The 115,343-nt window shown below is 35.9% G+C and carries 113 protein-coding genes, 4 riboswitches and 2 other annotated features (1 of these 119 running past the window's edge); of the genes, 90 read left to right on the top strand and 23 right to left on the bottom strand.

Going from position 1 to position 115,343, the window contains the following annotated elements; genetic code table 11:
• Nucleotides 1-14, top strand: a binding site (T-box leader) (it extends 214 nt beyond the left edge of the window).
• Nucleotides 15-86: 72 nt separating this feature from the next.
• The 19 genes from ilvB (at nt 87) to BM350_RS07010 (ending at nt 17,807) form a co-directional block, all read left to right on the top strand.
• Nucleotides 87-1,781, top strand: coding sequence for an acetolactate synthase large subunit (ilvB, locus tag BM350_RS07100; protein WP_090915377.1), 1,695 nt, complete (start codon nt 87-89; stop codon nt 1,779-1,781).
• Nucleotides 1,781-2,296, top strand: coding sequence for an acetolactate synthase small subunit (gene ilvN / locus BM350_RS07095; protein ID WP_090915378.1), 516 nt, complete (start codon nt 1,781-1,783; stop codon nt 2,294-2,296). Before ilvB ends, ilvN begins: the two co-directional genes overlap by 1 nt.
• 26 nt (nt 2,297-2,322) lie before the next feature.
• Nucleotides 2,323-3,333 (top strand): ketol-acid reductoisomerase, encoded by a 1,011-nt coding sequence (gene ilvC, locus BM350_RS07090; RefSeq protein ID WP_090915380.1) that lies wholly within the window; start codon nt 2,323-2,325, stop codon nt 3,331-3,333.
• A gap of 1 nt (nt 3,334) precedes the next feature.
• The gene (locus BM350_RS07085) at nt 3,335-4,858 is read left to right on the top strand and encodes a 2-isopropylmalate synthase (RefSeq protein WP_090915382.1); all 1,524 of its coding nucleotides are present in this window, start codon (nt 3,335-3,337) and stop codon (nt 4,856-4,858) included.
• A 14-nt stretch (nt 4,859-4,872) separates the two neighbouring features.
• Nucleotides 4,873-5,937 carry a 3-isopropylmalate dehydrogenase gene (leuB, locus tag BM350_RS07080; RefSeq protein ID WP_090915384.1) on the top strand — a complete coding sequence of 355 codons (1,065 nt, stop codon included), beginning with the start codon at nt 4,873-4,875 and terminating at the stop codon, nt 5,935-5,937.
• Nucleotides 5,937-7,331 carry a 3-isopropylmalate dehydratase large subunit gene (gene leuC / locus BM350_RS07075; RefSeq protein ID WP_090915386.1) on the top strand — a complete coding sequence of 465 codons (1,395 nt, stop codon included), beginning with the start codon at nt 5,937-5,939 and terminating at the stop codon, nt 7,329-7,331. Before leuB ends, leuC begins: the two co-directional genes overlap by 1 nt.
• On the top strand, nt 7,309-7,884 hold the full coding sequence (gene leuD, locus BM350_RS07070) for a 3-isopropylmalate dehydratase small subunit (protein WP_090915388.1): 576 nt from the start codon (nt 7,309-7,311) through the stop codon (nt 7,882-7,884). The genes leuC and leuD overlap by 23 nt, the downstream gene beginning before the upstream one ends.
• Nucleotides 7,885-8,356: 472 nt before the next feature.
• Nucleotides 8,357-9,619 (top strand): ATP phosphoribosyltransferase regulatory subunit, encoded by a 1,263-nt coding sequence (hisZ, locus tag BM350_RS07065; protein ID WP_090915389.1) that lies wholly within the window; start codon nt 8,357-8,359, stop codon nt 9,617-9,619.
• On the top strand, nt 9,595-10,230 hold the full coding sequence (gene hisG / locus BM350_RS07060; protein WP_090915391.1) for an ATP phosphoribosyltransferase: 636 nt from the start codon (nt 9,595-9,597) through the stop codon (nt 10,228-10,230). Before hisZ ends, hisG begins: the two co-directional genes overlap by 25 nt.
• Before the next feature lie 14 nt (nt 10,231-10,244).
• Entirely contained in the window at nt 10,245-11,534 is a 1,290-nt protein-coding gene (gene hisD / locus BM350_RS07055; protein ID WP_090915393.1) for a histidinol dehydrogenase, read from the top strand.
• The gene (gene hisB / locus BM350_RS07050; protein ID WP_090915395.1) at nt 11,534-12,118 is read left to right on the top strand and encodes an imidazoleglycerol-phosphate dehydratase HisB; all 585 of its coding nucleotides are present in this window, start codon (nt 11,534-11,536) and stop codon (nt 12,116-12,118) included. The genes hisD and hisB overlap by 1 nt, the downstream gene beginning before the upstream one ends.
• Nucleotide 12,119: 1 nt before the next feature.
• Entirely contained in the window at nt 12,120-12,725 is a 606-nt protein-coding gene (gene hisH, locus BM350_RS07045; RefSeq protein WP_090915397.1) for an imidazole glycerol phosphate synthase subunit HisH, read from the top strand.
• Nucleotides 12,722-13,441 carry a 1-(5-phosphoribosyl)-5-[(5-phosphoribosylamino)methylideneamino]imidazole-4-carboxamide isomerase gene (hisA, locus tag BM350_RS07040; protein WP_090915398.1) on the top strand — a complete coding sequence of 240 codons (720 nt, stop codon included), beginning with the start codon at nt 12,722-12,724 and terminating at the stop codon, nt 13,439-13,441. The genes hisH and hisA overlap by 4 nt, the downstream gene beginning before the upstream one ends.
• Nucleotides 13,435-14,193, top strand: coding sequence for an imidazole glycerol phosphate synthase subunit HisF (gene hisF, locus BM350_RS07035; RefSeq protein WP_090915400.1), 759 nt, complete (start codon nt 13,435-13,437; stop codon nt 14,191-14,193). Before hisA ends, hisF begins: the two co-directional genes overlap by 7 nt.
• Nucleotides 14,190-14,495 (top strand): phosphoribosyl-AMP cyclohydrolase, encoded by a 306-nt coding sequence (hisI, locus tag BM350_RS07030; protein ID WP_090915402.1) that lies wholly within the window; start codon nt 14,190-14,192, stop codon nt 14,493-14,495. Before hisF ends, hisI begins: the two co-directional genes overlap by 4 nt.
• A 13-nt stretch (nt 14,496-14,508) precedes the next feature.
• Nucleotides 14,509-14,832, top strand: a complete 324-nt coding sequence (hisE, locus tag BM350_RS07025) for a phosphoribosyl-ATP diphosphatase (RefSeq protein WP_090915403.1) — start codon at nt 14,509-14,511, stop codon at nt 14,830-14,832.
• Between the two features lie 12 nt (nt 14,833-14,844).
• Complete coding sequence (locus BM350_RS07020) at nt 14,845-15,864, top strand: histidinol phosphate phosphatase domain-containing protein (protein ID WP_090915405.1); 1,020 nt, start codon at nt 14,845-14,847, stop codon at nt 15,862-15,864.
• A gap of 145 nt (nt 15,865-16,009) precedes the next feature.
• A complete protein-coding gene (locus BM350_RS07015; protein ID WP_090915407.1) occupies nt 16,010-16,168 on the top strand; it encodes a DUF4025 domain-containing protein in 159 nt (52 codons plus the stop codon).
• Between the two features lie 667 nt (nt 16,169-16,835).
• Nucleotides 16,836-17,807 (top strand): NAD(P)-dependent oxidoreductase, encoded by a 972-nt coding sequence (locus BM350_RS07010; protein ID WP_090915408.1) that lies wholly within the window; start codon nt 16,836-16,838, stop codon nt 17,805-17,807.
• A 37-nt stretch (nt 17,808-17,844) separates the two neighbouring features.
• Here the strand turns inward: BM350_RS07010 and pssA are convergent, their stop codons facing one another.
• The gene (pssA, locus tag BM350_RS07005) at nt 17,845-18,549 is read right to left on the bottom strand and encodes a CDP-diacylglycerol--serine O-phosphatidyltransferase (protein ID WP_090915410.1); all 705 of its coding nucleotides are present in this window, start codon (nt 18,547-18,549) and stop codon (nt 17,845-17,847) included.
• A gap of 280 nt (nt 18,550-18,829) precedes the next feature.
• Nucleotides 18,830-20,716, bottom strand: a complete 1,887-nt coding sequence (locus BM350_RS07000) for an LTA synthase family protein (protein ID WP_090915412.1) — start codon at nt 20,714-20,716, stop codon at nt 18,830-18,832.
• 191 nt (nt 20,717-20,907) lie between these two features.
• On the opposite strand from BM350_RS07000, the gene BM350_RS06995 reads away from it, so the two are divergent.
• The 12 genes from BM350_RS06995 (at nt 20,908) to BM350_RS06940 (ending at nt 32,462) form a co-directional block, all read left to right on the top strand.
• On the top strand, nt 20,908-21,303 hold the full coding sequence (locus BM350_RS06995) for a DUF3888 domain-containing protein (RefSeq protein WP_090915414.1): 396 nt from the start codon (nt 20,908-20,910) through the stop codon (nt 21,301-21,303).
• A gap of 90 nt (nt 21,304-21,393) precedes the next feature.
• A riboswitch (Lysine riboswitch) is annotated at nt 21,394-21,576 on the top strand.
• A 180-nt stretch (nt 21,577-21,756) separates the two neighbouring features.
• Nucleotides 21,757-23,073, top strand: a complete 1,317-nt coding sequence (lysA, locus tag BM350_RS06990) for a diaminopimelate decarboxylase (RefSeq protein ID WP_090915415.1) — start codon at nt 21,757-21,759, stop codon at nt 23,071-23,073.
• A 293-nt stretch (nt 23,074-23,366) separates the two neighbouring features.
• A riboswitch (SAM riboswitch) is annotated at nt 23,367-23,475 on the top strand.
• Between the two features lie 68 nt (nt 23,476-23,543).
• Nucleotides 23,544-23,687, top strand: a complete 144-nt coding sequence (locus BM350_RS06985) for a YezD family protein (RefSeq protein WP_090915417.1) — start codon at nt 23,544-23,546, stop codon at nt 23,685-23,687.
• 93 nt (nt 23,688-23,780) lie between these two features.
• Nucleotides 23,781-24,485, top strand: coding sequence for a phosphoadenylyl-sulfate reductase (locus BM350_RS06980; protein WP_090915419.1), 705 nt, complete (start codon nt 23,781-23,783; stop codon nt 24,483-24,485).
• Nucleotides 24,486-24,512: 27 nt separating this feature from the next.
• A complete protein-coding gene (sat, locus tag BM350_RS06975) occupies nt 24,513-25,649 on the top strand; it encodes a sulfate adenylyltransferase (protein ID WP_090915420.1) in 1,137 nt (378 codons plus the stop codon).
• Nucleotides 25,650-25,662: 13 nt separating this feature from the next.
• Nucleotides 25,663-26,262, top strand: a complete 600-nt coding sequence (gene cysC, locus BM350_RS06970; RefSeq protein ID WP_090915422.1) for an adenylyl-sulfate kinase — start codon at nt 25,663-25,665, stop codon at nt 26,260-26,262.
• Between the two features lie 108 nt (nt 26,263-26,370).
• Complete coding sequence (locus BM350_RS06965) at nt 26,371-27,993, top strand: nitrite/sulfite reductase (RefSeq protein ID WP_090915424.1); 1,623 nt, start codon at nt 26,371-26,373, stop codon at nt 27,991-27,993.
• 12 nt (nt 27,994-28,005) lie between these two features.
• Complete coding sequence (locus tag BM350_RS06960) at nt 28,006-28,206, top strand: DUF3906 family protein (RefSeq protein ID WP_090915426.1); 201 nt, start codon at nt 28,006-28,008, stop codon at nt 28,204-28,206.
• A 113-nt stretch (nt 28,207-28,319) separates the two neighbouring features.
• On the top strand, nt 28,320-29,096 hold the full coding sequence (cobA, locus tag BM350_RS06955; RefSeq protein ID WP_090915428.1) for a uroporphyrinogen-III C-methyltransferase: 777 nt from the start codon (nt 28,320-28,322) through the stop codon (nt 29,094-29,096).
• 1 nt (nt 29,097) lies between these two features.
• On the top strand, nt 29,098-29,856 hold the full coding sequence (locus BM350_RS06950) for a sirohydrochlorin chelatase (protein ID WP_090915430.1): 759 nt from the start codon (nt 29,098-29,100) through the stop codon (nt 29,854-29,856).
• A complete protein-coding gene (locus BM350_RS06945; protein WP_090915432.1) occupies nt 29,825-30,433 on the top strand; it encodes an NAD(P)-binding protein in 609 nt (202 codons plus the stop codon). Before BM350_RS06950 ends, BM350_RS06945 begins: the two co-directional genes overlap by 32 nt.
• Nucleotides 30,434-30,762: 329 nt before the next feature.
• Nucleotides 30,763-31,007, top strand: a binding site (T-box leader).
• Nucleotides 31,008-31,118: 111 nt separating this feature from the next.
• Nucleotides 31,119-32,462, top strand: coding sequence for a sodium-dependent transporter (locus BM350_RS06940; protein WP_090915433.1), 1,344 nt, complete (start codon nt 31,119-31,121; stop codon nt 32,460-32,462).
• 34 nt (nt 32,463-32,496) lie between these two features.
• Here BM350_RS06940 and BM350_RS26825 read toward each other — a convergent pair whose 3' ends face one another.
• Both BM350_RS26825 and BM350_RS06935 read right to left on the bottom strand, forming a co-directional pair.
• Nucleotides 32,497-32,664, bottom strand: a complete 168-nt coding sequence (locus tag BM350_RS26825) for a hypothetical protein (RefSeq protein WP_170857662.1) — start codon at nt 32,662-32,664, stop codon at nt 32,497-32,499.
• A 136-nt stretch (nt 32,665-32,800) separates the two neighbouring features.
• Nucleotides 32,801-34,057 (bottom strand): murein hydrolase activator EnvC family protein, encoded by a 1,257-nt coding sequence (locus BM350_RS06935; protein WP_090915435.1) that lies wholly within the window; start codon nt 34,055-34,057, stop codon nt 32,801-32,803.
• A gap of 428 nt (nt 34,058-34,485) precedes the next feature.
• Between BM350_RS06935 and gltP the strand changes: the two genes are divergently transcribed.
• From gltP to BM350_RS06895, 8 genes are all read left to right on the top strand, one after another.
• Nucleotides 34,486-35,757, top strand: coding sequence for a glutamate/aspartate:proton symporter GltP (gene gltP, locus BM350_RS06930; protein ID WP_090915437.1), 1,272 nt, complete (start codon nt 34,486-34,488; stop codon nt 35,755-35,757).
• Between the two features lie 163 nt (nt 35,758-35,920).
• Nucleotides 35,921-36,448, top strand: a complete 528-nt coding sequence (locus tag BM350_RS06925; RefSeq protein ID WP_090915439.1) for a ribonuclease FAU-1 family protein — start codon at nt 35,921-35,923, stop codon at nt 36,446-36,448.
• A 292-nt stretch (nt 36,449-36,740) separates the two neighbouring features.
• Nucleotides 36,741-36,846, top strand: a riboswitch (SAM riboswitch).
• Nucleotides 36,847-36,943: 97 nt separating this feature from the next.
• On the top strand, nt 36,944-38,260 hold the full coding sequence (locus BM350_RS06920; RefSeq protein WP_090915441.1) for a Na+/H+ antiporter NhaC family protein: 1,317 nt from the start codon (nt 36,944-36,946) through the stop codon (nt 38,258-38,260).
• A gap of 483 nt (nt 38,261-38,743) precedes the next feature.
• Entirely contained in the window at nt 38,744-39,100 is a 357-nt protein-coding gene (locus BM350_RS06915; RefSeq protein WP_090915443.1) for a lmo0954 family membrane protein, read from the top strand.
• A gap of 45 nt (nt 39,101-39,145) precedes the next feature.
• Nucleotides 39,146-39,808 (top strand): PspA/IM30 family protein, encoded by a 663-nt coding sequence (locus tag BM350_RS06910; protein ID WP_090915445.1) that lies wholly within the window; start codon nt 39,146-39,148, stop codon nt 39,806-39,808.
• A gap of 107 nt (nt 39,809-39,915) precedes the next feature.
• On the top strand, nt 39,916-40,656 hold the full coding sequence (gene liaF, locus BM350_RS06905; protein ID WP_090915448.1) for a cell wall-active antibiotics response protein LiaF: 741 nt from the start codon (nt 39,916-39,918) through the stop codon (nt 40,654-40,656).
• Nucleotides 40,656-41,717: a sensor histidine kinase gene (locus BM350_RS06900; RefSeq protein WP_090915450.1), complete on the top strand. Its 1,062-nt coding sequence runs from the start codon at nt 40,656-40,658 to the stop codon at nt 41,715-41,717. Before liaF ends, BM350_RS06900 begins: the two co-directional genes overlap by 1 nt.
• On the top strand, nt 41,710-42,342 hold the full coding sequence (locus BM350_RS06895; protein ID WP_090915452.1) for a response regulator: 633 nt from the start codon (nt 41,710-41,712) through the stop codon (nt 42,340-42,342). Before BM350_RS06900 ends, BM350_RS06895 begins: the two co-directional genes overlap by 8 nt.
• Before the next feature lie 38 nt (nt 42,343-42,380).
• On the opposite strand, the gene BM350_RS06890 is transcribed toward BM350_RS06895, so the two are convergent.
• Entirely contained in the window at nt 42,381-43,922 is a 1,542-nt protein-coding gene (locus BM350_RS06890) for a bifunctional metallophosphatase/5'-nucleotidase (protein WP_090915454.1), read from the bottom strand.
• 516 nt (nt 43,923-44,438) lie between these two features.
• Here BM350_RS06890 and BM350_RS06880 point away from each other — a divergent pair.
• Nucleotides 44,439-44,648, top strand: coding sequence for a hypothetical protein (locus tag BM350_RS06880; protein ID WP_090915600.1), 210 nt, complete (start codon nt 44,439-44,441; stop codon nt 44,646-44,648).
• Between the two features lie 33 nt (nt 44,649-44,681).
• Here BM350_RS06880 and BM350_RS06875 read toward each other — a convergent pair whose 3' ends face one another.
• Nucleotides 44,682-45,458, bottom strand: a complete 777-nt coding sequence (locus BM350_RS06875; RefSeq protein WP_090915456.1) for a class I SAM-dependent methyltransferase — start codon at nt 45,456-45,458, stop codon at nt 44,682-44,684.
• A gap of 111 nt (nt 45,459-45,569) precedes the next feature.
• Between BM350_RS06875 and BM350_RS06870 the strand changes: the two genes are divergently transcribed.
• Nucleotides 45,570-46,436, top strand: a complete 867-nt coding sequence (locus BM350_RS06870; protein ID WP_090915458.1) for a hypothetical protein — start codon at nt 45,570-45,572, stop codon at nt 46,434-46,436.
• Between the two features lie 49 nt (nt 46,437-46,485).
• Here the strand turns inward: BM350_RS06870 and BM350_RS06865 are convergent, their stop codons facing one another.
• Complete coding sequence (locus BM350_RS06865) at nt 46,486-46,683, bottom strand: hypothetical protein (RefSeq protein ID WP_090915460.1); 198 nt, start codon at nt 46,681-46,683, stop codon at nt 46,486-46,488.
• Between the two features lie 122 nt (nt 46,684-46,805).
• Here BM350_RS06865 and BM350_RS06860 point away from each other — a divergent pair, with 122 nt between their 5' ends.
• From BM350_RS06860 to hmpA, 3 genes are all read left to right on the top strand, one after another.
• On the top strand, nt 46,806-47,903 hold the full coding sequence (locus BM350_RS06860; RefSeq protein ID WP_090915461.1) for a site-2 protease family protein: 1,098 nt from the start codon (nt 46,806-46,808) through the stop codon (nt 47,901-47,903).
• Nucleotides 47,904-48,016: 113 nt separating this feature from the next.
• Nucleotides 48,017-48,535 carry a hypothetical protein gene (locus tag BM350_RS06855; RefSeq protein ID WP_090915462.1) on the top strand — a complete coding sequence of 173 codons (519 nt, stop codon included), beginning with the start codon at nt 48,017-48,019 and terminating at the stop codon, nt 48,533-48,535.
• Between the two features lie 225 nt (nt 48,536-48,760).
• Nucleotides 48,761-49,969, top strand: a complete 1,209-nt coding sequence (gene hmpA, locus BM350_RS06850) for an NO-inducible flavohemoprotein (RefSeq protein ID WP_090915464.1) — start codon at nt 48,761-48,763, stop codon at nt 49,967-49,969.
• Between the two features lie 17 nt (nt 49,970-49,986).
• On the opposite strand, the gene BM350_RS06845 is transcribed toward hmpA, so the two are convergent.
• A complete protein-coding gene (locus BM350_RS06845; RefSeq protein ID WP_090915466.1) occupies nt 49,987-50,499 on the bottom strand; it encodes a Crp/Fnr family transcriptional regulator in 513 nt (170 codons plus the stop codon).
• A gap of 635 nt (nt 50,500-51,134) precedes the next feature.
• On the opposite strand from BM350_RS06845, the gene BM350_RS06840 reads away from it, so the two are divergent.
• On the top strand, nt 51,135-51,359 hold the full coding sequence (locus tag BM350_RS06840; RefSeq protein ID WP_090915468.1) for a hypothetical protein: 225 nt from the start codon (nt 51,135-51,137) through the stop codon (nt 51,357-51,359).
• Between the two features lie 642 nt (nt 51,360-52,001).
• Here BM350_RS06840 and BM350_RS06835 read toward each other — a convergent pair.
• The 3 genes from BM350_RS06835 to BM350_RS06825 form a co-directional block, all read right to left on the bottom strand.
• A complete protein-coding gene (locus BM350_RS06835; RefSeq protein WP_139207660.1) occupies nt 52,002-52,802 on the bottom strand; it encodes a sulfite exporter TauE/SafE family protein in 801 nt (266 codons plus the stop codon).
• Between the two features lie 111 nt (nt 52,803-52,913).
• A complete protein-coding gene (locus tag BM350_RS06830) occupies nt 52,914-53,912 on the bottom strand; it encodes an inorganic phosphate transporter (RefSeq protein ID WP_090915470.1) in 999 nt (332 codons plus the stop codon).
• An 11-nt stretch (nt 53,913-53,923) separates the two neighbouring features.
• Nucleotides 53,924-54,544 carry a DUF47 domain-containing protein gene (locus BM350_RS06825; RefSeq protein ID WP_090915472.1) on the bottom strand — a complete coding sequence of 207 codons (621 nt, stop codon included), beginning with the start codon at nt 54,542-54,544 and terminating at the stop codon, nt 53,924-53,926.
• Between the two features lie 305 nt (nt 54,545-54,849).
• Here BM350_RS06825 and BM350_RS06820 point away from each other — a divergent pair, with 305 nt between their 5' ends.
• Nucleotides 54,850-56,883 (top strand): transglycosylase domain-containing protein, encoded by a 2,034-nt coding sequence (locus tag BM350_RS06820; protein ID WP_090915474.1) that lies wholly within the window; start codon nt 54,850-54,852, stop codon nt 56,881-56,883.
• A gap of 76 nt (nt 56,884-56,959) precedes the next feature.
• Here the strand turns inward: BM350_RS06820 and BM350_RS06815 are convergent, their stop codons facing one another.
• Nucleotides 56,960-57,619, bottom strand: a complete 660-nt coding sequence (locus BM350_RS06815; RefSeq protein ID WP_090915476.1) for a hypothetical protein — start codon at nt 57,617-57,619, stop codon at nt 56,960-56,962.
• A 141-nt stretch (nt 57,620-57,760) separates the two neighbouring features.
• Nucleotides 57,761-58,213 (bottom strand): hypothetical protein, encoded by a 453-nt coding sequence (locus BM350_RS06810; protein ID WP_090915478.1) that lies wholly within the window; start codon nt 58,211-58,213, stop codon nt 57,761-57,763.
• A gap of 517 nt (nt 58,214-58,730) precedes the next feature.
• On the opposite strand from BM350_RS06810, the gene BM350_RS06805 reads away from it, so the two are divergent.
• From BM350_RS06805 to BM350_RS06795, 3 genes are all read left to right on the top strand, one after another.
• The gene (locus BM350_RS06805; protein WP_090915480.1) at nt 58,731-59,576 is read left to right on the top strand and encodes a DUF72 domain-containing protein; all 846 of its coding nucleotides are present in this window, start codon (nt 58,731-58,733) and stop codon (nt 59,574-59,576) included.
• A 298-nt stretch (nt 59,577-59,874) separates the two neighbouring features.
• Nucleotides 59,875-61,935 (top strand): hypothetical protein, encoded by a 2,061-nt coding sequence (locus BM350_RS06800; protein WP_090915482.1) that lies wholly within the window; start codon nt 59,875-59,877, stop codon nt 61,933-61,935.
• A 216-nt stretch (nt 61,936-62,151) separates the two neighbouring features.
• Complete coding sequence (locus tag BM350_RS06795; RefSeq protein WP_244547965.1) at nt 62,152-64,047, top strand: beta-propeller fold lactonase family protein; 1,896 nt, start codon at nt 62,152-62,154, stop codon at nt 64,045-64,047.
• Nucleotides 64,048-64,127: 80 nt separating this feature from the next.
• On the opposite strand, the gene BM350_RS06790 is transcribed toward BM350_RS06795, so the two are convergent.
• From BM350_RS06790 to deoD, 5 genes are all read right to left on the bottom strand, one after another.
• Nucleotides 64,128-64,319, bottom strand: coding sequence for a DUF3924 family protein (locus tag BM350_RS06790; protein ID WP_090915487.1), 192 nt, complete (start codon nt 64,317-64,319; stop codon nt 64,128-64,130).
• A gap of 183 nt (nt 64,320-64,502) precedes the next feature.
• On the bottom strand, nt 64,503-64,682 hold the full coding sequence (locus BM350_RS06785) for a hypothetical protein (RefSeq protein WP_090915489.1): 180 nt from the start codon (nt 64,680-64,682) through the stop codon (nt 64,503-64,505).
• A gap of 39 nt (nt 64,683-64,721) precedes the next feature.
• On the bottom strand, nt 64,722-65,252 hold the full coding sequence (locus BM350_RS06780; protein WP_090915491.1) for a tyrosine-type recombinase/integrase: 531 nt from the start codon (nt 65,250-65,252) through the stop codon (nt 64,722-64,724).
• Nucleotides 65,253-65,358: 106 nt separating this feature from the next.
• Nucleotides 65,359-67,176 carry a sensor histidine kinase gene (locus BM350_RS06775; protein WP_090915493.1) on the bottom strand — a complete coding sequence of 606 codons (1,818 nt, stop codon included), beginning with the start codon at nt 67,174-67,176 and terminating at the stop codon, nt 65,359-65,361.
• 383 nt (nt 67,177-67,559) lie between these two features.
• Complete coding sequence (gene deoD, locus BM350_RS06770) at nt 67,560-68,267, bottom strand: purine-nucleoside phosphorylase (RefSeq protein ID WP_090915495.1); 708 nt, start codon at nt 68,265-68,267, stop codon at nt 67,560-67,562.
• 435 nt (nt 68,268-68,702) lie between these two features.
• Here deoD and BM350_RS06765 point away from each other — a divergent pair, with 435 nt between their 5' ends.
• Nucleotides 68,703-69,476 carry a hypothetical protein gene (locus tag BM350_RS06765; RefSeq protein ID WP_090915497.1) on the top strand — a complete coding sequence of 258 codons (774 nt, stop codon included), beginning with the start codon at nt 68,703-68,705 and terminating at the stop codon, nt 69,474-69,476.
• A gap of 3 nt (nt 69,477-69,479) precedes the next feature.
• Here BM350_RS06765 and mprF read toward each other — a convergent pair whose 3' ends face one another.
• On the bottom strand, nt 69,480-72,053 hold the full coding sequence (gene mprF, locus BM350_RS06760) for a bifunctional lysylphosphatidylglycerol flippase/synthetase MprF (RefSeq protein WP_090915499.1): 2,574 nt from the start codon (nt 72,051-72,053) through the stop codon (nt 69,480-69,482).
• A 618-nt stretch (nt 72,054-72,671) separates the two neighbouring features.
• Here mprF and BM350_RS06755 point away from each other — a divergent pair.
• The 13 genes from BM350_RS06755 to BM350_RS06695 all read left to right on the top strand — a co-directional run bounded on the left by BM350_RS06755 (nt 72,672) and on the right by BM350_RS06695 (nt 86,000).
• The gene (locus BM350_RS06755; RefSeq protein WP_090915501.1) at nt 72,672-73,163 is read left to right on the top strand and encodes a DUF3907 family protein; all 492 of its coding nucleotides are present in this window, start codon (nt 72,672-72,674) and stop codon (nt 73,161-73,163) included.
• 107 nt (nt 73,164-73,270) lie between these two features.
• Entirely contained in the window at nt 73,271-74,185 is a 915-nt protein-coding gene (locus BM350_RS06750) for a superoxide dismutase (RefSeq protein ID WP_090915503.1), read from the top strand.
• Between the two features lie 138 nt (nt 74,186-74,323).
• Nucleotides 74,324-75,445: a D-alanyl-D-alanine carboxypeptidase family protein gene (locus BM350_RS06745; RefSeq protein WP_090915505.1), complete on the top strand. Its 1,122-nt coding sequence runs from the start codon at nt 74,324-74,326 to the stop codon at nt 75,443-75,445.
• On the top strand, nt 75,438-76,034 hold the full coding sequence (locus tag BM350_RS06740) for a nucleoside recognition domain-containing protein (RefSeq protein WP_090915507.1): 597 nt from the start codon (nt 75,438-75,440) through the stop codon (nt 76,032-76,034). The genes BM350_RS06745 and BM350_RS06740 overlap by 8 nt, the downstream gene beginning before the upstream one ends.
• A complete protein-coding gene (gene spmB / locus BM350_RS06735; protein ID WP_090915509.1) occupies nt 76,031-76,561 on the top strand; it encodes a spore maturation protein SpmB in 531 nt (176 codons plus the stop codon). The genes BM350_RS06740 and spmB overlap by 4 nt, the downstream gene beginning before the upstream one ends.
• A gap of 290 nt (nt 76,562-76,851) precedes the next feature.
• Nucleotides 76,852-77,580: a 23S rRNA pseudouridine(2605) synthase RluB gene (gene rluB, locus BM350_RS06730; RefSeq protein WP_090915511.1), complete on the top strand. Its 729-nt coding sequence runs from the start codon at nt 76,852-76,854 to the stop codon at nt 77,578-77,580.
• 432 nt (nt 77,581-78,012) lie between these two features.
• A complete protein-coding gene (locus BM350_RS06725; protein ID WP_090915513.1) occupies nt 78,013-78,534 on the top strand; it encodes a thiol-disulfide oxidoreductase ResA in 522 nt (173 codons plus the stop codon).
• Between the two features lie 149 nt (nt 78,535-78,683).
• Complete coding sequence (locus BM350_RS06720; protein ID WP_090915515.1) at nt 78,684-80,306, top strand: cytochrome c biogenesis protein ResB; 1,623 nt, start codon at nt 78,684-78,686, stop codon at nt 80,304-80,306.
• A 14-nt stretch (nt 80,307-80,320) separates the two neighbouring features.
• Nucleotides 80,321-81,478 (top strand): c-type cytochrome biogenesis protein CcsB, encoded by a 1,158-nt coding sequence (gene ccsB, locus BM350_RS06715; RefSeq protein ID WP_090915517.1) that lies wholly within the window; start codon nt 80,321-80,323, stop codon nt 81,476-81,478.
• Between the two features lie 415 nt (nt 81,479-81,893).
• Nucleotides 81,894-82,610: a DNA-binding response regulator ResD gene (gene resD / locus BM350_RS06710; RefSeq protein ID WP_090915519.1), complete on the top strand. Its 717-nt coding sequence runs from the start codon at nt 81,894-81,896 to the stop codon at nt 82,608-82,610.
• A gap of 32 nt (nt 82,611-82,642) precedes the next feature.
• Nucleotides 82,643-84,379, top strand: a complete 1,737-nt coding sequence (locus tag BM350_RS06705; protein ID WP_280141367.1) for an ATP-binding protein — start codon at nt 82,643-82,645, stop codon at nt 84,377-84,379.
• A gap of 339 nt (nt 84,380-84,718) precedes the next feature.
• On the top strand, nt 84,719-85,300 hold the full coding sequence (locus BM350_RS06700) for a cob(I)yrinic acid a,c-diamide adenosyltransferase (protein WP_090915522.1): 582 nt from the start codon (nt 84,719-84,721) through the stop codon (nt 85,298-85,300).
• Between the two features lie 85 nt (nt 85,301-85,385).
• Nucleotides 85,386-86,000 carry a peptidoglycan DD-metalloendopeptidase family protein gene (locus BM350_RS06695; RefSeq protein WP_090915523.1) on the top strand — a complete coding sequence of 205 codons (615 nt, stop codon included), beginning with the start codon at nt 85,386-85,388 and terminating at the stop codon, nt 85,998-86,000.
• Between the two features lie 32 nt (nt 86,001-86,032).
• Here BM350_RS06695 and BM350_RS06690 read toward each other — a convergent pair whose 3' ends face one another.
• A complete protein-coding gene (locus BM350_RS06690; RefSeq protein WP_090915525.1) occupies nt 86,033-86,719 on the bottom strand; it encodes a hypothetical protein in 687 nt (228 codons plus the stop codon).
• 434 nt (nt 86,720-87,153) lie between these two features.
• A riboswitch (FMN riboswitch) is annotated at nt 87,154-87,290 on the top strand.
• A 164-nt stretch (nt 87,291-87,454) separates the two neighbouring features.
• On the opposite strand from BM350_RS06690, the gene BM350_RS06685 reads away from it, so the two are divergent.
• Entirely contained in the window at nt 87,455-88,033 is a 579-nt protein-coding gene (locus BM350_RS06685) for an ECF transporter S component (RefSeq protein ID WP_090915527.1), read from the top strand.
• 330 nt (nt 88,034-88,363) lie between these two features.
• Here the strand turns inward: BM350_RS06685 and BM350_RS06680 are convergent, their stop codons facing one another.
• Nucleotides 88,364-88,612 (bottom strand): ferredoxin, encoded by a 249-nt coding sequence (locus BM350_RS06680; protein ID WP_017152544.1) that lies wholly within the window; start codon nt 88,610-88,612, stop codon nt 88,364-88,366.
• Nucleotides 88,613-88,844: 232 nt separating this feature from the next.
• Here BM350_RS06680 and BM350_RS06675 point away from each other — a divergent pair, with 232 nt between their 5' ends.
• The 12 genes from BM350_RS06675 to BM350_RS06620 all read left to right on the top strand — a co-directional run bounded on the left by BM350_RS06675 (nt 88,845) and on the right by BM350_RS06620 (nt 99,569).
• A complete protein-coding gene (locus BM350_RS06675; protein ID WP_090915529.1) occupies nt 88,845-89,906 on the top strand; it encodes a YpbB family protein in 1,062 nt (353 codons plus the stop codon).
• Nucleotides 89,896-91,422 carry a RecQ family ATP-dependent DNA helicase gene (locus BM350_RS06670; RefSeq protein WP_090915531.1) on the top strand — a complete coding sequence of 509 codons (1,527 nt, stop codon included), beginning with the start codon at nt 89,896-89,898 and terminating at the stop codon, nt 91,420-91,422. Before BM350_RS06675 ends, BM350_RS06670 begins: the two co-directional genes overlap by 11 nt.
• Nucleotides 91,422-92,036, top strand: a complete 615-nt coding sequence (locus BM350_RS06665) for a CPBP family intramembrane glutamic endopeptidase (RefSeq protein ID WP_090915533.1) — start codon at nt 91,422-91,424, stop codon at nt 92,034-92,036. Before BM350_RS06670 ends, BM350_RS06665 begins: the two co-directional genes overlap by 1 nt.
• A complete protein-coding gene (locus tag BM350_RS06660; RefSeq protein ID WP_090915535.1) occupies nt 92,008-92,502 on the top strand; it encodes a LysM peptidoglycan-binding domain-containing protein in 495 nt (164 codons plus the stop codon). The genes BM350_RS06665 and BM350_RS06660 overlap by 29 nt, the downstream gene beginning before the upstream one ends.
• Nucleotides 92,503-92,980: 478 nt before the next feature.
• Nucleotides 92,981-93,757 (top strand): metallophosphoesterase, encoded by a 777-nt coding sequence (locus BM350_RS06655; protein ID WP_090915536.1) that lies wholly within the window; start codon nt 92,981-92,983, stop codon nt 93,755-93,757.
• Nucleotides 93,758-93,784: 27 nt separating this feature from the next.
• A complete protein-coding gene (locus BM350_RS06650) occupies nt 93,785-94,684 on the top strand; it encodes a MerR family transcriptional regulator (protein WP_090915538.1) in 900 nt (299 codons plus the stop codon).
• Nucleotides 94,685-94,761: 77 nt separating this feature from the next.
• Complete coding sequence (locus BM350_RS06645; RefSeq protein ID WP_090915540.1) at nt 94,762-95,367, top strand: genetic competence negative regulator; 606 nt, start codon at nt 94,762-94,764, stop codon at nt 95,365-95,367.
• A gap of 248 nt (nt 95,368-95,615) precedes the next feature.
• Nucleotides 95,616-96,899: an NAD-specific glutamate dehydrogenase gene (gene gudB, locus BM350_RS06640; protein ID WP_090915542.1), complete on the top strand. Its 1,284-nt coding sequence runs from the start codon at nt 95,616-95,618 to the stop codon at nt 96,897-96,899.
• A gap of 354 nt (nt 96,900-97,253) precedes the next feature.
• The gene (locus tag BM350_RS06635; RefSeq protein ID WP_090915544.1) at nt 97,254-97,469 is read left to right on the top strand and encodes a hypothetical protein; all 216 of its coding nucleotides are present in this window, start codon (nt 97,254-97,256) and stop codon (nt 97,467-97,469) included.
• Between the two features lie 150 nt (nt 97,470-97,619).
• Nucleotides 97,620-97,853 carry a DUF3961 domain-containing protein gene (locus BM350_RS06630; RefSeq protein ID WP_090915546.1) on the top strand — a complete coding sequence of 78 codons (234 nt, stop codon included), beginning with the start codon at nt 97,620-97,622 and terminating at the stop codon, nt 97,851-97,853.
• Nucleotides 97,854-97,932: 79 nt separating this feature from the next.
• The gene (locus BM350_RS06625) at nt 97,933-98,463 is read left to right on the top strand and encodes a peptidoglycan recognition protein family protein (RefSeq protein WP_090915547.1); all 531 of its coding nucleotides are present in this window, start codon (nt 97,933-97,935) and stop codon (nt 98,461-98,463) included.
• A gap of 116 nt (nt 98,464-98,579) precedes the next feature.
• Nucleotides 98,580-99,569 carry a YpdA family putative bacillithiol disulfide reductase gene (locus BM350_RS06620; protein ID WP_090915549.1) on the top strand — a complete coding sequence of 330 codons (990 nt, stop codon included), beginning with the start codon at nt 98,580-98,582 and terminating at the stop codon, nt 99,567-99,569.
• An 83-nt stretch (nt 99,570-99,652) separates the two neighbouring features.
• Here BM350_RS06620 and BM350_RS06615 read toward each other — a convergent pair whose 3' ends face one another.
• Nucleotides 99,653-100,624, bottom strand: a complete 972-nt coding sequence (locus BM350_RS06615; RefSeq protein WP_090915551.1) for an asparaginase — start codon at nt 100,622-100,624, stop codon at nt 99,653-99,655.
• A gap of 237 nt (nt 100,625-100,861) precedes the next feature.
• On the opposite strand from BM350_RS06615, the gene BM350_RS26820 reads away from it, so the two are divergent.
• The 8 genes from BM350_RS26820 to BM350_RS06575 all read left to right on the top strand — a co-directional run bounded on the left by BM350_RS26820 (nt 100,862) and on the right by BM350_RS06575 (nt 110,047).
• Nucleotides 100,862-101,035: a DUF5359 family protein gene (locus BM350_RS26820; RefSeq protein ID WP_090915553.1), complete on the top strand. Its 174-nt coding sequence runs from the start codon at nt 100,862-100,864 to the stop codon at nt 101,033-101,035.
• A 211-nt stretch (nt 101,036-101,246) separates the two neighbouring features.
• The gene (gene cmk / locus BM350_RS06605) at nt 101,247-101,924 is read left to right on the top strand and encodes a (d)CMP kinase (protein WP_090915555.1); all 678 of its coding nucleotides are present in this window, start codon (nt 101,247-101,249) and stop codon (nt 101,922-101,924) included.
• Between the two features lie 200 nt (nt 101,925-102,124).
• On the top strand, nt 102,125-103,273 hold the full coding sequence (gene rpsA, locus BM350_RS06600) for a 30S ribosomal protein S1 (protein WP_090915557.1): 1,149 nt from the start codon (nt 102,125-102,127) through the stop codon (nt 103,271-103,273).
• Between the two features lie 12 nt (nt 103,274-103,285).
• Nucleotides 103,286-104,335: a type 2 isopentenyl-diphosphate Delta-isomerase gene (gene fni, locus BM350_RS06595; RefSeq protein ID WP_090915559.1), complete on the top strand. Its 1,050-nt coding sequence runs from the start codon at nt 103,286-103,288 to the stop codon at nt 104,333-104,335.
• Nucleotides 104,336-104,741: 406 nt separating this feature from the next.
• On the top strand, nt 104,742-105,680 hold the full coding sequence (locus BM350_RS06590; protein ID WP_090915561.1) for an ABC transporter ATP-binding protein: 939 nt from the start codon (nt 104,742-104,744) through the stop codon (nt 105,678-105,680).
• Nucleotides 105,681-105,688: 8 nt separating this feature from the next.
• Entirely contained in the window at nt 105,689-106,435 is a 747-nt protein-coding gene (locus BM350_RS06585) for an ABC transporter permease (protein WP_348272197.1), read from the top strand.
• Nucleotides 106,432-107,418 carry an ABC transporter permease gene (locus BM350_RS06580; protein ID WP_090915563.1) on the top strand — a complete coding sequence of 329 codons (987 nt, stop codon included), beginning with the start codon at nt 106,432-106,434 and terminating at the stop codon, nt 107,416-107,418. The genes BM350_RS06585 and BM350_RS06580 overlap by 4 nt, the downstream gene beginning before the upstream one ends.
• A 64-nt stretch (nt 107,419-107,482) precedes the next feature.
• Nucleotides 107,483-110,047 (top strand): winged helix-turn-helix domain-containing protein, encoded by a 2,565-nt coding sequence (locus tag BM350_RS06575; protein WP_090915565.1) that lies wholly within the window; start codon nt 107,483-107,485, stop codon nt 110,045-110,047.
• A gap of 248 nt (nt 110,048-110,295) precedes the next feature.
• On the opposite strand, the gene BM350_RS06570 is transcribed toward BM350_RS06575, so the two are convergent.
• The gene (locus BM350_RS06570) at nt 110,296-110,430 is read right to left on the bottom strand and encodes a YpzI family protein (RefSeq protein ID WP_090915567.1); all 135 of its coding nucleotides are present in this window, start codon (nt 110,428-110,430) and stop codon (nt 110,296-110,298) included.
• A 116-nt stretch (nt 110,431-110,546) separates the two neighbouring features.
• On the opposite strand from BM350_RS06570, the gene BM350_RS06565 reads away from it, so the two are divergent.
• From BM350_RS06565 to BM350_RS06540, 6 genes are all read left to right on the top strand, one after another.
• Nucleotides 110,547-111,146 carry a YphA family membrane protein gene (locus tag BM350_RS06565; RefSeq protein ID WP_090915569.1) on the top strand — a complete coding sequence of 200 codons (600 nt, stop codon included), beginning with the start codon at nt 110,547-110,549 and terminating at the stop codon, nt 111,144-111,146.
• 3 nt (nt 111,147-111,149) lie between these two features.
• On the top strand, nt 111,150-112,043 hold the full coding sequence (locus tag BM350_RS06560; protein ID WP_090915571.1) for a YIEGIA family protein: 894 nt from the start codon (nt 111,150-111,152) through the stop codon (nt 112,041-112,043).
• A complete protein-coding gene (locus tag BM350_RS06555) occupies nt 112,040-112,228 on the top strand; it encodes a capping complex subunit for YIEGIA (protein WP_090915573.1) in 189 nt (62 codons plus the stop codon). The genes BM350_RS06560 and BM350_RS06555 overlap by 4 nt, the downstream gene beginning before the upstream one ends.
• A 120-nt stretch (nt 112,229-112,348) precedes the next feature.
• On the top strand, nt 112,349-113,659 hold the full coding sequence (gene engA / locus BM350_RS06550; protein WP_090915577.1) for a ribosome biogenesis GTPase Der: 1,311 nt from the start codon (nt 112,349-112,351) through the stop codon (nt 113,657-113,659).
• 18 nt (nt 113,660-113,677) lie between these two features.
• Nucleotides 113,678-114,700 (top strand): NAD(P)H-dependent glycerol-3-phosphate dehydrogenase, encoded by a 1,023-nt coding sequence (locus BM350_RS06545; RefSeq protein WP_090915579.1) that lies wholly within the window; start codon nt 113,678-113,680, stop codon nt 114,698-114,700.
• 114 nt (nt 114,701-114,814) lie between these two features.
• Complete coding sequence (locus BM350_RS06540) at nt 114,815-115,066, top strand: stage VI sporulation protein F (protein WP_139207657.1); 252 nt, start codon at nt 114,815-114,817, stop codon at nt 115,064-115,066.
• The last annotated feature ends 277 nt before the right edge of the window (nt 115,067-115,343 follow it).

The following is a 115,343-nucleotide window of genomic DNA, read 5'->3' as shown; positions in this document are numbered from 1 at the left end:
CTTTCGTCCCTTCAGCACATAGCTGAAGTGTGGGCGAAAGACTTTTTTATTTATATACGCATTTCAAAAGGAGGTTTGTAGAAACGATGTCTTCAAAAACGGAAGAGAAAATGGCAAACGGTGCACAGTTATTGTTACATGCGCTTAGAAAGGAAAAGGTAGAAGTCATTTTTGGCTATCCAGGAGGAGCTGTTTTGCCGCTATATGATGCGCTTTATGATTGTGAAATTCCTCATATTTTAACTCGGCATGAGCAAGGAGCGATCCATGCAGCAGAAGGGTATGCAAGAATTACTGGAAAGCCTGGTGTTGTAATTGCTACAAGCGGGCCGGGGGCGACAAATGTCATTACTGGTTTAGCGGATGCGATGATGGATTCTTTACCGCTTGTCGTATTTACTGGTCAAGTTGCAACAACGTTCATAGGGAGTGACGCCTTTCAAGAAGCGGATGTTATCGGACTTACGATGCCTGTTACAAAGCATAATTATCAAGTGCGAAATGTTTCAGATTTACCAAGAATTATAAAAGAAGCATTTCATATTGCAGCAACAGGTAGACCAGGTCCGGTCGTCATTGATCTTCCGAAAAATATGGTTATAGAAACGGGAGAGCGATGTAGCGATGCCCTGATGGATTTACCTGGATACCAGCCGAATTATCGTCCAAATCAATTGCAAATAACAAAACTGCTGCAAGCAATTGAAACGGCAAAGAAGCCACTTATTTTAGCGGGTGCTGGTGTACTGCATGCAAAAGCGGCAAATGAATTAACCGCATTTGCTCGTATGTATCATCTTCCGGTTGTTCATACATTGCTTGGTCTTGGAGGATTTCCAGCGGATGATACATTGTTTTTAGGAATGGGGGGCATGCACGGTTCTTACACAGCAAATATGGCTTTGTATGAATGCGATTTATTAATAAATATAGGGGCTCGTTTTGATGATCGTCTGACGGGAAATTTAACGTACTTTGCAAAGGAAGCAACGGTAGCACATATTGATATTGATCCTGCAGAGATTGGAAAGAACGTCGTGACAGAAATTCCAATTGTAGCAAGTGCTAAGCATGCTTTAGAAGCATTGCTGGCATGTAAAGGAGAGAAACAAAATCATAAAGAATGGCTACAACTTCTACGAAGAAGAAAGAATCGCTATCCGTTTTGTTATGAAGACGATTCACAAATATTAAAGCCGCAAGCTGCAATCCAGATGCTTTATGAAGTTACAAATGGAAATGCCATTATAACGACGGATGTTGGGCAGCATCAAATGTGGGCTGCGCAATATTATAAATTAAAACACCCTGACAAGTGGATTACATCAGGAGGGCTTGGAACGATGGGGTTTGGTTTGCCAGCTGCGATTGGGGCGCAAATTGCCGAGCCAAATGAACTCGTCGTAGCAATTGTAGGGGATGCCGGCTTTCAAATGACATTACAAGAATTAAGTGTTTTAAAGGAACATTGCCTCCCTGTGAAAGTACTTATTTTAAACAATGAAGCACTTGGGATGGTGCGGCAATGGCAAGATGAGTTTTATAATCAGCGTTATTCGCATTCGGTACTTTCTTGTCAACCAGACTTTGTCATGTTAGCTCATGCGTATGGAATAAAAGGGATTCGTATTGAACAGCCGTTAACAGCAAAAGAACAATTAAAAGAAGCGATGAACTTACAAGAGCCGGTGCTAATTGATTGCCGCGTTTTACAATCTGAAAAAGTTATGCCTATGGTTGCTCCGGGAAAAGGTGTTCACCAAATGGAGGGGGTGGAATAGTGAAACGGATTGTGACAGCAACAGTTCGAAATCAAAGTGGGGTTTTAAATCGAATTACAGGCGTGATGGCGAGAAGGCAATTTAATATTGAAAGTATTTCAGTAGGCCATACGGAATCGTCACATATTTCAAGGATGACATTTGTTGTTCATGTTGAAAATATTCAGCAAGTCGAACAGCTTATTAAACAACTTCATAAACAAATTGATGTATTAAAAGTATCCGATATTACAGAAGAAGCAATGATTGCAAGAGAGCTGGCGCTCATTAAAGTGTCTACGTCAATTGCTTCTAGATCTGAATTGTATAGTTTAATTGAACCATTTCGTGCTGCTGTTATAGATGTTGGAAAGGATTCCATTGTCGTTCAAGTAACAGGAACGCAAGAAAAAGTAGAAGCGCTTATTGAGTTGTTGCGTCCATACGGTTTAAAAGAAATTGCAAGAACAGGGGTAACAGCCTTTACAAGAAGTATGAAAAAACAAGATAAACAACAAGTAATGTTAATTCATTAATTTTTAAATATAGGAGGAGAAAGAAAATGGTAAAAGTTTATTATGAAAAGGATGTAACAGTAAATGTGTTAAAAGGAAAGAAAATAGCAATTGTTGGGTATGGATCTCAAGGTCATGCTCATGCACAAAATTTACGCGATAACGGTTTTGATGTTGTTGTAGGTCTTCGTCAAGGAAAGTCTTGGGAAAGGGCAAAAGAAGATGGATTTTCTGTATACAAGGTTGCTAAAGCTACAAAACTAGCAGATGTTGTAATGGTATTGCTTCCAGATGAACAACAGCCGGAAGTGTATGAAACAGAAATTGCACCGAATTTGCAAGAAGGAAATGCACTTGTGTTTGCTCATGGGTTTAACGTTCATTTTAATCAAATTACACCACCGGAAGATGTAGATGTATTTCTTGTAGCGCCAAAAGGACCGGGGCATCTTGTACGCCGAACATTTGTAGAAGGTGCAGCCGTGCCGGCATTATTTGCGGTTTATCAAGATGCAACAGGAACAGCGTATGAAAAAGCATTATCGTATGCAGATGGAATCGGAGCGACTCGCGCCGGTGTACTCCAAACGACATTTAAAGAAGAAACAGAAACAGATTTATTTGGAGAGCAAGCAGTACTTTGCGGAGGGGCAACTGCTCTTGTGAAGGCAGGTTTTGAAACATTAGTAGAAGCTGGTTATCAACCGGAACTTGCCTATTTTGAATGTTTACATGAACTGAAGCTTATTGTCGATCTTATGTATGAAGGCGGGTTAGAAAATATGCGCTATTCAGTTTCAGACACAGCGCAGTGGGGGGATTTCGTATCGGGGCCGCGCATTGTAACAGAGCATACGAAACAAGCAATGCAAGAAGTATTAAAAGATATTCAAGATGGGACGTTTGCTAGAGGATGGATTGCGGAACATAAAGCAGGAAGACAAAAATTCCATGCAATGAATGCAGAAGAGAATGAGCATCAAATTGAAGTGGTCGGACGTAAATTACGTGAGATGATGCCATTTGTGAAGCCGAGAGTGAAAATGGAGGTTAAGTAATATGAAGAAAATTTTGTTCATGGATACGACGCTTCGCGATGGGGAGCAATCTCCTGGAGTAAATTTAAATGAACAAGAAAAATTACAAATTGCACGGCAGTTAGAGCGGCTTGGAATTCACGTGATGGAGGCGGGTTTTGCATCCGCTTCTGAAGGTGATTTCCGGTCGGTGAAACGTATTGCTGGAACCATTCAAAATGCTTCTGTTATGAGTTTGGCCCGTGCAAAGGAAAGTGATATTCATACTGCATATGAAGCGTTAAAAGAAGGTGTATCTCCTCGGTTACATGTATTTCTCGCAACGAGTGATATTCATATGAAATATAAGCTCCGTATGTCAAAGGATGAAGTGTTGGATACAATTTATCGTTCAGTAAAATTTGGGAAATCATTATTTCCAGCGGTGCAGTTTTCTGCAGAAGATGCAACGCGAACAACACCTTCTTTTTTAGCGGAAGCTGTAGAAGTTGCGATCGGCGCCGGCGCGGATGTAATTAACATTCCTGATACAGTAGGATATACAAATCCAGAAGAATATTATTCTCTTTTCCGATATTTACAAGAGCATGTTCTATCTTATGAGAAAGCTATTTTCTCCTGTCATTGTCACGATGATCTTGGCATGGCAGTAGCCAACTCATTAGCAGCAATTGAAGGCGGTGCACTTCAAGTAGAAGGAACAATTAATGGTATTGGAGAACGTGCTGGTAATGCCGCTCTTGAAGAAGTTGCAGTTGCACTTCATATTCGAAACGATTACTACGGAGCGTCATCTTTCATGCAATTAAAAGAAATTAAAAGGGCGAGTACACTTGTAAGTCGTTTAACAGGCATGATTGTTCCAAAAAATAAAGCAATTGTTGGTGCAAATGCGTTTGCCCATGAATCCGGTATTCATCAAGATGGGGTTTTAAAAGAAGCATCTACTTACGAAATTATTTCACCTTCTCTTGTAGGGGAAGAACAAAATAAATTTGTACTTGGAAAACATTCTGGACGCCATGCCTTTACAGAAAAAATGAAAGAGTTAGGCTATGATTTTACAGAGGAAGAGCGAGACTTAGCGTTTCATGCTTTTAAAAGGTTAGCTGATCGAAAAAAAGAAATTACAGAAGAAGATTTAAGGGCGCTTGTATTAGGAGAAACTGCGTTTGCTAAGCAACAGTACAATATTAAGCAATTGCAAGTTCATTTTGTATCAAGCAGTATTCAAAGTGCAACCGTCTGTTTAGAAGATGCTGATGGTAATGTATTGGAAGATGCTGCGACGGGAGCCGGAAGCATTGAAGCCATTTATAATGCAATTCAAAGAATTCTTCATTTGCAATGTGAGCTTGCTGACTATCGTATTCAGTCGATTACACAAGGACAAGATGCGTTAGCTCATGTTCATGTTGAATTGAAAGAAGATGGATATCAAGTTTCTGGTTTTGGCGTAGCGCAAGATGTACTAGAAGCTTCGGCCCGTGCTTACGTATATGCAGCTGGGAAATTAAAAGCATTACGATCACTTACAAAATCGTAAAGGAGTGCTTGAAGATGGAAAAACGAATCGTTTGTTTAGCTGGTGATGGAGTTGGGACAGAAATTATGTCTAGTGCAAAGCAAGTGCTAGAGATGGTAGAAAGGTTATACGGTCATGATTTTTATTTGCAAGATGAATTGTTCGGAGGAGCAGCAATTGATGTATGTGGTCAGCCGCTTCCGCCCCGCACATTAACAGCGTGTTTGGCAAGTGATGCAGTATTACTAGGTGCAGTTGGAGGACCGCACTGGGATTATGCAAAAGAACGTCCTGAACAAGGACTTCTTACACTGCGAAAAGGGTTAGGAGTTTTTGCAAACGTTCGCCCGGTTTCTGTAGAAGAAGCAACAGCGCACTTATCACCGCTAAAAACGGCGGAGCAAGTTGATTTTGTTGTCGTTCGTGAATTAACAGGTGGAATCTATTTTTCATTTCCGAAAGAACGGACAGAGGAAGTGGCAACGGATACACTTACTTATCATCGACGTGAAGTAGAACGAATTGTTTCCTATGCATTTCAATTAGCGAAAAAACGTCGCAAAAAAGTAACTTCTATTGATAAGGCAAATGTTTTAGAATCTAGTAAACTATGGCGACAAGTAACAGAAGAAGTAGCAGCTCGCTACCCAGAGGTAGAGTTAGAACATTTATTAGTAGATGCTGCCGCAATGGAACTCATTCGTAATCCAAGACGATTTGATGTTATCGTTACAGAAAATTTATTTGGTGATATTTTAAGCGATGAAGCATCTGTATTAGCAGGTTCATTAGGAATGTTACCGTCTGCAAGTCATGCGGAGAATGGTCCATCTCTGTACGAACCAATTCATGGATCAGCGCCAGATATTGCTGGGAAAAATAAAGTAAATCCAATCGCTATGCTTCGCTCAGTCGCAATGATGCTTGGACAATCATTTGGGTTAAGAAAAGAAGGAGAAGCAATTGAAGAAGCCATTTCTACAGTACTTCGTTCTGGAAAATGTACTGCAGATTTAGGCGGGAATGAAACGACAACTTCGTTTACAAAGTATGTATTACAAGCGATGGAAGAGCAGGCACTAGTAGGGAGATGGCGATAATGGGGAAAACGCTGTTAGATAAACTATGGGAACGACATGTTGTAGCAACAGATGAGAATGGACTCGATTTATTATATATTGATCTTCATCTTGTTCATGAAGTAACATCGCCGCAAGCCTTTGAGGGCTTGCGGCTTGCAAATCGAACTGTGCGGCGTCCAGATTTAACATTTGCGACAATGGATCATAATGTACCGACAAAGGATGTGTGGAACGTTACAGATGTTATCGCAAAACAACAGATGGATGCGCTTCGTCATAATTGCGAGCAATTCCGTGTACGATTAGCAGATATGGGAGATGAAGCGCAAGGAATTGTGCATGTGATTGGGCCGGAACTTGGATTAACACAACCGGGAAAAACAATTGTGTGCGGTGATAGTCATACAGCGACACATGGAGCGTTTGGTGCGCTGGCGTTTGGGATTGGTACGAGTGAGGTTGAACATGTATTAGCGACCCAAACTTTATGGCAACAAAAGCCGAAAGCGATGGGAATAGAATTAAACGGAACATTGCCAAAGGGTGTATATGCAAAAGATATTATTTTACATTTACTCGCCACATACGGTGTTTCTGTTGGGACAGGACATGTAATGGAGTTCTATGGAGATGCTGTACAAGAAATGACAATGGAAGAGCGAATGACGCTTTGTAATATGGCGATTGAAGGAGGAGCAAAAGCAGGTATGATCGCTCCGGATGAAACGACGTTTGCTTATGTAAGAGGGCGCCAATATGCCCCAAAAGAGTTTGAACAAGCAGTCGAAAAATGGCGTGAATTATACACGGATGAAGATGCGGTGTATGACATGGTTCTTACAGTTGATGTGAAAAATTTGGCGCCGTATGTAACGTGGGGTACCAATCCAGGAATGGGGCTTCGCATTGATGAGGTACTTCCGCTGGCAAATGATAAAAATGATGAACGTGCCTATGCATATATGGGTCTTCAAGCAGGAGGGCGCGTAATGGATATTCCAATCCAACACGTGTTTATTGGTTCTTGTACAAATTCCCGGTTGTCTGATTTAGAAATTGCTGCTGCGGTTGTGAGAGGGAGGAAGGTAAAAAAAGGGGTGCGAGCTCTAGTTGTCCCTGGATCAAAACAAGTGAGAGATGAGGCAATGAAAAAAGGATTGCACCTTATTTTTGAAGAGGCGGGATTTGAGTGGCGAGAACCTGGATGTTCAATGTGTCTTGGTATGAATCCAGATCAAGTGCCAGAAGGTGAGCATTGTGCATCTACTTCAAACCGGAATTTTGAAGGAAGACAAGGAAAGGGGGCAAGAACACATCTCGTTAGCCCAGCTATGGCTGCAGCTGCGGCAATTTACGGCTATTTTGTTGATGTGAGAAAGGAGAACTACGATGGAGCCATTTCATATTCATAAAGGGAAATTTGCAGTGTTGATGAATGATAATATCGATACCGATCAAATCATTCCGAAGCAGTATTTAAAGCGCATTGAAAGGACAGGATTTGGAGAGTTTTTATTTGATGAATGGCGTTATTTAAATAACCGTCAAGAAAACTATGCGTTTCCGTTGAACGCTCCTGAGCGAAAAGGAGCTACGATTTTAATTACAGGAGAAAACTTCGGTTGCGGATCTTCTAGAGAACATGCCCCGTGGGCCCTTGCGGATTACGGATTTCGAGCTATTATTGCAGGAAGTTTTGCAGATATTTTTTATATGAACTGTATGAAAAATGGAATTCTCCCTATTGTTATGAAAAAAGAAGTGCGTAAGCAACTTGCGTCTGTAGCACCGCAAGCGATAATAGAAATAGATTTAGAGAATGAAGTGATAACAACTCCTGAACACAGCTTTTCTTTTTCTATTGAACACATGTGGAAAGAAAAGTTGTTAAGAGGTTTAGATGATATTGGGGTTACACTTCAATATGAACAGGAAATTGTTTCATATGAAATGAAACAAATTTAGAAAATAAATAATATTCTTTACTTTTTGTTTTATTGGGAGTATACTGACTTAAAACTAAGAGGAGAAAGGGAGTAATGACAATGTTTACTTTCCAATCAGTCATTTTATTTACACAACATCATCATACATAAACCCTTGAACCTAGCGTGAAAAAACGTGTAGGTACAAGGGTTATTCCTGTTGTACCTACATTCTCCAAAGAGCTATGTAGGTATTTTTATCTACATAGCTCTTTTTTCGTTTTCTAAGCGCTATGTTGTGAATGTATGAGTAATGGTGAAGACGGAATTGGAACAAATCATTCATGTAAATTTTGTTAGGAGATTTTCGCATCAAGTGTGCTATACAGATAGCTGAATAGTAAGTGAGAGTGGTTCAAGAATTTAATAAGGGACATATAAGAGAAGGATATTAAATATGCTATCTTTGTAGATTTTTTATATACATGTGTCAAGAAAGCAGAGGTGTGACGATGAAAAAATGGAAACGAGCCAATCCAAACGGAACAAGAGATTTTTTGTTTCAAGAATGTACGTTAATGGAAGAGACTCAGCAAAGGTTAAAACGTACATTTATTGAGAGAGGATATGAAGAAATACGGACACCTATGATTGAGTTTTATGATGTGTTTGCGTTTCAAAATCGTCCTATTGACGAGGAGAAGATGTATAAGTTTTTTGATTCTGAGGGGCGCATCCTCGTTCTTAGACCTGATATGACAATTCCACTAGCTCGTGTAATCGGAACAAAAAGAATGGAAGCTCCTTTGAAATTAACCTATAGTGGAAATATTTTTAGGGCAAATGAATCTTTATCAGGCAAATATAATGAAATTACACAAACTGGAATTGAGATTATCGGTATCGATAATATGCGTGCTGAAATTGAATGTATTGTAAGCACAATTGTCGCCTTGCAATCAGTTGGTATTCAATCCTTTAAAATTGAAATTGGTCAAGTGGAACTCTATAAATCTATTGTGAAAAAGTTATCTTTACGAGAAGAAGATGAATATACATTGCGAGAATATATTGAAAGTAAAAATTATGCTGCTTTGTCCCATTTTCTACAAGAAAAGCGGTTAGATATGCAAGATGAAACAGTTCAATTATTACAAAAGTTACCTCGTTTATTCGGTGGATTAGAAGTGATTGAAGAAGCTGAAAAGCTTACTGTGAGTAAAGAGATGAAACGAGCCATTGCGCGGATCAAAAATATATATGAAAACATGGAACGTCTTGGGTATGGTGGGTATATTTCTGTTGATTTGGGGATGATTCAACATCTTCATTATTATACGGGTGTAATCTTTCGGGGATATATATGTGATATTGGAGAAGAGATTGTCAGCGGTGGGAGATATGATGAACTCATTGGAAATTTTGGCGAGTCTCTATCTGCAGTAGGATTAGCAATACAAGTAAATCAAATTGTACGAACTTTACAAGAACGGAAGGAAACTTCATATCAAAAACAAATAGATACGCTCATATATTATTCGTTAGATATGATTTCAGAAGCAGAGAAATTATGTACTTTATTTAGGAAAGATGGTGTAAAAGCAGAACTGTCCATGTTAGAAAATTTACAAGATACATTTCGATTTGCAAGAACGCTCGATGTAAAAACGGTAATTGATGTATCAGGAGATACTTTAACCCAGTATGTTTGGAAAGAGAAATGGATTATGCAGAAAAAAGGAGAATCCTCATGCGTAACATTCAAATTGCGTTAACGAAAGGAAGACTAGAAAAACATGTAATTCCATTGTTTGAACGAATTGGTATTGATTGCCGAGAACTAAAAGATAAAGGAAGAAAGCTCGTATTTCGAAGTAAGAACTCAAACATTTCATTTATTCTTGTAAAGGCAGTGGATGTCGTAACATATGTCGAGCATGGTATAGCAGATATGGGTGTTGTTGGGAAAGATATTTTACTTGAATATGAGAATGATGTATATGAAATGGTGGATTTAGAGGTAGGTTGTTGTAAAATTTGTGTTGCTTCCACTTTGTCGTATCACTCAAACGGTTATAACAAAAAGAGAATTGCAACAAAGTATCCGAATATTACTTCTGCATATTTTCGTAAGAAGGGAGAAGATGTAGAGATTATTAAAATAGAAGGTTCTGTTGAGATTGCTCCTTTGTTAGGATTAGCAGATGCAATCATCGATATTGTAGAAACAGGACAAACGCTGAAAGAAAACGGGTTACTTGTATTTGAAGAAGTTTGTGATATTTCAGCACGTCTAATTGTAAACAAAGCATCTTTAAAAATGAAAAAAGACGGAATATTCAATATTATAAACAGAATAGAGAGTGTTGTAGCAGAAAAGAAATAAAAGGGAGAGGAAATATGGAAATTATATATGAGGATTATTCTAATATTTTATGTAAGGTAAAACGGCTAAGAGAACAAGCCAATATAATAGAAGAAACGATTCAACAAGATGTGAAGAAAATCGTTGTAAGTGTAAAGGAAAAAAAAGATGAAGCACTTTTTTCGTATACAAAGGCTTTTGACGGAGTAGATTTGGCTCAATTGCAAGTCTCGGGAGAAGAATTGGAATTAGCATATAAACGTGTTGAACCAGCATTTTTAACAGCATTGCAAGAAGCAAAGAATAACATCATTTCATACCACGAAAAACAAAAAAGACAGGCATTTATTGATACAGAGGAAGGGATTATTCGAGGGCAGGTTGTTAGGCCGCTGCAAACTGTTGGCGTGTATGTACCAGGGGGAACGGCAGCGTATCCATCATCGGTTCTCATGAATGTTTTGCCAGCAAAAATTGCGGGCGTTAATAAAATTGTCATGGTAACGCCGCCGAATCGTGAAGGAGTAGACCCACATATTTTAGCAGCGGCAAAAGTTGCTGGGGTTGATGAGGTGTATACAGTAGGGGGAGCACAAGCAATTGCTGCGTTAGCATACGGAACGGAATCGATTCCGCGTGTTGATAAGATTGTAGGACCGGGAAATATATATGTTGCATTAGCGAAGCGAGAAGTATTCGGTTCCGTTCATATCGATATGATTGCTGGCCCGTCTGAAATTGTTGTTATTGCTGATGAAACGGGAAATGCGGCATATATTGCAGCTGATTTATTATCACAAGCAGAACATGACAGACGAGCAACTGCTATTTGTATTACGACTTGTTTGGGATTAGCGCAGGAAGTGAAGCAAGAAATAGAAAAACAATTGATGAATCTACCAAGAAGTGAAATAGCTCGTGAATCCATTAACAGAAACGGAGCAATTCTTGTCATAGAGTCGTTAGAACAAGCGTTTCAGCTCTCAAATGAAATAGCTCCGGAACATTTAGAACTGCATATAAAAGAACCAATGACAGCTCTTTCGTATATTCAACATGCAGGCTCTATATTTTTAGGTCCATATGCGCCGGAGCCATTAGGTGACTATATGGCAGGTCCGAATCATGTGTTACCAACGAGCGGAACAGCAAGGTTCTTTTCTCCATTATCTGTTGATGATTTTATAAAAAAATCGAGTTTTTTATTTTATACAAAAGAGGCTCTTGGAAAGGTGAAACATCATATTATCAATCTAGCAGAAAAAGAAGGATTGCAAGCTCATGCAAGAGCAATTGAGATTCGGTTTAAGGGAGGGGAAGAGTAATGCGTGCTGCAAAACAAATGAGAAGTACAACAGAAACAAAAATTTCTGTAACACTGCAATTAGATGGTAATCAAGAAGTTTCAATTCAAACAGGAGTTGGTTTTTTTGATCATATGTTGACTTTATTTGCAAAGCATGGTCGTTTTGGATTACAAATTGAAGCTGATGGTGATGTGTATGTTGATGCCCATCATACAGTAGAAGATGTTGGGATTGTTCTTGGGAATTGTTTGAAAGAAGCACTTGGTGATAAAGCGGGAATTAATCGTTACGGTACAGCTTATGTACCAATGGACGAAGCATTAGGATTTGTTGCAGTTGATATAAGCGGAAGATCGTATCTCGTATTTGATGGTGAATTTCCAAATCCAAAGCTTGGTGACTTTGATACAGAGTTAGCAGAAGAATTTTTTCGTGCAGTTGCTCATGCGGCGAATATAACATTACATGCACGTGTTTTATATGGAAGCAACACGCATCACAAAATTGAAACACTCTTTAAAGCATTTGGACGTGCACTGCGAGATGCCACCGAGAAAAATGAAAAAATTATCGGGGTAAATTCTACGAAAGGGCTGTTGTAACTTGATTGCAATTGTAGATTATGGAATGGGCAATATCCGGAGTGTTGAGCAAGCATTAAGGCATATTGGAGCTGCGTATATTGTAACAGATGAAGCAGAAGAAATTGTAAATAGCAATGGTATTATTTTGCCAGGAGTCGGTGCATTTCCAAGAGCGATGCGTTCTTTAGAAGAAAAAGGGCTTGTTTCTGTTTTACAAAAGGTGGCTTATGCAGGAAAACCGCTGCTTGGAATTTGTTTAGGCATGCAGCTTTTATTTGAGGAAAGTGAAGAGATTGAAAGAACGAAAGGATTAGGTTTGCTTTCAGGAAGAGTAAGGAAATTAAATGTGCCATATAAAATTCCACATATGGGATGGAATCAGTTACAAAAGAAAACGGAGCATCCTTTATGGAATGAAATAGAAGAAGAGCCCTTCGTTTATTATGTTCATTCTTATTATGTACAATGTCCAATTGAAGTTGTAGTTGGGGGGAGTGAGTACGGTGTTTTCGTACCAGGTCTTGTTGCAAGAGAAAATGTATTCGGAGCTCAGTTTCACCCTGAAAAAAGTGGGGAAATAGGAATTCAAATATTAAGAAATTTTAAGGAGGTTATAGAGGGATGAAAATATTCCCAGCTATCGATTTAAAAAATGGTCGTTGTGTTCGTTTATATCAAGGGAAATTTCAACAAGAAACAGTCATGAATGAAAACCCTGTTGCACAGGCATTGTTATTTGAACAACTTGGTGCACGTGCATTGCACATTGTCGATTTGGACGGTGCAGTTGCTGGTCGTTCAGAGAATTTTTCTGTCATTGAAGATATTTGTAAGGCATTGCGGATTCCAGTGCAAGTTGGAGGAGGGATTCGTTCGATTGCGGCGATTGAAACGCTTTTATTAGTTGGAGTGATGAAAGTAATTCTTGGAACGGCAGCACTGTATGATCGTACATTTCTAGAAGAGGCAGTTCGTTTATACGGAGATAAAATTATTGTTGGAATTGATGCGAAAAATGGATATGTAGCAACGCGAGGATGGCTAGATGTATCTAAAACGTCTTATGTACAATTAGCAAAGGAAATGGAGGAAGTAGGTGTACAGACACTTATTTTTACTGACATTTCTAAAGATGGAACGCTTGCAGGTCCCAATTTCGAACAATTGCAAAAATTACAAAGTGAGGTTTCACTTCAAATTGTTGCTTCTGGTGGTGTGAGTTCTCTTGCTGATGTTGAGAAGTTACAGAATATGAACTTATATGGCGTGATTATAGGGAAAGCACTATATGATAAAAAAGTTATGTTAGAAGAAGCATTGCAGGTGACAGGGGCATGTTAACGAAGCGAATTATTCCTTGTTTAGATGTGAAAAATGGCCGCGTTGTAAAAGGAGTCAATTTTGTAGGATTACAAGATGTTGGAAATCCTGTTGCAATCGCTGCTGCATACAACGAAGCAGGTGCGGATGAGCTTGTATTTTTAGATATTACGGCAACGTACGAAGACAGGAAAACAATGATTGATGTCGTAGAGCGCACAGCAAATCAAGTATTTATTCCTCTTACAGTTGGAGGTGGAATTTCCACTGTTCAAGATATGTATGGATTACTTCGGGCAGGGGCAGATAAGATTTCATTAAATTCAGCAGCAGTGCAAAGACCGGCATTAATCCAAGAAGGAGCAGAGCAATTTGGCTCTCAATGTCTAGTTGTTGCAATTGATGCCAGAAAGAGTGGAGAAAACAAATGGAATGTATATGTAAATGGAGGCCGCATTGATACAGAAATGGATGTAGTCGAATGGGCAAAGCGCGTGGAATGCTTAGGGGCAGGTGAATTACTGTTAACAAGTATGGATGCAGATGGAACAAAAGATGGCTATGATTTATTTTTAACAGAAACAGTTTCAAAAGCGGTTGGTATTCCGGTGATTGCTTCGGGGGGATGTGGATCAATTGAACATATTGCAGAAGTTTTTCAGCGAACATCGGCAAATGCTGCGTTAGCAGCTTCGATTTTTCATTACGGCGAAGCAACGATTCGAGAAACGAAACAAAAGTTGCAAAAAGCGCAAATTGAGGTGAGATTGTGAAACCAGATTTTACAAAAGGCTTATTGCCAGCCGTTGTGATTGAAGAAGGTACAAAAGACGTATTGATGTTAGCCTATATGAATGAAGAAGCGTATGAAAAAACAGTAGAGACAAAAATGACGTGGTTTTATTCACGTTCACGAAGAAGTTTGTGGAATAAGGGGGAAACATCAGGACATATTCAGCGCGTTAAATCACTATATTTAGATTGTGATCAAGATTCTATTATGGTAGTTGTTCAGCAAGCAGGTGTAGCGTGTCATACAGGAAAAAAGTCGTGTTTTTATAATAAGGTGTTATAGGGGAGAGAAGGAAATGAACGATGTGTTGCAACAGTTATATGGAACGATTGAGCGGCGAAAAGAAAATCCGGTTTCTGAGTCGTATACAAATTACTTATTTACAAAAGGAGAAGACAAAATATTAAAGAAATTAGGGGAAGAATGTACGGAAGTTATCATTGCGGCGAAAAATAATAAGAAAGACGAGCTTATAAAAGAAGTTACTGATCTTACGTATCATTGCTTAGTGTTACTTGTAGAAAAAAATGTTTCATTACAGGAGATAACAGAAGAATTACAAAAACGGCAAGGGCAATTATCAAGAGTGGGTGAACGAAAAGACATTGATGCCTTATAGGAGGGGAGAAAAATGAGAGTAGATTATCACCTTCACTTAGAAGAAGGACCGTATTCTATGCGGTGGTTATCTCGCACAAATGAAGCGCTTGAGTATTTTGCGCCGATTGAAGAAGAAAAGCATTCGATGAAATGGATATTGAAGGCAGGGGAACGTTTACAAAAGCGTGTAAAGGAAGGGGCATTTTCACCGGAATGGATTGATTTATACTTGGAGGAAGCTGTGCGTAAAGGCTTGCAAGAAGTTGGCATTGTTGATCACTTATATCGTTTCTATGAAGCGAAGGAATACTATGAACGCTACGTCGATATTCGTAATACAGAACTGGGGCGGCTGCAAAAAGAATGGTTAGATCAAGTGAGGATGGAATCGATTATAAACTTTACAAGCGCAATTGAAGATGCGAAAGAAAGATGGAGAAAACGAGGCGTGACGTTACGACTTGGGCTAGAAGCAGATTATTTCATCGGCGGGGAAGAAGAACTGATAAAGTTATTAACATTAGGAAATTGGGATTATGTTATTGGTTCTGTTCATTTTATTAATGGATGGGGATTTGATAATCCGGATACAGACGATTATTTTAGACAACATAATTTGCATGTGTTATATCAGACATTTTTTCAAACGTTAGAAAAAGCAATACGTTCTGGCTTATTTGATATTGTTGCGCATTTAGATAACATAAAAGTGTTTAACTATCGCATAGATGAAAATGAGCAATTACCATATTACGAAAAAATTGCTAAAGCTTTGATTGAAACGAATACAGCTACGGAAGTGAATGCTGGATTATATTATCGATATCCTGTAAGAGAAATGTGTCCGAGCCCTTTGTTTTTACAGCGCTTAGTACAATATGGTGTTCCGATTACAATTTCTTCGGATGCGCATTTCCCAAATGATTTAGGTAGTTATGTACAAGAAAATATAGAAACACTTCGAAATCATGGTGTGACGCATGTTGCAACATTTGAAAAAAGAATCCGGAACATGAAACCGCTCGAATATGTAGAAGAGAATGTTTTGTGATAAAGTGAAACTTCCATCAGTAGGGGGAGGGTTTATTCCCTACTGATGGAAAGCCCGCCCAATCGGGCTTACTGCCCGCGAATAGCGGGATGAAAATCTCCTTTTTTGTTTACACTAACGTTGAACAAAAAAGGAGGATTTTCTTATGGCGAAACAACAATATAAAGATACTGGGAAGTTAACGAATGAGAGCAATGCCTTGCAAAAAGATCAATCAGAGCAAGCGATTATACAAGAACAAATTAGTGATACGGTAGCAGAAGGAACAATTGATGTGAAGTTAGGACAAGGAAGAGATAAATAAAGTGAAACATGGCAAAAAGGCTGAATGTATTCAGCCTTTTTGCCATGTTTTTGTAAAGAAAGGTGATAAAAATATATGAATACAAATTGAAAAAAGGATATAAAAATCCTCCTTTGTTTTAGATGGGCGAGAGGATTTGGCCATGCATAGAAACGGTCAAGGCCTTTTTCTGCCACGTACGATGATAAAGCAAAGAGAAAAAACGAGTGCTTGTCATCTTTTGTTCCACATAACCGCAACGTATATGTAGAACAATTAAAACGAATTTATATAGTTTAATCAAATTCCTTGTTTTTTTTCGACGGAATTTTTTACAATAATATTGAATGGGCATATTTTTATCCCCCTATTCGTGGGCAGTAATACTCCCACCTCAAAATTCAGCGAAAGCAGTGTCCAGCTCCAGTGGCTAGAATGTTCGGTGGCTTCGCTTCTTCCTACGAGGTAAAAAACCCCTCTACGTCAGAAGCTCCATCCCCCTCACATTCTGAACGAGCCACTTCCGCTTTTCTTAAGAAGTTAGGTGGGAGATAAACTGCTGGCATGCGCCCGATTGGTGAGGGCTGATAATCAGTGGGGGATGAAGAAAACCCCCACTGATTAAAGTTTCACTTTATGCAAAGATGATGAGGTTTTACTGTACGTAAAAAAGAAAGGATGCTTAAACATGGCGAAAATTTTAATAGCAGGAAAAATTCCAGAAATCGGACTACAGTTGTTACGAGATCATGAAGTGGAAATGTATGATAAAGAAGAATTGATTGACACAGAAGAGCTAGTAGCGCGTGTAAAAGATAAAGATGTATTATTAAGCTTGCTTTCAACAAAAGTTCCGAAAGAAGTCATCGATGCAGCACCGTATTTGAAAATTATTGCAAACTACGGTGCTGGATATGACAATATTGATTATAAATATGCGGTGGAAAAGGACATAGCGGTTACGAATACACCAAAAGTTTCAACAGAGGCAACAGCAGAGCTAACATTTGCAATTCTGTTAGCGGCAGCGCGCCGTATTCTAGAAGGAGATACACTATGTCGTACAGTTGGTTTTAATGGCTGGGCACCGCTCTTTTTCTTAGGGCGTGAAGTATACGGCAAAACGATTGGCATTATTGGCCTTGGAGAAATCGGAAAAGCGGTAGCCAAGCGAGCAAATGCCTTTGGGATGAACATTGTGTATACAGGGCCAAGTCGTAAATATAGGGCGGAGCAAGAATTAGGGGCAACATATGTAACGCTGGAAGAACTATTACAAACAGCGGATTTTGTTACCATTAACTGTGCTTATAATCCGAAGTTGCATCACATGATTGATGAGGAACAGTTTAGACTAATGAAGAAAACAGCTTATATTATTAATGCGGCACGTGGTCCGATTATGAACGAAGAGGCGCTTGCATTTGCATTAGAAACAAAGAAAATTGAAGGAGCAGCTCTCGATGTCTTTGAATTTGAACCGAAAATTACAGAGAGATTAAAAGAATTAACAAATGTTGTGTTAACACCGCATATTGGAAACGCAACGATTGAGACGCGTGATGCAATGGCAGAAATGGCAGTACGCAATATTTTAGCGGTATTAGAAGGAAATGAACCGTTAACTCCAGTGTATAAAAAAGAACTTGTGACGAAATAACAAAGAATCCTTCCTTATGATAGGAAGGATTCTTTGTTTATTCTTTGTTTGCTCGCTTTTTTTGTGATGGGCGTTGTCTAAGAAATTGAGATAACATATACAAAATATAAAGCGGAATAGCGATGAATAAAAACACTGAAATATTACCGAAGCTCGTTTTATACATCGTATAAATGATTCCAATTAAAAAGAGTGTCACAATAATACTATATTTTGGAATCGGTACATCTTTCATACTTGGAATACGAATGCGACTAACCATAAGAAAAGCGAATGTCACGAATACTGTAATAAGTACGATTTTTGGAATCGTATGTGAAAATAAAGTAAGGAAGGCAACAAGACCACCTGCAGCTGTAATTGGTACACCAGTAAAGTATTTCATTGATGTTGATGATGGTGTAACATTGAAGCGAGCTAATCTGTATGCTCCAAATAGAGGGAAGAGTCCTGCTATGTATAATCCGATAATACCGTAATTAGAGAAGGATGTGTAATACATCAATACAGCGGGTGCAGCACCAAATGTAACAACGTCTGCTAATGAATCAAGTTCTTTTCCGAGCTGTGAATCGACGCGAAGTAGGCGTGCAATCCTTCCATCAAGGCTATCTAGCATCATTCCGATTAAAACTAAAATTGCCGCTGATTTGTAGTATCCTAATGAAGCATAGCCGATGGATAGAAATCCACTATATAAATTTCCGAGCGTAAATAGGTTTGGAATGGCTGCTCTGTACAAAATCTGATCCCTTGCTTTCTATTATAGATTCTTGATTAGTTTATGAAAGTTTATCTTTTTTATCATAACATAAATTTCCTATAATCGTCGAAAAAATTCTTCGTTTTGAGAAAGATTTCAGCGTATTTTTTATTTGTTGTAAGTCTGAAAGTAATAACTGTAATTGCTTTTTAATTTGTTTCATTCAAAGCTATCGTATTATATGTATGTTGTTTTTTATTTGGATTTATATGTATATAGAAAATAACCCTCGAATCGTTATCGTTCGAAGGTTATTTTCTTATTCAAATTTCGTTATCATCGTGCCAGTCTTATATCGATTATGTGAATCAAATCGTAATAAATCACCGTAAATGAGTTTATCAGAGTAATTTAACTCTGTTTTTGCCTTTTCGATATAGGGTTGACACATAGTAATATCAGTCGGTTCACCAGTTTTTTTGTTGTAGCATACATTTTTTGTATACAGATAATCATTTGTTACGAAGCTTCCGTCACGCATAACCATAAGTGGTTCATCATTTGTTTCAAATAAATCTGTACCAAATTCAATAGAATGGTTTGTTTTTATACCGAGTAAATGTAGAAGTGTTGGTTTCACATCAATTTGTCCAGAAACTTTTGAAATGACTTGTCCTTTTTGACCAGGAATGTGAATGATGAGCGGTACTCTTTGTAGCTGCATCGTATCAAAAGGAGTAAGTGTCTCTTTTCCTAAAAATTGGGCCATAGCTGCATTATGGTTTTCAGAAATACCATAATGATCTCCGTAAATAATGATAATCGAATTATCGTATAATCCTTCTTTTTTTAATTGTTCAATAAAATATTTTATTGCTTCATCTGTATAACGTACAGTTGGAAAATAACGATTTACAACGCCGCTTTCTGAATTAAATTCATTAATGAATTGATCTTCCGGTTGCAGCAAAAATGGAAAATGGTTTGTTAATGTAATGAATTTCGTATAGAACGGTTGTGGTAAGGATTTTAATTTTGGAATAGATTGTTCGAAAAATTCTTTATCTTTTAATCCCCAACCAACAGACATTTGTTCTGCATTTGTATAGTCTTGCAAATTGAAATAGCGATCATATCCGAGTGCAGGATACATCAAATTGCGATTCCAAAATGTTTTATCATTTGAATGAAATACAGCAGAGTAATATCCATGTTTTTTGAGTTGTTCTGGTGTAGCTGTATATTCATTATTAGCATGTGTAAAGAAAACAGAGCCGCGATCAAGCGGATATAAAGAATTTTCGATAATAAATTCGGCGTCTGATGTTTTTCCTTGTCCAGTTTGATGATAAAAGTTATTGAAATAATAGCTTTCTTTAATGAAGTCATTTAAAAATGGTGTAATTTCTTTTCCATTTATTTTTTGATTGATGACAAAACTTTGCGTAGATTCCATGGAGATTAAAATAACATTTTTTCCTTTTGCTACGCCAAATAAATCTTTATTTGCTTGTCTATCTTTTGTTTTCACATAGTTATCAATTTCAGAAAAGCTATCACCACTTGCGAAGGCACGCTGGGCCGAGGATTTCGATTGCAGCGCAATATCATAAATATGATATGTATATAAGCCAAGATTTTTCACAACTGTTTGGCGATCAAATGAATGTGAAAAGAGTTGTGGTTTATAAATAACTGAGATAACCATTTGCAAGGCTAATGCTGCTGTTACACCACTAAAAAAGGTTTGTTTTTCTTTTCTCGATAGAGGAATTGTGTCACAAAAACTAGGGAATTTCCGAGATAATATGGCTAAAATAATGGTATCTGCAAATAAAAGAAGTGTTTTATATGTAAATAGTTCTTTTATACTCGTTCCTAAATCAGCCATGTTATTTGTTTGAAATAATACTGGGAATGTTACAAAGTCATTGTAAAACCCATAAAACATGGCGTTGCCAAATAAAATAAATGATAACACCATACTAATACTTATAATGATACGATTTCGATGTTTTGTTGCTAATAAAGCGAAACCGAAAAATAATAATAATGAAGCTAACGGATTAAAGAACAACATGATTTGTTCGAAAGCGTTATTGATCTTCATATCAAAAGCTAATTTGTATACAATATATGTTTTGATCCATAATAGGACGACTGCTATGAGAGCGAATCGTACTTTTGGAAACAAGTGTTGCATCATATTGGGTTCCTCCTACTACCTACAAGTAACCGTTCGTTTCTGTATATAACCGGTTACATATCTCTATGATTTTTTACTATGTGTACTATTATATAAAAACATAGTGAATTTGTGGATGCTTTTCTCATAATTGGGTAGAAAAAGGGAAGCTGGATAAAATAATGTCATCGATAGAAAAGTGGAGGAGTACTATGAAGAAAATATGTTGTTTTATAGTGAGCTGCTTCATTTTACTTGGAAATCCAGCTCCTTTTTTGGCTGAACATGAACCGTTATTATTAGAAGATGCACTTTATTCGGTGCTGTTTCCGAGAATAAATGAAGCGATTCAAAAGTATTATGGAAAACAAAAGCCATATGAATGTCCAAAAATCGTTAGCATGAAAAAAATGTACAGCGGTACATATTTGTTCCGTGCTTCTATTGAAATAATTAAATATGAACCAGGGATAGGAGGGAAAAAACTCCCGCCGTTTGAAAAAGTAACAATTACCTTTGAAAATGATGATGGTGAATGGACTGTGAAGAATATAGGTGTAAAGCGCTTACCAAATAATACGAAAATAAATTGTCGTAAACCAATTTAAAAAAGTATTTGACAAATAAATTACTCATTTGCTATTGTTAATAGCAATAAAAAAGATGATTGAAAATTAAATAGACTTACCTCATCTACACTCAAGGATAGAGGCCGCGATAATCAAAAGTAAGCTATAGGAAATAAAGTGGTATTCATGATCATAGTCTGAAAGGGATTATCGCCGAAATATATGAGTACCCACTTTATTCATATATTGGGACTGCATTAAATAAATGTAGTACTGTCATAAGTTTTTGACTTATGGAGAGCTATTTGGAGATGTTTGATGCGGTTTCTTATTTGAGAAAATAACAACAAGTTTATTTTTTCATCGTATATTCTTCTAATAAGAAACGCGTGTGAACATTGTTCCGCGCGTTTTTTTGTTTATTTCATTAGGAATAATAAGAACAACTAAGCGATGGAATAGAGGGGTTTGAGAAAAAAGGGAGGAATTCACATGTATTTACACGGCACAAGCCGCATTAACGAGCAAGGACACTTAGAAATTGGAGGATGCGATGCTACTGAACTCGCAAAAACATATGGAACACCTCTTTATGTATATGATGAAGCCGCAATTCGTGAGAAATGTCGTGCATTTCATCATGCTTTTAGAGAAAGCGGGTTCTCTTATCAAGTAGCATATGCGAGCAAAGCGTTCTTGTGCATGGAAATGTGCCGATTAGCCGCTGAAGAAAATATGTCGCTTGATGTTGTGTCTAGCGGAGAGTTATATACAGCGCTGCAAGCAGGATTTCCAGCTGATCGTATCCATTTCCATGGTAATAATAAAACAGAAGAAGAGATGAGAATGGCACTAGAAGCTAACATCGGATGTTTCGTTGTAGACAATTTTTTGGAACTAGAAGTATTGCATGATTTGGCAGAAGAATACGGGAAAGTTGCAAGCGTTCTGCTTCGTGTGACTCCAGGAGTAGAAGCGCATACCCATGAATATATTACAACAGGTCAAGATGATTCCAAGTTTGGCTTTGGTATTTCAACGGGGCATGCATTACAAGCAATGAAACGTGCATTAGAAAAATCGAATTACCATGTGCTGGGAATTCATTCTCATATTGGATCGCAAATTTTTGAGACAGCAGGATTTGTTCGTGCAATTGAAGTGCTTCACAAATTTTTAGAAGTAGTGAGAAAAGAAATGGATTACGTAGCTTCTGTATTAAATGTAGGCGGTGGTTTTGGAATTCGTTATACGGAAGGAGATACACCGCTTGCTCTTGGTGAATATGTGCAAGCTGTGACAGATGCGGTGCGCGAGCAGTTTATAGCATGTGGATATCCACTTCCAGAAATTTGGGTAGAGCCAGGTCGTAGTATTGTTGGTGATGCAGGAACAACTTTGTACACAGTGGGAGCAATTAAAGATATTCCAGGCATTCGTAAATATGTATCAGTTGATGGAGGAATGACAGATAACCTTCGACCAGCACTTTACGGAGCTCGTTACGAAGCATTGCTAGCAAACAGAGCGAATGAATCTGCCGAAGAGGTTGTTTCAATCGCAGGAAAGTGTTGTGAAAGCGGGGATATGCTCATTTGGGATGTAGCGCTCCCTAAAGTTGTTTCTTGTGATCTCTTGGCTATCTCTTGTACAGGGGCATATGGTTATTCGATGGCGAATAATTACAATCGGATCCGTCGACCAGCAGTTGTGTTTGCGGAAAATGGAAAATCTCATGTTGTTGTTGAGAGGGAATCGTATGAAAATATTATTGGGAACGATCGCATACATGTAAAGGAATTTGTGTAAAGTCAAACTTCCATCAGTGGGGGGGTCATCCCCCATTGATGGAAAGCCTACCCAACCTTGCACATACCAGCAGTGATCCCTCACCTATCTTCTTTAGAAAAGCGGAAGTGGCTCCCTCAATCTTGAGGTTGGGGATCTTACTGCCCACGAATAGCGGGATAAATACGTTCTTGTTTAGTTGAAGAAGGAGTTTTTAGGTGAATAACTCCTTCTTCTTTTAAAAAATATAAATTTTATCGGAAAACTAGGATTGAAAAAATTCAGAATTGTGATAAAATACGGATATAATTATATTCTTATCAAGAGCGGCGGAGGGAACTGGCCCAAAGAAGCCCGGCAACCTACTTTATAAAAGTAAGGTGCTACTTCCAGCAAAATGGAATCCATTTTGGAAGATAAGGTAGATACGTTACCGGAACAGTCTTTTCGAAATGGGAAAGGTTTTTTTTATGAAAAAAGGGGGGCTGTTCGTGGGGATACGCGGACAATTTGAAGAAGTAGCAAGTAAGATTCAAGCGATGCTTACTGATATGAAATATGGTTCAATTACAATTGTTGTACAAGATGGTAAAGTGATTCAGCTTGAAAAAAGTGAAAAAGTACGTTTGAAATAAGCATGCTGACTAGAAAAACTAGAGGCGGCTTTAATCTATTTTTATTAGATTAAGGCCGCCTTTTTGTATGAGTTTTATGAAGGAGGTAGGGCGATGTTAACGTATGAAACCTGGAAAGATCATTTTGTTTCATTTCCAGAGGATGATGAAACGAAAGGTGCTTTAGCAGCGGTGCGCTGGGCCTATGAACATTATAGGCAGGATATTGTGTATGCATGCAGCTTTGGGATAGAAGGAATGGTATTATTGCATTTAATTAACCAAGTAAATCCATCTGCAAAGGTTGTATTTTTAGATACAAATGTTCATTTTCAAGAAACGTACGACTTAATTAAAAAAGTACGAGAACGATTTCCTAAGTTGAATATTATTGAAAAGCAACCAAAACTTACACTTGAAGAACAGGCAAAAGAGCATGGCGATACATTATGGGAACATAACCCAAATCTTTGTTGTCAATTAAGAAAGATTAAGCCGTTAGAAGAAGTGCTAACAGGTAGGAAAGCATGGATATCTGGTTTGAGAAGAGAGCAGTCTGAAACGCGAAAAAATACGCAGTTTGTTAATCAAGATCATCGTTTTCAATCTGTTAAAATTTGTCCGCTTATTCATTGGACTTGGAAAGAAGTGTGGCGTTACGTATACAAGCATAATTTACCATACAATCCACTTCATGATATTGGGTATCCAAGCATCGGATGTGAAACATGCACAGTACAGGTGCAAGAAGGCGGCGATTTGAGAGATGGACGGTGGGTTGGAAAGACAAAAACGGAATGTGGTCTTCATTATCAATAAAGGCTGATAAAAAGGGAGAAGAAGAGAATGAGTGAAACAAAAACATTGGTGAATCGAATTGATACAACATATGAAACTGCACATATTGTAAAGGAAATTGAGTTAGATACAGTAGCGTTAAGTGATCTAGAACTTATTGCTATCGGTGGATATAGCCCGCTTACTGGTTTTTTAGGGAAAAGTGATTATATGTCAGTAATAGAGGAAATGAGATTAACAGATGGAGAGATATGGAGCATTCCAATTACATTGTCTATAACAGAAGAAAAAGCGAAAGAATTACAAGTAGGAGAAGAAGTTAGGCTCGTAAAAGAAGGGGTGACTTATGGTGTAATTCAAGTTGAAGAGATTTACGCGTCTAACAAAGAAAAAGAGGCATTCCTTGTCTATAAAACGGTAGAAGACGTACATCCGGGTGTTAAGAAATTATACGATCGTCCTAATTTATATGTGGGAGGGCCAATTACGCTTGTGAAACGAATTGAAAAAGAAAAATTTGCCGCTTATTATTTAGACCCAAGTGAAACGCGAGCAGAGTTTTTACGGCGTGGCTGGAAAACAATCGTTGGCTTTCAGACAAGAAATCCGGTTCATCGCGCACATGAATATATTCAAAAAGCAGCTCTTGAAATAGTTGATGGCTTATTTTTAAATCCGCTCGTTGGTGAAACGAAGTCAGATGATATTCCAGCTGATGTTCGCATGGAAAGTTACGAAGTACTTCTTGAAAACTACTACCCAAATAACCGTGTCTTTTTAGCGGTATTTCCAGCGGCAATGCGATACGCAGGGCCGCGTGAAGCAATTTTTCACGCACTTGTCAGAAAAAACTTTGGATGTACGCATTTTATTGTTGGTCGTGATCACGCTGGAGTTGGAAATTATTATGGCACGTATGAAGCGCAGGAGATTTTCAACAATTTTACAGTAGAAGAGTTAGGGATTACGCCTCTCTTTTTTGAACATAGCTTTTATTGTGCAAAATGTGAGGGAATGGCATCAACAAAAACATGTCCACATGGAAAAGAAGCGCATGTCATTTTATCAGGCACAAAGGTAAGAGAGCTTTTGCGAAATGGAGAACTACCACCAAGTACGTTTAGTCGTAAAGAAGTAGTAGAAGTCCTAATTCGTGGTTTGCAAAAAGAAGTTGTGACAAAGTAAGGAGAGAAAATAGATGGGAACAAATATTACTTGGCATGCAGCATCTGTTTCAAAAGAAGAACGCCGAAAACAAAATAAGAATCATAGTTTTGTTCTATGGTTTACAGGTTTATCAGCTTCTGGGAAGTCCACAGTAGCCAATGCAGTAGCTCGCAAATTATTTGAGAAGAATATCGGTAATTATGTATTAGACGGAGATAATATTCGTCATGGGCTAAATAAAGATTTAGGATTTTCCGAAGAGGACCGTACAGAAAATATTCGGCGCATCGGTGAAGTGGCAAAACTATTTGTTGATAATGGGAACATTGTACTAACAGCATTTATTTCACCATTTCGAGAAGATCGTCAGCAAGTACGTGACATAGTGGAACAAGATGAGTTTGTTGAAGTATTTGTAAAGTGTCCGATTGAAGAATGTGAAAAGCGTGATCCAAAAGGGTTGTATAAAAAGGCAAGAAGCGGAGAGATTAAGCAATTTACGGGAATCGACTCTCCGTATGAAGAGCCAATTCAAGCTGAGATTATTGTGGAAACACACCGCCATTCTACCAAAGAATGTGCACAGCAAATTATTGCTTATTTGCAAAAACGAAGCTTTATCCCGCATTAAAGGGCAGTAAGACCCTCACCTCAAGATTAATAGAAGATCAAAGAAGATAGGTGGGGGATAAAGCCCCCCCACTGATTAAAGTTTCACTTTATATAAGGAGGATAAAAGATGAGTTATGAAAAAGTGTGGGCAAACAATGAAAAATTAAATGCAACAGAGAAAAAGAAATTAGAAAAAGACGGTTTAGAAATTTTTAAAGATATTCCGTATTATGCTGAACATGGATTTGCGTCTATTCCGAAAGAAGAATGGGATTCTTTCAAGTGGGCAGGACTATATTTGCAGCGCCCAAAAGAAGCGGGATATTTTATGATGCGTGTGAATATCCCATCTGGAATTATAACAAATGAACAAGTGGAGGCTCTCGCTTCTATTGCAGAAGATTACGGCCGTGATGTACTTGATATTACAACACGTCAAGCAATTCAGTTTCATTGGCTACAAATTGAGCAAATTCCAGACATTTTCGAGCGATTAGAAAAAGTAGGTTTATCGACAGCTGGGGCATGCGGTGATATTACACGTAATATTACAGGCAATCCACTCGCTGGAATTGATGAAAATGAATTGCTTGATACACAAGTAATTGTGCGGGAGGTATATGAATATTTTCAGCACAATGAAGAATTTTCAAATCTACCCCGTAAATTTAAAATGTCAATTAGTTCAAATGTGTACAATTCAGCAAATGCTGAGATTAACTGTGTGGCATTTACACCTGCAACGAAAGAAATTAATGGAGAGACAGTCATTGGTTTTCATGTCAAAGTGGGAGGCGGTTTATCAGCGCGTTCATATTTGGCGGAAGAATTAGATGTATTTGTTTTACCAGAGCAAGTGAAAGATGTAGCAATTGCTATTGCAACGATTTTCCGTGATTTTGGATATCGTGAAAAGCGCCATTTTGCTCGGTTAAAATTTCTTGTTGCAGATTGGGGAGCAGAAAAATTTAAAGAACAGTTATTACAATATACAGGACCTTTATATGAGAGAGGAGAAAGTGCTCTAAAGGGGTGGAATGCTGGTTACTTTTACGGTGTTCATAAGCAAAAGCAAGATAATCGATATTATATTGGTTTCAATGTACCCGTCGGTCGTCTACATGCAGAAGAAATGTATGAGATTGCTAGAATTGCAAAACAGTATGGAAATGGTGAAATTCGTACGTGTAATTCACAAAACTTTATTATTCCGAATGTGCCTCAAGAAAATATTGATGCACTATTGCAAGAACCATTATGGGAAGTAATCTCTGCAAAGCCAAAGTCATTTATCGGTTATGCAGTTTCTTGTACAGGAATTGAATATTGCAATTTAGCATTAGTAGAGACGAAAGAAAGATTACGTAATATTGCAGATTATTTAGATACAAAGCTTGTATTAGATGTACCAATTCGTATTCATATGGTCGGTTGTCCAAATTCTTGCGGCCAACGACAAATTGCTGATATCGGCTTGCAAGGTATCAAAATGAAAACGAAAGAAAAGGAGATGGTTGAAGCGTTTGAAATTTATGTAGGCGGGACGCTATTAGGCGGAGGTGCTTACAATGAAAAGCTAAAAGGGAAAATAGATGGTGAAGACTTGCCACATGTTCTTACTGCATTTTTAACATATTTTAAGGAGAATAAGCTTCCTAGTGAAACGTTTTATGAATTTGTTAGTCGTATTGGAATAACGGATTTACAAGCAGTATTAGATACGATTTTAGAAGAAGTGATTGCATCGTAGGGGGAGAACAATATGGATCTATATCGTTTTGAAGCTGTTTTGGAAAATGGTGTTGTTCCTGTAGTCGTTGTTGCGCAAAGTGAAGAGCAAGCATTTCGTCTCGTTGAAGTAGAACTTGAAAAATATTTTTTACCTTTGCCGGAAGTGAAGGAAATTTCTTTATATGAGAAAAAGAAAATTCGAAAGGGGGCAGCGTTTGTATTGCATGAGTAGGAAACGGTCTAATCAATGCCAACAGGAAGTAAGACGGAAAATTGTCAACTTCCATTAGTAGAAAAGGTTCTGCTGATGGAAGTTTCACTTTATAGAAGAAATGAGGAGAAAGTATGGGGAAAGTGTACATTGTTGGTGCAGGGCCTGGTGATCCAGAATTAATTTCTGTGAAGGGCGTAAAATGTATTAGGCAAGCAGATGTCATTTTATATGATCGTCTTGTGAATAAAGAACTGCTTTCTTATGCAAAGCCAGAAGCGGATTTAATTTACTGCGGGAAACTTCCAAACTACCATACGATGAAGCAAGAAACGATTCATGCTTTTTTAGTGAAGTATGCCAAGAAAGGAAAGATTGTGACGCGTTTAAAAGGCGGAGATCCTTTCGTATTTGGAAGAGGCGGCGAAGAAGCGGAGGCATTGGTGAAACATAATATTCCGTTTGAGGTTGTTCCAGGTATTACAGCTGGGATTGCAGCTTCTGCATATGCAGGGATCCCTGTTACACACCGCGAAGCTAGCACAAGTTTTGCAGTTGTAACAGGGCACCGGAAAGAAGGAGCAGAAGAGGAAGTGAAGTGGGAAAACTTAGCGAAGGGTGTCGACACGCTTGCCGTTTATATGGGGGTAAGTAATCTTCCTTATATATGTGAACAGCTTCTGAAATATGGGAAAAGTGAACATACGCCAGTGGCGATGATAGAGTGGGGGACAACAGTATCTCAGCGTACAATTACAGGAACATTAGGAAGTATCGTATCTGTAGCAGAGGATGAGCGAATCCAAAATCCGAGTATGATTATAATTGGGGAGGTTGTACGCTTTCGCGAGAAAATTCATTGGTTTGAACAAACGCTTGAACATTCATCCCTATTTAGCGGAGTGCTTTAACATGAAAGCGGTACTCTATATTTGTCATGGCAGTCGAGTGCAGGAAGCGTGTGAAGAAGCGGTTGCTTTTGTTACATCATGTATGGAACGTATATCAGCTCCTATTCAGGAATTATGCTTTTTAGAATTGGCATCTCCTTCTATTGCTGAGGGAGTTGCAGCTTGTGTACAAAAAGGGGCAAATCAAATCGTGATTGTCCCTGTCTTTTTATTAGCGGCAGTTCATGTAAAAATAGATATTCCTAAAGAGTTAGGACGACTGCAAAATCAATATCCTTATGTGTCTTTTTCATATGGAAATCCATTTGGTGTTTCTCGTAAACTTGTTACTGCAATTTTAGATGGCAGCGGAATGAAATCCATTGGAAAACGAGTTACTCTTTTACTTGTAGCAAGAGGGAGTAGTGATGAGGGAACGTTAAGAGATGTTAGGGCCATTGCGTCATTGTTTGAAGCGGCAGATGAAGTAGAGCATGTCGAAGTATGTTATTTAGCAGCAGCTAAGCCGCGATTTGAAGAGAAGCTGCATGAGCTTGTTCAAACAACGAATGCTCCGATTGTTATCCTTCCATATCTTTTATTCACAGGATTGTTAATGAAAATAATTGAAAAAACAGTTCGGAAATATAACCATTCTCAAATTGTATTATGTCCGTATGTAAGCAAAAATCAGGCGTTTCAGGATATGCTCATTAAGCATACAGAAGAAATGATAAGGGAGAATGTATATGTATCCATTAACGGTGCGAATAAAGAATAAACTTGTTGTTTTCATTGGTGGCGGACGAGTCGCGGCATTTAAGATAGCTCCTTTATTACAACAAGAAGCTAATATTATTGTCATTAGTAGAAAATTGGATAAAAGTTTAATTCAGCTTGTAGAAGAACATAAAATCCGGTGGTTTCAAAAAGAATATGAAACAAGCGATCTTATCGGGGCTTTTTTAGTTGTGGCAGCAACGGACGATCCGTTGTTAAATGAGAGAATTGCAGATGATGCAGCGTCAAATCAATTAGTAAATGTAATTACAAATCCGGAATGTGGTAATGTACATTTTCCAGCAGCTATACATCGTGGGAAATTGAATATTGCTGTATCTACTGGAGGGGTAAGCCCAAAACTTGCGAAAAAAATTCGTGATAAAATAGCAGGGAAATATGATGATCGTTATAAGGAATACCTAGATTTTTTATATGAAGTACGTATGAAAGTGAAGCAGTTACAATTAGATAAGAAGAAACAAAATATTGTATTACAGGAAGTGCTTAAGTCTACCTATGTACACGATATAGAAGAGCGAGAAACACTTCTGTATTCTTTATATAAATACAAATAAAAAAATCGACATAAAAATCCTCTTTCTTTTTAGGTGGGCGAGAGCATCTGGCCATGTATAGAAGCGGTCAGGGCCTTTTTCTGCTACATGCAAGGTTTAAAACAAAAGGAAAAAGCAAGTAGGGGTCATGTTGTATTCTACACAGCGGCAGCTTATATGTCGAAAAATTAAAATGTATATATAGATAAAAAGGCTAGTATTTTGATAGTTTGTGATGTTTTCCTCTCTTTAATAAAATAAAGAGTTACTAAAAAGAGAGAAGAGCCCTAAATTAATTTATTCTTTACAAATGAAATAATCTCCTCTATAATCACAATTAACTTCAATACATGAAATCGATGAGCAAGAAGAGTACGTATATTTGAGACGTTCAGAGAGCTGGGAAAAGGTGTGAGCCCGGTACGATAAAATATACAGAATGGACTTGTGAGAGGTATGTTGAACGGATAGTAGGCAACCCGGGTTCCGCCGTTACAAGGATAAGGTATCGGAAGTTTTCCTGTACCTGAAAAGTGGGATAGTTTATCCAATTGAGGTGGTACCACGGTATTATATTATACATATCGTCCTCTACATGCATAATAGCGTGTAGGGGACTTTTTTATTTTCTGAAGGAGGTGGGCGAGTATGAACTGAAAGTGTATAATTAAGAAAAGTGTAAATATTCAGATAAGGAGAAATGAACATGAAAGAAACACAGCAATGGACGTCGAAAATTGGTTTTGTACTCGCAGCAGCCGGGGCAGCAGTAGGACTTGGGGCGATTTGGAAATTCCCATACGTTGCCGGAAATAGTGGAGGAGGAGCTTTTTTTCTTGTCTTTTTATTCATGACAATATTTATTGGGATGCCGCTTTTAGTGGCGGAATTTGTGATCGGTCGCAGTACGCAAAAAGAAGCGGTGACAGCGTATAAAGTATTAGTACCAAATAATAAATTATATCCATGGATTGGTCGCATGGGGGTTGTGACATGTTTTAGTGTTTTATCATTTTATAGTGTTGTTGGAGGTTGGATTTTACTTTATTTATTTTATAGCGTAACAGGTGGATTATGGGAGAATGCCGCTGATTACGCAAAATTATTTGGAGAAACAATCGCAAATCCAATAAGTGCAATTGGAGCACAATTTATTTTTATGCTTTGTACAATTTTTATAGTAAGTAAAGGTGTAGAAAAAGGAATTGAAAAAGCAAGTAAGTATATGATGCCGCTTTTATTTGTTCTGTTTCTTGCAATCATTGTTCGTTCTCTTACATTGGACGGGGCGTGGAAAGGTGTGGAATTTTTCTTAAAACCAGATTTCTCAAAATTAACAGCAAAAACAATTTTATATGCGATGGGACAATCGTTCTTTTCACTTACGGTTGGAGCTTCGGTTATGGTCACATATAGTTCTTATTTGAAAAAAGAAGAACATTTAGCAAAATCAGCAACGTCAATTACAAGCTTAACAGTCTTTGTTACTGTACTTGCGGGGCTAGCGATTTTCCCGGCGATTTTTGCGTTAGGTGTTAGTCCGACAGAAGGACCAGGATTATTATTCATCGTTCTTCCGGCTGTATTTGGAGAAATTCCTTTCGGGCATTTTTTCTTTATTTTATTCTTAATTCTGTTTTTCTTTGCAACGATTACATCGGCAATTTCTATGCTCGAAATTGTAGTTGCTTCCGTAGCGAAAGAGGATGAAAAGAAGCGTCCATCGGCATCGCTCTTAATTGGACTACTTATTTTCGTAGTTGGAATTCCAGCAGCATTATCATTTGGAGTTATGAGTGATGTGAAATTATTCGGAAAGACATTTTTTGATTTAGTGGACTTTATGGTGAGTAACGTATTACTTCCGCTTGGTGTATTAGCCATTTCGCTCTTTGTACCAAATAAAATGAAGAAAGAGTTGTTAATGCAAGAATTAGAAGTTACAGGAACAAGAGGGAAAACGTTATTTAACATATGGTTCTTCTTGCTTCGTTACGTTATTCCGATTACGGTTCTTCTTGTCTTTTTAAACGTTATGGGTGTACTTTAGTTAATAAAAAGCGGAGAATATTCTCCGCTTTTTATTACAATGTAGAAGTTTGTAATAGACGAGTATATGTTTTAAAAGCTACAACAGCTGCGATGAAGGAACCAATAAAAAAGATACCGGATCCAACTACTGAAAATATTCGGCCTATCAATGTCTCTTTGGCTTCTTGTAATTCTGCAACTGCTTGTGATTCTTGATTCATGTTTAGACCTCCTCAAAAAACTTTTATATTATTGTATGTGTAATGCCTAGAAGGTGTTAAAAATCGCAAAATAATATGAAAGATGAGGCTCACTTGTTTTACATAAATAAAAAAACTCGGCAATTGCCGAGTTTTTTTATTTAATATAAGGAGCTGGATCTACAGCATTTGATTTACTTTGATTCCATTCCCCGATATGTAGTTCGAAGTGCAAGTGTTGCCCTTGTGAATCTCCGGTATTTCCCATAAAACCGAGTTGCTGGCCTTGTGTTACTTTTTGTCCAACTGAAACAGAGCGGCTACTCATATGAGCATAAACAGTTGTATATGTTTGACCGTTCATACGGTGCGATAAGTATACAACGTTTCCGTAGCTACTGGAGAAGTCAGAGCGGATTACAACCCCATCAGCTGCAGCAACAATGGGTACGGTTCCGGGTGATGCAATATCAAGGCCTTTATGGCGACTACGACTTGGATCATCAAATCCAGAAGTAAAGCCACCAGCTGCTGGTTTAATAAAACCACCAGTATTTTTCACTTGAGATGCAGGAAGAATTGGTGCTAAAGGAGCTGATTGCTGAGATTGCTGAGGTTGCTTTTGTTCTTCAGCTTTTTTTGTTTCTGCTGCACGTTTTTCCTCTTCAATTGCATTTTGGACAGCTTGACGTTGATTTTCTAGAATAGTCTTAGCTTCTTCTAAACTTTCCATCTCAGAATCTATTTTTGAAGCCTTTGCGTGCAAATCAGCAATCAAAGTTTGTTGTTGCTGTTGGTTTGCTTGTAGTTCTTGCTGTTGTTTCTGTAATGTTTGCTCAGCTTCTTTCAGTTGTTGTTCTTTTTTCTCAATTGCTTCTTTTTCTTTTTTAATGGTATCTTGATCGTATGTTTGTTGTTTTACGATATCTGTATCATTATTTAAAATTAAACTGATAGAATACACATTTTCTAATAGTTCGGCGATATTGTTCGTATTGATTAATACTTCTGTAATTAAATTTGTACGAGGTTTTTCTTGCATAGATTGTAATCTCTGCTTAATTAATTCTTGGCGTGTATCGATTTTCTTTTGCAGTTCTTCAATATGCTTTTTTTTCTCTGCGATACTGTTTTGTGTTTTTTCAATTTCCGCTTTTGTTGCTTTTAAATCTGCCTCATTTTTATTAATAGAAGCAGTTAATTCATCGATTTTTTTCTGCAATTCTTGTATTTCTTTTTCTAATTGTTGTTTTTCTTCTGATTTCATATGTAATTCTTGTTGCTTACCGTCTAGTTGTGATTGAATATTAGATAATTTATCTTGACTCGTCTCCGCATACGCTGTTGAAAGCACAGGAGAAACGAAAATAGTACCGGCTGTCAATAAACTAAACGCTGTTATTTTTTTGTTCATCTGCCTAACTCCTTCCCTATGTTTCTATATAATCATAGAAAAGCGAAAAATGTCTATTGTTGTAATGATAATGTAAAAAAATATTTAAATAATTGTTATTAAATGTCGGAAACTAGAAGAATTTTACGTCTTAATTGCTCATTTCTACTATAAAAATTTGTTCAGATAGTAACTGATGTATAGCAAGAAACAAGCGGAAGGAATCGTTCTCATGTTAGGTTTTCTTACATTGGTTTTATTTTTGTCAAGAAAAATATTTGCACATTGGCAAAGTTATTTAGTTGTCAGATTTTTATTTTTGCCTTATCATTTTAAGTGGGGAAGAAAGTATTGAATAGTCGAACAATATTTAATACTTCTATTTTTGTATTTTATAGAAAAATAGAATATGAAAATTAAGAACATCTAAGAAGGGGGTTGCAGCAAGTATGAAAAGAATTGGACTTGCGTGGCAAATTTTAATAGGTCTTGCTCTTGGTATTCTGGTAGGCGCGATCTTTTATGGCAATCCAGAGGTTGCAAAGTATCTACAACCGATTGGTGATATTTTTATTCGTTTAATTAAAATGATTGTTGTACCGATCGTAGTAGCAAGTATTGTTGTTGGTGTTGCCGGCGTTGGCGATGTGAAAAAGCTTGGACGTTTAGGCGGAAAAACAATTATTTATTTTGAAATTATTACAACGATTGCGATTGTTGTTGGTTTATTAGTGGCAAACGTATTTCAGCCGGGAAAAGGCGTGAATATGGCGGATTTACAAAAAACGGATATTTCTAAGTACACAGCTACGACAGAGCAAGTACAAAGTCATTCATTTGCAGATACGTTCGTAAATATCGTTCCAACGAACATTATGAAGTCGTTAGCAGATGGAGATATGCTTGCAATTATTTTCTTCTCTGTATTATTTGGTTTAGGTGTAGCGGCAATTGGAGAAAGAGGAAAACCAGTTCTGAATTTCTTCCAAGGTGTAGCCGATGCAATGTTTTACGTAACAAACCAAGTTATGAAGTTTGCACCGTTTGGTGTGTTTGCGTTAATTGGCGTAACGGTTTCTAAGTTTGGTGTAGCGTCATTAGTTCCATTAGGTAAATTAGTTATTGTTGTTTATGGATCAATGATTTTCTTCGTTGTTGTTGTATTAGGTCTAACGGCAAAGTTATTTGGAATTAATATTTTCCAATTCTTTAAGATTTTAAAAGACGAGCTTATTTTAGCATATTCTACAGCAAGCTCAGAGACGGTTCTACCAAAGATTATGGAAAAGATGGAACGTTTCGGTTGCCCGAAAGCAATTACATCTTTCGTTATCCCGACAGGTTATTCATTTAACTTAGATGGTTCAACATTATATCAAGCAATTGCAGCGATTTTCTTAGCGCAAATGTATGGTATTGATTTATCTATTTCACAACAAGTTACATTACTTCTTGTATTAATGGTTACTTCAAAAGGGATTGCCGGTGTACCGGGCGTATCGTTCGTTGTATTATTAGCAACGCTTCATACAGTAGGTATTCCGTCTGAAGGTTTAGCATTTATCGCTGGTATTGACCGTATTTTAGATATGGCACGTACAGCAGTAAACGTAGTAGGTAACTCATTAGCTGCAGTTGTTATGTCTAAATGGGAAGGACAATATGACGCAGAAAAAGGACAAGCTTATTTGAAAGAGATTTCAGAGAAGCAAGTAGCTTAAATGATAGAAAGGCCTTCACGGTAAACGTGAAGGCCCTTTTCTATATAAATACATATAAAAAACCTTTCTTTTTAGATGGACGAGAGCATCCGGTCATGCATAGCAGCGACTTATATGTAAAAAAATGAAAATGAATTTATATATGGAAAAGGGAGAAATGAGGATGAAACGGAAATATGGAGATGGATCATCATGGAGACGGTTAATTGATAAAACATATTCAGTAAAAGATGTACAGGGTGGTATGTTAGGTATATTACATATAAAGCAAGTGAAGGAGCCTAATTATAAGCAGTATAATAATCGAAAGATTTGTATTGCGCATAATGGCTATACTTGGATTCAGTATTTTATAAGTGAAAAACATTTTGTGATTACAGCGATGTTAAACGAGAACAAAGAGCTTGTTCAATATTATATTGATGTTGCAAAAGAGTATAAAATTGATGGAAGAGGATTGCCTTATTTTGATGATTTATATTTAGATGTTGTGTTGTTACCAAACGGGGAAATGTATGTATTAGATGAAGATGAGTTAGAAGAAGCATATACGGACGGAGATATTATAAAAGAGGAGTATGATTTAGCTTGGAATACGGCAAAGTGGATTATAAAAAAAATTGAAGAAGAAGATTTTTTATGGTTTTCAATTTTAGAAGCAGAAATTCAAAAAATAAAAGATAGTGTTTGATATATAAATTCATTTTTATTTTTTAACATATAAGTTGTGCTATTAGGCAGAACAAGTTACTCTCTTTGTTTTCGTTTTACGCGTGGTAGGAAAATGGTCTGGCTGCTTCTATGCATAGCCAGATGTTCTCGCCCGCCTAAAAAGAAAGAGGGTTTTTATGTCGCTGTTTTAATTTGTATTTATGTAATATCAAAAAAATACCAACTATTTTGATAGAAATAATGTTTGACATTTTCTCCTGTAACGAGTAAAGTAAAAAAAGATTAATTCATACAAAATATAATATGAAACCTTCTTATCAAGAGAGGCGGAGGGACTGGCCCTAAGATGCCTCGGCAGCGGACTCATAGTAGAGTGCTGTGCCAAATCCAGCAAGCGATATGCTTGATAGATGAGAAGAGTGTTTCTTATATGATATATAAGACCTCTTCTCTTCAGAAGAGGTCTTTTTCGCTCTTGTGAAGGATAGGTTTAGAAATAGGAGAGGATATAACTTTGGAACAAACAAAAGGAAATGCATGGGCATTATTACCACTTGGCATATTTTTAGCATTATTTATTGGCTCTGGTGTAATTACAGGGGATTTTTATAAGTTACCAATTCTTGTTGCTATTTTAATTGCAGTTGCTGCTGCATTAGTAATGAATAGGAAAGAAAACTTTACGACAAAGGTTGAACGTTTTGCTAAAGGGGCTGGCAATCCAGATATCATGATTATGGTATTAATCTTTGTATTAGCAGGTGCGTTTTCTGAAACGGCAAAAGGAATGGGCGGTGTTGAATCAACTGTAAACTTAGCTCTTTCTATTTTGCCGCAAGGATTTTTAGTTGTTGGTTTATTTGTTATCGGTGCTTTTATTTCATTAGCAATGGGAACATCAATGGGGACGATTGCAGCATTGGCTCCAATTGCAGTAGGAATTAGCGGGGAAACTGATATTTCTATGGCGCTTGCTATGGCGACAGTTGTTGGCGGTGCGATGTTTGGCGACAACTTATCTTTTATTTCAGATACGACAATTGCTGCTGTACGTACACAAGGAACGGAAATGAAAGATAAATTTAAAACAAATTTCTTAATTGTATTACCGGCTGCTATTGTTACGAGTGTGCTGTTAGTCGTTCTGACGTTAGGCACTCATTCAAATATGACGGCACATGCGTTTAACTGGGTGAAAATTTTACCGTATGCTGGAGTGTTAATTACAGCACTGCTTGGATGTAACGTATTAGTTGTATTAACGGGAGGAACAGTGTTAGCTGGTATTATCGGAATGTTGGATGGAAGCTATACACTCGCAAGTTTCTTTAAAAGCGTTACAGTAGGAATTAATGGTATGATGGAGCTTGTATTATTAGCGATCTTAATCGGTGGAATGGTCGAAATTATTCAATATAACGGCGGTATTCATTATTTAATGAATGTGCTAACACGTAATATTCGTTCGAAAAAAGGTGCAGAATTTGGAATTGCTGGTCTTGTAAGTATGACAAATATGTGCACAGCAAATAATACGATTTCTATTATTTTCACAGGTCCACTAGCAAAGAATGTTGCAGATCAATATAATATTGATCCGAAAAAATCTGCGAGCTTGTTAGATCTATTCTCTTGTAGTGTGCAAGGATTAATCCCATATGGTGCACAAATGTTAACGGCGGCAGGATTTGCTTCACTTTCACCAATTGAATTATTACCGTACTCATTTTATCCAATGTTAGTTGCTGTTTGCGGTATTATCTCAATTGTCATTAATTTTCCGCGCCTTTCGCCTGTAGCTGAGAAAAAGGAATATCAAAAAACAGCATAATGAATAAAAGAGGATGTCTTATAAAAGGCATCCTCTTTTGTTTTGGATATCACAACGATAGAATTCCATTTTGATTTTTAAAAATATAATTCGCTGTTATGCACGGCCAGATGCTCTCGTCCCCCTAAAAGGAAAGTGGCTTTTATGCTTGTTTTTTATCTTGTATTTATATATATCCACTTTAATTTCTCGACATATAAGTCGCTACTATGCACAATACAGCATGATCGCTACTTGCTTTCTCTTTTTGTTTTAAACCTTGCATGTGGCAGAAAAAGACCCTGACCGCTTCTATGTATGGCCAGATGCTCTCGACAGCCTAAAAAGAAAAAGATCTTTATAGCGATTTTTTAATTTGTATTTATATAGGTCTGATAATAAATAGGACTTAAGTCTGAGAGAAAAACGGTTCTTAAGCTCGTTATAGAAAAATGAAAAGATAGGTAAGATAAGAGTATCAAAACGAAGGGAGGCAAGCACAAGATGAAACAATTTTTAGCGTTTATGGCAGCCGGTATTTTAGCTTTAATTGCTCTTGGAAGTCTTGCTGGTATTGTAGGGTTAGCAATTGGAGCAGGGATTGTGTATTGGAGCTATAAATCATTTGTGCGAGCACAATCATTTTTTGGAAAACTAGCTTGGGGGATTGTCGGTTTAATCGGCTTGTCAATTGCCCTGTCCCATTCCCCAGCATTAATCGGTATTGCAGCACTAGTCGTTCTATATTATGGATACCGTGAATGGAAAAAAGAGAAAGATGTAGTAGATGCTGCTTCAGATAGCTCGAAGTCGTATAGCAATTTTGAAGATGAGTGGAACAAATTAATGAAAAATAATTAATATTAAATAAAAAAAATAATAGAGTAGAAGAGAGGAAGATTAAAAATGAAACAATCATTATTCGGACGTGTACGCGATGCAATACTTGCAGATTTTCATAATGTGTTAGACGAGAAAGAAAGAAAAAATCCAATGGCGATGTTAAACCAATATTTACGTAATGGTGAGCGTGAGATAACAAAAATTGAAAAATTAATTGAGCGTCACAAAACATTAAAATCTAACTTTGCTCGTGAGCTTGAACAGGCGCGTTATTTCGTAAATAAGAGATCCAAGCAAGCTGTAATTGCAAAGGAAGCAGGAGAAATGCAACTACATGATCGTGCATTAGAAGAAGTTGCGTACTACGAAGGGCAAGTAGCTCGATTAGAAAAAATGTATGCGGGAGTTGTAGAACAAATAGATGAGCTAGAACGTCGTCTATCTGAAATGAAAAATAAACTAAAAGAAATGAATGCAAAACGTATGGAATTAATGGCACGTGAAAATATGGCACATGCGAGCCGTCGTATGAATACGGCTCTTCATAAAATGGATGAGAATAACCCATTTTTACGCTTTGAAGAAATTGAAAATCACATTCGTGATTTAGAACTTCGTATTCATGAAGATCATGAGCGTGACACATTTGATATGAAAATTGCAAAGCTTGAGCGCGAAATGAAGGAGAAAAAAGAAGTATCTTTAACGAAAGAATCAGTACAATAATTGTAGTATATTATAAAACGAGCTTATGATATAGTGATAGAAGAAAAGGTGTTGGAATACAATACCTTTTTCTTCTATGTATATATAATAAAGAAGGGGGAGCTGCAATGAAGAAACAATTTTCAAAAACACAATTATTAGGGATGCTCCTCGTCATATTTGGATTCGGTCTTTTTCTTGATATGATTCTTGGGCATTTTGAACCTGGTGCCCTTATTTTTGCATTTATTATGATTATGTTTGGGAGGCATTATCGAAACAAGAATCGATATGTGAGAGGGAATGTGTGTTTATTTGTTGGGGGACTTGTTTTCTTATTTTTCCTATTTTCATCAGCAGCTTTCGTTCTCGTTTTATTTGCTTGCTTAGCTTTCATTGGTTACCAATTGATGCAAGGTCAGCAGAAGACAAAAACGGTACAGGTCGAAATTAAGGAAAAAGAATATATAAATGAAGAAAAACCAATCTATCGAACAGAACCGTATATAAAGAATATAATGGTTGGTAACGTACGAATAATGGATCATATTTATGAGTTAGAAGATGTTAATATTCAATATGGAATTGGTGATGTTGAAATTGATTTAACAACAGCTATAATTCCAGAAGGTGAAACTGTCATTGTCATTCGCGGTGTGATTGGTAATATTCGTTTGTATGTTCCGTACGATATTGAACTATCTTTAAATCATTCAGTTATTGTTGGGAGAATTTTGCTCCCATCGCATGAAGAAACAGGCTTTAATCGTAATGTGAAGTTTAGAACGGAACAGTATAAAGAAGCTCCTCGCCGTATTAAAATTATTTCTTCGCTTATCGTAGGCGATACGGAAGTGAGGAAAATATAATGAAAAAACAGAAGAATATTTCATGGATGTATATTCGCTATTCAATATTATCTTCTATGAGTATTGCACTTATTTGTACGATCGTTTTTATATGGAAAAGCCAGCAAAATGTGTATGATTTATTATGGAAAGAATCTATTGCTTCTGTTCCTGTTAGTTTGTTTATTTTAGGTACGAGTCTTCTCATTGGTGGGATTGTTGGATATGCAATTGGTTATTATATGCAGCAGCGTATCCAAGGATTAACGACTTTTTTATTTGAAGTAGAAAGAGGGAATTTTCCGAGAGATGCTTCGTTTACAGGGGAAGATGAATTTCAAGAAGTAGAACGAAAGGTAATTGCACTTGCTAGACGTTTAGAAGAGCAAGCCGGATTATTTCAAAAAGTAACGAATGAACGAGCGCAGTGGAATGAAGAAATGAGACAACAGGCCATTTCAGAAGAGCGGCATCGTTTAGCGAGAGAGCTTCATGATTCTGTTAGTCAACAGCTCTTTGCGATGTCGATGATGATGTCAGCAATTAATGTGCAAACCGCCCATATACCAGAGGGTACGCAAAAACAATTACAACTTGTTGAAAATATGGTTGTAAACGCTCAATCAGAAATGAGAGCGCTTCTTCTACATTTACGTCCCGTCCAATTAGAAGGTAAAAAATTAACAGAGGGCATTGAAGAATTATTAACAGAGCTTTCAAGAAAACAACATATGAAGATTGAATGGTTGATTGAGCCAATTCAATTGAAAAAAGGTGTGGAAGATCACTTATTCCGCATTGTACAAGAAGCACTGTCCAATACATTGCGGCATGCAAAAGCGAAGAAAACAGAAGTAAGGTTGCGCCAAATTGATAAATATGCAATTTTAAAAATTATTGATGATGGCGTAGGCTTTGAAGTAGGTGTGAACAAAGCAGGATCATATGGTCTTCGCTCTATGCAAGAGCGCGTTCATGAAATTGGCGGAACTTTAAAGGTATTAAGTTTTCCGAATAAAGGAACGCAAATTGAGGTGAAAGTGCCAATTCTTATAGAAAGAGGGGGGGAACAAGATGATTAAAGTATTGCTTGTTGACGACCATGAAATGGTTCGAATGGGTGTATCGGCTTATTTATCGACTCAGCCGGATATTGAAGTTGTAGGAGAAGCGGAAAATGGAAGAAAAGGTTCAGAATTAGCACTATTGCTAAAACCAGATATTATTTTAATGGATCTTGTCATGGATGAAATGGATGGTGTTGAGGCAACGCGAGCGATTACTCAAGAATGGCCAGAAGCAAAAATTGTTGTTGTGACAAGTTTCTTAGACGACGAAAAGTTATATCCGGTTATTGAAGCTGGTGCAACTAGTTATTTGTTAAAAACATCTCGAGCTAGCGATATAGCAGATGCAGTTCGAGCGACATACGATGGGGAAACAGTACTCGAACCGAAAGTTACCGGAAAAATGATGTCACGTATGCGGCAAAAGAAGGAACAGCCTCTGCATGAAGAGTTAACAGAACGAGAGTTTGAAATTTTATTATTGATTGCCGAGGGAAAGAGTAATCAAGAAATTGCTGATGAACTATTTATTGCTTTAAAAACAGTGAAGACGCATGTAAGTAATATTTTAAATAAATTACATGTAAGTGATCGAACACAAGCAGTTATTTATGCGTTTCGTCATCAGCTTACAAAATAAAAAAGGCTGTAAAGAAGCCTTTTTTATTTTGTAAGTATTCACTGTATTTTTTGAATATGATTCCCTCGAATATTTTCCAAAGATGGAGTAGAACGGATAAAATTTGCGAATGCTTCTTGATCTGTCGGACCTTCAACACGATTTCGCCCTTTTTGAAAAATTGTAAACTTATCTCCTCCATTTGCTAGGAAAGAATTTACTACGACAGAGTATGTTGTATGATCTTGGAGTGGCTCACCATTTTCTAGTGTAATTGATTCTATCCCATTTTTTCCCCATGTGTAACGAATTCCAGATACTTGTAACATACGTATTTCATCATCCCATTGTTCATGCAGTGCGCTTTGAATTTCTTTACCAGTTAAATCCATTTTAATGAGTTTATTTTCAAAAGGTTGGATGAGAAATGTATGTTCCCATGTAATGAAACCGGCTGGTAAATCATGGCGAATACTCCCCGGATTGACAAATGCAATGTCAGCTTGCATGGCTTGACGCTGGGATGTAGCAAGAAGAGCACCAAGATTTGCTTCTCCATCTTTATTTTGATCTCGCGTCAGCTCGTGTACACTTTTTCCAAGTACTTGCTCGGTTAGTGGGGCTATTTTTGTTTGATAGCTTTGGAGCCATGTTTGGATGATTGGATTAGGTTGCATTTGATCATGATGAGTAGGAATAATCTTTGCCGTTTTTCTTGTAATATCTTTCGTTTTACGATTAATTGTGAGCTGCACATTTGCAAAAGCTCTTCCATAAGAATACGCTTCAACAAGTAATTTTCCATTCACATATCCATTCATATAAGAATGATTGTGTCCACCAAATAGTATATCTACATCATCATCAAGCTTACTAGCTAAATCAGCAAGTGGCCCGTAGGTAATTCCGTCTGTTGTCTTCCCATCTAGATGAGCAAGAACGATAATTGCATGGATGCCTTTTTGCTGTAATTCTCGTACGTATGTTTGAACAGCGGTAGCTTCATCTATAAAGGTGACTGCCGACATATCGCTTTGCATCGTAAGAAATGGTGTCTCTTTTGTAACGACGCCAATAAAAGCAATAGGAATACCATCAATCCACTTAATTGCATATGGTGGGAATAGAGGCTTATTTGTGTTAGCATTTAGTGCATTTGCACAAACATAAGGGAAAGAACTACCTGGAAACATACCGGTTTTTGGATGAAAGCCACCATCAATTAGTCGTTTTAGCTCTTCTACACCTTCATCAAACTCATGATTACCAATTGTTCCAACGTCAAATTGTAGCATATTTAAAAATTCTATTGTTGGCTCATCTTGAAAGAGAGCCGAAATGGGGGGGCTTCCGCCAATCATATCACCAGTATGAACAAGCAAGGTGTGTGGAAATTGTTTTTTATAGGAGTTGATATAGGAGGCTATGTAGTCAGCGCGACCGGTGGGCTTTCTGTGCAGCGGCGTAGTTGTGTGGATTTGGCCATGTAAATCGTTTAATCCAATTATTTGTACAGGTATTTCAGGAGATTCTGGAGGAGAAAAAACTGACGAAAGAGTTATAGAAATGAGAAAAGAGATATACGTAAGAAAGATAAACATGTTGTCACTCCTTCACATATACTAGTATTCTTATTGTATTAGAAGGACAACTTTTTGTTTTATTAAAAAATCGTAAATCTTTTATGGAATTATAAAATTTTTTGTTTCTTATAAATTTACTTTCATTTTGCTCTAAGTGAAGTTTTATCCCGCTATTCGTGGGCAGTAAGATCCCCCATTTTAAGATTGAGAGGGGGTCGTTGTCCAGCTCCAGTGGCTAGAATGTTCGGTGGCTTCGCTTCTTCCTACGAGGTAAAAAACACCTCTACGTCAGAAGCTCCATCCCCCTCACATTCTGGACGAGCCACTTCCGCTTTTCTAAAGAAGATAGGTGAGGGAATCACTGCTGGCATGTGCAAGGTTGGGCGGGCTAACCATCAGTGGGAAATGAAAAAACTCTCCACTGATGGAAGTTTCACTTTATTTTATGACGAAAAGAAGGATTTATTATTTATTATGGAGAATACTGTAATCATCCACTTGCTGGAAAGAACAAACGAAGCAGAGGTGACGATAATGCTTGTAATGGGTGTATTGTTATGTATTACTGCAATTTGTGGTTTTATATGGTTATCTTATTCTCGTTCGCTTAAGCAGGCAGGAGTGTTACTTTTTGATAAAGGTAGTTTGTTTGCAAATCAATCCAGATTTTTAGTATGTCCGAAGTGTGGTAATGCACAGGCAAGAAATGGTGGATATCAAGAGTGTTGCCGAACAAGGTTATGAAAGAGTAACAAGCCTCACATCATGTGAGGCTTGTTACTCTTTCGCAGCTTTCCAAATTGTCCAACGATCTTGTTCTATAATGGGGGATTTCTTGTAAAGTTTAGAGTGAATATGTCGCAATAACCCAGAAAGTTCATTGTCTGATAATTCATGGAGAATAGAGCGGCCTGTACGTGGTGATAAGTCTTGAAGTAAATCTTCAATTGAAGGATGTGTTTTACGAACTTCCCACAGAGTTTGAATCGGATTTGTCTCAAAGCCGTTATCATGTAACAAATGTTGTATTTGATTTGTTTCTGGTCTTCGTTTTGCTTCTATGCGGATTAATTTGGGATAGCAAGAAAAGAAATAGCCGCGAATATGTTCCGGACTTCCTGAAATCGTGCAGTCTTCAATTGTCCGATCTTGGAGAATAAGGATACCGCCTCGTTTTAAAATGCGATATGCTTCTTGAAGAAATTTCGGAATATAATCTAGATGATGAATAACAGCTCGTGATAGAACAATATCAAATGTTTCATCTGCAAAAGGGATGTTATAAGCGTCACCTTGTATAAAGGAAACATTTGATGTATGAGTACAATTTTCTTTGGCAGCCTGGATCATCTGATTTGAAAAATCAACACCAATTACTTCAGCTGCCCCCATCATAGCAAGTTGTTTCGTATAAATCCCACCTCCGCATCCAATATCAATCACTCTTTTTTCTTTGACATCTACAATGTTTTGTATCATATGTGTCCATGAATCTGTTGCTTGACGATTGGTATACGTATATTTGTTGTCTGAACTATGAAAATCTATCGGCATGTTGTAACCTCCTTTTCATGTATATTATATCGAATTTAATTTGTTAGGTTGATTTTGTTTTCTTTCGAGGACAATAAGTTTTTCTTATTTTGAGGAATGAGGATGAGAGCTATGCGAAAAAAATGGTTATTCATGTTCTTTCTTTTTTTATTAGTAGCATGTAATCAAACGGATGAGAACATAGAACAAAGTGAAAAATCAACAAAAGAAGCGGGGCGTATTGTGGAAGAGAATGTACAAGTAATTGTATCTCTAGTAGGGAAAAAAGAAACAATATTGAAGGATGACGAAGCAAAAATAGCGGCTAATATTATAAGTAAAGCAGAGAAACAAAATGTAATCGGTGAATTAGGTGAACCGGAATATGTAATTACAGTTAAGAAAAATGGACAAGAAGAGAAATATAAAGCTTGGCTTCGTACAGAAGCGAGAACAGGATGGTTACAAAAAGAAACAGATCCAAAAAATTTTTATCTTATATCAAAAGTGGATACAGAAAAACTTCTTTCTTTATTCCCGTCGGCACCTTTCATACAAAATGAGGAGGGACAGCAATCAACTATAACTGAAATCACTAAAAAAGATTTACAAATTACTCGTTTTCACATTAAAACAAAGGAAAATACAGTGTATTATACAGTGTATTATACGATTTCAGACGCATTATATAAAAAGCTGGAAAAAGAAAAAAACTATTATTTTCAATTACAATTTCCTTCGAAAGTACAAAAGATAATAAATAAAGAAAAAAGTGAACAAGTACAAGGTGAGTTAGTGAAAGAAGGATATAAACAATATGAAGTGGACTTTGTTGTTCCCGTTAGTGGTATATCATCATCTCAATTAAAAATGTTAGAAGCGTATTATGATCAATACAACCTAAAAGTATTGAATCATACAAAAGAAGAGATAGGTGCGTTTCAAAATATTATTCAAATAGTAAAAGAATATGGAGAGAAGATGCAGCTAGAAAGATAATGGTTGTTCTAGGAAATGAGAAAAAGAGTGATAAGATACCATCACTCTTTTATTTTGTTTTTGTTGAAGGTTCATTCATGGACTTTCGCGTAATAAAATAAGCGATAATAAGTGCAGAAAGGATAATGGAGCTAATAAAAATATTGTCGGGTAGCCAATCTAAAAGTAATACATATCCAACAGTATAAAAAATTAGCATAGAAGCTAGAAAAGATAAGGCGCCGATCATAACAGATTGCAATGTCACCGTTTTCACCTCCTTACATGTATAGTATTGGCTAAAAGTGGAGGAAATAAACGATAGTTTCCAATAAACTTGAAAAATATGACATAATTAAGAGGAAAAAGATTATCGGTAAGGAGAGGAATATGAAACAAAATACAAAAGGATTATGGGGAATTATTGCAGCAGTTGGTGTTTTTCTGTTGTCTAAATTAAAATGGGTGTTTGCTATTGTAAAATTAGCAAAGTTTTCTACTGTATTTAGTATGTTGCTATCTCTTGGTGCTTATGCAGCAATATACGGATGGAAATTTGGCGTTGCACTTGTATACTTATTACTTATTCATGAAATGGGTCATTTGTGGGCAGCAAGACGAAAAGGGATTGCAACATCACCTGCTATTTTTATCCCATTTTTGGGAGCGGTTATAGGAATGAAAGAATTGCCTAAAAACGCAAAAGATGAGGCATACATTGCATATATGGGACCGTTATTTGGTTTACTCTCTTTTTTACCAGCCATTCCACTGTATATGATAACAAAAGAACCATTTTGGGCACTTGTTATTGTACTTGGTAGCATGATTAATTTCTTTAACTTAATTCCCGTATCACCTCTTGATGGTGGACGAATTGTTTCTGTTGTAAGTACGAAAATTTGGGCGCTTGGCCTTGTTATATTGCTCGGTTATGCAATTGTACAAAAAAGTATTTTTCTTGGATTTATTTTTATACTAGGTTGTTTAGAGTGGCACAGAGTATCAAAGCGAAATCAACCAATCCAAGAGCTTGGTTGGAAAATAGATACCATAAAAGAATATATTATACGTTTGAAAGAAGAATTGCGAGAAACAGGTGCACTTCATCGCACCATCTATATGATGCATCATGAAGTGACAATGCTTAACCAGAAAGAAAGAGATAAAACATTAACAAAAGAAGAACGTCAAAGAAAAATAGCATTAGATTACCTGTATCCTAAATTTGAACCACTTGATTACGTACCGTATGAAGAGGAAAGAGAACGGTACCTTCTATTGATGCAAGATGCAATAGCAGTGTCAGAGCGAAAATTACATAAGTGGGAAGAAGAAAAAGAACAGTATGAAAAGTACTATTCTGCAAATATGAAAACTCGTATAAGTATGTTCATTTTGTATGTATTATTACTTGTAGTACTCGGATATGCTACATATCAAGGAACCACTATCTTGCAGAATCAACTTCCGACACGTAATTTGTAGAAAAGTATTGTCGAAATGATAAGAACTATTTATACAGGAACCCCCATTTTTTCATAGAATATTACACTTCTAATAAATAAATGTAATATTTATAAAGCAAAGGGGTAAGGTGTATGAAAAAAATGTGGAGTATACTTGGAATTCTTCTTGTCATGGGAATCGCTAGTTACGGCTTAAGCAAATTTTTTATACACTATGCGAGTAAGCCGGTTGGTGTAGCATCAATGCCAAAAGTAGAAGATGTGGATGAGACGAAAGAAGTGTTACAATTTATCGGTACAACACATGCAAGTTATAATAACTTTTTAAATTATGGAAAAGCAGAAAAGTATACAGATGGAGATTGGGATCATTTCATGAAATGGTTTCAAGAACAGGAGAATGCTTTAAAAAATTTTGAGAAGAAAGTAAAAAACAATCAAATAAAACGAGATGTGAAACGAAGTTATGAAACTTTAAAAAAGGGAGTAACGAATCGGAATATTGAGTATATTGTTTATGCACATCGTGTATACCATGATCTTGATATTATTTTAAATAAATATACAGGTGAAACGAACATTTGGGGCTATACAGAGTTTGGAAATGGAAAAGATGTGAAAATAATCGAACAGGTATTGCAAGCACCGTAAAAAGACATACTTAGTATGTCTTTTTATTATTCCGCTACTTTTGAGCAGTAAGTCACCACCTTAAGATGGAGAGACAAGCACAAAAGAGAGATGAAAGCACTGATTAAAGTTTCACTTTATGACGTTTTTCACAAAAACATCATGTTTATAGTGATTAAAATCACAACCTATATTTGGAGTATTCTATAAAATAGAGATAGATAAAGAAATAGAGGAGTGAATAGTATGTTAAATCCAAAAACAATTGAAATCGTAAAATCAACTGTACCGTTATTACAAGAAAAAGGTGTAGAGATTACAACACGTTTTTATGAAATTATGTTTTCTGAGCATCCTGAACTATTAAATATTTTTAACCATACAAATCAAAAAAAAGGAAGACAGCAACAAGCCTTAGCAAATGCAGTATATGCAGCTGCTAATTATATTGATAACTTAGCAGTAATTATTCCAGTTGTAAAACAAATTGGACACAAGCATCGCAGCTTAGGTATTAAAGCAGAGCACTATCCGATTGTTGGAACATGCTTATTGCAAGCAATTAAAGAAGTAGCTCATGCGCCGCAAGAAGTATTGGACGCTTGGGGAGAAGCTTATGGTGTAATTGCTGATGCATTTATTAGTATAGAAGCAGAGATGTATGAAGAGGCGGCAGCAAAAGCGGGTGGTTGGAAAGACTTCCGCAACTTTATCGTCGTGAAAAAAGAGAAAGAGAGTGATGTGATTACATCCTTTTATTTAAAACCGGAAGATGGAGGAGGGCTATCCTCATTCTTACCAGGACAATATGTAAGCGTACAGCTAAACATCGAAGGAGAAACATATACACATAACCGTCAGTACAGTTTATCCGATGCCCCTGGAAAAGATTATTATAGAATTAGTGTAAAACGTGAGAAAAGTATGGAAGGTCCAGAGGGAGTGATATCTAATTATTTACATGATCATGTAAAAGAAGGAGATATTTTACCATTAAGTGCACCGGCAGGAGATTTTGTACTTAATATGGATTCACAATTACCAGTTGTGTTAATTAGCGGTGGGGTAGGAATTACACCGATGATGAGTATGTTAAATACATTGATTCAACAATCACCAAACCGTAATGTATACTTTATTCACGGTGCGTTAAACAGCGATGTACACGCAATGAAAGATTATGTTGCAAATATAGCGCAAGAGCATGAACAAGTAAAAGCATATACTTGCTACTCTGCACCAACTGAGCAAGATAAGAAAGTAAAAAACTATGATAAAGAAGGATTTGTTGATTTAGCGTGGTTACAAACTATTATTCCTTCTAATGAAGCAGATTTCTATTTCTGCGGACCAGTACCATTTATGAAGCATATTCATGTAGGTTTGACAGAATGGGGCGTTTCATCAGAACATATTCATTTTGAATTTTTCGGACCAGCAGCAAGCTTACAGTAATTAGAAAGAACGAGGTGTTAGTTCACCTCGTTTTTTGTTTGTTCCCGAAGGAGACGATTTACGGTTTCACGGCGAATGCCAATTAATTGCCCGATTTCCGTTTGTGTTAAGATTTCATAAATGGGGATATCACCTAAATACGTTGCGAACCATTCTTGTAAACGATAAAGGCGTTCTTTTGGTGATACAGTTGTAAGTTGGTCGATACGATGCTGCATCATGCGTAATTTTGTTTGCAGCTGAAGGGCGATCTCGGCATAAGATTCAGGGGCTGTTTGTAATTGTTCATACCATGTTTTACATGTAATCGGTGTTACTTCTGTTTTAATTAAAGCGATTGCAGTACCATGATATTCTTTTGGTGAGATTAAAGAGTGATGAGGAATTGTTTCACCTGGAACAATAATGTTAAATAAAAAAGGTGTGCCATCTTCTTGGACACGAATGACTTTTAATAGACCGCTTTTTATAAAATATAGAGGGCCTTCCTCTCCTTGGCGAAATAATATTTCTCCTTTATGTAAAATCACTGTAAGCACCTCTTTATATTTTGCTTTTAATTTCATTATAGAGGAATTGTTTATATAAGACTATACTTGATACAGATAGAAGTGACTGTATATATAAATCTATTTTGAAAAAACGACATAAAAAACCCCTTTCCTTTTAGGTGGGCGAGAGCAACTAGCCATGTATAGAAGCGGTCAGGGCCTTTTTCTGCTACGTACAAGGATTAAAGCAAAAGGAGAAAGCGAGTACAGGTCATGTTTTGTTCTGCACAGCAGGATTTATCCCGCATTAACGGGCAGTAAGACCCTCACCTCAAGATTTGGAGAGAAGCGAAGAAGATAGGTGAGGGACGACTGCCCGTAAAAGCCCGATTGGGCGGGCTTTCCATCGGTGGGGGGGATGAAGCCCCCCCACTGATGGAAGTTTCACTTTATATAGCTTTATCAAATCACTTATAAGTAGTAAGATTTGAATTATAAGGTTAAGAGAGTGTGCCTACTAATGGATATTTCACTTTATATATAGTAGAAAAAACATTCACCTATATAAAGTCCATTAATTGTATTGACGAAGGATACCGTATTACAGTAGTATACTGTTTAGTGTGTATGTGTAAGAACGGTACTAGAAAGGAATATTTTTTAGGGGGCATACCATGTTAGATGAAAAAATGACTGATGTGAGGATTTCAGCTGATGCAGTGATACATGTGGAAGAAATGAAGGGCGGAGTTGTTCTATCAGTCGAAATAGATGGACAAATCGTTTATACGATGGCTTATGATGAAGAAACTGATAGTTATGCAGAATTATATGATCGAAATGATAAACGAGCAAGACAAGTTCATGAAGATTTTATGGGATGGTCGCTTGTACACTAATGGAATTTTTAACAATCCAATAAATGCTGCTTTTCATTTATGAGAGAAGCATTTATTGGATTGTTTTATATTTACAAGTTAAAAAACGACATAAAGCCTCCTCTCTTTTTAGGTGGGCGAGAGCAACTGGCCACGCATAGAAAACGGTCAGGGCCTTTTCCTAGCACATGCAAAGATTAAAACAAAAGGAAAAAGCAAGTAGCGGCCATGTTGTATTTTACATAGCCGCTACTTATATGTTGAAAAATTAAATTGAATATATTTATAAATATAAAAACAATGAGATTGTATATATAATGTAATAATTACATAGGATTTGTAACACTTATTTCTATATTGTTAGGGCATTGTAAATGTATATGTTATGTTTTTTCGGTATGATAAAGTAAATAGGGATTTTTCATTAGTTGAACCAATGAAGCTCTTATGGAAGATTCATTTTTACCTATATCGGTAGGAGTCTTACTGTACGTTAGAGCGGGATCAAGTGAAAAAGATGCAACAAACATAGGAGTGATTATTTTGGAGAATTTACATATTTCTAACTTTATTTTATTATGTGCCTGCTCAGTATTATGTATTATTTTAGGAGTGTTTTTTTATACATGTATATAAAGAAACGCATTCTAAAAAAAGAATGCGTTATAAAATGGAACTAATAATTAAGCGTGTGCCGAGAATAATTAAGGTAATGCGTAATAAATTGATAATGACATTACCGCTTAATTTTGTATTAATATAAGCTCCCAATTTTCCGCCAATCCATGCCCCAGGGATTAAAACAAGGGCATAGACCCAACTAACATTCCCAAGGGAGATATGAGTTGCTGAATTTACAATTGCAGATAAAAGAACAATAAACATAGATGTCGCAACGGCGATTTGTGCCGGAAAAGCAAAAAGAAGCATCATTGCTGGAACTAATAAGGCACCTCCACCAATCCCGAATAACCCAGAAATAAAACCTACACCAAATGAAATAATGATAGCAAGAAAAGGTGGAAACTGGTAGGTTATGATTTCTCCTTCTGAATTTGTAAAGGAACGTTTCACAACAGAACTACTTGAAAGAGAGATGGGTTTCAGTTTATGCCGTAGCATTAGTAAAATAGATACGAAAATAAGAAAGACTCCAAAATATAAAGAAAAAGATTCTTGATTTAAAAATTTATTTGCCCATGATCCGATGATTCCTCCAGGGCCACTCCCAATAAATAAAATAAGACCACTTTTGTAATCCACTCGTTTATGCCTCATATAAGTAAGGGTAGAAGCCAAACCTGTAAATACGACAGTAACAATTGAAGTACCGACGGCTAATTGTGGGGAAAGGCTATGTAATCCAATTAGTAATGGAACAATAATGATTCCGCCACCAAGACCAACTAGACTTCCAATCGTACCTGCTAATAATCCAACAAGTAGTAGCATAATATATTCCAACTGTAACATCTCCTCTTTTGTAGCAAATACATCATTCATTATACAACGTTTTGAATGAGAATGATGTGTATTCACAAAAAAGTCGTCTTCTTATGTAGAAGACGACTTTTTTTAGAAAATAAGATTTAATACGTAATAGCATAAAGCAGCTAATGAAGCTGAAATAGGAAGTGTGATAACCCATGTAATTAACATGCGTTTTGCTGTTCCCCATTTTACACCTTTTACGCGATGTGAAGCACCTACACCTAAAATAGAAGATGAAATAACGTGGGTTGTACTTACTGGTAAATGAATGAAAGTTGCGCCGAAAATAACAAGTGATGATGATAAATCAGCAGCTACGCCATTTACAGGGCGAATTTTCATAATCTGCCCACCAACGGTCTTAATAATTTTCCACCCACCAACAGAAGTACCTAGCCCCATTGCGGTTGCACACGCGAGTTGGACCCAAAAAGGGATATCTGTTGAAGTGTGATAATTATTTGCAATAAGTGCCATTGTAATAATACCCATCGCTTTTTGAGCATCGTTTGTGCCATGTGTGTAAGCTTGCATTGCAGCTGTGAACACCTGGAATAAACGGAAATTTTTGTTTGTTTTCGTTAGGTTAAAGTTCTTAAAGACGACTTTAAAAATACTATATACGATGTAACCAATGACGAAAGCGATAATTGGTGAAGTAATTAAGGCTTCAATAATTTTAATGAAACCTTTATAGTTTAATGAATGTATACCAGCAGCAGCGATAGCTGCCCCAGCAATAGCACCGATAATTGCATGAGATGAACTACTTGGAATTCCATAGTACCAAGTAATTAAGTTCCATGCGATGGCAGCAAGTAGCGCTGCTAAAATAACGAGACTACCATTTGGTAATGTAAATGGATCAACAATATCCTTTGTAATCGTCTTTGCTACACCCGTAAATGTCATTGCACCTAAAAAGTTCATAATAGATGCCATAAGAATAGCTTGCCTTGGCTTTAAAGCCTTTGTTGAAACAGCTGTTGCGATTGCATTTGCTGTATCATGGAATCCGTTAATAAAGTCGAAAGCTAAAGCACAAATGACAACTAAAACGGTTAAAATCAAGAGTGTATCCATGATCAAACTCCTTATGCGTTCTTCATAATAATTGTTTCTAAAACATTTGCTACGCTTTGGCAGCTGTCAGCAACTTCTTCTAGTTCTTCGTAAATTTCTTTGTATTGAATAATCTTAATTGGATCTTTTTCACGAGAGAACAAATGTTTAATCGCATGTCTACGAATATCATCACATCTTGATTCGTAATCTTTAATTTTAATTGCGTTTGTACGAATATCAAGCAACTTTTTATTAGACATCAATTCAATAGATGCTGCAATTTCAATTGCACATTGGTTAATTGCATCAACGAACTTAATCATGTACTCATCTGCTTCTGTAATAGAATACATCTCAAATAGACCAGCACTATGATCTAACCCGTCCAATACATCATCCATACTCATTGCAAGTTGCAAAATGTCTTCACGTTCAATTGGAGTAATAAACGCTTTGTTTAATTCCATAATAATTTCATGAATAAATGAGTCGCCTTTTGACTCATATTCTTTCATGCGCATGGAGAATTCTTTTAAATCACTTGCGTTTTTAAGCTTGTACTCCACAAAAAATTGAGCGCCTTCTTTTAAATTTTCGGAAATACTCGTTAACATTTCTGAAAATTTATCTTTTTTAGATTTAAAAACCATATTGTTACCCCCACCAAAAAAATAGTTATGTAAAGCATATTGGCTAGTTCATTCTATCAAAAAGCTGTCGTTTTTTAAAACATTTTATCGAAAAGTTTACAAAAACTTAACATTAGACATATTGAAAAATTAGCAATATTAACAAAAAATAGTGATGCTCTCATGTATAGAATGCCCTTTTCTTATAAAAAGTATGACTAATAAAGAGAGCTTACACTTGACGAATTATAGCGGTATCATGGAAAATTTGTAAAGGTATAACGGTACATATATACATTTGAAAGCAAGATAGAGGAAGTGAATGAATGAAGTTCAGCAGCACTCATTTACAAAAGATACGGGAGTGGTTCAAAAGAAGAAAAAAATTGCGAATCGCATTGTTAACGATAGGCTTTTTTTTCTTATTCTTGTTTATCTTTGTGAATATTATGATCACAGTCCAAGATATTTCGGCATTAAAACAAGCAGTACCTCAGCCAACAGTTATTTATGATGCAAACAAGGAAGTAGCGGCAACATTGTCTTCTTCGAAAACGGAGGGAATTAAACGGAAAGACATTCCAAATGTTATGATCGAAGCTGTTGTTGCAGTAGAAGATAAAAAATTTTATGAGCACCGCGGCGTTTATTATAGCGGAATTTTTCATGCGCTTGTTAAAAATATAACAGCAGGAGAAGTTGTTGCTGGAGGAAGTACAATTACACAGCAGCTAGCTAAAAACGTATTTTTAACACAGGATCGGACATTTTCCCGAAAATTCAAAGAGTATTTTATTGCAAAGAAAATTGAACGAACATATACAAAAGATGAAATTATAGAAATGTATTTGAATCAAATTTATTTTGGAGAAGGAGCTTGGGGGATTAAAAAGGCGGCAAAAACATATTTTGACAAAGAAGTAAAGGAATTGACGATTCCCGAAGCTGCTACTTTAGCTGGATTAATTAAAGCACCTTCTACGTACTCACCTTTTAAAGACTTTAATAAGTCGATTGAAAGAAGAAATGTTGTTCTCTCATTAATGAAGGAACAAGGTTATATTACAGAGAAGCAATATCAAAAAGCAAAAGATGAAGGGCTTTCACTCCGCAGAGGTATTGAAGATAAATATAAAGGAAAGTACTCTCAATATGTTGATTATATTGTTCGAGAGGCAATGAATAAATATAAATTGACACAAAATGAAATTTTATCAGGCGGTTATCATATTTACACGGAATTAAATCCAAAAATGCAAGAAGTTGCAGAAGATGCTGTGAATAATGATCATTATTTTCCAAAGACTACTTCTGATCAGATTATGCAAACAGGTGTTGTGCTTATGAATCCCAAAACAGGTGGTATTCCAGCCCTTGTAGGCGGGAGAGGACCGTATCAATTCTTACAGTTTAATCATGCGGTGCAATTAAAACGGCAGCCAGGTTCTACATTAAAACCATTAGCGGTGTATACACCGGCATTAGAACAAGGATATGAGGTTTATGATGTATTAAAAGATGAACCGCTTGAAATTAATGATTATAAACCGAAAAATAGTGGGAATGTATATCATGGTAATGTGACGATGTATGAGGCAATTGCTAATTCTTATAATGTACCAGCAGTTTGGCTATTAAAACAAATTGGTTTAGAAAAAGGATTGAAGTCTTTAGAACGTTTTGGTATTCCACTGCAAGAAAATGACCAATCGTATGCGTTAGCACTAGGAGGGATGAGTGAAGGCACATCTCCCCTTGTTATGGCACAAGCGTACGCAACATTTGCAAATGATGGTGTTCAAATGGAAGCACATGCGATTCGGGAAATTCAAGATGGGGAACGGAATACAGTAGGAAAATGGTATAAAAAAGAAATTCGTGTTACAGATGAAAAAACGGCTCAAAAAATGACATATCTATTAAAAGGAGTTGTAGAGAAAGGAACTGGTAAAAAAGCGAAACTTAATGATGTAGAGATTGCTGGAAAAACAGGTACAACACAACTAGCAGATGAATCAAATAATGGCGCAAAAGATTCATGGTTTGTTGGCTATACACCAGAATTACTTGCATCTATTTGGGTTGGTTACGATAAAACAGATAATGAACATTTTATTCCTGCTGGTAGTCAAATAACGACAACGATGTTTCGCGATATTATGAATAAAGCAATTGGAAAGCCAATTCAAAAAAACTTTGATTTGTCTCTTATACCAGAAGCAGAGTATACAAAACAGCTACAAACAATTGAAGAAGAAATGAAGCGAAAAGAAGAGAAAAAAAGACAAGAAGAAAAACAAGGAAACGAACAAAAAGGGAGCTTGATGGATAAAATAAAAGAATGGTTTTCATCCTTTTAAGAAGTAGATCCCAGATTATAAAATAATCTGGGATCTACATGTATTTTAGACTGTTAGCACGGGAAACGTTATTATTTTAGTAACGACGTTTACCACAACGTTTACATCTTTTTGTTTTACATTTATCTTTATCACGCTTTTGGTTACGTGATTCATTATCATCATTGTTATTAGCGTTGTTTTTATTATTATTTTTGTTCTTGTTCTTGTCATTACTGTCATTACTGTCATTACTGTCATTACTATCATTACTATTATTATAATTCCAGCACATGCTTTGAACATGGAACATTGGTACATACGTAATTTGACCATCAATATCAAGGAGAATATGACCTCTAGTACGGCCTGCAACAATTCCTTCTACTTTTTTCGGGCCGCGATTTAATTGAATTGTTTCTCCTTTTAAACGGTCAATAACACTTCCAAAATAGTTACCCCCTACAATGATAGGTTCTTCATTTTCTTTATTTTGATTATCATTTTGTTCGTTTTCGTCAGATTCTTCTGACTCATCTGAAGATTGTTCGGCAAATCCGTTAATATGATGTAATGGATAGTAAACAACACCATCGTCAGACTGTAAGACACAAAAGTCGCTTTGAATTTTTAATAAGGTCCCCTCTCCTTTTTCGGGCCCTCCTAAATTAATACGTACGTTTGTACCGATTAAATCTTTTAAATTTTTCGATATATTTCGAGCAAAATAATACGAATGATTATATGGATACATCATACATAGTTCCCCCTTAATGGAAATTCTTTCTCTTTAAATCATTTGTCGTTATATGATATTCATCTTTACAGGACAAGACCTAGGATACTTGACTAATTTATAAAAAATGTGCATATGCATAAAAACAAGCACTCTTTTAGATTAAGAGTGCTTGTTGAGTTGAATATTTATATTTGTATACATACTATGCTCAGCTTTGGCTAATGTTGTATAAGAGATGACAATATTTCCTTTAGCAATTGGTTCATAAGCAAGGTCTTCATATTGGCCGTTATTTTTATTATGGACTGTTAGTTCAATAGAGTCGAGGTTTGCATGTGCATATTTTTCCTTTATATGTTTTGCAATTGTTTCTAATTGTTTATAGGAAGTGGCATCAGTAATCACCATCCCCTTTAAAACAACTTTTTCTTTTTGTCCGGTATGCGGTAATGGCACATGGTTTTGGCTTATATATAGAATGTGATAAGGAATGGCATCGTCATTTGAGGCTGCTTTTGGTTTATTGTATTCTCCAATTAAAAAGAGTGCAAAACATAATGTTATACATGACATGAGAATAATCCAAAAGCGGATAGATGATAATACTTTCATTAGCATTCACCCTCGTTTCCTATAAATTCTTTCATTATGAATTATACAAAATGAGCATTAAATTAACGTTAAGCTGTGGTAAAGAAAAGTAAAGATGAACATTTCGTATATATAATTACAAATTAAAAAACAAAATAATAAAATGAATATATATATAAATTAAAAAAATACATAAAAACCACTTTCCTTTTAGGTGGGACGAGAGCATCTGGCCGCGCATAGAAGCGGTCAGGGCTTTTTTCTGCCACATGCGAGGTTTAAAACAAAGGGAGCAAGCGAGTATAGGTTATGTTTTATTCCATAGAGCAGTGACTTATATATTGAAAATCAAAATGGATGTATATAGAAAAATGTCTTAGATTTGTTATAGTTAAGTAAGAAGCTATAGGATATGAATGACCTTGTAAAGAGTGTAAATGCGTTATGAGTTGTTCATTAATGAAATAACGCTTTCATTTTTTTCGATATATTATAATATGTTTTTAAGATTTAGAGGTAGATAGGGGATGGTGTTCAGATGATTTCTATTGGGTTAACAGGATGGGGGGATCACGACTCTTTATATAAGGATGCATATGAAATGAAGCATAAACTGCAAACATATAGTGAATATTTTCCAATTGTAGAAGTAGATAGTTCTTTTTATGCTATGCAGCCTGTAAGAAATTATGAGAAATGGGCTTTAGAAACACCATCAAATTTTTCGTTTATTGTGAAGGCTTATCAAGGAATGACAGGCCATATGCGCGGAGAAATTCCTTTTGCAAACATTGACGATATGTTTCACGTATTTAAAGAGTCAATTGCTCCTCTTCAAAAAGCCAATAAGTTAAAAATGGTTTTATTCCAGTATCCACCTTGGTTTGATTGTCAAAAGAAAAATGTGGACTTATTACGTTATACGAAAGAAAAAATGAAAGGTATCCCATGTTCATTAGAATTTCGGAATCAAACTTGGTTTGATCCACAATTTCGTAATCGAACATTACAATTTATGAAACAAGAAGGTTGGATTCATACGATTTGTGATGAACCGCAAGCAGGAATTGGCTCTATTCCAATTGTGCTAGAAGCCACGCATGAACAAATGACCTTAGTTCGATTTCATGGACGCAATGTACATGGCTGGCTGAACACGGGAGAGAATTGGCGGGCAGTTCGCTGTTTATATCGTTATAACAAACAAGAGTTAGAAGAATGGGTAGAAAGGATAGAAGAATTGAAAACAAAAACAAAGGAAGTTTATCTTCTATTTAATAATAACTCTGGCGGAGACGCAGCAGATAATGCGAAACAGCTAATGGAGATGTTTGGCGTTACGTATGGGGAACCTAAACCTGAACAACTAAATTTATTTGACTGAAGTGAAAGGTCATTTATTGATGAATAATTAAAATAAAAAGAAAAACACTGTACAAACAGGGGGAATGTACGGTGTTTTTCTTTATGAAAAAAGAGGGGTAACAATGTTACTGAGCGTTTGGTTGATTCATCAATTGTTGGCTTCGTAACCAATGATAATGGTTATCATTATCATTGTCAATGGTTTTCTCTAGCTTTTATCTTAAAAAATTTAAAGTTTACAAAAAATTAATTTAATCATATAATAATATAGTTTATGTGATAATAATTATCAATTTCATTTAAAGGGGCGGGAATAGATGAAAAAGCCATGGAAAGTGATGACGACAGTTGCTGTTGTTTCCTCATTATTACTTTCAGTAGGGTGTTCTAATAAAAAAGAAGAGACGGCAAAAGAAAAAAATACATATGGTGTACCGGTAACGGATTATACATTTGATACAGCAGCAAACATGTTTGCATATGCAGAATTTGAATTAGCCGGTGAACCTTTAGCAGAAGGTTTAGGTTTAGATTTAGATATTTTAGATGCAAAAAAACGAAATAAACCAACAAAATTTGATTATATGGCTGGTATCGAGTCTTATGAGTACTCAGAAGAAGGCATGTATGAGGTAGTAGAAAAATCAGGACTTGGTTTCCATTTACTTCATGCACCAATTGTACAAAAGATGACAAAAGAAGAAAATAAAGAAGTACCATCTTGGCTAGAAGAGAGATTTTATACATTAGCAGATAGTGTAGGATATCCGCGTAAAGAAATCTTTGCAAATATGTATCCAACATTTATGGAGTATGCTGGTGGTGATCCGCATTATATACAAAAAGTAGATACGTCTGTATATGCAGAAAATGATGATAAGACATATGTACCATCTTTCCAGATGGATTTTAAAACACTACGCTGGGATCGTTCAAAAATGAATAAAACATTAACACCAGCAGCATACGGTTCTGCATTTTTAAAACAAGCATTATGGGCAGGGGATTTTTTAGGTGGTTTTCATACAGTAGATAAGGATGAAGAATTAGAAGCTACATCAAACACGCAAGATCAAGATTCGAATATTCGTCTTGGGAAAAGTAGTGCTGATGGTATGCAAGGTGTGATTTTAACAGAGGAAATTTGGAATAAACTTTCATATATTCGCGATGGGCTATTTTATGATGCAAATACAAAACAATTAACAAACGGGGCAGGAAGTAAATATAGTCCTGCGAGCGGTCTCGTTTACTTACCTCATGAGATTAAAGTAACGGAAGAGAACAAGAATGGTATTGCTAAAGCTAGTCAATTAGAAGTGAAAGACGCGCGCAGTGTGCTTCGGGATCAATGGATGATGTTGTGGCCAACTGCTGAATTTTTCGGAATGGTAGACCAGCGTCCAGGTAATAAAAATGTAAATCCAGCGTTCCAAGCAGCATTTGATGGGGCACCGTTTGCAAAAGCGGCAACAGAAAATATAGATGGGGAAACGGCTAACGATGCAAAGGCAGATGATCCTTATTCATTAAATCGTGATGTCATGTTACAAGTCTTTAAAAATATTGAAGCGATGCACTATAATAAAGAAACAGGAGCGTTTGTTACAGAGCACAGCGGAACAGAACAAGGCAAACGTATTGATACGTTTGATGCAAGTTATATGGTAGAAGCGCTTCGTATATTCCAACGTGCTATTGATGGTATGCCAGTTGGATATGCGAGCGGAGCAGAGGCACAAGGCTTACAAACAGAAGAAGGTAAACGTGCTCTTCAAATGATGAAGACGCAAGCAGACTTCTTATTAAAAAATATGAAGACAAAAGATGGATTTATGGCAAATAGTTATACAATTGGAAAAGGACAAGATACTGATCCGGTTACATTAGAAGCGCAGCTAGGAGCAATTCGAGGGTTGACTGCAGCCTTTTTAGCAACAAAAGATGAAACGTATCGTGAAGAAGCACGTAAACTTTATGACTTAGTAGATCGTAAAATGTGGAATAAAGAAGCACATGCATATGAAACGAAAAAAGGTGAAATGAAGTATACTCCTTATACAGCTGGAAGTGCATCAGCAGTCTTGCGTGTTGCATTGCAAAATTTAAGTAATACAGATGCAGATAAAACGAAATACGATTCATTAGAACAAAAAACAATTACTTCTCGTTATGTTGATTTTTATGATCAAGTAATCAATGGGCCTTCATTAAAAGAAGGAATGCAAACAAGTGAGTTTTGGGATACTGGCGATGTTTATATAAAAGGGAAGCTTGGAAATACAGATAAGGACAATGTACCGCAAATTCAAGCAGGTCATGGTAAGTATGGTATTGCTCCAGTTCTTGTCAATGTTGAAGTGAAAAAGGGAAAATAAATTTATGAAAGAGTGTAACAAAGTGAAATTTCTATCAGAAGATGATGTGTTTTTTATTGATGGCTAAGAAGGGTGGTTACTTCTCTTCTATCTTCATTGTATAGATAGGAGAGACTGTACGGTAGAGTGAGATAAAGAGAGAAGGGCTAAATGATGAAGCGATTGTTTATGGCGATTACATTACTCCTATGTATCGGGATTTTTGCGAGTTGTGGGATGAAAACATCAGGAAAAGAAGAGAAGCGTAGCGCCGCTATTCATAGTAATAACATTGTAACGAGTGCTAATGGAGAGTGGATTTATACAGCAAATATTGATATTAATACAGTAACAATTATGGATGCAAAAAGTAGAAAAGTAGTATCAGAGATTCCAGTTGGAAAAGAACCGAGACAATTAACAATGAGCCCTGATGAAACGAAATTATATGTTTCTTGTATGTACGATAATAAAGTAGATGTTGTTTCACTTGAAAAGAAGAAAGTCATTGATCGAATTTCGACTGAAATTGAGCCATTTGGTGTTGTTACAAATCCAAATGGAACGAAGTTATATGTATCGAATTTTCGTTCTGGTAATGTATCGGTTATTGATATTGAGAAGAAGAAAACGGTACAAAAGATTAAGATTGGCGATCGCCCACGTACGCTTGCGATGACAAAAGACGGAAAGAAATTGTATGTACCGCACTATTTGGAGGGGAAAATTAGTGTTGTAGATACAGAGAGTAATAAAGTGAAGAAAGTGATTACACTTGCATCTTCACCGGATAAAGAAGACCATAAAAAGAGTCAAGGAATTCCAAATACATTAGAGCAATTTGTTATTGCACCAGATGGGAAAACGGCTTGGGTTCCACATCTGCTTACAAATGTGGATACACCCATTCAGTTTGAAGAAACAGTTTTTCCAGCTGTGTCGATTATTGATTTAGAAAAAGATGAGGAAATTACAAATCAGCGGAAACAATTATTCGAAGCGATGAATGTGAAAAATACAAAAAATGAAACGATGATTGTATCAAATCCATATGACGTAGCTTTTAATGAAAAAGGCACAAAGGCATTTGTAGTTATGTCTGGTAGTGAAGATCTCATGATGTTTGATTTAACACGTGGAGGAAATGCAACGCAAATTGTAAGGCGCATTCCAGGAAGTAATCCACGCGGTATTACGTTTCTTCCAAAAGAAAACACATTAGTAGTTCATAATGCGATGAGTCATGATCTTGCTTTTCTAGAAACAGGGGGAGATGATTCATATGCAAAAGTGAAAGCTGATAAGAAGACAGTTAAATTAATTGAAAAAGATTCCTTATCAAAACTTGTTCGTGAAGGAAAAGAAATTTTCTACAGTGCAAATAGCGATAAATATGCAACAGCGATTACAGGAAACAACTGGATGAGCTGTGCAACGTGTCATAGTGATGGAGAAATTAATGGTTTATCATTACTGACACCAAGAGGGAAGCGAAATGTACCAAGCAACGTCTTAACGACAAAAACAGGTTTGTTTATGTGGGACGGCGCACGTGATGAGTTTACAGATTATATTCATACCGTACAAGGTGAAATGGGCGGTATGATGGAAATTGATCCAGGAAAAGAACTTCCAAAAGATGTTCAGCACATGTATGATGCGTTGCAAGCCTTTTTGGATGATCCGAATTCGTTTCCTGTCCCCAAAAGTCCATATCGTCAAGGAAATGGAGAATTAACACCTACTGCGAAGGATGGAGAGCAGTTGTTTAAAGGTAAGGCAAATTGTTTAACATGTCATGGCGGGGATAATTTCACAAATAGCACAAAAGCTGTTGATGAAAATGGTACATTAACGACGAACAATACAAACTTCCTTTATAACATTGGAACTGCTAATGAAACAGATACAAATTATGATGGTGATGCGCGTGGGGGATTCCAAAATAAAAGACCAAAAGGATATTTTGATCCTCCAACACTTCGCGGTGCATGGGCAACAGCCCCATACTTACATGATGGTAGTGCGAAAAACGTTGAAGAAGCAGTAGAAAAGCATCAATATGAAGAAAAGCCGCAGCTATCAAAACAGGAAGTTCATGCAATCGCAGAATATGTAAAATCAATTCAATAGGAAGAAGCCGTGGTTATCTTGCCTTAAAAGACAAAAACTCTTATCTTAAAGATAAGGGTTTTTTGTCTTTTAGAAACTTATCACTGTTCTTTTTGTTGTACGTATTGCTGTAAATCAAATGGTGTAACTTCTTGAATAAATTCTCTTGAAATAAGAGATTGAATAAGTGTACTTTCGGTAACGACAGCACCTGTTTTCTTTTTGTGAGCTTGTTGTAATAAACTTAGTTTTTCCAATGTTTCTTTTGGTAATTCAATTGTTAATGTGTTCATATTTCTCCCCCCTACTATTAGAGTATCACTAGAAGAGGAGAGAAACAAGAAAAGAGAAAGATATATAAGGTGTTACAGAAAATATATAAATACATTTTAATTTTTCAACATATAAGTCATTGCTGTGCAGGAGAAACTTCCATCTATCTTCTTTGTTTTTCTTTGAATCTTGAGGTGGGAGTCCTACTGTCCGTGGATGTGGGATAAAACATAATCTGCACTCGCTTTTTCATTTTGTTTTAAACTTTGCATGTGATAGGAAAGGGCCTGACCACTTCCATGCATGGTCAGCTGTTCTTGCTCACCAAAAAGAAATGGTTGTTTTAATCTATATGCATATAAAAAGAAGGTAACTATTTTCAAAATAGCTACCTTCTTTTACGATCTTTACAGTAAGTATAGTTAAGCGATACCGATGTATTTTAAAGTTTTGGATGGGGTACTATGATCAAAAAAGTGTTGTAAAAATGCAATATCTACGCCAGATTTATAAGCACAATATCCCCACGTTTTGCGAAGTGTATGTGAGCTAATCCCTTCTAAACCAACTTCTTTTGCCGCTTTGTTTAAAATGTACCAAGCATGTTGTCTCGTAATAGATTTTGTTCCTTTTTGAGATTTTAATAATGGTTCATTTCGCTTCCATACTTTTCGTTCTTTCATATATTGTTCAATTGTATGTTGCAATTCTTCATTTACAGCGAACCATTTATGCTTTTTCATTTTGTCATTGTAGAACAAAATAGAATGACGAACATGCTCATTTTCATCGATAACATCGCCAACTTTTAACTGTAATATTTCACTTACTTTTAATCCGGAATTCACAGCTAATACGAATAATAAAGCATCACGCTTTGATGATTGTATTAGTATATCTTTGATTTTTTCTAATTGTTTTTCGTTTTGAATTGGTTGTCCTACTTGTTTCATTTCACGCACTCTCCTCTTTTATATGTGTAAAGGAAAGGATTAACTAGTTATTACTGTAAAGGAAGTGTGTGAATTTCATGTGAACTTTTCGTGAAATTAGGACAATTTATTTGATTACTTTCACTTTTGGCAAATGAAAGTAAAAGACAACGCCATTTTCTTTATTATAAACACCATAATTAGCATGATGCAATTCTAAGATATTTTTTACGATAGATAGTCCAAGACCAGTTCCGCCTGTATGACGGCTACGTGATGCATCTATTCGATAGAAGCGATCCCATATTTTATCTAAACTTTCTTCGGGAATCGGTGTACCGTTATTTTCAATTTCAACTTTTACGGTTTCTTCATACTCACTGACAGATACTTTTACTTGTTCTCCAGCTGGTGTATAACGAATCGCATTGCTTAATAAATTGACGACAACTTGTTCAATACGATTTCGGTTTGCTTGTACATAAATAGTGGAATCAAATACAAGCTCTACCTGTAAGTTTTTTTCTTCGATGCTAAATAATAGCTTAGTATATACTTGTTGAATCAACTCTCCTACCGAAAACTTTTCCAATTCTAATTTATATGTGCCAGACTCAAGTTTTGCAAGTTCTAGCATTTCGACAATAAGGCGGTTCATGTTATCAGTTTCTTCTAAAATAACGTCAGTATAATACGTAGTGTCTTTACTTACGCCATCTTTAATGCCTTCAGCGAAACTTCGGATTACACTTAATGGTGTTTTTAATTCATGTGATACGCCAGAGATAAATTCTTTTCTTGTTTTTTCTAGTTGTCGTTCTTTTTCAATATCTTGTTGTAGCTTTGTATTTGCTACATGTAATTTATCAATTCGGTCCTTTAAATTTACAGAAAGAGAGTTAATGCTACTTGATAGACTTCCTATTTCATCCTCTGTTGATATAGGGAGTTTTTCAGAGAAATCAAAGTTTGCCATTTTTTTTGTAACACGATTCATTTTAATAAGCGGGTTTGCAATGATTTTTGAGTAATAGAACGATAATAAAATAATGACAATAAAGACGATAATTAACGCATAGACATAATAATCTTTCAAAACAAGCATAGCCTCATTAACAGGCTGCAATGATGTCATTGCAAATGCAAATTCTTTTATTTCTCCATTTGTGATAACGGGTTTAACAAAAATCTGACTTTTAATTTCGTTTTCTCCGCCGAGTGTATATGTTGTCATTTCACTCGCATTCGTTTTCCCTAATGCGACAGAAAGTTCCCAATGCTGGATGCCTTGCATTAATGTATCTTTATTTGCAAGACGAATATCGTTTGGAGAAGGAATATGCAATTTTGATATAGTACCATCAAATTTGTTAACGCTATTACTAAAATCTTTTGTATATAAGTTTCTTTTGACGTCTGTAAGTTGAATGCCAAATAGCTTTAAATCTGAAATGATATTATCATTTTGCCATGTTTTATTATCAGCAGTAGTAATTGCAACAGGAATAATCATATTGTTTTTTAAAATACCTTGTACACTGATTGGGTCAGATATTTTTAATCCTAAATTGATAAACGAAGAATATTCAGGAATTGTGAAAGTATTATTCAATGGAATAAAAAGTGTATTATTAAATTTATCAACAATTTCAATGTGATAATTTTTATCATCTTTAATAATACCATTGCGGTCTAATAGGACGAGTTCAGCGTTTGTTTTTTCATAAAACTCTTGTTTTAACTTTGAAAGCTCTTCGAAGGTTCCATTGCTTTTTTCATATTTGTTTACAAATTTTTCGAAATTCGTCTGGACCGTATGAACTTTCTTATTAATATAAAATTTCTCTAAAAACAGTGATTGTCCAACGAAAAAGAGTAAAAATGTAGCAGTAAATAACGCTGATGTTAATAAGAAAAGCTTAAACACAATACTTCGTTTTTTCACTTTTTCACCTCATAAGCTGTAAATTCCATAATCGTCATTTTATTATAGCAAACGAATAAACATAGTAGGAGAGAAAATCTGTCGCATGCTGAGATAGTTTATTTCAAAAAGTCATATAAAGTAAGTATATATACAGGTTGAAAAACCGATATAAAAACTCCTTTCTTTCTAGAGAGAAAGGGAGTAGCGGTCATATTCTATTTTGCATAGCAGCGACTTATAAAGAAAAGCGGAGCCGACTGTTTAGGCCCGTTGGCTAAGGTTCTTAGACATGAGGGCTTAGGAGCCAGAGCTAGACAAAGATGTCAAAAAATTAAAACGGATGTATGTAGTAGAGGGATAAAAAAAGAACTTGCCAGACGTATGACAAGTTCTTATCGGATTTATGATTGAATTGCTGCATCTAATGCAATTTCAATCATTTCGTTAAATGTTGTTTGACGTTCTTCAGCAGTTGTTTCTTCACCAGTAAAGATATGGTCACTTACTGTTAAGACAGACAATGCATTTACACCGTATTTTGCAGCTAATGTATATAGTGCAGTTGTTTCCATTTCAACAGCTAATACACCGTAGTCGCCAAGTTTTTTAACCATATCCATGCTTTCACGGTAAAATACATCGGCTGTTAGTACGTTACCAACGCGGATGTGTAACCCTTTTTCTATACCAGCATCGTATGCTTTCTTCAATAAATCAAAGTTTGCACAAGGCGCAAAATCAAATCCAGGGAATGTTAAACGATTAATGTTAGAGTCTGTACATGTAGTCATTGCAATAATAACATCACGTACTTTTACGTCTTTTTGAATTGCACCGCATGTTCCAACACGAATTAAATTCTTTACCCCATAGCTTTGAATTAGTTCGTTTACGTAAATAGAAATAGAAGGAACTCCCATGCCTGTACCTTGAACAGAGACGCGTTTTCCTTTATATGTTCCTGTAAATCCTAGCATACCACGCACATTGTTGTAGCATGTTACATCTTCTAAAAAATTTTCTGCAATATACTTTGCACGTAAAGGATCTCCAGGTAATAAAATAGATTCTGCAATTTCGCCTTCTTTTGCTCCAATGTGTACGCTCATATAAAATCCTCCTTGTTATGTAGCAATTGATATTACTAAATATCTACTTCACTTTGTAGTATACACGAAGTAGAGCGTTTACAATAGCATATTTCTATTTATCTAACTATTCGGTCAATAAGATGCCACCTCAAGATTCAGGGAGAAGCAACACTTCTGATGGAAGTTTCACTGTATTACCCTTTCATAGGATAGGAAAAAGTCCAGACCGCTTGCCAGGCCAGATACTCTTGTCCATTTAAAAAGAAAGTGGTTTATATGTCATTTTTTCAATTTGTATTTATATATTTTCTTGCAAATATAGTAAAACTGCTATTCATAGAGAGTGTTTATTATCTGCTTCAGACAGAATGAATTGTGCTCTAATAGATGTTTTTTTACGCAAAAATAATCTGAATTGTGTTACAATTTATTTAAAAATAGATAGGTGATTTCATGAAAAATGTTATTATAGGAGTTATTGCTTTGCTTCTTATTGTTCTTGGTGGATTTTATATGAAAAAATATAAAAATAGTGAAGAAACAACAGGACAGATACAACAAGTAAAGTGGCAATTGCATGATATGGATGTAAATGAAATCGTGAATATTACATTTGAATTACAAAATAAAAAAGGAACTGAAATTCGCGGTGTAAACGACCATATTCGAATGTTTATTGTGGACAAGCGGTTAACACAATCATATCAGATGAGCCCAACTTTTGTGGGGAATGGTTCTTACAAAGCTACTCATCAGTTTAAAAAAGAAGGAGAATATACAATTTTTCTATATGAAGAAACAGGAGATACAACAAAACAGTTCGCTGAAAAAAACATAACAGTAGGAAATAAAGTGGTAGAAAAAAAACAAAATCCAATTACTGCGGATACGGTATTAACGAAAAATATTGGTCCTTACAGAACATCGCTTTTATTTCGTACGTTATATCCGCATGAAGAAGAAACATTAACATTTCAATTTCAAATAGGGAAAGGGCAAAAGCTAAAGTTTCGCTCCAATACGGGAGAACGTGCTGAATTGCGTATAGTGGATGAAGGGCGACAGCATTTTCTATATGTTGTTCCTAATAATGATGAGGAACAATTACAATTTCGCGTTATGTTTCCGAGTGAAGGGATTTATAAAATATGGGGTACTTTTTATATAAACGGAAAGAAATATGAAGAACAGTTTACATTACAAGTTCAAAAACGAAAAGACAGCTAAGTTTTAGCTGTCTTTTCGTTTTCCGATTAATTTTGTTACAGCGAGCATCGTAATTGGTAAGGAATGATTTTTACGAAATGCTAAATACTTCCCGCTCCATGTTGGTTTATATTTTTCTTTGAAATGTCGCAGGCCGCTAAAGCTATATGTATAACGAACGTTATTAAAAATGGCTGCTGCAACGCGCTCTGACCAAAAGGATTGCGCTGATAATCCAACATTAGAAAGTGGAGCCATTCCAATATTAAAGCAGTGATAGCCATTTTCTTTTGTCCATTGGAATAAATGAATGAACATAGCATCCATAATTCCGCCTGGTGCATTAGGATAATAACGCATCAAATCAACAGATAATTCACCATCTTGGTATACAGGCATAAATGTTGTAAAGGCAATAATTTTACCATCAGCATCAGAAAGTGTTGCAATGGGCGCACGGTTTATATAATCACGATCAAAATAACCAAGAGAGAAGCTTTTCTCTTTTTTCCCCCCAAGCCATGCATCTGATACTTTTTTTAGTTCATCATACAATTCATCTGTAAATGGCGGCTCGTGAATCGCAAAAGTGTAACCTTCTCGCTCGAAACGGTTGAAAGTGGCACGCAATCCAGCTCGTTTTTTTCCTGAAATTGTGAAATCATTCAAATCGACAACTGCTTCTTCACCAAGCTTGAAGAAGTTATAACCAAAATCATGATATAAACTCATCCATTTACTTTCAACTTGATAAAATACACAAATATAGCCGAAACGATCCGCCTCTGTTAGAAATTCTTCTAAAACTTTACGAAAAGAAGAAGGTTGTCCGATTGGATCACCGAGTACAATAAGACGTTTACCTGCAGGCGCAAACTGAATCATTGCTTTTCCGTCGCTACTGAAAAAGAATTGCTTATCTCCTAAAAAACCAAGGTGACTTAACACGTTTCCACCGTGTTCATCTAAAAAGTGCTGTAGTCGTGTCATATTGGCTGGTTGCCCGGGAAATTTATTTCGATAACGATTGGCGATAATAGAACCAATTAGTAGAAAGCTTGGTACAAAAAAAGCTGCTGCAATTGCACTGCGTTGTACTTGTTTAATATTACGAACAACAAAATCAGGTTTAAATACTTCTTTGGCTTCCGCAAATTGTACCCCAAGTTTTTTGTAAAGATACAATGTAATAAGTAAAAAGAGACAAACTTTTACTGCATCTGAGAATGAAACCGCGATTTGTTCTCGAACAAATCGTTTGCGAATCATATATAGTACAGTGAGTACAATGAGTAAGATAAAGGTTTCTTCTAAATCAATTCCTTTTAGTGTATTGAAAATCGCTGCTCCGATTAGAGATACAATCGTCATATAATAGGAGCGTTTCGTGCCGTGATAAATGCCGCGTGATAAAATAACAAGTAAAATACCAAATGTTAGCGATAAACTAAAGGAAATTTGTACAAGGTGTTTAGGAACTAAAATATGCAGTGCATGAGCGCGTCCAATACTTGTTGGGAAAATGGTGGAAAAAATCACCATGAGTCCTGAGAAAATTGTTAATGCAGCAGATGCCCAGGAACCTAGTTTTCCTAGAAAATCACGTTGTAATGTCCAAATGACTCCGGTTGTTTCAAGGGCAGGTGCAATGAACGGTTTATCTTCAAATTTTTTTAAAGCAGCTCCTGTCATTTCAAATGCTGCAAAAATTAAACCGAGCCCAAAGGGTAAAATATAATATACAAGGCGGTATAATAACATAGCAGGGAGCAATACACCTGTATCTACTCCATATTGTCCAATCCCTGTTAAGAAAACAAGATCGAAGGAACCAAGGCCTCCTGGTACAAGACTCACAACGCCAGCCAAAGCTGCAATGACGTATACACCAAGAAACTTAGGGAAGTCTATCTCAATTCCAAATAGAAGTAAGATGACATACATTACTATGCCTGCTGATACCCACTCTACCAATGAAACAAGTGAGTAGAGGACAGTTGGATTTTTTTCTACTTGCTCTTCTTCTTTTCTTTGTTTGCGATTTTTTATTTTGGAAATACCTATGTATAATGGAACAAAAAGAGCAAAAAAGATGAAAACAGGCCATAGCCAAGGTTTTTCATGTAAAATAAATCTTGTATCTAGTACACCAATAAGGCCGAGAAAAGATAATAATGCTAGTCCGTTAATAAAAGCCGTTGTCATCCAGGCGATACTTCGAATAAGTTTACCATTTTCTTGTACATAAGGACGATATAACATTGTACGTATACCTGCCCCAACAAGACCACCAAATCCTATAAATCCATTGAATGTATTAGCAGTCCAAGAAATGCGGAAAATCTTTTTAACTGGAATATCTGCTTGCAAATGCCGCAGCATAACAAAATCATAAAAGAACATTGTAGCAACAGCAAATGCGCCGAGTATAACAGCTAAGAAAAATCCACCGGGTGGAATGTGTTTAATCGTTTCAACTGCTTCTCGAAATGAAATACCAGATAGTTCTTTGCGTGCTTGAAAAAACACAATTGTTAATACAGCAAAGGGAAAAATAAATTTTCCGATTTGTAATATACGTTTCCATGAAAACGACATAAAGACAACTCTCCTTGTATAAGAAAACTGAGGCAATATTTTTATTATGACAAACTTCAATAAAAATAAAAAGAAAAATTCTTTGAAAATTTAGTTGTAATCTTTATATGTGTAAACATTCTCTACTCATAAATTGCTAAATTCGATGCAATGGAGAGCAAATGAGGTTTACAAGCTACAATGGCTATAAACAAAAAAATGTATTCAACCACATCATCAAACTTTTTACATTTCACCACTAATATGTAAGCTAGAATAGAAAAGGCACTGCATGTTTTGTGCCGCTATTAATGGTCGGTAAGGCTCTAAACTCAAAAATCTGAGAAATCCCACTTTATTTTGAAGTTTTTTTGAAAGAATTTACTTCTTTTGAAGGAAATTGGTTTTTAAAATCGAAAATCAAAACATATATTTGCGTGATGTTGTTCTGTAGTTATGTGGTAAAAATAGAGATAGTGTGAGAGGATTTTTATATTAATACGCTAAAAGACTTTTGCGTATATTTTGATGAAGATACAATTGGGGGAAGACATTTTGTAAAGAAGCTGATCCAGAATAAATACATAACAGAAAAATCAACTTTCAAAATCAGTTCAAATGGTGGGGGGAGAAACTAGCATGTCCAATTTAATGGTTGAAAACCAAACGCAGCAAGTAACTGTTTTTTTTGGAGAAGTAGTTGAAGTAATTACAAAATATGTGAACAATCATACGTTACCTTTATTATTAGAAGAAACACCAGAAGGCGATGAACAGTATTTTGCTGGATTGTTAGCTTCCATCCGACGCTTACTTGTATTTTGTGAAGAAGGCTTAGATGCTTGCTGTGTATTACTGAATAATAAACCGTTTCGGAAAAATGCAGCGGAGAGAACGCTATATAAAATTTATCATCAAGTGATTGCAGAGTTTTTTTCACCCAAAAATGATCATTGGTATGAAAATAGTCGATCAGCTTATACAGGAAAGAATTCAATTGCGTTTCAAAAGCAACCTCCTTTTTCCATTGAACAAATGATGAAAGAGTTAGAAGGAAAATTCCAAATGTTGCGTGAAGAGTTAGAATATTATGAGACAGACTATCAAACGAAAATGATACAAAAATATTAACTACTGTAAGAAGTTAGGTAATTCCTAGCTTCTTTTGCTTTTTGAACCGTCATATACGACCGTAATTTTGAATACATTTAAAAAGGATATATTGATGGGGGTGTCATATGAGCCAGCAAGAAGTGTTCACTGATTACTTTCATGAAGTTGAAAGTTGGTGCGAAAGTGTTCTCCACGTATTAGATAGCCGGGCAACAGAAGTGTATGATGTTCATATGCTTGCATATAAAATTCAAATGCTATTAGATCGGATTAAAGAAAATGAGTATGATTACGATGCAGAGTTTGTCTATGAAATTAGTGATGATGTCGAGCATATTCAACACTACTTACAAGAAGCGTTAATGTCTGATTCAGAACAATATGCATTATATGAAAGAAATTATGCAAGAGCTTCTGTACCAATTGGCGGACATACCTTGCCGCCGCTTCCGTATCCGTATAATGCGCTAGAGCCTTATATCTCAAGGGAAATTATGATGCTTCACCACGATAAGCATCATCGTAGTTATGTAGAGGGATTGAATAAGGCAGAGAAGATGATGGCAGAAGCACGAAAAACAAATCAATTTGATTTAATAAAGCATTGGGAGAGAGAAGCTGCTTTCCATGGTTCTGGACATTATTTACACACTATTTTTTGGAACAATATGAAAAAAGATGGTGGTGGCAGTCCGCACGGAGACTTATCGAGGGAAATTGAAAAAGGTTTTGGGAGCTTTTTACGTTTTCAAAAACACTTTACAGAAGCGGCAGCGAAGGTGGAAGGTTCCGGGTGGGCAATTCTCGTTTGGGCACCTCGTTCCGGACGATTAGAAATTTTACAAAGTACACTTCATCAATTATTTACGCAGTGGGATACAATCCCTTTACTAGTACTTGATGTATGGGAGCATGCATATTATTTGCAGTATCAAAACCGAAAGGAAGAATATATTAAGAATTGGTGGAATATTGTCAACTGGGGTGATGTAGAAAAAAGATTTCAAAGTGTAAAAGAACTTCAGTGGATACCATATTAGACGCATCATACATCGCGATGCGTCTTTTTTAATTGTCTTTCTATTCTTATGGAGTTAGTCTTGCATCTCAACTTCCATTCATATTTTAAAGGTCCAAGCATACACTTGTACAAAAAGTGCTAAAAAGGACGTGAATGCATGAGAGGAAGAGGAATCGTGATTGCACTTATTATAATATGTGCAAGTATGCTACCAAATGATACATATGCGCAAATGAATAATGTTAGTGCACGTAATGCGGTGTTGATGGAGCAACATTCGGGGCGTGTATTATATGGAAAGTTAGAGCATGAATCTGAAAAAATCGCAAGTATTACAAAAATTATGACCGCACTTTTAGCAGCCGAATCAGGGAAAATGAAAGAAAAGGTATCCATTAGTAATACAGCAGTTCGGGTGGAAGGGTCAGCGATTTACTTAAAACCAGGACAGAAAGTACCGTTAGAAGATTTAGTATATGGCTTAATGTTGCGCTCAGGAAATGATGCAGCTCAGGCAATTGCAGAATATGTTGGCGGAAGTATAGATGGATTCGTTTATTTAATGAATGAAAAAGCAGCACAAATTGGAATGAAGGATACACATTTTTCTAATCCACATGGTTTAGACGGAGATGGAACACATTATTCTTCAGCATATGATATGGCACTGTTAACAAGGTATGCTATGGAAAATGAGGCATTTCGTAAAATTTTTGGAACGAAAACGTATCAGTCTGAAGTATGGGACTATCCATGGAAAAATAAACATAAGCTTGTTACTTCTATGTACGAGTATGCAACAGGAGGGAAAACTGGATTTACGAAAAAGGCAGGGCGCACACTTGTAACAACTGCATCAAAGGATGGGCTAGATTTGATTGTTGTAACATTGCAAGCTTCGAGTGATTGGGACGATCATATGTACTTATTTAATGAAGGATTTAAACAATATACAGCAACTACAGTAGTAGCGAAGGGCCCCCTTTCTGAACTGCAAGACAAAAAGTATACAAATCATATATATACGAAAAATGATTTATTAGTGCCACTAACGGAAGACGAAGCTAAAAAGGTTACATTGAAAATTGAATTTGATAAATCGGCCAAGCTGATAGATGGAGAAAAAATAGGGCGTGCCGTTGCCTATTTAAATGATGAAGAAGTTGGAGAGCGTAACCTTTTTTATAGTAAACGGAAACTTATTGTGACTACAGGTTTGTTTTGGAAAGATTTTAAAGAAGTATTTTCTCACATGTTAGGTGTGGAAACAGATGGTTAATATTATATGGGTTGCGATGGCGGTAATTGGTATTGTATATGCAATGTTTAATGGAACGATGGATGAAGTGAATAAAGCAGTTTTCGAAGGTTCAAAAAATGCCGTAACCATTTGTATCGGATTGATTAGTGTTCTTGTTTTTTGGCTTGGTTTAATGAAGATTGCCGAGGAAGCTGGTCTGCTAAAGAAACTTGTTGCATTGTTTATGCCTCTTGTAAAAAAACTCTTTCCAGAAGTACCGAAGAATCATCCAGCACTAGGTTTTATCTTATCTAATATGATGGCAAACTTTTTTGGATTAGGAAATGCAGCCACACCGCTTGGGATTAAAGCAATGGAACATTTAAAAGAGTTAAATGGAGGAAGAGACTTTGCGAGCCGCTCTATGATAACCTTTCTTGCTTTAAATACATCAGCTATTACACTTATTCCCACTACGGTTATTTCGATTCGGATGACATATCATTCTGCAAATCCAACTGAAATTGTAGGCGCAACGTTTATCGCCCAAGTTTTATCTATGATTGGAGCTATTTGGATTGACCGTTATTTTTACCGAAGAAGAAATAGAAAGGGGAAGAAAAAATGAGCGTCGTTAATACGATTTCTTTATGGGTTATTCCATGTGTAATTGGATTTATTCTATTATATGGGACGGCAAAAAAAGTACCGACGTATGAATCATTTGTAGAAGGCGGGAAAGAAGGAATTCAAATTGCTGTATCTATTTTACCGTTCATGGTTGGTATGCTCGTTTCTATTTCAATATTCCGGGCTTCAGGCGCGCTAGATGCAATGATACATGTCATGAAACCAATGTTAGATGCTATCCATGTGCCAGCAGAAATTGTTCCTCTTGCACTTATTCGTCCTATTTCTGGATCAGCAGGGCTAAGTATTACAACGGATTTAATTGCCACATATGGACCAGATTCGTTTATTGGGAGGCTTGCGTCTACGATGCAAGGAAGTACAGATACAACCTTTTATATTTTAACAGTTTATTTTGGAGCGGTTGGGATTCGGAAAATGGGCGATGCTTTAAAGGTGGGATTATTTGCTGATTTAATTGGTATTGTGTGCTCAATTGTATTTGTTTCACTTATGTTTCAGTAATAATGGTTCATTTTTAATTTAAATTAGACTATAATACGGATACAGCCACTATTAAGAATGTGCTTAATAGTGGTTTTTTTATGGATTATTTTTGACAAAACCGTGAACATTTGTTGTAAGCAAAAAGAAGGGAGTAAATCATAATAAAGAAGAGAAATGTATTTTATTCCTTTATTAGCTTATAAAGTTGGCGATGTTGTTTATGGTAAGTAAGGGGAATTGTCATTAAGGCTAGACAGTTGCCAAGTCCTTCTAATGAAGGTAAGATGAATTTGAGGTGAAGAAACGAAATGGAACGACTACAAAAGGTAATAGCGCAAGCAGGTATTGCATCGAGAAGAAAAGCAGAAGAACTCATTCAACAAGGGAAAGTTAAGGTTAACGGAAAAGTCGTGACCGAACTAGGAACGAAAGTGAGTGCACAAGATAAAGTTGAGGTAAACAATATTCCTCTCGAAAAAGAAACACCTGCTTACTTTTTATTATATAAACCAACCGGTGTTATTTCGAGTGTAACAGATGATAAAGGAAGAAAAGTGGTGACAGATTTCTTTGCGGAAATTCCACAACGTCTTTTTCCAATTGGACGATTAGACTATGATACGTCTGGTTTAATATTGATGACAAATGACGGAGAGTTTGCGAACATTTTAATGCATCCAAAGTATAAGGTTGACAAAACATACGTGGCAAAGGTAAAAGGTCAGCTAACTGGTGAAAAAATCCGCATGTTAGAAAAAGGCGTTATGCTAGAAGAAGGAAAGACAGCGCCTGCCCGTGTGAAAATTCTTTCTTGGGATAAACGTAAAGAGATTGCAATTGTACAATTGACAATTCATGAAGGAAGAAATCGCCAAGTGCGTAGAATGTTTGAAGCAGTTGGATGTAAAGTTATGAAATTAAAGCGTGAACGTTATGCCTTTTTAGAGTTAGGTAATTTACGCCCAGGGGATGCAAGAGAATTATCTCCTCATGAAGTAAAACAACTTCGTGCTCTCGCTTCAACGAAACCGAGATAGTACAGAATATAAAAGCTTCTATCAGTAAAGAAATTTTTGCTGATAGAAGTGAATACATATATAAATTCATTTTAATTTTTTGACATCTTTGTCTAACTCTGCCTCCTAGGCCCTCGTGTCTAAGAACCTTCCACACGAGAAGGTAAAAAACACCTTCTGTGTGAAAGAACCTTAGCCAATAGGCCTAAACAGTCGGCGTCGCTTTTCTTTATAAGTCGCTGTTATGCAGAAAAATACATGACTGCTACTTGCTTTCTCCCTTTGTTTTAAACCTTGCATGTGGCAGGAAAAGGACCTGACCGCTTCTATGCATGGCCAGACCCTCTTGCCTACCTAAAAAGAAGGTTTTATGTCGGTTTTTCAATTGGTATTTTTATAGAAAAGTTTAGTATGTGCTAAACTTCTTTATTTTGTTAAGGAAGGAGAGACACTGTGAAGAAAAATAGACTGTTATTTCGTGTAATTATATTGCTCATATTAGGAGGGGCATTAGGATTTACGTTATATCAAAACTTTTTTGTTGATAAAGAGAAAGTACAAGTAGGAAAAGAAGCACCAAACTTCGTTGCCACTGATTTAGAAGGTAAAAAGATTACGCTAAAAGAATTGAAAGGAAAAGGGGTTTTCTTAAATTTCTGGGGGACATGGTGTAAGCCTTGTGAGAAAGAAATGCCATATATGAATGAACTGTACCCGAAATATAAGGAAAAAGGTGTTGAAATAGTGGCGTTAGATGCAGATGAAACGGAACTTGCGGTGAAAAATTTTGTGAGTGGATACGGGCTGAAATTTCCTGTAGCCATTGATAAAGGGCAAGAAATTTTAAATACATATGGTGTAGGGCCACTACCGACAACGTTTTTAATCGATAAGGATGGCAAGGTTATCGAAAAAATTACAGGTACACAATCAAAAGAACAAATGGAAGAATATTTAAAGAAAATTACTCCATAAGTGAGAAGAGTATAGAAAATCTATTCGTGCTCTTCAGTAATCGAGGTGCTGCACATGGATTTTCAGTACCTATCATGAGATTTCTGAGTATTTCGTTAATTCCCTCAGAAACATAGATACATAGGAATAAGAAAAAGGCGGTGAGAAATTTGGAACAAATAAAATGTGTTTGTGGTCACGTAAACCCAATTGGTACAATTTTTTGTGAAGCTTGCGGGAAGCCTTTTGAAGATGAACAGGATACAAATTTACTAGATATGCGATATGAGGGAAGTGCACGGCGCTCTCTTACACATACCAAAACAGTAATAGATAAAATTTGGAGCTTTTTTTCTTCCGTAAAAGTTGGAATATGGCTTATTGTAATTACACTTATCGCGTCTGGGATTGGAACGATTTTTCCGCAAGAAATGTATATTCCACCAACCATCACGCCGGGAGAATATTATGAACAGCAATATGGTTTCCTTGGAAAATTATATTATCAATTAGGATTTAATAATCTATATAGTTCCTGGTGGTATATGATTTTAATAGCATCTATTGGGATTTCTCTTGTTATATGTAGTTTAGATCGTGTTGTTCCTTTATATAAAGCGCTGAAAAAACAAAGGGTAACAAGACATCCAAGTTTTTTAAAAAGACAGCGATTATACGGAGTAGCGTTTGCGACAAAAGAAGAGATTGCACGTGTGAACGAGAACTTGAAAAAGAAAAAATACAACATTCAAGTGGAAGATGATAACATTCTAGCAGAAAAAGGCCGTTTTTCACGCTGGGGTCCATATGTAAATCATATTGGTCTTATTATTTTCTTATTTGGAACGATGCTGCGTTTTGTCCCTGGTATGTATGTAGATGCATCGCTTTGGCTTCGTGAAGGTGAAACGAAAGAAATTCCTGGAACAGACGGAAAGTACTATTTGAAAAATGAAAAGTTTATTAAAGAAGTTTATGATAAAAGTAAAGAAAATGAAGTATTTAATGAGGCGATTGATCGAGTTGGAAATAAAATGATTGCAAAAAATTATCAAACAAATGCTGTGTTGTATAAAGTGGTCGGGAAAAATGTTGCTGGCGAGCATCCGAAACTTGAGAAAGTGAAAGAGTATAACATTCGGGTAAATGAACCTCTTAAATTTGATGATTATGCTCTGTACCAAGTTGATTTTAAAGAAGGCGAATTTAGTAAAATGTCTTTCTCTTTACAAAAGAAAGATGGTGGACAAAAATGGGATCCGATTACAGTTGACCTAACAAATCCAAAAGAAACATACGATTTAGGAAATGGATATTCTTTGCATTTGTTAAGTTATTTTCCCGATTTTTACTTTGATGAAAGCGGAAAGCCGAATACAAAAACGAAGCTTCCTAACAATCCTGCTTTTGTCTTTAAAATGTTTACGCCTGAAACGCCGAATGGAGAAGTAAGCTTTGTCGGAATTCGACAAAATATAGAGCCCGAAGGAAACAACTTATACAAAATGTCTTTTGCAGGTGTAGAAATGCGCAATGTTACAGCACTTACTGTTCGGAAAGATTTAACACTTTGGGTTATAGCTTTAGGAGGTTTTATTTTCATGGTCGGTGTTATCCAAGGGATGTATTGGAATCATCGTCGCATTTGGATACAGCGTGTTGATAATGAATGGTGGATTGCTGGTCATACAAATAAAAATTGGTATGGTTTGCGAAAAGAGATCGAAAAAGTGTTAGAAGGGACAAATATTCCGCAGCCAAATGATAGAGTAAATGAGAAAAAAATTAGTTAAGGTGGGGAGAGAGTATGGTAGAAATAAGTAGTAATTTCTTATTTACTGCTTTCGTATTATATTTAGTTGCAACACTGTTTTTTGGGGGAGCGATTAAAGAAAAAGGGCGAAAGTGGGCAAACATAGGGATAAGTATTACGATTTTAGGTTTTGCTGCTCAGTCAGTATATTTTGTTACGAGATGGATTGCATCAGGGCATGCACCGGTTAGTAATTTTTTTGAGTTCGGGACATTTTTCGGTATGATGATGGTTGGTGCGTTTATTCTTATTTATTTTATGTATCGGACAAGTATACTTGGCTTATTTGCGCTCCCAGTTGCTATTTTATTAATTGCCTATGCAAGCATGTTTCCAAGAGAAATTACACCACTTATTCCATCGTTAAAAAGTAACTGGCTACATATTCATGTAACAACAGCAGCGGCTGGACAAGCTATTTTATCGATTAGTTTTATTACGGGGGTTATATATTTACTGAAAAATGTGGACCAGTCCAAAAAAAGCAAGCAAACATTTTGGCTGGAAGCAGTTATTTTTTCGCTTGTTTGTGTAATTGGATTTATAGCAGCGACAACTGCTTTTTCAAGTGTGAAGTATGAAGCGAAGTTCCAATGGATTAATAAAAATGAGCAGCAAGCAGAAATGGTATATAATTTACCTGCTTTAGTCGGTCCCCATGAAGGCAAGTTAGTTACAGCTGAAAAATTTGAACCTGTAATGGAAACGCCGGCTATTATCAATGCGAAAAAATTAAACACAGTGATTTGGTCGATACTTATAGGGACGGGTCTATATATTCTCTTAAGATTGATTTTGAGAAAACGAGTAGCAGCAGCGATTCAACCTGCACTGCAGAAAGTTGATAGTGATTTGCTTGATGAAATCGGCTATCGCTCTGTCGCAATTGGATTCCCAGTCTTTACGTTAGGTGCATTAATCTTTGCGATGATTTGGGCACAAATTGCATGGACGCGTTTTTGGGGCTGGGATCCGAAAGAGGTTTGGGCACTAATTACTTGGCTCTTTTATGCAGCGTTTTTACATTTACGCTTATCGAAAGGGTGGCACGGTGAAAAATCAGCGTGGCTTGCAGTAATTGGCTTTGCAATTATTATGTTTAACTTTGTAGTAGTAAACTTAGTGATTGCAGGTTTGCATTCGTATGCATAACAAAAATTGAAGTTCAACGAATTCTATTGTGCAGTTCATTATTGCGGTATAAAATAGGAAAGTGACTGTCACTTTCCTATTTTAATTTTGTTAATTTCTTTTCTTTTTTGAGAAAAACATGACAAAGTATAGAGTGATTTTGTAAAATAATGTCGAGGACAAATGGTATAGTTCAGGGAAAATACATATTTTTGGAAAAAATATGAACATATTTTATTATTTATGTGAAACATAATGCAAAAGTGAACTTTCTAATCGTGACGAGGTTTGTCTGTGAAAAGTTATTTCACTCTAATGAGAAATTACTACTAGCATGTGTCCTATTGATTTAACTAATTCTGATAAGGGAAGTTTCACTTTATTGAAGAAAGGTAGGTGTGAACCGCTGTGACATGTATGTGTACAGCGGATAGCCATGGAAAATGAACTAAAGATTTTAATTGTAGATGACGAAGATCGTATCCGTCGTTTGTTAAAAATGTATTTAGAGAGAGAGCAGTACATCATTGATGAAGCTGACAACGGAGAAACGGCTTTAGAAAAAGCATTGCAAACTGACTATGATCTTATCCTTTTAGATATTATGATGCCTGGAAAAGATGGTATTGAAGTTTGTAAAGGTATTCGTGAGAAAAAGGCAACGCCAATTATTATGCTAACGGCAAAAGGAGAAGAAATAAATCGAGTGCAAGGATTTGAAGTTGGCACAGATGATTATATCGTAAAACCGTTTAGTCCGCGTGAAGTTGTGTTGCGTGTAAAAGCTGTGCTACGTCGTTCAGTTACAACAACATTCTTTACACAAGATACAACAACAAAAGATGTTACTGTATTCCCGCACTTAACAATTGATAATGATGCACATCGTGTTACAGCAGATGGAGAAGAAGTGAATTTAACACCAAAAGAATATGAATTATTACTATTTTTAGCGAAGGCACCTGATAAAGTATTTGACCGAGAACAATTATTAAAAGAAGTATGGCAGTATGAATTTTTCGGTGATTTACGTACGGTTGATACGCATGTAAAGCGTTTGCGTGAGAAATTAAGTAAAAAATCAGCAAATGCAGCGAAAATGATTGTAACAGTATGGGGTGTTGGTTACAAGTTTGAGGTTGTGAACGATTGATGCTTTGGAAAAGTGTTGTTGGGAAATTATGGATGACCATTTTACTCCTCGTTTCCTTCGTCCTGGGCTTTGTTGCTATTTTACTTTCTCAGTTTTTCGACAATTATTATGTGACGATGGGAGAAACAAGGCTGACGAATGTTGCAACGAGCGTTTCTGAATTAATAGAAGAGGGAGCAGATGAGAAGACGATAGAACATATCGCATATAAATTCGTTGATCCTCTTTCGCGGATTATTGTTGTTAAAGAGGGTGATAAAGTATCTGCTTCTCCGGCTCAACGAGGATTGGTAACATTAACACTAGATGATTTAAAAAATGACAAAGAGTTACAAGCGGTATTTACAGAACGTAAAAAGGTACAAAAAATAAAAAGCGTCCCAGATGAAAAAAACAAGAAAAATCATGAAAATGATATTATGGTTGTCGGTGTTCCGTTAAAGTCATCAAAAGATGGTGCAGTTTTTGTATATCAATCGTTACAAGTCCCAAAACAGGGAATAGAAAAATCGACAGATTTTATCTTTTTATCTGCGGGGATTGCAATTATTTTAACAACATTCTTTGCGTTTTTCTTATCAACCCGGATTACAGCACCACTTCGTAAAATGCGTGAAGTAGCTTTTGAAGTAGCGCGCGGGAAATTTGATGCAAAGGTACCAGCGGTTTCACAAGATGAAATAGGTGAATTGGCAACAGCTTTAAATCAAATGGGGAAACAATTGAAGTTTAATATGAATGCCCTGCAGCAAGAAAAAGAACAGCTTTTTAGCATTTTAAGTAGTATGGCCGATGGTGTTATTACGTTAAACCAAGAAGGAGAAGTTGTTGTAATTAATCCGCCAGCAGAGCGTTTCTTACAAGTATGGCATGAAGAAAAAGAGATAGAGTTAAGTGCAAGTTTGCCATCTGAGCTTGTTGAACTGTTCCATTTAGTTGTAGAAAGTGAACAAGAGCAAGTTGTGGAAATTAATTTAGAAAAAGGTAATTATGTTGTATTGATGACGCCGCTATACAATCAGACAAAGATTCGAGGGGCTGTTGCAGTTCTTCGTGATATGACGGAAGAACGTCGTCTTGAGAAAATGCGGAAAGATTTTATTGCAAACGTATCGCATGAATTACGTACACCGATGGTTATGCTTCAAGGATATAGCGAAGCAATTTTAGATGACATTGTTCAAACGAAAGAAGAAGTACATGAATTTGTGCAAATCATTTATGATGAATCTGTACGATTAGGGCGTCTTGTGAATGAATTATTAGATTTAGCTCGAATGGAGAGCGGTCATGTAGAATTACATATATCAGAGGTAGATGTCGTTCCGTTTGTTGAAAAGATTGCCCGGAAATTCCAAGGGATAGCAAAGGAAAAAGAAGTACAATTGTTAGTTGATTTTCGAACTTCCATAAAGCAGCATTCTTTTGATCCTGATCGAATGGAACAAGTGTTAACAAATTTAATTGATAATGCGTTGAGACATACAAATACCGGCGGTAGAGTATCGCTTATTATTGATGAGAAAAATAACGGAATTGTATTTGAAGTTGTAGATTCTGGGGTTGGTATTCCAGAAGAGGACATTCCGTTCTTATTTGAGCGTTTTTATAAAGCAGATAAAGCTCGTACACGCGGAAAAACAGGTGGTACAGGCTTAGGGCTTGCGATTGCCAAAAACATTGTGCGAGGACATGAGGGTAAATTAACAGTGTCGAGTGTAGTAGGTGAGGGTACAACATTCTCTGTATATTTGCCGTCAGAAGTATGATGAAAAGCTTATCTTTTTGATAAGCTTTTTTTATAGCGTGAAACAATGAGTAGTAGGGGCTGAATTCTCTAATGAGTACCAATTGAATTTTTATGGGTAAGTATCTCTAGTCTATATAAATCCAAATTAAAAAACGACATAAAACCATCTTTTTTTAGGTGGGCGAGAGCATCTGGCCATGCATAGAAGCGGTCAGGGCCTTTTCCTGCCACATGCGAAGTTTAAACAAAGGGAGAAAGCGAGTGGAAGCTCTTTTTTTCTGAATAGCAGCAATCTATATGTTGAAAAATCAAAATGGATGCATATAGTAAAAGAGTATATAAGAGAAGGGAGAAAAGTATGAAGCTCTATACAAAAACAGGAGATAAAGGCCGAACAAGTCTTATTGGAGGGCGCGTAGATAAAGATGATTTGCGTGTGGAAGCATACGGAACACTTGATGAGGCGAATTCGTTTATTGGGCATGCAATGACACTACTGCAAGGTAAATTGTTTCAAGATATTTACCTGGAACTTGAAAAGATTCAGCATGAGTTGTTTGATTGTGGCGGGGATTTAGCGATTGTGAAGAAAAAAAATCCGTATAAAGTAACAGAGGATATCATTACTTTTCTAGAGAAAAGGATTGATGTATATATGAAAGAAGCACCGCCACTGGAGCGTTTTATTTTACCAGGTGGAAGTGAAGGAGCAGCGATTATTCATATCGCTCGTACTGTTACAAGAAGAGCAGAACGGTGTATCGTTTCTTTAAAGAAACAAGATGAGATAAATGAACATGTTTTGCAATATGTAAATCGGTTATCGGATTATTTATTTGCAGTTGCAAGAGTTGTGAATAATCGTTTGAATGTAAAAGATGTAGAATATGAAAGAAGCGCAATTGTATTTCGGGATGAGCAAGAAAAGAAAGAGAAATAGACTCTTTCTTTTTTTGTATACTTTTTTCTATAATTAACCACAATAGAGAAAGTGTGATGGTTATTTAGAAAACGGAGGATTTACAATGAAAGCTTTAAAGGTGATATTGTTTTTCTTTTGTATCTTTTTTATAGGACAAACAGAAGGAGTTGCTGAGGAAAAACAGTGGACGTGGCCGGTAGAGGGACGAATTAGCGATTATTTTGGAACGAGAAATGGAAAGCATTTTGGCATTGATATTGCTGCACCAATAGGCACTTCAATTGCAGCTATGCAAGATGGCATTGTAACAAGATCTTATTTTTCTGATAGTTATGGTCATGTTGTATTTATTAAACATAGAGATTATGAAGCTGTATATGCACATATGAATAAACGACTTGTGAGAGAGGGAGAAGAGATTTTGCAAGGGCAAATAATTGGACAAGTAGGGAATACTGGACAATCTAATGGTGCGCATTTACATTTAGAAATTCATAAAGGGTCTTGGACGATAGCGAAAACACATGCGGTTAATCCGCTGCAAATTCTTGGAGAAAAACAAAATACAGTAGTATCTGCTTCTGTATATGTTGTACAAAAGGGAGATACATTAGTGAGTATTGCTAGGAAGTTTGGCACAACTGTTGGAGAATTGAGAGTAAAAAATCAACTGCAAAAAGATATCATTTATCCGTCGCAAAAATTACATATTAATTGAAAAAAGAGCTAGGAAGCCTAGCTCTTTTGTTGTTACCAAAAAATAAAGAGGCAAATAAATCCAGTAATTGCTAAATAGCTATAATAATAAAATACTTTTTCTCTTGTTTTTTCTTCTGTTTTAAAAAGGACAATAGTAGGTTCAATAAGGCCGATAACAAAACAAAGTAGACCGAGCAACATACATCCGAGGGACAGTGAATACAAAGCGACTTGGACGACTTGAAATGGAACGATAACTTTTAATACAAACGCAATGAGTGCAGTATAGAAAATTGTTCCAATATACATATTTAATGTTGTATTAGAGCGATAACCGGGCAGTTTTTTGAAAAATGGTCTAGAAACAATTTCTATTTCTAAAGATGTGTAAGTTTCAATGATTTTTTCTGCCTTCTTTCCCTGGTGAAACAGAGAAAGAATCCAATTCCGTTTTCCTTGAAAGACGAACTGGGTTTTTGTTAAATAATGATCGATTTTGACTTTTCTCCAGCTTTTCCATGGGTGTCGTTCGCAAAGCTTTAGTTTACTGTCTGAATCTTTATCATATTGGTATATGCTAATTCCATGTTCATCAAAGGCAGCATAATATGTATCCCTTGAGAATTTTCCTAAGTCAACAGGACAATAGAACAGTAATTCCTTTTTTAAATAAAAGTATTCTTTGCGAAGATTTTTTTTCATAACTTCTTGAATAGGCTGTTTTTTTTCTTTACTCATGACATTTCCTCCACTGTAAGAAAATGCTGTTTTCTTAACAATATCATATCTTATCACTTTCGTGTACGAATGGCTAGAGAATTGTAAATAAAAAGGAACAAACACAAAAAAATGTTCTTTTTTGTCATATTATTTACTGATTGCTAGAATGTCATGCAATTAAGAAGGTTTGACTATATAAAGTTTAATAAGAATTATATAAAGTGAAACTTCCGTCAGTGGGGGGTCTTACTGCCCGCAAATAGCGGGATAAATAAAAATTTAAAACCCTCGTACTTTTAGATAGAATAGAGTATTTGACCATGCATAGAAGCGATCAGGGCCTTTTTCTGCCACATGCAAGGGAAGGTGCTGCACAATGTGAATGAAAAAGAAGCATTTTCATTCACATTGTTTTAAAGTTGTTGTATAATGATGGGGAAAATAGAATATCGGTCTATCTTCGGGGCAGGGTGAAAATCCCGACCGGCGGTGATGAACACATGTATTTGTTCTAAGCCCGCGAGCCGTTAAGGCAGGATTTGGTGCGATTCCAAAGCCGACAGTACAGTCTGGATGGGAGAAGATGGAGGTTCAAGCGTTCAAAAAAGATAAGTATTTGAACGTCTATTTGATGTGCCTAAAATTTCTCCCTTTGCGTTTCGGATGCAAAGGGTTTTTTCATGCTAAAATATTAGGGCATAGCAGAACCTTTCCACTTTCCATGAGATGATCGATGGAAAAGGAGAGAGAAATATGAAACAACAGAAGAGTGTAGTAAAAATGATGAGCGTTGCGATGCTAGGTAGCATTGCGTATTTACTAATGATGCTGGATTTTCCATTTCCAGGATTACCGCCGTTTTTGAAAATTGATTTTAGTGATGTCCCAGCGTTAATTGTAGCTATTATTTTTGGACCGCTTTCAGGGGTGATTGTAGAGGCGATAAAAAACGTTCTGTATTATGGCATCCAAGGAAGTTTGACGGGAGTGCCGGTAGGGGAAATGGCGAATTTTATTGCTGGATGTCTCTTTATTCTTCCGGCATCTATTTTGTTTCGTAAACATCGCACAGTTAAAAGTTTAACAACTGGATTGATGTTAGGAGTAATTTGTATGACTCTTATTATGAGTGTGCTAAATTATTTCATCATTTTACCAGCTTACACTTGGTTCTTAGGTCAACCTGCTATGTCTAGTGGTGCAATGCGTCAAACAATTGTGGCGGCGATTTTACCTTTTAATTTAATTAAAGGAATTATAGTAACAATTGTTTTTGTTCCTTTATTTTCTCGATTAAAAGTATGGGTGTTTGCGAAAATGCAAAATGCATAAAGTGAAACTTCCATCAGTGGGGGGGGTCTTCATCCCCACTGATGGAAAGCCCGCCCAATCGGGCTTTTACGGGCAGTTATCCCCACCTATCTTCTTTGCTTCCCTCTCAATCTTGAGGTAGGGGTCTTACTGCCCGTTAATGCGGGATAAATAGAAGATTTTGCATCAGTGGAAATTTTTCTGCTGATGCTTTTTTATCCTGTAAAAGTCTGATTGCCGAGAGGTTTCCATTCATTTGGAAGGAAAATAACAATGATGGAAATTCATTTTTATAGAATAAAAAATAACCCTCAAATAATGAGGGTTATTTTTTGAAGTCACCGATGGAGACTATTCGAATTTTAATGCATCGCCGTCAAATGCTTCATCTGCCACCTTAATAGAATCAGTTGGGCAACCTTCAAATGCATCCATCATATCATCGATTAATACATCTGGAATTTCAACGATACCTTGGTTATCATCTAACGTTACGAATGCAATACCTTCATCATCGTAATCATAAATATCTGGTGCAGCTGCTCCGCAAGCTCCACATGCAATGCAAGTATCTTTGTCAACGATTGTATATTTTGCCATCTTTATATTACCTCCTAGAGAATATGTATAAAAAACACTGATAAAAATTCTAATCCTATTGTAAAACGGTTTTTGGAACTTTTCAATATAAAATTATAATGATAATGCTTATCAATTAGATCTGTCAACTAATTTCTTTAGTTATCCATGATGTTTTTAAAATATCTAAATAAGATGCATTTTGTTACAATGGAAGTAGAAGTAGAAGTAGACTGAAAGGGTGGAAGCGGCATTGCAGCTACAATATACCGTACTATACTGTTTAAAACAATTAGAAGGTGAACGAACAGTTTCTTCTATTTATTACCTTTTAAAAGGAAAGCGTTCTTCACAAACATTACAAGATGGGAATATGTTTCACCTTTCCTTTTTATTTGGTGTATATAAATCTCTAAGACGTCATAATTATGATAAACAGATTGAAACATTATTAAACGCACAACTTATTACGTGTGTGCATGAAAATACTTACATTTTAACTGAAGCGGGAGAGAAACAAATAAATGAATGGGAGAAAATATTTTATTTTCCGAAACATTTACATGGCCTGCAATACGGCGAACTTGGAGAGAGTTTTTGGAAAAGATTATCTTTAATTATACAAACTGTATCTAATTTGCAGCAGCAATGTGTGAAATTTCTTCCGATTCAACAAGATACAGAAATTACGATATGGGTAAAACGATTTATTATGAGCTCTTCTGTTTCAAGAGGACATTTAGCAAAGCAGTTATATAAAGAAATAAATTTCATATTAATGAATGTGACTTCTATAGAAGCAACTATTTTTGTGTACCGTCTAACGGGATATCATCGTATTGGTTATACAACAGATCAGCTTGGAGATATGATGAAACAAGATGCGTTTCGCGTATATCTTTTATTTTGGGGAACAATTCATTTCATCATTCAACATGTGCAACATCATAAGCAACAGTTTCCGTTGTTAACACAAATCATTGCGTATCCAAATGAAAAAGCAGATTTATTTAGTATATCCACACAAAAAACGTATCAATTATGGAAACAAGGAAGAACTATGGAAGAAATTGCGAGAATCAGGAAACTAAAGGTTGCAACAATTGAGGATCATATTGTAGAAATTGCATTACGTGAGAAAGAATTTGAAGTAGAGCAATTTATAGAAAAAGAAAAAATGAAGCAAATACAGAACATGATTGAGAAGTTGCAAACGCGGAAGCTGCGAATATTAAAACAAGCTGCTGGAGAGCATGTTTCCTATTTTGAGATTCGTCTTGTATTAGCGCGAGTAGGAGGATTACATGAAGCTTGAAAATAGTTTATATCAGTGGTTTGGATACCGAACATTTCGATCAGGGCAAAAGGAAGTTATTGAAGATTTATTAAAGGGAAATTCTGTTGTAGCGATGTTGCCAACCGGCGGCGGGAAATCGCTTTGTTATCAGCTACCAGGTCTTGTACAAGATGGAACGGTACTGATTGTTTCACCGTTATTGTCATTAATGGAAGATCAAGTTACACAATTAAAATATATAGTGAAAAATCAAGTTATTGCTCTTAATAGCTTTCGGACAATGATAGAAAAAAAAGAAGCTATGCGGCGGCTGCATTCCTATAAATTTGTATTTGTATCTCCCGAAATGTTGCAATCAGATATGTTGTTAAAAGAATTACGAAAAATTCATATTTCTTTATTTGTTGTGGACGAAGCACATTGTATTTCTCAATGGGGATATGATTTTCGAACAGATTATAAAAAGCTAGATCAAGTTATCGCATCGATGGGTTACCCACCGGTTCTTGCTTTAACAGCTACTGCTACGAAAGAAGTATTACAAGATATTATTGAAAGCTTACATTTGAAAGATGTGAAGCAGCATCTACATTCGATTGATCGTCCTAATATTGCTATGAAAATCGAGTTTGTTCAAACTATTCAAGAGAAAAAAGAAGTATTGTTATCTCATGTGAAATATTTACAAGGTCCTGGGATCATTTATTGTTCAAGCAGGGCTTGGACTGAACGTCTTGCAGCGTATTTAAGGGATGAAGGTATTGACGATGTTGCACATTATCACGGGGGAATGGAACATGAAGAGCGGATGTTAATTCAGCAACAATTTATGAACGATCAACTTCAACTTGTTGTGTGTACAAGTGCATTTGGTATGGGAGTAAATAAGCAAAATACACGCTATATTATTCATTTTCATTATCCAATAAATATAGAATCTTATTTACAAGAGATTGGACGAGCGGGCCGTGATGGAGAGCCAAGCATTGCTATTTTGTTATGTAGCCCGCTTGATCATGATTTGCCGCTCTCCATTATTGAAGAAGAATTACCAAATGAACAACAAATTCGTTTTTTATTTTCCTTATTACGAGAAACAACGTTACAAAACAAAGTGTTATCGTTAGAAGATGTAGAAGAAATTTGCTATAATGCAGCGGGATTGAATGAACAATACTGGAGATTTATTCGATATCATTTCGAAAAGATGAAAATCATACAACGTAGGAAGTTGATAATTGAATCCTTGTCAGATGAAGCGGAGCAGAAATTAATTACAGAAGTAAGAACGCGGCTTTGTAATAAATACGGTCAACTAGAAACGATGAAAGAATGGATATGGCGAACAGATTGTAAAAGAGAAGCAATTCTTTCTGAATTTGGATATACAAAGGAAATGCAACCGGAAAATTGTTGTACTTATTGTGGGATTCATATGGAAGATTATAAAAAAAAGAAAGCGAGACAATCTGTTTTCGACTATAATTGGGAAACAGAGTTACAATTGCTCTTCGGATTTAGAGGGAAGGAATGATGGATATACGCAAGAAAAGTATTGAAGACATGAACCCAAAAGAAATCCGACTGAATTTATATATTACACAAGTAATCGTTATATGTATGGGAATACTATTAGCGTATATATTCTTTCCAAGCATGGATACATTTCTATCTTTGTGGAACTGGGATTTTTCATCTATTTTTTTTATAGGTGGCGGAGTAGCTTGTATTATTGTTCTATTGGATTATATTGCGATGCATCTCTTTCCTGAATCATGGTTTGATGATGGTGGGATAAATAATCGTATGTTTCAAGGCATGTCTGTTATTCATGTGTTGGTTGTTACTCTTTTAATAGGAACAGCAGAAGAATTTCTATTTCGTGGTGTGATACAAACGTATTTTGGTCTAATTTTTGCGAGTGTGGTATTTGCGGTTTTACATATTCGCTATATTACTAAGCCGTTTTTATTTTGTTTTGTATTGCTGATTAGTATTGTATTTGGTTATGTGTTTCAATATACAGGGAATTTATTAATTACAATTTTTGCGCATTTTTTAGTCGATTTCATAATGGGATTACAATTAAGAAATCAAATGAAAGATGGTGGTGACCGAGATGACGACGAGGCAGACAACAGAGTTTGAAGAGAATATGGAAGAGTCAACGCAAACAGAAGAGGGTTTACCGCCACGTAGTGAAGTTCATAAAGACAAAAAAAATAAAAAATCAAAATTTAAAATAAAGCACTTTTTTGTTCGAATTTTAACAGTATTATTTATCCTTCTTCCTGTTGGGGTTTTATGGTATACTGAGCATTACATTGTGGAAAAAAACAAGAAATCTGCTGCCGATTCTGAACAAAGTGCATTTGAAGTTATTTTTTTTAATTCAAAAAAGAAAACAAATCATGAATCAAAATCATCCTCATCAAAGACATTTCAGTTTCATACAGTGAAAGAAGGAGAAACTTTGGGAGAGATTGCAAAGAATTATTTTCCGGACGAAGATGGAATAGCGATTATAAAGAAATATAATGAGGTAGCAGAAGTATTAGAACCAGGACAGGTATTGAAAATTCCGAAGAAGACAGGATCAGAAACGAAAAAATAAAGTAAAGAGAAATTTTTATTCTCCAATTCGCTGACGGTAAGCCCCCTATCTTAAGATTGTGAGGAATTTGAAGAAGGTAGGTGGGAAATAACTGCTGGCTCACATCAATCTTATTTTTACAGAGAGTAATTCCTCTCTCTTTATAAATTTGATGTAGGTCTTACTACACGCAAATAACTTGATGAAGAAAAACCTTCTACTGATTGTAGAAGGTTTTTCTTCAAGATGTGTTATGATGTGATTATATAAATTCATTTTAATTTTTCGACATATAAGTTGCTGCTACGCAGAATACAACATGACCTGTACTTGCTTGCTCCCTTTGTTTTAAACCTCGTATGTGGCAGGAAAGGGCCCTGACCGCTTCTATGCACAGCCAGATGCTCTTGTCCTCTCCTAAAAAGAAAGGGGTTTTTATGTCGTTTTTTAACTTGTATATATAGATAGATTCTGTTAAGAAGAAAGTTGGGAAAAGTGTATGTCATGGGGAGTTTTAGGCTGTTTTATTTTATGTATTGTAATTGTTTGTTTTATTATGATGTATAGAGAAGCGATGCATGATACATTGTTAGAGCACACCATATCATTTGCGAATTTTCCAATTAGTTTTGGAGAAGTTCGAATTTTTTTTATTTCAGATATTCACAGAAGAACGGTCTCTCAATCTTTAATACAGCAAGTGAAAGGTAAAGTAGATCTTGTTATTATAGGTGGGGATCTAGCGGAACAAGGAGTACCTCTATCACGAGTAGCTGATAATATTAAACGGTTAAATGAAATTGGGCAAGTATATTTTGTTTGGGGAAATAATGATTATGAAATTGATTTTCACGAATTAGACGCGTTACTTCTTCAAAATGGTGTGAAAATTTTGGATAATACGGCGACTTTATTTGAATCGGAGCTTGGTGAAAAAATATGGTTACTAGGTGTTGACGATGTAGGTTTGAAGCGTGATCGATTAGATTTAGCATTAGCAGATTGTAAAGAAGAGGGTTTTCGCATCCTTGTGAGCCATAATCCTGATATTTTATATAAATTAAATGGAACCGAGCGCATCTCCTGTATATTAAGTGGTCATACGCATGGTGGACAAATTCGATTGTTTCATGCTACACGTTTTTTGAAAGGTGGAATTTATGAATATCCACATACGACTTTGTTTGTAAGTAATGGTTATGGAACAACATTTGTACCATTGCGTTTTCGTGCGCCTGCACAAACGCATTTGATTACATTTCGAAGAAAAGATTGACGTTGTTTTTTTAAGGTGGGAAGATATATGCCAAGATCAACAGGTAAATATAATATTAAAGCAATTTCAAAAATGCTCGGTATACATCCGGGAACATTGCGAGCTTGGGAAAGACGATATCAAATCATTACACCGAAACGTAATGATGCTGGACATCGTTTATATACGGAAGAACATGTTCAAATCTTTAAATGGCTTATTAACAAACTGAACCAAGGATTTACCATTGGACAAGCAGTTAGTTTATTAGAAAATAATCAATTACGAAATCACAATTTATTAGAAAAAGAATATAATAAAGTAGAACTTTTAGTAGACGATATCTTGTATTCTTTGTTAAAATTTGATGAAATACAAGCTCTTGAATTATTGGATGAAGCGTTTAGTATTTTTTCTATAGATAAAGTAATTGCAGATGTATTCATAAAATTGTTGGTCAAGTTAAGAGAGAAACGCTTGAATGAAAAAATAACAAGCGCAGAGGAACAATATGCAATGTCCTTTTTACGATCACGTATGGGAGCGATTTACTATAGTATACCCACCAATACAAGAACATCAAAGGTGCTTTCAGTATGTGTTCCAGGAGAATTACATGAACTCGAATTATTTATTTTTACAACATATTTACGACGAAAAGGTTATCCAACAATCTACATTGGGACAGGCATAGAAGAGGACAGCATTCATGATATAATCACACGAGTAAATCCTAAAATTTTGTTTATTTCTTGCACAATGCAAGAAAATATAATGGCAAGTGTTCAGCTTGCAAAGAGATTACGTGAGCAATATAAGAATCTTACTATCGGACTTTCTGGTGTTGCTTTTAGATTTGCTTCTAATGAAGAAAAAGAAGAGATTCATAACTTGTTTGTTGGCGATACGAGAGAAGAGTGGGATGAATGGTTAAAAATGTCAGAATAGTTGTTCGGAAAGAACCATCTATTTTCTGTTTCATATAATAAAAATTAGATACAACGGTTGCGTAAGGAGGTTACGGGATGAGGCTGGAACGTTTAAATTATAATAAAATAAAAATCTTTCTAACGTTCGATGATTTGTCAGAACGTGGACTTACGAAGGAAGATTTATGGAAAAATGCTCCTAAAGTACAACAACTATTTCGAGATATGATGCAAGAAGCAAATAAAGAGCTCGGCTTTGAAGCTGATGGCCCAATTGCAGTAGAAGTGTTTTCATTGCAAGCACAAGGTATGGTTGTTATTGTTACAAAAGAAAATCAAGAGTTAGATACGGAAGAAGAATTTCAAGATGAATTTATTGAAATGCAAGTTACTCTTGACGAGAGTGAGCATATATTATACGAATTTACTTCATTAGACGATATAATTGCATTAGCTGGTCGTTTATATGGCCTAGGAATAACAGGTGGAAAGCTTTATGGATGGCAAGATCGTTTTTATTTATGGTTAGAAGAGGAAACGACTACGTTATTGAAAGAAGATATGATTGCTATTTTGGCGGAATTTGGTAACTCTTCCACAATTACAATTTATCGAATGATGGAATATGGAAAAGAACTGATGGCAAATGACGCAATTAAACAAATCTACAATTACTTTATCGCAAAAGAAAACCTCAGCTAAGTGATATAGTTGAGGTTTTTCTTTATATAAAGCATTTAAACATTATATTATATAAAAAACGTTAACTTTTTAATCATTTTGCTTTTCTAAAAACAACAAAAAGACTATAATAATGTTGAAAACGTTTGCAAAAATAAAAAAGGTTTGCATATATTTGTTAGCGTTTTCTCTTGCATTCCTATTTTAAGAGTGTATACTAGGCAATGAAGGTTTACTAAACAAGTGAAATTACAGGGGGTTTACTTACTATGGTAGCCGAAAAGGGAGCTCAAACACAAACACAACAAAGAGAACAACATTTTGAACTGTTGAATTCGACGCAAATTGTTATTAAAGAAGCCTTAGAAAAATTGGGTTATCCAAACGAAGTATATGAATTACTTAAAGAACCGATTCGTATGATGACAGTAAAGATTCCAGTTCGTATGGATGATGGAACTGTTAAAATATTTACAGGATATCGTGCTCAGCATAATGATGCTGTTGGCCCAACAAAGGGTGGTATTCGCTTCCATCCAAATGTAACGGAAAATGAAGTGAAAGCACTTTCGATTTGGATGAGCTTAAAATGTGGTATTGTTGACTTACCATACGGTGGAGGTAAAGGTGGTATCGTTTGTGACCCACGTGAAATGTCTTTCCGTGAGTTAGAAAGATTAAGTCGTGGCTATGTAAGAGCAATTAGCCAAATCGTAGGGCCGACAAAAGATATTCCAGCTCCAGACGTATTTACAAATTCACAAATTATGGCATGGATGATGGATGAATATAGCCGCATTGACGAATTTAACTCACCTGGATTTATTACAGGGAAGCCTCTTGTATTAGGTGGATCTCATGGTCGTGAAACAGCGACTGCAAAAGGTGTAACAATTTGTATTCGTGAAGCAGCGAAAAAGCGTAATATTGATATTAAAGGTGCGCGTGTTGTTGTACAAGGATTCGGAAATGCAGGTAGCTTCTTAGCTAAGTTTATGCACGATGCAGGAGCGAAGGTAATTGCGATTTCGGATGCTTACGGTGCACTTCATGATCCAAATGGTTTAGACATTGATTATTTATTAGACCGTCGTGATAGCTTCGGAACAGTAACAAAATTGTTCAATAATACGATTTCAAATAAAGAATTATTAGAACTAGATTGTGATATTTTAGTGCCAGCTGCCATTGAAAATCAAATTACAGAAGAAAATGCAGCAAATATTAAAGCGAAAATTGTTGTAGAGGCAGCAAACGGTCCTACAACATTAGAAGCAACGAAAATTTTAACAGAACGTGGCATTTTACTTGTTCCAGACGTATTAGCAAGTGCTGGCGGCGTAACAGTTTCTTACTTTGAGTGGGTACAAAACAACCAAGGTTACTATTGGACAGAAGAAGAAGTAGAAGCTCGTTTAGAAAAAGTAATGGTAAGCTCGTTTGATTCTATTTACGAAACATCGCAAATTCGTAAAGTGGATATGCGTTTAGCAGCTTATATGGTTGGGGTTCGTAAAATGGCAGAAGCAAGTCGCTTCAGAGGCTGGGTATAAACCGATTATTGATTATGAAAACCGCAATTTCCTTAAAGGAAGTTGCGGTTTTTTGTCGTAATTAGATTGAAAGATTAAGTGGAGTTTCCATTCGTATTTCTACTGATGGTAAGTTGAAGGAATATATGTATGTAAGTTAAAAAACTGACATAAAACCTTTTCTTTTTTATGGGAGGACGAGAGCGTCTGGCCGTGCATAGGAGCGGTCAGTGCCTTTTCTTGCCACATGCGAGATTTTCAAACAAAGGGAGCAAGCAAGTGCAGGTCATGATGTATTCTGCATAGCAGCGACTTATATGTCGAAACATTAAAACAGATTTATATAGAAAAGTGCTGAAGGAAAGGCGGAGAAACATGCAAATAGATTTAATGAAACGAGTGGTTGAATTAGAACAACGAATTATGAATTTAGAAAAGAAATTAGAGGAAAAACAACCGAGAAAAATACCACCTATTCGGTTGCTAGGAGAAGCATTTGCTTCTCTGTTGTTTGGAATATGTATTATTGGTCCACTCATTACAGGTGTATATGCATTAGTTGTATTGCTTATGAGTTACATGAATTTATAAAAAGCAAAAAAGAACAGTTGTTCCGGTAGAACGTTTGTGCTATACTCTCCTTAGATAGAAAAACAGAAATAAAGTGAAATTTCCATGGTGAGGAGTTTAGTCGGCATTCATTGATGGAAAGCATTCGCTAATTATAAAGGAGAGATTTTAATGAAAACGACCGCAGAACAACGTTTTATGATGCCAGCACATGTAATGGAGCGAGTTGGAGTTTTATGTAAGAAGAACGTGAAAGGTTCTTCCTTCCTGCGTACAGTGAGTCGTTTTTTTGGTTTAGAAACGAAACAAGATGAGATTTGGTTTTATGGCTTTTATACGGTGGCGGTAAGTGTACTATTGTTTATGGTGTTTGTTTCGAATATGATGGATTTTCTGTTTTTATAATAATGTTTGCGATAGGGACACATCATCTGAATACATATAAGATTAGAGAGATTATTCTATAAGAGCGGAGATGATGTTAATGGCGAAGTTTCCTATACAGCGAAATTACATTAAACATGGAAGCTCAAGGTCTGGCCTTCCACTTTCAAAAGTTCGTTTTATTGTCAGTCATGACACAGGGAATCCAGGTAGTAATGCAATTGGAAATCGAGACTATTTCAATGAAGTGCAACCGAAAGCCTCAGCTCATACATTTATTGATGATACAACCATACTCGAGATTATTCCAATCAATGAGGTAGCCTACCATGTTCGGTACAACGTTCCAACAGATAATGATATGTATGGTTACAATGCTAATAGCGCAGCGATTGGCGTTGAACTTTGCTACGGTGGGAATGTGAATTTTTGGGATGCATATACACGTTTTACTTGGTATCATGCCTATTTGTGTCATAATTTTGGGTTGAATCCAAGGTCGGATATTGTTTCACATAAAAAGCTTGATCCTGCTCGTAAAATTGATCCAGAACGCGTATTAAATAATCAAGGTATACCTTTTAAACAGTTTTTAGCGGACGTCTATCGCATGTACGTATCGTATAGATGACAAATATATGAAAAATGAATACAATAAAGATAGGTGCCTACTGCTGAAAGTAGGTTTTTTCTTGTTTTTAATTGTTTATTTGGATAGAGAGTAGAAGACTAGGAGTTGAGCCTTACATGGAAAAGGAAACAGCAATTATCATCGGAGGCGGGCCGTGCGGATTAGCGGCAGCGATTGCGATGCAAAATGTTGGAATTAATCCACTTGTGATTGAAAAAGGGAATATTGTTAATGCAATCTATAATTATCCAACACACCAAACGTTTTTTTCATCTAGTGAAAAACTAGAAATTGGTGGAGTGGCCTTTATTACAGAAAACCGTAAGCCTGTTCGGAATCAAGCATTAGCATATTATCGGGAAGTAGTGAAACGGAAACATGTACGTGTGAACGCGTTTGAACGAGTAGAAGAAGTAAGGAAAGAAGAAGATATCTTCCTTGTTCAAACAATAAAAGATGATGGAGAACAAAAGAAGTACAATGCAAAATATGTTATTATCGCAACTGGATATTATGACAATCCTAATTATATGAATGTTCCTGGAGAAGAGTTAGAAAAAGTAGCGCATTATTTTAAAGAAGGGCATCCCTATTTTAATCGGGACGTTATCGTCATAGGTGGAAAGAATTCAAGTGTAGACGCGGCGTTAGAGCTTGTAAAATGCGGAGCACGTGTGACAGTTTTATATCGTGGTCAAGTATATTCTCCAAGTATTAAGCCGTGGATTTTACCAGAATTTGAAGCGTTAGTTCGGCAAGGAACGATAAAAATGGAATTTGGTGCACATGTAAAAGAAATTACAGAACATACAGTCACATATACAGTGGGAAACGAAGAATATACGGTTTCAAATGATTTTGTCTTTGCCATGACAGGTTATCATCCAGATCATAGTTTTTTAACAAAAATGGGTGTAGAAATTGACTCTGAAACAGGAAGACCGCTGTATAAAGAAGAGACGATGGAAACGAATGTGGAAGGGATTTTTATTGCAGGTGTAATTGCTGCTGGTAATAACGCAAATGAAATTTTTATAGAAAATGGTCGATTCCATGGAGATGCAATTGCGAAAATTATTGCAGCTCGAGAACAGAAAAATGAATAATGGAATAGTGACAAATGAAAAACACCTCCGTCTAATTCGTAAGTTTAAGAATTAGATGGAGGTGTTTTTGTTACAATCAAATTTTAATGTCTAAACATAGCCTGAATTTCTGTTTGTTCTTTTGTTCCTTCTAGTGCAACAAGTAGCTTAATACGAGCCTTTTGAGCATTTAAACCATATGTGAAGATAATGCCCATATTTTTCAATTGTTTGCCGCCGCCCTCGTAAGAATATACATCTTGGACAATTCCGTTAAAACAACGAGAAACAAGAACAACTGGAATATCTTTATCTATCAAACGTTGCAGAGCAGGAAGTGTACGCGGTGGTAAGTTTCCTTGTCCGAGTGCTTCGATAATGATTCCATCAATTGGCAATTGTTCAATTGCCGCCAATAATGTTTCATCCATACCAGCATACGCTTTTAATATGACAACATTTTTTGTAATTTGTGTGACAGCATATTTTTCATGATGTACTAATGCGTGATGGAAGACAACACCGCGCTTTGTTACCATTCCAATTGGTCCGTATTGTGGACTTTGGAATGTTGCTACGTTACTTGTATGTGTTTTTGTCACATTCGTTGCACAGTGAATTTCATCGTTTAATACGACAAGAACGCCTTTTCCTTTTGCCTCTTCACTACTCGCAACTTTTACTGCTGACAAAAAGTTATATAAACCATCCGCCCCTAACTCATTACTTGAACGCATTGCTCCTGTAACGACAATTGGAACATCAGCTTGTACAGTTAAGTCAAGAAAATAAGCTGTTTCTTCCAGTGTGTCTGTTCCATGTGTAATGACAACACCTTGCATGTTATCGTTCTTAACCTTCTCGTTAATCATGACTTGCAATTGCAACATTTCATTTGGTGTCATGTGAGGAGATGGAAGATGAAAGACATCTTCAACAATTAAATCGATATCTTCTTCTAAATTTGGAATGAATTTTAAAAGTGGATTTTGTGCGCCTGGTTGAACAACTCCAGTTTCTTTATCTTCCTCCATCGCAATTGTTCCACCTGTGTGTAAAACAAGAATTTTTTTCAATGCCTTTACCCCTCTCCAATCAATGAAAATACATTAAAAACATAACATGATTTGATTGAATTCGACAATGAAAAAAGTATAAAACTTATAAGCGAATATCACAATGAAAATAAAGTGAAAATTCCATCAGAAGAGAGAGCTTCATTCTGCCTGTTAACAGTTATCCATTTTGTAATTTAAAGGCGGACGTTTTAGCGCCTGCTAGAGCGAAATGATGAGTAAAAGGAGATGTAGGTTTTGAAAACAATAGAGAAAATTTTAATTTGGTTACTTATTGGACAATGCCTTTGTTTGTTTATTGTTCAATTGCTTTTAACAGAAGAGAACATAGCGAAATATGTATCAAAAGTTGTCTATTATGAAGGAGTCACAAAAGGGGTTATAACAAATATTTTAGAGGTAAATCAATAGTTTTTTTCGTTTGCTTCTAAGAAAGAGTGTGCTACAATAGTTGAGGACTTGAAACGGGGTAAAGTGAAACGGTTATTAGTGTAAAAATTCAATCGTTAATGGAATCAATCGGATTTTTACTTCCTGTTAATGTAAAATGAAACAATGATGAGGGAAGCAGGGAATACCTGCTTTTCCTTCTGTTCTTATAAGTGAAAAATGGGGTGTTACAATGGAGAAACGAATTTCAATTGCAATTGATGGCCCGGCAGCTGCAGGGAAAAGTACGGTTGCTAAAATTATTGCTAAAAAATTATCTTATGTTTATATTGATACGGGTGCAATGTATCGTACTGTAACATATGCGGCATTAGAGCAAGGTATTGATATTGAAAATGAAGAAAAGTTAATGAAAATAATTAGGGATATAGACATTTCATTTCAGCATGGAGAAAATGCGCAGCTTGTCTTTTTAAACGGAAAAGATGTATCGGAAGTGATTCGTACACCAGAAGTAACAAATCGCGTATCAATTGTGGCAAGACACCGCCTTGTACGTGAAGAAATGGTACGTCGTCAGGAAGCTTTAGCGGAAAAAGGCGGCGTTGTTATGGATGGTCGTGATATTGGGACGCATGTATTGCCGAATGCGGAAGTGAAAATTTTTATGCTAGCTTCCGTTGAAGAACGAGCGGAAAGAAGACATTTAGAAAACATACAAAAAGGATTTCCTTCTAACTTAGAACAACTAAAAGAAGAAATTGCGCGCCGTGATAAATTAGATTCGGAACGTGAAGTGTCTCCATTAAAGAAAGCTGAGGATGCAATTGAATTAGATACAACGTCTTTATCTATTGAAGAGGTAGTTCAAAAGATTATGGATATTGTATCTGCAACATTCGTAAAATAAAGGAAGGGGGTAACCTCTTCCTTTATTTTTGTTTCTGTTTGTTAATAAGGAGACAATTTCCTTGACAAATTCATCAATTTGTTAGAAGTTAGTAAAAGAGGGTATTTTCTAAATATTTTACATACATGCAAATGGAAGCTATTGTTTCCATTTCGTATATACATAAAGATGCTTTGCCATTTCAGTAGGGAGGTATTTCCATGGTAGAAAAAATGAATGAAGAAGTTGTAAACACAAAGGTATTACAAGTAGGTGATATTGTTACAGGTACAGTAACAAAAGTTGAAGAAAAGCAAGTATTTGTAAATGTTGGGTACAAAACTGACGGTGTCATTCCAATTAGTGAATTGGCAAATGTTCATATTGAAAAAGCAAGCGATGTTGTAGAAGTAGAACAAACTCTTGAATTGAAAGTAATTAAATTGGAAGATGATGATTTAGTGTTGTCTAAGCGTGCAGTAGATGCAGAAAAAGCATGGGAAGTATTGCAAGGGCAGTTTACATCAGGTGAAGTATTTGATGTAACAATTAAAGATATCGTTAACGGAGGTCTAGTTGTTGACCTTGGTGTTCGTGGCTTTATTCCGGCTTCGCTTGTAGAGATGCATTATGTAGAAGATTTTACTAATTATAAAGGAAAAACATTGGCAGTAAAAATTGTAGAATTAGACCGTGAAAAAAATCGCGTTATTCTTTCTCATAAGGCAGTTGTAGAGCAAGAGCTAGACAAGAAGAAAAAAGAAGCGGTTTCTTCTTTACAAGCAGGCGATGTTGTAGAGGGAACGGTTCAACGTTTAACTGACTTCGGAGCATTTGTAAATGTTGGCGGTGTGGATGGCTTAGTTCATATTTCTCAAATTTCTCATGATCGTGTAGAACAACCATCTGATGTATTAACAGAGGGACAAACTGTAAAAGTAAAAGTGTTATCTGTTGATGCTGATACGCAGCGTATTTCTTTATCTATGAAAGCGGTGCAGCCAGGTCCATGGTCGAATGTATCAAATCAAGTAAAAGTAGGCGATATATTAGATGGAAAAGTAAAACGCCTTGTTACTTTTGGAGCGTTCGTTGAGATTTTTCCAGGTGTAGAAGGACTTGTTCACGTTTCACAAATTGCAAACCGTCATGTGAAAAATCCGAATGAAGTATTAAATATCGGGCAAGATGTGAAAGTAAAAGTATTAGAAGTTCATTCAGAAGAAAAACGTATTTCTTTAAGTATAAAAGAGACACTTGAAGAAAATAATGAAACAGAAGATTATAGTAAATATGAACCAACTTCTGATTCTGCAACATTCCAATTAGGTGATATTATTGGAGAACAGCTAAAAAATTTAAAGAAATAATGAGGGATGTGTGTGGTAAGAGCAAAACGTAAATTAGAACACATTGAGTATGCTCTTTCTACTGGACAGTCTCGTACACATGGCTTTTGTGACGTTGCTTTTGTTCATCAAAGCTTACCGAATATAAGTTATGAAAGTATATCATTTCAAACAGAAATCGGCGAACTTGCTTTAAGTTCGCCGATTTTTATCAATGCGATGACTGGTGGTGGCGGAGAGCACACACTACATATTAATGCACAACTAGCACAAGCTGCACAGCAGTATCAGCTTGCGATGGCTGTCGGTTCACAAATGGCGGCGTTAAAAGACTCTAATGAAGCTGCATCTTATAAAATTGTGAGAAAAGTGAATCCGAATGGAATTGTTATTGCAAACTTAGGAAGTGAGGCAACAGTAGAACAAGCGAAGCGAGCTGTTGATATGATTGAAGCGAATGCATTACAAATTCATTTGAATGTCATTCAAGAATTGACAATGCCAGAAGGTGATCGAGATTTTACTGGTGCATTAAAGAGAATTGAACAAATTGTCAAGCATTCTTCTGTTCCTGTTATAGTAAAAGAAGTTGGTTTTGGTATGAGTAAAGAGGCAGCGGAGGATTTAGCTAGTGTTGGGGTTTCGACTATAGATATTGGTGGATATGGCGGTACAAACTTTGCGGTGGTTGAAAATGAAAGAAGACAGCGAGTACTTTCCTATTTCAATGAGTGGGGCATTTCGACTACTTCCTCTTTAATTGAAGTATCCTCTACACAAAACCCTCTCTCTATTATTGCATCAGGTGGTATTCAAACAGCACATGATGTAGCGAAAGCATTGGCCTTAGGAGCGTCAGTGGCTGCATTTGCCGGGCATTTTTTACGAATTTTGATGCAAGAAGGTATAGAGAAACTAATAGAAGAAATTGGATTACTACATACAGATTTACAGTTTATCATGACGGCGCTTGGAGTACGAACAATCGCCGAGCTTAGGCAAGTACCACTTGTTATTAAAGGTGATACATACCATTGGCTTAATGAGCGCGGGATTGATACAACAATATATAGTAGGCGCTAAATAAAATGCATTTTAGGAACCCTTTTGGTGGAGTTAATGTAAAGGGAATCCTAAACGCTGCATTTTTTATCCCGCTATTTTTGGGCAGTAATACTCCCACCTCAAAATTCAGCGAAAGCATTGTCCAGCTCCAGTGGCTAGAATGTTCGGTGGGAGATAAACTGCTGGCATGCGCCCGATTGGTGAGGGCTAATAATTAATGGGGGATGAAGAAAACCCCCACTGATTAAAGTTTCACTTTATTTCACACTGGTTACAATCCTTTATTATTTGTTTAGGATAGGATATAGTAAAACTTCCATTAGTGGGGTCTTACTGCAAATGAATAGCGAGATAAAAATCAACCATTCGGTTGATTTTTTTTATTTATAAAATCTATACAATGAAGGAGAAAGGAGAGGATGATATGAAACAGCTAATTGAAGTGAGAGCATTAGAAAAATGTTACGGCCATTATAAAGCGTTAAAAGGCATTTCGTTTGACGTGAGAGAAGGGGAAATTTTATGTTTTCTTGGTCCAAATGGTGCTGGGAAAAGTACGACTATTCATATTTTGTCAACCATTTTACAGTACGACGGGGGAGAAATTTTATTTGAAGGAAAAGATGTAAAAAAACATGCACGATATGTAAAGCGTAACCTCGGTATTGTGCCGCAGGATTTAGCAATTTATGAAGATGTATCAGCGGAAAAAAATGTAGCGTTTTTTGCTGCTCTTTACGGTTTGAAAGGAGCGCAATTACAGCAATCTGTAAAAGAAGCGTTGCAATTTGTTGGACTGCTTGATAAGAAAAGTGAAAAACCGAAAACTTTTTCAGGCGGAATGAAAAGAAGGCTGAATATAGCATGTGCGATTGCACATAAACCAAAAGTTATTATTATGGATGAACCGACAGTTGGGATTGATCCGCAATCTCGAAATCATATTTTACAGTCGATTCAACAATTACAAGAACAAGGATCTACGATTATTTATACAACTCATTATATGGAGGAGGTGGAAGAAATATCAACAAGGATTATCATCATGGATCATGGTGAGATTATTACAGAAGGAACGAAAGAAGAACTTAAGAAGCATATTGCGGATGAAAAACGTTATTTTATAGAGTGTGAACATATAACAGCAGGTGTAGAAGAAAGCTTTTTTAAAATTGAAGGGATGAAAGAAGTAATAATAAAAGACGGAGTAATAGAAGTTGTCGTATTAAAAGGTGTGGAAAATTTAGATAAAATCATTACACTCCTTGTAAATGAAGGAATGAAAGTAAAAAATATTATGAGCGAAAGTGCGAGTTTAGAAACAGTATTTTTACAGTTAACAGGAAGAAAATTAAGAGATTGAAGGTGAAAATGATGGATTTCTTTGTGTTATATAAACGTGATGTAGTTAATATTATTATGAATCCAGTACTTTTACTAACAAATACAATTTCTCCAATTTTATTTATATTAATTTTTGGTTATTTGAGCAATGGTAGATACGGAGAAAGTGAGATTACCTCCTATGATTATTATGGCGTTACAATTTTGATATATGGCATTTTGAATGTATCTATGACAGCTTCTAATAGTTTTATGGAGAAAAGGTTGAAAAATAGTAATTTACGAGTTATGTATAGCCCAATTCGTGTTTCTTATCTGTATTTGTCGAAAATATTAGCTACATTTACTTTTACATCTGTTTGTTATTTATTTGTCATGTATGTAGCTCATATAGGCCTGCATGTAACATTCGGAGGAAGGAATGTTGGCTATATCATTATCATTATGTTGTTGTTTAATTTTTTATCAGCGGTTATTGGTGTGTTGTTTTGCTGTATGTTTAAAAGTGAAGAGGTAACGAATAAAATATTAAGTTTGTTAAATAATGCTTTAGCAATTTTAGGAGGAGTATTCTTTTCTCTTGATGGATTAGGGGAAACTGTTCGGACAATATCATATATTTCACCAGTAAAGTGGGTTGTAGACTGTGTGATGAAGATCATATATGATCAAGATTTTAGCCTTTTCCTTACAACAGGCAGTGTGTTAGTTTTGTTAACTTGTTTTGGGTTAGTTGGTTGTAAATTTCTATTTAAGGTGGAGAATTATATATGAACGAGATTTTAATTGTTTTTCGTCATAATATCCGGCGAGCTATTAGTAAAAAGAATTATATACTGTTAACGATTCTCCTTACGTTTATTTCTATATCACTTGCCATCTACTTTACTTCCAAATTTGAAATGAAAGGGAATATCGCTTATGTAACACAAGAGGGTAAGAATGATATACATGTAGAAGGGTTTCATATTAAAAACATAAATAAAATTCCAAGTATGTCTGAATTTGTAATAAAAAAATACGATGCAGCAGTTATTCCGAAAGAAAACGGACAAATAGAGGTAAAGACAATTAAAGAACATGATTTCAAGGAAAAAATCGAGAGGGCATTTCAACAAAAAAGTATTGGTTCGTTTCATCAAAATGAAGTTAGAAAGGTAGGTACGAATATTTTGGGTTATCTCTGTATGTTTGTATTACTAGAGAGTATCATGTTTATGAGTTTTTTTACAGAAGATAAGGAAAATCGTACCTTTACTCGTATTGTATCTTCTCCTATACGTATTCATCATTATTTATTTGCACATTTCCTTTTTACATTCTTTATTGTATATATTCCAACATTGCTTATTTTAATCGTCGAGAAGATAGTGTTTCAGGTAAATATAGGGTTCAGTTATTTAGAATATAGTTATTTATTGGCTATCCTTGTTATGATCGCAACATCTTTTTCGTTATTTATGAGTACAATTATAGAAACTACTGACAATACAATGATGTTGTCTTCTTCCATTATTGTTTTTACTTCTATTCTGTCAGGGTCCTTCTTTGCTTTAAAGCAAAATGACGGGATAGTTGATTGGTTTGTGCAAATTTTGCCGCAAAAGCAGTATCTTTCGATTATTGATGGTGTTGAAAATGGTTATAATATAGCACGGTATGGAGGCGCAATTACGTATATAAGTTTTATTATCTTGTTATTCTTTATGCTCAGTATAATTATTTGTAAAAAAAGAGTACAGGAAGGTCGATATTGATATTTGCTATGTTAACCATATAAAATGGAAATAAAATGCATAAAGAAAATAATAAGGTGATGAAATGAAGAGAGAATTTCAAATCATTTCTACAAAATTAATGACTCCAACGCCAAGGAAAAATTATGTACGTAGAGAAAAATTATTTAAAAAATTAGAAACATTGTGCGATTATAAGCTTGTAGTTGTGAAAGGATCGGCCGGTAGTGGAAAAACGACTATATGCTCTTCTTTTGTCAAAGAAAACCCAGAATTTGCAATTACCTGGATTACTCTAGATAAAGAGAATAATAATGTATTTTCTTTTTGGTACTATATGTTAGAAAGTATGCGTGTATATATTGAAGAAATAGAAGACATTATTTCTTTATTTCAGATGATTATGCATAAAGATGATATAAAACGTATTATTGTATCTTTGATTAATCTACTAAGTACAAAAGATGATATTACGATTATTATTGATGATTTTCACTATATAACGGATGTTGATGTTAATAAGACGATGGAATATTTCTTGAAGCATTCCTCAGAAAATGTTCGCATTGTTTTATTAACGAGAGAAGAACCTGCTTTTTATGTAGGTGATTTTCTCATTTCAGGAAGATTATTAGAAATTGGAGAAGAAGAATTAAAGTTATCAGCAGATGAAGGTTTTCGATTTATTAAAGATACATTGAAGATGGATCTAAATTATGGGGTAATTCATGATATGAACATGGTGGCAGAAGGATGGATTGGTGGTCTTCAGTTAATTGCGCTTGCACGTTCTTATCATAAAAATGATTGTATGCAGCATATGAAAGTGCTGAATAAATATATGATTACCTATTTATCGAAAGAGATTTTAGATGCCCTGGAAGAAGAAGAAAAAGATTTCCTCGTAAAAACATCTATCTTAAGTTATTTTAATGAGGAAATTTGTAATAAGTTATTGGAAAAACAAGGTACAAAAGAGATGATTACACGTCTATTTCAAAAACATTTATTTATAATTAATCTTGATGAAGATCGTGGAATATATCGTTATCACGCTATTTTTCAACAGTTTTTACAACATTCTTTTGAGCGGCTAGAAATCGAGACGCAAAAGAAGCTACGTTTACGAGCGGCAGAAGTATACGAACAATGCGGTGATTTTGAGGAGTGTATAAAACAATTATTAGAGATGCAATGTTATGAGGCTGCTTTGAGAAAAATTGAAATACACGGGCAAAACCCGCAAGGCTGGAGCTATTTGCGACATATTCCGTTAACGTGTATTGTGCAAAATAAAGAGATGGCATTTCAACTCATTTTTTACCATTATTGTAATATGGAGTTTGAGCAGTGCACAGAAATATTAAATACCGTGTACGAAGGGGAAAGTGGTCATCATCCTTGGAAGGTATTCGCATTTTGCAAGGCTTTAATTGAGGAAGAAAATTTACAATTAGATGTTTTGTTTATAGATGAAATTGAAGACATGGATATAAGTGATGTAACCAAGGCAATTATTTATGTAGAATTATCATTTTTTCTGTGGTTTCAGGAGCGAATCAAGGATGCACTATATGTGCTTGATAAAGCGTCTATGCTTGAGAAGAGAATGAAAAATCCATATGTCAAAATGGGCATTTTAAGTTCTTTATGCCAGATTAAAGAGGATTTAGGAGATTTAAAAGAGTGTGAGCGGTTATATAATCAGCTTTTTGAGGTGGTTGAACAACATCCATTTTTATCAGCTCTCAAAGTAACTTGTCATATTGGAATTACGGGTATTTATTTAAAACGTTTACAATTGGATGAGGCTGAAAAATCATTACAACATGTACAAGATGACGAAGCTGCATTAGGAAAACCTTATTTATATAATTTAATGGAACTTCAATTTCTGAAAGGTGATAAACAGCAAGCGAAAGAAACGATTCAGAAATTACAAACATTTGATACATATCAAAATGAAGCATTTCTATCTTCTTTGTTAAAGTATGCAATACATGTTGATGAAGAGTATGTACAGCAATTAGATCAATTTGTTCCCATATATCAACAAAAAAACGAAAAAAAGAAATTACGAACTGAAGATAAATTGTTATATGCTCAGATTTTATTGCGGAAAGGGCATATACAAGAATCATTACAATTACTTGATGACATTGCGGAATTTACAAGGAAATATAAAATGAAGATATTATTAATAGAAGCACTGTTATTAAAAGTGACTATTTTAGGAAATGAGTTGCCAAAATATAAACGAGAGCTTTTAAATTTATTAAGAGAAGCAATACATTATAGTTATGAAAATCATATTTTATTACCTTATAAAAGGCTAGATAAACAGACGCAAGTATTATTGATGTTATTGAAAGAAGAACGATTACAAGATTTAAATGAGGGAGAGAGGGGATTTTTATATGTGTTATTACAGTTAGGAAATTATGATAAAGAGAATGTTCTTTTAAGTAATAGAGAATTAGAAGTATTGAAGGTTCTTGCGACTGGGGCATCAAATAAAAAGATTGGTGAACAATTGTGCATATCTCTTTCGACAGTTAAGACACACATTATTAACATATATTCGAAGCTTCATGTATCTAATCGTGTTGAAGCAATAAAGAAAGCCACAGAAGAAGGGATTATACAGTAAGTATTTATATGTATGAATATAAATTAAAAAACGAACACAAACTCCTTCTTTTTAGGCGGACGAGAGCATCTAGCCATGCATAGAAGCGGCCTAGGCCTTTTCCTGCCACATGCAAGGTTTAAAACAAAGGGATAAAGCGAGTGTAGGTCACTTTTTGTTCTGCATAACAGCGATTTACATGTTGGAAAATCAAAATGGATTTATATATACAAAGAAACAGCCAACGATATGTTGGCTGTTTCTTTGTTTTAATGTTGATTTTGTCTTCTTGCTTGCTCCGGTGTATCGAGTCCTGTTGCACCTGGATATTGTAATGATTGGCTGCGATCAGATTCTACGCGTCGCGATTGTTTCAATTTCTTTTCTTGACGATCTTTACCCATGGTGTTCCCACCTCCTTAGTACAAAGTGTTGCTGTTATTTTTAAAAATATGCAGCGATAGAAGACGATTATTTTTCATGAAATATCCCCATAATGGAAATAATAGGAGGTGTTAACTTGGAAGGTGGTTATTTTTATTTTTTAGCGTGGATGGGCTGGATTGTTACGACGTTTTTTTGGAGAAAAGATACAGTTAGACTCAGACTTAGTGCGGTCATTTTATTATTGATTATTTGTTCGCAAACAGTGATTTCAGTTGCTTCTATTACAATATCGGTAAATGCCCTTTTGTTAGGTGGAATCTCTTTTATTGGGATTGCGGCATATTCAGTATGGAAAAAGATCTACACTTTACTATGTGCACTTATAATCGCGATGTTATATGCAAGTTTTTCCTTAATTGAATTATATGATCCGATTTGGATTGTAGTAGATCGTACATTGATGTTAAGTAGTATTCTCGTTTATACATCTGTTTTATTACATAGGGACCGTCTATTACGTATATGGGGCTTATATGTAGGGGCGTTGCAAGGTGAGTTGTTTGTAGCTTTTATTTTAAAGACATTCAATTTTCCGTATCAATTAGGGAGTTTACAATTTTTTAATATGATTGCTGTGTCTACAATGTTCTTTAGTCTTTTGTACGGAATTGGAAAAATAATTACATATACAGGGCAATTTAAGCAAAAGCAAGTGAAGGAGGGGCAAGGTTAATTTATGAACTCGTATACATCAGCTATGTTGCTTGGAGTAACTGTTGGAACTGTCACACGAATTTTAATGCTTCAAACTGATACAAGGCAGTATCCAACTCGTTTACATGGCAAGATTATTCATATTGCCATGGGAATTATTGCGGCTGCTCTTGGGGCGGTTGCCATTCCAGCTATTTTGAAAAAGGATTTCTCTGCTATTACATTTTTGACATTAGCAGCATCACAGTTTCGTGATGTACGTAATATGGAGCGGAATACACTGCAGCAATTAGACGGGTATGAACTTGTCCCTAGAGGGAACACATATATTGAGGGAATTGCAATTGTATTTGAGAGCCGTAATTATTTAGCTATGTTAACATCTTTCGTAGCTACTTTTGCTTATTTAGGATTTAAATCATGGTATGCCGGTATTTTAGCTGGAATCATAAGTTTCTTTTTCGCGAAAAAGTTGATGTCTGGTAAACGGCTGCGCGATCTTGTTGAAGTTGAGCATGCTCCATTGCATTTTGAAGGAGCAGGTCTTTATGTTGATAATATTTATATTATGAATATTGGTTTACCGGCAAGGCAAAAAGAAATTATGAAATATGGTATGGGATTTATTTTAAAACCAAAATCAATTGATGCAAGGGTTACATTGGCAAACCTTGGTCAAAGACAAGCGATTTTGCATGATATATCTGTTGCGCTTGGTGTATATCGAGATTCTGGAACACCAGCACTTGTACCTCTTGCGAAACGTGACTTAAATGATGGAAGAATAGGCATATTTGTTTTGCCGCAAGATCAAGATGTAAATAAAGCTATTCAGGTCATTGGAAATGTTCCAACATTAGAAAGTGCGATTCATATGTCTTCTGAGGCCCCAAAAGGAAGGGGAGATAAAGGATGATATTAGAAAAATGTATTCTTGCTGTTATTACAACAATTCCGGAAAAGTTTGCTGGCGGGGCGCCGTTATTTGTATGTGAGACAGTAGAGGAAATGGAGTTTGTTGCTAGCAATTTAGAGGCGATTTTAGATGGAATTGCACACCGCTTGCAAGAGAATTTATATATTATTGTGAAACATTCTTGAAATGTGTTATAATATGAGATGTTTTGATATGAAGAGAAATATTCTGGAATGCAAATCCCTTCTTGCACAAAGAAGGGTTTTTTACATAATAACAGAAGCAAATAGAAAGGATGAAAGTATATGCCAAAACCGGTAGTGGCAATAGTAGGGCGCCCAAATGTGGGGAAATCTACGATTTTCAATAGAATTGTTGGAGAAAGAGTGTCGATTGTTGAAGATATCCCTGGTGTAACAAGGGATCGTATTTATAGTGCAGGAGAATGGTTAAATCATGAGTTTAACATTATTGATACGGGTGGAATTGATATTGGAGACGAGCCATTTTTGACACAAATTCGTCAACAAGCAGAAGTTGCGATTGATGAGGCTGATGTTATCATCTTTATGACAAATGGTCGCGACGGTGTAACAGCTGCGGATGAAGAAGTTGCAAAGATTTTATATCGTTCTAAAAAGCCAGTTGTATTAGCTGTGAATAAAGTAGATAATCCAGAGATGCGCAGCGAAATTTATGATTTTTATGCGTTAGGATTTGGGGAGCCGTTTCCTATATCTGGAACACATGGCTTAGGTTTAGGGGACTTATTAGATGAAGTAGCAAAACATTTTCCACAAATTGAAGAAGAACCATACGATGATGAAACGATTAAATTCTGTTTAATTGGTCGCCCGAACGTTGGAAAATCATCAATGGTAAATGCGTTGCTTGGGCAAGAACGTGTAATCGTTAGTAATGTAGCAGGTACTACACGTGATGCGGTTGATACGCCGTACAGTAAAGATGGACAAGATTACGTTATCATTGATACAGCAGGAATGCGCAAAAAAGGAAAAGTATATGAAAGCACAGAAAAATATAGTGTACTTCGTGCACTTCGAGCAATTGAACGCTCTGATGTTGTTTTAGTGGTTTTAGATGGTGAAGAAGGAATCATTGAACAAGATAAAAAAATTGCTGGATATGCCCATGATTCAGGTCGTGCTGTTATTATTGTTGTGAATAAATGGGACGCGGTTGAAAAAGATGAGAAAACGATGAAGGAATTCGAAGAGAATATTCGTGCTCATTTCCAATTTTTAGAATACGCGCCAATCGTATTTTTATCTGCAAAAACGAGAAAACGTACACACACACTGCTTCCTGTTATTAATGAGGTAAATGCAAGTCATAGTATTCGTGTACAAACAAATGTATTAAACGATGTGATTATGGATGCTGTTGCAATGAATCCAACACCAACGCATAATGGACAACGTTTGAAAATTTTCTATGCAACACAAGTCGCAGTGAAGCCACCGACATTTGTTGTGTTCGTAAATGATCCAGAGTTACTGCACTTCTCATATGAGCGCTTCTTGAAAAATCGTCTGCGCGATGCGTTTGGTTTCGTAGGAACGCCGATTAAAATTATTGCAAGAGCACGAGACTAATGGAGAGGATGTGATTTTATGAAAAAAATCACAGTAGTAGGAGCGGGTAGCTGGGGAACGGCGTTAGCAATGGTATTAGCTGACAACGGCCATGATGTACGTCTTTGGGGAAACCGGGCAGAACTTATGGATGAAATGAACGAAAAACATGAAAATAGTCGTTATCTTCCGGGGGTTACACTGCCAGCCAGTATCGTTGCTTACTCTTCCTTAGAAGAGGCATTAGTAGGAGTAGATACAGTACTTCTCGTTGTACCTACAAAGGCATATCGAGAAGTATTGCAAAATATGAAAAAAATTGTTTCGCAGCCAATTACATGGATTCATGCGAGTAAAGGGATTGAACCAGGAACTTCAAAGCGTATTTCAGAAGTGATTGAAGAAGAAATTCCGGCACATCTCATTCGAGATGTGGTTGTCTTATCAGGACCGAGTCATGCAGAAGAAGTTGGATTGCGTCAAGCTACAACAGTTACATCAGCTGCAAAGCGTATGGAAGCAGCTGAAGAGGTTCAGGACTTATTTATGAATAGCTATTTCCGTGTATATACAAACCCAGATATTATTGGAGTTGAACTTGGCGGGGCGTTAAAAAATATTATTGCCCTTGCGGCGGGTATTACTGATGGACTTGGCTTAGGTGATAATGCAAAGGCAGCACTTATGACGCGAGGATTAACAGAAATTGCTCGTTTAGGAAGTGAAATGGGTGGGAACCCATTAACGTTTGCTGGCCTGACAGGTATGGGTGACTTAATTGTAACGTGTACGAGCGTTCATAGCCGAAATTGGCGTGCTGGTAACATGCTTGGTAAAGGTTGCTCATTAGAAGAAGTATTAGATAGTATGGGAATGGTTGTTGAAGGCGTACGGACAACGAAAGCAGCGTATGAAATGGCTAAGAAAATGGATGTAGAAATGCCAATTACAACTGTTTTATATGATGTATTATTTAATGAGAAAAACGTAAAAGATGCTGTCGGAACGTTGATGGGACGTGTACGTAAACACGAAGTAGAAGCGATTCCGGACTTGCTGTAAAAAAAGCTGTACAAATGTAAAAAAACATTTGTACAGCTTTTTCTTTTGGGTTTTTTCACCATTCTTTATTTTCTGCATACGATGAAGTGTAGCTTACATGAGAGGGTGAACAAGGTGGATAACAATTTATTCAACAATATTGAAAAGGAAGCGAAAGTAAATAGAGATGATATTTTTAAATTAGCCTCTTCGGTCCAAAATGCAAATTTACGAGATGAGAAAGTATTACGTCAGTTAATTCATCAAGTTGCAACAATGGCAGGAAGAGATGTATCAAAAGAAAAAGAAGATCAAATTATAAATGCGATTATTAATAATAACATGCCAACTGATTTTAGTTCATTGAGTAAAATGTTTAAAAAATAAAGTACGAGAAACCACTGTAATATATATTGCATACGATACTATGAAGGAATGAATATGAGCTGTTTGTGGGAATATTTGGTCAAACGAAGCGAAGAAGTCCCGTTCGCTTCGTTTTTTATTCGTTTTCATATAAGTGAATGTATACCGCTCAGTATTTTAAGATGAAGTATCATCTTATTGTTAAATATATATCCATTTTAATTTTTCAATCTCTTTGTCTAGCTCTGTCTCCTCTTGTTCTGAGCGAGCCGCTTCCGCTTTTCTTTATGATCCAGCT

Origin of the sequence: Bacillus sp. 103mf (genome assembly GCF_900116295.1) — a bacterium.
Lineage (GTDB): Bacteria > Bacillota > Bacilli > Bacillales > Bacillaceae_G > Bacillus_A > Bacillus_A bruguierae.
This window is presented reverse-complemented; position numbering and strand designations above follow the sequence as displayed.

Bases quoted from the DNA above. Each gene is read 5' to 3' on its own strand.
- BM350_RS06575 (WP_090915565.1), top strand. From the start codon at position 107,483: ATGAAGAGAGAATTTCAAATCATTTCTACAAAATTAATGACTCCAACG.
- sat (WP_090915420.1), top strand. From the start codon at position 24,513: ATGAGTGAAACAAAAACATTGGTGAATCGAATTGATACAACATATGAA.
- BM350_RS06645 (WP_090915540.1), top strand. From the start codon at position 94,762: ATGAGGCTGGAACGTTTAAATTATAATAAAATAAAAATCTTTCTAACG.
- BM350_RS06570 (WP_090915567.1), bottom strand. From the start codon at position 110,430: ATGGGTAAAGATCGTCAAGAAAAGAAATTGAAACAATCGCGACGCGTA.
- BM350_RS06660 (WP_090915535.1), top strand. From the start codon at position 92,008: ATGACGACGAGGCAGACAACAGAGTTTGAAGAGAATATGGAAGAGTCA.
- BM350_RS06655 (WP_090915536.1), top strand. From the start codon at position 92,981: ATGTCATGGGGAGTTTTAGGCTGTTTTATTTTATGTATTGTAATTGTT.
- BM350_RS06945 (WP_090915432.1), top strand. From the start codon at position 29,825: ATGTATCCATTAACGGTGCGAATAAAGAATAAACTTGTTGTTTTCATT.
- BM350_RS06765 (WP_090915497.1), top strand. From the start codon at position 68,703: ATGAAAAATGTTATTATAGGAGTTATTGCTTTGCTTCTTATTGTTCTT.
- BM350_RS06690 (WP_090915525.1), bottom strand. From the start codon at position 86,719: ATGAGTAAAGAAAAAAAACAGCCTATTCAAGAAGTTATGAAAAAAAAT.
- BM350_RS06960 (WP_090915426.1), top strand. From the start codon at position 28,006: ATGGATCTATATCGTTTTGAAGCTGTTTTGGAAAATGGTGTTGTTCCT.
- BM350_RS06590 (WP_090915561.1), top strand. From the start codon at position 104,742: ATGAAACAGCTAATTGAAGTGAGAGCATTAGAAAAATGTTACGGCCAT.
- hisF (WP_090915400.1), top strand. From the start codon at position 13,435: ATGTTAACGAAGCGAATTATTCCTTGTTTAGATGTGAAAAATGGCCGC.
- BM350_RS26825 (WP_170857662.1), bottom strand. From the start codon at position 32,664: ATGAATCAAGAATCACAAGCAGTTGCAGAATTACAAGAAGCCAAAGAG.
- hisG (WP_090915391.1), top strand. From the start codon at position 9,595: ATGCGTAACATTCAAATTGCGTTAACGAAAGGAAGACTAGAAAAACAT.
- BM350_RS06545 (WP_090915579.1), top strand. From the start codon at position 113,678: ATGAAAAAAATCACAGTAGTAGGAGCGGGTAGCTGGGGAACGGCGTTA.
- engA (WP_090915577.1), top strand. From the start codon at position 112,349: ATGCCAAAACCGGTAGTGGCAATAGTAGGGCGCCCAAATGTGGGGAAA.
- BM350_RS06795 (WP_244547965.1), top strand. From the start codon at position 62,152: ATGAAAACATCAGGAAAAGAAGAGAAGCGTAGCGCCGCTATTCATAGT.
- BM350_RS06700 (WP_090915522.1), top strand. From the start codon at position 84,719: ATGAAGCTCTATACAAAAACAGGAGATAAAGGCCGAACAAGTCTTATT.
- BM350_RS06855 (WP_090915462.1), top strand. From the start codon at position 48,017: ATGAAAAAAATGTGGAGTATACTTGGAATTCTTCTTGTCATGGGAATC.
- BM350_RS06815 (WP_090915476.1), bottom strand. From the start codon at position 57,619: ATGATGTATCCATATAATCATTCGTATTATTTTGCTCGAAATATATCG.
- BM350_RS06805 (WP_090915480.1), top strand. From the start codon at position 58,731: ATGATTTCTATTGGGTTAACAGGATGGGGGGATCACGACTCTTTATAT.
- BM350_RS06740 (WP_090915507.1), top strand. From the start codon at position 75,438: ATGGTTAATATTATATGGGTTGCGATGGCGGTAATTGGTATTGTATAT.
- spmB (WP_090915509.1), top strand. From the start codon at position 76,031: ATGAGCGTCGTTAATACGATTTCTTTATGGGTTATTCCATGTGTAATT.
- BM350_RS06680 (WP_017152544.1), bottom strand. From the start codon at position 88,612: ATGGCAAAATATACAATCGTTGACAAAGATACTTGCATTGCATGTGGA.
- BM350_RS06665 (WP_090915533.1), top strand. From the start codon at position 91,422: ATGGATATACGCAAGAAAAGTATTGAAGACATGAACCCAAAAGAAATC.
- ccsB (WP_090915517.1), top strand. From the start codon at position 80,321: ATGGTAGAAATAAGTAGTAATTTCTTATTTACTGCTTTCGTATTATAT.
- BM350_RS06585 (WP_348272197.1), top strand. From the start codon at position 105,689: ATGATGGATTTCTTTGTGTTATATAAACGTGATGTAGTTAATATTATT.
- BM350_RS06890 (WP_090915454.1), bottom strand. From the start codon at position 43,922: ATGTTTATCTTTCTTACGTATATCTCTTTTCTCATTTCTATAACTCTT.
- BM350_RS06780 (WP_090915491.1), bottom strand. From the start codon at position 65,252: ATGAAACAAGTAGGACAACCAATTCAAAACGAAAAACAATTAGAAAAA.
- liaF (WP_090915448.1), top strand. From the start codon at position 39,916: ATGAAGAAACAATTTTCAAAAACACAATTATTAGGGATGCTCCTCGTC.
- hisZ (WP_090915389.1), top strand. From the start codon at position 8,357: ATGAAAAAATGGAAACGAGCCAATCCAAACGGAACAAGAGATTTTTTG.
- leuC (WP_090915386.1), top strand. From the start codon at position 5,937: ATGGGGAAAACGCTGTTAGATAAACTATGGGAACGACATGTTGTAGCA.
- BM350_RS06965 (WP_090915424.1), top strand. From the start codon at position 26,371: ATGAGTTATGAAAAAGTGTGGGCAAACAATGAAAAATTAAATGCAACA.
- BM350_RS06895 (WP_090915452.1), top strand. From the start codon at position 41,710: ATGATTAAAGTATTGCTTGTTGACGACCATGAAATGGTTCGAATGGGT.
- BM350_RS06790 (WP_090915487.1), bottom strand. From the start codon at position 64,319: ATGAACACATTAACAATTGAATTACCAAAAGAAACATTGGAAAAACTA.
- BM350_RS07010 (WP_090915408.1), top strand. From the start codon at position 16,836: ATGGCGAAAATTTTAATAGCAGGAAAAATTCCAGAAATCGGACTACAG.
- BM350_RS06935 (WP_090915435.1), bottom strand. From the start codon at position 34,057: ATGAACAAAAAAATAACAGCGTTTAGTTTATTGACAGCCGGTACTATT.
- BM350_RS06810 (WP_090915478.1), bottom strand. From the start codon at position 58,213: ATGAAAGTATTATCATCTATCCGCTTTTGGATTATTCTCATGTCATGT.
- BM350_RS07085 (WP_090915382.1), top strand. From the start codon at position 3,335: ATGAAGAAAATTTTGTTCATGGATACGACGCTTCGCGATGGGGAGCAA.
- BM350_RS06840 (WP_090915468.1), top strand. From the start codon at position 51,135: ATGTTAGATGAAAAAATGACTGATGTGAGGATTTCAGCTGATGCAGTG.
- BM350_RS06670 (WP_090915531.1), top strand. From the start codon at position 89,896: ATGAAGCTTGAAAATAGTTTATATCAGTGGTTTGGATACCGAACATTT.
- ilvB (WP_090915377.1), top strand. From the start codon at position 87: ATGTCTTCAAAAACGGAAGAGAAAATGGCAAACGGTGCACAGTTATTG.
- BM350_RS06860 (WP_090915461.1), top strand. From the start codon at position 46,806: ATGAAACAAAATACAAAAGGATTATGGGGAATTATTGCAGCAGTTGGT.
- BM350_RS06880 (WP_090915600.1), top strand. From the start codon at position 44,439: ATGCTTGTAATGGGTGTATTGTTATGTATTACTGCAATTTGTGGTTTT.
- hisD (WP_090915393.1), top strand. From the start codon at position 10,245: ATGGAAATTATATATGAGGATTATTCTAATATTTTATGTAAGGTAAAA.
- BM350_RS07020 (WP_090915405.1), top strand. From the start codon at position 14,845: ATGAGAGTAGATTATCACCTTCACTTAGAAGAAGGACCGTATTCTATG.
- hisB (WP_090915395.1), top strand. From the start codon at position 11,534: ATGCGTGCTGCAAAACAAATGAGAAGTACAACAGAAACAAAAATTTCT.
- BM350_RS06625 (WP_090915547.1), top strand. From the start codon at position 97,933: ATGGCGAAGTTTCCTATACAGCGAAATTACATTAAACATGGAAGCTCA.
- rpsA (WP_090915557.1), top strand. From the start codon at position 102,125: ATGGTAGAAAAAATGAATGAAGAAGTTGTAAACACAAAGGTATTACAA.
- lysA (WP_090915415.1), top strand. From the start codon at position 21,757: ATGTATTTACACGGCACAAGCCGCATTAACGAGCAAGGACACTTAGAA.
- gudB (WP_090915542.1), top strand. From the start codon at position 95,616: ATGGTAGCCGAAAAGGGAGCTCAAACACAAACACAACAAAGAGAACAA.
- BM350_RS06705 (WP_280141367.1), top strand. From the start codon at position 82,643: ATGACCATTTTACTCCTCGTTTCCTTCGTCCTGGGCTTTGTTGCTATT.
- ilvC (WP_090915380.1), top strand. From the start codon at position 2,323: ATGGTAAAAGTTTATTATGAAAAGGATGTAACAGTAAATGTGTTAAAA.
- BM350_RS06830 (WP_090915470.1), bottom strand. From the start codon at position 53,912: ATGGATACACTCTTGATTTTAACCGTTTTAGTTGTCATTTGTGCTTTA.
- BM350_RS07000 (WP_090915412.1), bottom strand. From the start codon at position 20,716: ATGATGCAACACTTGTTTCCAAAAGTACGATTCGCTCTCATAGCAGTC.
- rluB (WP_090915511.1), top strand. From the start codon at position 76,852: ATGGAACGACTACAAAAGGTAATAGCGCAAGCAGGTATTGCATCGAGA.
- BM350_RS06820 (WP_090915474.1), top strand. From the start codon at position 54,850: ATGAAGTTCAGCAGCACTCATTTACAAAAGATACGGGAGTGGTTCAAA.
- deoD (WP_090915495.1), bottom strand. From the start codon at position 68,267: ATGAGCGTACACATTGGAGCAAAAGAAGGCGAAATTGCAGAATCTATT.
- BM350_RS06755 (WP_090915501.1), top strand. From the start codon at position 72,672: ATGTCCAATTTAATGGTTGAAAACCAAACGCAGCAAGTAACTGTTTTT.
- resD (WP_090915519.1), top strand. From the start codon at position 81,894: ATGGAAAATGAACTAAAGATTTTAATTGTAGATGACGAAGATCGTATC.
- BM350_RS06995 (WP_090915414.1), top strand. From the start codon at position 20,908: ATGAAGAAAATATGTTGTTTTATAGTGAGCTGCTTCATTTTACTTGGA.
- BM350_RS06695 (WP_090915523.1), top strand. From the start codon at position 85,386: ATGAAAGCTTTAAAGGTGATATTGTTTTTCTTTTGTATCTTTTTTATA.
- BM350_RS06560 (WP_090915571.1), top strand. From the start codon at position 111,150: ATGAACTCGTATACATCAGCTATGTTGCTTGGAGTAACTGTTGGAACT.
- BM350_RS07015 (WP_090915407.1), top strand. From the start codon at position 16,010: ATGGCGAAACAACAATATAAAGATACTGGGAAGTTAACGAATGAGAGC.
- hmpA (WP_090915464.1), top strand. From the start codon at position 48,761: ATGTTAAATCCAAAAACAATTGAAATCGTAAAATCAACTGTACCGTTA.
- BM350_RS06910 (WP_090915445.1), top strand. From the start codon at position 39,146: ATGAAACAATCATTATTCGGACGTGTACGCGATGCAATACTTGCAGAT.
- cobA (WP_090915428.1), top strand. From the start codon at position 28,320: ATGGGGAAAGTGTACATTGTTGGTGCAGGGCCTGGTGATCCAGAATTA.
- BM350_RS06630 (WP_090915546.1), top strand. From the start codon at position 97,620: ATGAAAACGACCGCAGAACAACGTTTTATGATGCCAGCACATGTAATG.
- BM350_RS06900 (WP_090915450.1), top strand. From the start codon at position 40,656: ATGAAAAAACAGAAGAATATTTCATGGATGTATATTCGCTATTCAATA.
- BM350_RS06825 (WP_090915472.1), bottom strand. From the start codon at position 54,544: ATGGTTTTTAAATCTAAAAAAGATAAATTTTCAGAAATGTTAACGAGT.
- cysC (WP_090915422.1), top strand. From the start codon at position 25,663: ATGGGAACAAATATTACTTGGCATGCAGCATCTGTTTCAAAAGAAGAA.
- mprF (WP_090915499.1), bottom strand. From the start codon at position 72,053: ATGTCGTTTTCATGGAAACGTATATTACAAATCGGAAAATTTATTTTT.
- leuB (WP_090915384.1), top strand. From the start codon at position 4,873: ATGGAAAAACGAATCGTTTGTTTAGCTGGTGATGGAGTTGGGACAGAA.
- BM350_RS06915 (WP_090915443.1), top strand. From the start codon at position 38,744: ATGAAACAATTTTTAGCGTTTATGGCAGCCGGTATTTTAGCTTTAATT.
- BM350_RS06685 (WP_090915527.1), top strand. From the start codon at position 87,455: ATGAAACAACAGAAGAGTGTAGTAAAAATGATGAGCGTTGCGATGCTA.
- BM350_RS06870 (WP_090915458.1), top strand. From the start codon at position 45,570: ATGCGAAAAAAATGGTTATTCATGTTCTTTCTTTTTTTATTAGTAGCA.
- BM350_RS06635 (WP_090915544.1), top strand. From the start codon at position 97,254: ATGCAAATAGATTTAATGAAACGAGTGGTTGAATTAGAACAACGAATT.
- BM350_RS06950 (WP_090915430.1), top strand. From the start codon at position 29,098: ATGAAAGCGGTACTCTATATTTGTCATGGCAGTCGAGTGCAGGAAGCG.
- BM350_RS06800 (WP_090915482.1), top strand. From the start codon at position 59,875: ATGAAAAAGCCATGGAAAGTGATGACGACAGTTGCTGTTGTTTCCTCA.
- hisE (WP_090915403.1), top strand. From the start codon at position 14,509: ATGAACGATGTGTTGCAACAGTTATATGGAACGATTGAGCGGCGAAAA.
- BM350_RS06650 (WP_090915538.1), top strand. From the start codon at position 93,785: ATGCCAAGATCAACAGGTAAATATAATATTAAAGCAATTTCAAAAATG.
- hisA (WP_090915398.1), top strand. From the start codon at position 12,722: ATGAAAATATTCCCAGCTATCGATTTAAAAAATGGTCGTTGTGTTCGT.
- gltP (WP_090915437.1), top strand. From the start codon at position 34,486: ATGAAAAGAATTGGACTTGCGTGGCAAATTTTAATAGGTCTTGCTCTT.
- leuD (WP_090915388.1), top strand. From the start codon at position 7,309: ATGGAGCCATTTCATATTCATAAAGGGAAATTTGCAGTGTTGATGAAT.
- BM350_RS06940 (WP_090915433.1), top strand. From the start codon at position 31,119: ATGAAAGAAACACAGCAATGGACGTCGAAAATTGGTTTTGTACTCGCA.
- BM350_RS06925 (WP_090915439.1), top strand. From the start codon at position 35,921: ATGAAACGGAAATATGGAGATGGATCATCATGGAGACGGTTAATTGAT.
- BM350_RS06750 (WP_090915503.1), top strand. From the start codon at position 73,271: ATGAGCCAGCAAGAAGTGTTCACTGATTACTTTCATGAAGTTGAAAGT.
- BM350_RS06745 (WP_090915505.1), top strand. From the start codon at position 74,324: ATGAGAGGAAGAGGAATCGTGATTGCACTTATTATAATATGTGCAAGT.
- BM350_RS06580 (WP_090915563.1), top strand. From the start codon at position 106,432: ATGAACGAGATTTTAATTGTTTTTCGTCATAATATCCGGCGAGCTATT.
- BM350_RS06555 (WP_090915573.1), top strand. From the start codon at position 112,040: ATGATATTAGAAAAATGTATTCTTGCTGTTATTACAACAATTCCGGAA.
- BM350_RS06620 (WP_090915549.1), top strand. From the start codon at position 98,580: ATGGAAAAGGAAACAGCAATTATCATCGGAGGCGGGCCGTGCGGATTA.
- BM350_RS06980 (WP_090915419.1), top strand. From the start codon at position 23,781: ATGTTAACGTATGAAACCTGGAAAGATCATTTTGTTTCATTTCCAGAG.
- cmk (WP_090915555.1), top strand. From the start codon at position 101,247: ATGGAGAAACGAATTTCAATTGCAATTGATGGCCCGGCAGCTGCAGGG.
- BM350_RS06875 (WP_090915456.1), bottom strand. From the start codon at position 45,458: ATGCCGATAGATTTTCATAGTTCAGACAACAAATATACGTATACCAAT.